Source organism: Flavobacterium amnicola (assembly GCF_004122165.1).
GTDB classification, from domain to species: Bacteria; Bacteroidota; Bacteroidia; order Flavobacteriales; family Flavobacteriaceae; genus Flavobacterium; species Flavobacterium amnicola.
Genome location: NZ_SBKO01000002.1, coordinates 173,015 through 288,357, shown reverse-complemented (window position 1 = coordinate 288,357; position 115,343 = coordinate 173,015). Strand labels below are relative to the sequence as shown.

The following is a 115,343-nucleotide window of genomic DNA, read 5'->3' as shown; positions in this document are numbered from 1 at the left end:
TACCATCCTACACATCATGAGAACGTATTCCATTTGATTAAAAATGCTAAATTCACGATGGATTATTGTGAAGCTAATTTCGGAAAGTATCCCTTTAAAACCATTCGATTTGCTGAAATTTCGGGTTTTACACAAGGTTTTAATGCAACAGCGTACCCAGCTACCATTTTTATGAATGAAAATATGTCGTTTCATTGTAATATTCTAGCCGATAAAAAACAAGATGTCATTAATGAATTGGCGGGACATGAATTAGCGCATTTGTGGTGGGGTAATTCTCAAATTGATCCCGATGCGAGAGAAGGGGATGCCATGCTTACCGAAACTTTAGCCATGTACACCGAATTGATGTTACTCAAAAAAATGTATGGAAAGCAAAAAGTAGAAGAAACGGTTGCGATCCATCAGGATATTTTTGAAAGTGAAAAAGGGTTTTCAGGAGATATTCCCTTACTGAAAGTTACGGGTAATTTAACCCATATCGCATATTCAAAAGGAGCGGTAGCGATGTATAAATTGAGTGAATTAATTGGTGAAGACAAAGTAAATAAAGCTTTACGTAGTTTTTTAAATACAAACCGTTATCCCAATATGAAACCAAGTTCTACAGATTTTTTAAAAGAAGTGTATCAAGTCTCTGATACAAAACATCATGAAACGATTAAATCGCTTTTTGAAAAGTAAAAGTGTAGTTAAATCAAAATTAGTATTGCCTCATTTATTAGTATAAGTGAGGCTTTTTTATTTTTATTATTTATTTAAAAAAAATTAAAATTTATTGTTTATCAATAAAAATTTATTATTTTTACTTTGTTAAACTTTAAAACAATTATTATGGAAATTAAAATTGGTACCAAAACAATACTTCTAATTCTGCATGTAATTTTGTGGATTATTTTTGTTGGATTAGCAATAGATGCTACAGGATTACTTACAAAAACAATTGCTACTTTAACACTTCAACCTGAAGATGCAGCTAAATTTTGGAGAGCAATAGATTTAACAGAAGTATATCGTTTCAATGAAACGCAGTACATAACGTTGAGTTGTATAGTTATAATTGCTGCTTACTTAAAGGTAATTTTATTCTATTCTATTATAAGAGTTTTTCTAAACAAGAATTTTAATATTGCGGCACCATTTAATGAAATATTTAGGAAGCTTATTTTAACACTCGCTTATTTATCATTTGGAATTGGATTTTTTTCATCATGGGGGACAAAAGTGGTAAGAGGGCTGTCAAGTTATGGGTTAAAACTACAAGATATTGAAGAATTGCATATTGATGGGGCTGGGGTTTGGTTATTTATGACAGTTATTCTTTTTGTAATTGCACAAATATTCAAAAAGGGTATCGAATTACAAGAAGAAAGCGAATTAACAATTTAGCACATGGGAATTATTGTAAACTTAGATGTCATGATGGCCAAACGCAAAATGTCGTTAAATGAGTTGTCTGAAAAAATTGATTTGACACTTTCCAATGTATCGATACTCAAAACGGGAAAGGCCAAAGCCATTCGTTTTAGTACTTTGGAAGCAATATGTAAAGCATTGGATTGTCAACCCGGAGATATTTTAGAATACCAAACAGATAAATAAAAAAAGTCCCGATAAATCGGGACTTTTTAATTTGGATCAAATTCGGATTTGATTAGTATTTTAATTGAACTTTTAATTCAAATTCATCATCAATAGCTTTGTCTGCTAAAGCACCAAAGTTTTTAGAAGCATATTTGATATCATATTTAGTTCTGTCAATCATTAAAGTTGCATTTGCAACACCTTTGTTTGCTACAATATCAAAAGTAACAGGAGCAGTAATGCCTTTTATTGTTAAATCTGCTTCAACTGCATAAGTGTTAGCAGCACCTTTTTTAGCTCCAATTTTTTTGAATACTAAAGTAGAAGTTGGGAATTTCTCTACACCGAAGAAATCATCTGCTTTTAAGTGTCCGTCTAATTTTCCTTTCCATTCTCCTTGTAAATCTGTAGTGTTAATAGAGTTCATGTCAACTGTAAAGTTACCACCCACTAATTTTTTACCTTTGAAAATTAAAGTTCCTTCTTTTAAGTTGATATCACCATTGTGTTGACCACCTACTTTTTTAGCTAACCAAAGTACTTTACTTTTTGATGCGTCTACTTTTGTTGACGTTTGAGCTGTAGCTGTTACTGTTCCTAAAGCTACTACTAATGCTAATGCAATTGATTTTAATTTGTTCATTTTTAAATTGTTTTTAATTAGTAATTGTTATAAAGTTATAAATAATTCTTCTTTTGATTTTCGCACTTTTTTAACGTGCTGGTTGCTGTCTTCTTCATGGCGGTAACCAATAGTTGCCACTAGTGACGCATTCAGATTTAACTCGTTTAATTGTAAAATTTCATTGTACTTTTCTGGTTCAAAACCTTCCATTGGAGTTACGTCGATTTTTAATTCCGCCGCCGCATTGATTAGATTTCCTAAAGCCAAATAGGTTTGTTTTGCTGTCCAAACGGATTGTTGTTCTGGGGTTAAACCTAAAATTTTAGCTTTCATAAAATCGCCATATCCTTGAAGACTTTCGGTTGGAATTTCTCTCGTTTGACTAATTCTGTTAATATACTTGTCAATAATTGATTCGTCTAAATTACTATAATTAGCAAAAACAATCAATTGAGAAGCTTCGGTTATCTGACTTTGATTCCAAGAAGCCGGTTTTAATTGCTCACGAATGGCTTCGTCTTCGATAATAAAAACTTTGTAAGGTTGCAGACCGTAAGAAGAAGTACTCAATCGAATCGCTTCTTTCAACGTTTCTAAATCTTCTGAAGCAATTTTTTTGCTTGCATCGAATTTTTTGGTGGCATAACGCCAATTCTGATTTTCTATAAATTTACTCATATGTTTAACTTCTGTATTTTTCTAATAATTCATTTAACTGTTGCAATTCTGATGCCGAAAGTTTTTCAGCGAACGAATTTTCATGTGCGATCACTTTTGGATCCAATTCGGCTAGGATGGCTAATCCTTTGTCCGTGATGGTTATTTCCATTTTTCTTCGATTTTCCGGACACACTTTTCGAATTACAAATTCTTTATTTAATAGTTTGTCAACCAATCGTGTGGTATTACTGGTTTTGGCAATCATTCGCTCCTGAATACAAGCCATATTTGCGGGTTTCCCTTTTTGACCTCTTAAAATACGAAGCACATTATACTGTTCACCGGATAAATCATAAGGTTTTAAGATTTCTAAAAAACAATCACCTACCATGTTTCGGGTATAGGAAAGATTTAATAAAACCTTTTTTGCCAATGATAATTCTACCGTACTTTTTATTTCATCTTCAATTTTCATCTTTCTGAAATTTGTATGTACAAATGTATGACTATTTTTTATTTGTATATACAAATGTGTATTAAATTTTTGTTAATATTTCTTTTGAGGAGTTAAGATTGGTTATTTTTAAGGTGAAAATTAAAGTATATGAAAAGAATCGTCTTGATTTTAGGGTTGTTTGCGACTACAGTGTTCGGACAAGCTTCTACTAATACAATCCTGCCTATTAAGAGCTATAGCTTCAATGGAATAGAAGTGCATTCGTACGATTTTAAATCGTTTGAAGGTTTTCTGAATAAAAAAGATGAAACTACTTATGTGATTAATTTTTGGGCAACTTGGTGTTTGCCTTGCGTAAAAGAATTACCCTATTTTGAAAAACTAAATCAAAACTATAAAGACAAAAAGGTGAAAGTCCTTCTTGTAAGTTTGGATATGCCTAAGAAAATCGAATCGAATTTGATTCCTTTTATGCTTAAAAAGAAATTGCAAGCAGAAGTAATTCACTTGGATGATCCGGATGCTAATGCTTGGATAGAAAAGGTTGCCACAAATTGGTCGGGTTCTATTCCCGCCACTGTAATGTATAACGCAACTTCACGTAAATTTTACGAGCGTTCTTTTACTTATGTAGAATTGGAAAACGAATTAAAAACAATTATAAAATAAAAAACTATGAAAACAATCAAATTTTTATTCGGAGCACTATTGTTTGTCACTTTAAGTGCTTTTACTTGGAATAATTTTAACGCGGGATATAAGGTAGGAGATGTTGCTACCGATTTTAGTCTGAAAAACGTCGACAATAAAAAAGTGTCTTTAAATGATTATAAAGATGCCAAAGGCTTTATTGTTGTTTTTACCTGTAATCACTGTCCCTATGCTATTGCTTATGAAGACCGAATTATTGCTTTGGATAAAAAATACAAAGCTTTGGGTTATCCCGTTATTGCCATAAACCCTAACAATCCTGCAGTACAACCCAAAGATAGTTTTGACTTAATGAAAGAAAGAGCCAAAGAAAAAGGGTTTACTTTTCCGTATTTATTTGATGAAGGTCAGAAAATTTATCCTCAATATGGAGCCACTAAAACTCCACATGTGTACTTGCTTCAAAAAACAAAAGAAGGAAATATCGTTAAGTACATTGGTGCCATCGATGACAACTCTAATGATGAAACAGCAGTAAAAACAAAATATGTGGAGAATGCAGTGAATTCACTTTTGGAAGGAAAAGAAATAGAAGTAAAAACGACCAAAGCTATTGGATGTTCCATAAAAGCATAGTATTTTTGATATTTAAAGCAAAAGAAGATGAACTTAATACAAGAAGAGTGGTGGGCCAAACTTCAAGAAGACGACAATGCGGTTGTGCTTGATGTTAGAACAGAAGACGAATGTCTTGATGGAATAATACCTAACGCTATCAATATTGATATTTACAAGGGTCAAGGATTTATTTATCAAGTGGAAGAATTGGACAAATCTAAAAATTACTACGTGTATTGTAAAGCAGGTGGGCGAAGTGCTCAGGCTTGCAGTATCATGAATCAAATGGGATTTGAAACGACTTATAACTTAATGGGTGGCTTTTCTGAATGGGAGGGACCTGTAAGCGAGTTAAAGCAATAATAAAAAAGGGAAGCAATGGCTTCCCTTTTTTATTCCGATATCTTTTTCAATTGATTTTTATTTTTAATGGTGATTTTCTTCCCGGTCAAATCGACCCATCCATTTTTATTAAATTCTGAAAGCAAACGAATACAACTCTCGGTTGCCGTACCAATCATCCCAGCTAATTCTTCCCGAGACAATTGAATTCTGAGGGAGCCATCTGCATTGGTTCCAAAACTGTCATGCAAATAAAGTAACGTTTCAGCCAAACGTTCTTTAACGCTTTTTTGTGCCATGGAAACCATATGATCATCGGCATCTTTCAAATCACCACAAATGGTTTTCATCATGTTCATTGAAAATTGGTTGTTTTGATTGAAAAACTGCATGATTTCGCTTTTAGGTACAAAACAAACTTCCATATCTTCTAAAGCAACGGCACTCAAATTGGCAGGTTCGTCACTAATCATTGAACGCTGCCCTAATAATTCTCCTGACTTTGCCAACTTAACAATCTGATCTTTGCCATTGGCACTTAATTTGGTCATTTTGCAAACACCATCTTTAACACAAAAAACACCGTTAGTAGTTTCCCCTTCTTCAAAAATGGACTCTCCTTTTTTTATAGTATAAGAAGTTTTACAATCAGCCATCCTTAAAAGCTCCTCTTTCGATAAGGCTTTTAAAGCACTGAATTGTCTAACGATACATTGTTCACATTTACCCATAAAAGTTAATTATGACAACAAATATATCGATTTGTATGATAAAAATCATTTTTTAAAACGAGATATCGCAGGAAATTTGCTTTAGGTAAAAGAGCAAATTATGAACACACAAAATTGTTTCCATTGTGGTAACGATGTGGTAAAAACTGATGAAGTCTTTTTTGATGAAAAGTCTTTTTGCTGTTTAGGTTGTAAAACGGTTTATGAGATTTTTAGTCAAAACAATCTGACTTGTTACTACGATTTTGAAAAATCTCCCGGAACGACACCACAGGATATTAAAGGAAAATACGACTACTTAAAAGACGAAAAAATAATTTCCAAATTATTAGATTTTGAAGAGGAGGGAACACATGTTGTTTCGTTGTACATTCCTCATATTCATTGTAGTTCGTGTATTTGGATTTTGGAAAATTTGCAAAAGTTACAACCAGGAATAAGTACTTCTCAAGTTAACTTTCACGAAAAGAAAGTCCGTATTACTTATAATCCATCAAAAACCAATCTGAAATCAATTGTCGAATTGCTTAGCTCTATTGGGTATGAACCTTATATCAGCTTGGAAAATTTTGAGGCTAAGAAAGTAGCTATCGATAGAACTTTAATTTACAAAATTGGCGTAGCTTTTTTCTCCTTTGGAAATATCATGTTGCTTTCCTTTCCTGAATATTTTGAAGTAGGGGAGTTTTGGATTGACCAATACAAAGGCTTTTTTCGGTGGTTGATTTTTGCGTTAGCATTGCCACCATTCTTTTATTCGGCTTGGGGATATTATGTGTCGGCTTGGAAAAGTATCCAATCCAAAATGCTCAATATTGACATTCCAATTGCCTTAGGTATAGTAGTCATGTTTGTGAGAAGTACAGTTGATATTCTATTTGATTACGGACAAGGTTTTTTTGACAGTATGTGTGGATTGATTTTCTTCATGTTGTTAGGGAAATTGTTTCAACAAAAAACTTATAATTTTCTTTCGTTTGAACGCGATTACAAATCCTATTTTCCGATTGCGATTACAAAAATTAATACCGATGGTTCGGAAAGTCCTGTACAAGTGTATGATATTGAAAAAGGTGATCGGTTATTAATTCGAAACCAAGAATTGATTCCAGTTGACGGAATTCTAATCTCACCTGAAGCCTCCATCGATTATAGCTTTGTTACAGGTGAAGCAGTGGCCATTACTAAAAAATCGGGGGAAAAAGTGTTTGCTGGCGGAAAGCAAATCGGAAAAGTTATGGAAATGGAAGTACTGCATTCGGTTTCGCAGAGTTATCTCACCCAATTATGGAGTAATGATGTGTTTCAGAAGAACATCGATTTTAAGTACAAAACGATTACCGACACAATTAGCCGTTATTTTACACCTGCTTTATTATTACTGGCTTTTATCTCTTTCGGAATTTGGATATTCAAAGATACTACCACCGCTTTTAATGTGTTTACCGCAATTTTAATTGTCGCCTGTCCCTGCGCTTTGGCCTTAACTGCACCTTTTACATTAGGGAATGTGTTACGAATCATGGGATACAAGAAATTGTACCTAAAAAATGCAACCGTAATCGAACAATTAGCCAAAGTAGACACCCTCGTTTTTGATAAAACAGGAACGATTACCACAAATAAAAAGACTTCGATAACATATGAAGGAACGGAATTGAATTCTCATGAATTAAAGCTTTTGAAAAATGCATTACGAGGTTCCAATCATCCTTTAAGTCGACGACTGTATGATTTCCTTCCACATCAAGAAAAAGTAGAGATCACAAGCTTTGAAGAAATTATTGGGAAAGGAATTTATGCTAGGGTAAACGGTCATTCAGTTAAACTTGGTTCTTCTCAATTTTTGGAACATATGAGTGAAAATACACATAAAAAAACAAAAGTTCATATTGAAATTGATGGTTTATATAAAGGTAGTTATGTATTTAATAACCAATACAGAGAAGGATTAGAGGTGTTGTTTGACAAGCTATCCAAAAAATACGATTTGGTGGTGTTGTCTGGTGATAATGACGGGGAGCGAAAAATTTTAGAGAAGATGTTACCCGTTGCTACCACTTTAGTATTCCATCAGAAACCAGAGCAGAAATTACAGTATATAGAATATCTTCAAAAACAAGGTAAAAATGTGATGATGATAGGAGATGGATTGAATGACGCAGGAGCTTTAGCGCAAAGCAATATCGGGATTTCCATTTCTGAAAATGTCAATGTTTTTTCACCCGCTTGCGACGGAATTTTAGACGCTATTCAGTTTTCCAAAATCGATTATTTCCTGCGTTTTTCTAAAAATGCCATGAAAACAATTTACATGAGTTTTGGATTATCCTTATTATACAATGTTGTTGGATTGAGCTACGCTGTTACAGGAAATTTATTGCCTATCGTTGCCGCGATTATCATGCCATTAAGCACAGTAACCATTGTGAGTTTTGTAACGCTAATGAGTAATTATTACGCCAGAAAATAAGTCAATTATATAAAATTTTAACAGATGACAAATGTCATATTTTATCCCAAATGCGAACAGTAATTTTGAATTATAAATCATAAGGTATGAGTGTTATTTATTTATTAATCTGCATCAGTATCGTGCTGGCAGTAACTTTTCTCTACATATTCATCAGAGCAGTGAAAAGTGGTCAGTTTGACGATGACTATACTCCTTCGGTTAGAATGTTATTCGAAGATGAGTTAAAAAAGAGTGAACCCAAAATAAAAATAGAAACAGAAAAACAAGACTAATTATGGAGATGCAACAATTTTATTACGATAACAAAATTGTAAACAAGTTCATTTACGCCACAATAGCTTTTGGGGTTGTTGGAATGTCTGTCGGGCTTTTATTGGCTACGATGTATTTATTCCCAAACCTTACCGATGGTATTTCGTGGTTGAGTTACGGACGTTTACGTCCCTTACACACTAATGCCGTAATTTTTGCCTTTGTTGGAAATGCAATGTTTGCAGGATACTATTATTCCATTCAACGATTGCTTAAAACCCGAATGTATAGCGATGTGATGAGTAATATCAACTTCTGGGGATGGCAACTCATTATTTTAGCAGCCGCTATTTCATTGCCTTTAGGTTATACGTCTTCTAAGGAATATGCCGAATTAGAATGGCCTATCGATATTGCTATCGCGGTTATTTGGGTAGTGTTTGGTGTTAATATGATTATGACGATTCTTCGAAGAAGAGAACGCCATTTGTATGTAGCCATTTGGTTTTACATTGCCACATTTGTTACAGTTGCTGTTTTACATATTTTTAACAGCTTGGCATTACCTGTTAACGGGATGAAGTCTTATTCTGTTTATGCTGGGGTACAAGATGCTTTGGTGCAATGGTGGTATGGTCACAATGCGGTGGCTTTTTTCCTTACAACTCCGTTCTTAGGATTAATGTATTACTTTATGCCAAAAGCGGCCAATCGACCGGTATATTCATATCGTTTATCCATTATCCATTTTTGGTCCTTGATTTTCTTATACATCTGGGCAGGTCCACACCATTTGTTGTATACTTCTTTACCTGATTGGGCTCAAAACCTTGGAGTAGTTTTCTCCATAATGTTAATTGCGCCATCTTGGGGTGGGATGATCAACGGATTATTAACACTTCGTGGTGTATGGGATAAAGTGCGTACCGATGTGGTATTGAAATTCTTCGTCGTTGCCATTACAGGTTATGGTATGGCCACTTTTGAAGGTCCGATGTTGTCCTTGAAAAACGTCAATGCAATTGCACACTTTACCGATTGGATTGTGGCTCATGTGCACGTTGGTGCTTTGGCGTGGAACGGGTTTATGACTTTCGGTATCATCTATTGGTTATTACCTCGATTGACCAAATCAGAATTGTATTCTCAAAAATTAGCCAATTTCCATTTCTGGATTGGGACTTTAGGAATTATTTTATATGCTTTACCCATGTATGTGGCTGGATTTGTACAAGCCCAAATGTGGAAACAATTCAATCCAGACGGCTCATTAGTATATGGAAATTTCCTTGAAACTGTAAGCGAAATTATGCCCATGTATGCCATGCGTGCTATTGGAGGAACTTTGTATTTAGTTGGAATGTTAGTGATGGTGTACAATGCCTATCAAACTGTTCGAAAAGGAAATGCGGTGGAAGACGAATTGGCAGAAGCACCTGCTTTGGCTAAAATTGCGCCGTATCGATTAAAAGGAGAAAAATTCCACGGATGGTTAGAAAGAAAACCAATACAGTTAACCATTTTGGCTACGATTGCTATTTTAATTGGAGGTGTGATTCAAATAGTTCCAACTTTAGTAGTAAAATCTAATATACCAACTATTTCGAGTGTAAAGCCTTACACACCTCTTGAGTTAGAAGGACGTGATTTGTATATCCGTGAAGGTTGTGTAGGCTGTCACTCTCAGATGGTTCGTCCGTTCCGTTCGGAAGTAGCCCGTTATGGAGAATATTCAAAATCCGGTGAATATGTATACGACCATCCATTTTTATGGGGTTCTAAACGAACTGGCCCAGATTTAATGCGTGTTGGAGGTAAGTATAATGATAACTGGCATTTCAATCACATGTGGGATCCACAAAGTACTTCTTCGGGTTCGATTATGCCAGGGTATAAATGGTTGTTTGATAACAAACCGATGGACTATTCTCAAATCGAGAAAAAAATGAGTGTCATGCAAACTCTTGGTGTTCCTTATACCGATGAGGAAGTTAAAAACGCCAAAGCTTCAATTGCTGCTCAGTCTTCCAAAATCGAAGAAAATCTAAAAAATGATCCTGACTTTGTAAAAAGCTATGCGCAAAGCGAGAAAAATGCCAAAACAAAAGGGGAAATGTTTGTTCCTATGAAAGATCGTGAAATTGTTGCCTTAATTGCCTATTTACAGCGTTTGGGAACCGATATTAAAGTAAAAGAAACTCAAAAATAGATTGTCATGCTCAAGTTTTTTAAACACAATATGGAGACCATCTCAGGGATTGAGATCTATCCAATACTATCCTTACTAATCTTCTTCTTCTTTTTTGTGGGACTTTATTTTTGGGTGTTTACTTATAATAAAGAAAAAATGGAACAGTTAAGTGATTTGCCTTTTTCTGAAGGGACATCTGATGAATTTTTAAATCTTTAATAGCATAACCAATGAAAAAGTTATTTCCCATATATGTAAGAATTCCTGTTTTATTCGCCTTATTTTTTATGGCTATGGAATTTTTTATCGACAGTGGTAACAAACCTGCTTTTGTAAAATTTCCCATTTTGAATGTGGTTTTGCTTATTTTTTTACTAATTCTTGTAGCGGTAGAATTAGTTTTACAAGCCACCAATAAAATAGTAGATACCTTATTAACCGACGAGCAACGTAAGGCACAAGAAATAGAAGATAATCTTCCGTTTACCGAAACAGAATTCTATAAAAAACTGATGACGAAGCTAACGCGTACCCGTAAAGTGGAAGAGGAAGGCGAACTGCTTTTACACCACAATTATGATGGAATTCAAGAGCTTGACAATGTGCTTCCGCCATGGTGGGTGTATTTATTCTACGGTTGTATTGCCTTTGCGTTTATTTACTTGGTGCGTTTTCACATTTTAGGAGCAGATGATCAAAAGACTGAATTTGATAAAGAAATGGCCGATGCCAAAATGCAAGTCGAGGAATACAAAAAAACAGCTCCCGATTTAATGGATAAAGAAAAAGTAACATTATTAACTGACGCTGCCGATATTAATGCAGGAAAAGCAATCTTTCAAACCAACTGTATTGCTTGTCACAAAGCGGATGGAGGTGGGGCAATTGGTCCAAATTTAACCGATCCGCAATGGATTAATGGTGGCGGAATCAAAAATGTATTCAACACTATTATGGAAGGAGGTCGAGCAGGAAAAGGAATGATTTCATGGAAAGACCAAATTAAACCTTCTGACATTCAAAAGGTAGCGAGTTATGTGTTAAGTCTGCAAGGAACGAATCCAGCTGGTGCTAAAGCGCCTGAGGGAGAAATATGGATTGAAGAGGGCGCTGTAAAATCTGAAGTTAAAACTGATTCAACCAAAACAAAATAGTAAAATTTAATGTTGTCTCCTAGCACTGTGAAGAATTTCAAAATGAGATTCTTTGTGCTACGGATTGAAAAAATAAATAAAAATGGCAACTCCATCAAACGACGATAGTTTTAGAGATTCTATAGGAACGATAGACAAGCAAGGAAAAAGAGCTTGGGTGTATCCCAAAAAGCCAGTAGGGAAATTGTACGAACGTCGAAAATTAGTGAGTTATTTCTTGTTAGTTCTTTTGTTTGCAGCTCCATTTGTGAAACGTAACGGCAATCAGTTTTTATTGTTCAACATTATGGAACGAAAATTTTCGATTTTCGGAAATCCATTTTGGCCCCAAGATTTTCATTTGGTCGTAATCTTCATGATTATTGGAGTAGTGGGTTTGGCATTATTTACAGTGGCTTTCGGACGTATTTTTTGTGGATGGATTTGTCCTCAAACCATTTTCATGGAAATGGTTTTCAGAAGAATAGAATACTGGATTGAGGGGGATCGAGGCGCACAAATCAAACTCGACAAACAAGAATGGAATGCGGAAAAAATCAGAAAAAAAGCGACCAAATGGTTCATTTTTTATGTGGTTTCATTTTTGATTGCCAACGTGTTTTTAGCATATTTTGTTGGAAGTGATCACGTGTTAGATATGGTGCGTCAAGGACCGTTGTACAATACGAATACACTAATTGCATTAATTGTTTTTACTTACGTTTTCTATTTTGTTTTTGCTTGGTTTCGTGAACAGGTATGTATTATTGCTTGTCCGTATGGCAGAATGCAAGGGGTTTTATTAGACAACAAAACTATTAACGTAACTTATGATCATGTTCGTGGTGAAGGAGAAAGTGGTCGTGCAAAATTTAAAAAAGGAGAAGATAGAAGTGCTTTTGGTAAAGGAGATTGTATTGATTGTCACCAATGTGTAAATGTTTGTCCAACTGGAATTGACATCAGAAACGGTGTGCAATTGGAATGTGTGAATTGTACAGCTTGTATTGATGAATGTAACATTATTATGAAAAGTATTGATTTGCCAATCAATTTAATTCGATATGCGAGTGAAGATGAGGTGGTCAAAAAAGAAAAATTTGTCTTTACCACTAGAATGAAAGGATATGTGGCCGTTTTGGTGATTTTGATTGGGATATTTATCGGGATGTTGTGTTTACGAAATGATGTCGAAGCGAATATTTTACGTTTACCAGGACAGTTGTACGAACATAAAGGTGAAAATATCAGTAATGTATTTACCTATAAAATAATCAACAAAACAATGGATGATTTTGATAATATTCATTTTAAGTTAGTGAATCCAACCGGAAGGATACAATTGGTAGGGCATCAAGACATTCATGTAAAAAAAGATTCTTTGGCACAAGGAACCTTATTCATTGAAATTAACCCTGCTTTTTTACAAGGCGACAAGACCGAAATAAAAGTTGAAATTTATAACAATCATCTATTGTTAGAAACCGCGACTACTAATTTCTTGGGACCTAGAAGCTTTAATTAGTGTCGAGTTTAATAGTTTAAGTTTGAAATTAAATGCTATTGATTTTTGACATTGTTATTGATAACCGCGTAAGGGATTGACGCTTTGTTTGAGCTCTTTCATTTTGTTGCCTATGGGCTGAGGTTCTCGAAGCCAGAGACAACAAAATAAAAGCGAGTGCGGAAAGCCCGCCCCGAGTTACTAAAAAAGTTGAAAGGAATTGAAAGTTGAAAACGAGGGGTACGCCCCAAAAAAATATAGAAATTATGAACATGAACTGGGGAAAAGGAATAGTAGTCGCATTTGCATTGTTTATCACCTTCATCTTGTATTTTGTTTTCAAAGTACAAAGCGACACCAATTACGATTATGAAATGGTCACAGAAGAGTATTACAAAAAAGAAATAGGCTATCAAGAACAATTGGATAAGTCACAAAATGCCTATAATTTAAAAGATAAAGTTACAGTTGCAACCAAATCAGAAGGATTATTAATTAGTTTTCCAACGGATTTCGATTATGCCAAAATAGAAGGAAAAGTGTCCTTGTATCGACCGTCAAGTCAGAAATTAGATTTCGAAATTCCGATTTCGTTGTCTTCTTCCAATTTGCTCATACCTAAAACAAAGTTGACTGGCGGTCGTTGGGACATTTCTGTAGATTGGACGTATAAAGGAAAAGGATATTTGAACAAAGAGAAAGTGAATTTGTAATATAGAAAATAGAGCAAAGAGCAAAGAATAAAGAAATCTTTACTCTTTTATCTTTCTTATTTACTCTAAAAAAGATGTTATACACAGCATTCCTATTCGGGTTAATTAGCAGTTTGCATTGCATTGGGATGTGTGGTCCCATCGCAATGATGCTACCCGTAGATCGCAATAATGAAACGAAGAAAGCAACACAAATTATTACGTACCATATTGGAAGAATTTTTGCCTATTCAATATTAGGTTTGTTTTTTGGTATTTTGGGCAGAGGACTTTTTTTAGCGGGTTTTCAACAAAAATTATCATTTTTTTTAGGAATCTTGATGATTTTAGTCGTTTTAGTGCCAGAAAAGGTATTTGCTACTTTCAATTTTTCCAAACCGATTTTTCAATTGATTTCTAGAGCAAAGACTAGATTGGGAGCTCAATTCAAAAAGAAAACCTACGGTTCTTTATTCACTATTGGTTTGCTCAATGGGTTCTTGCCCTGCGGATTGGTTTATGTAGCTCTTTTTGGTGCCATTGCCATGCAAGAAGTTACACTAAGTATCGCTTATATGATTTTATATGGCGTTGGAACCATCCCTATGATGAGCGCGGTGGTTTATGCTTCTAATTTAATAAAGCAGCCACTTCGAAATACTATGCAAAAAATTATTCCTGTTGTAGCGGTAGGAATTGGGACCTTGTTTATTCTTCGTGGGTTGGGACTCGGAATTCCTTTTATTTCTCCAAGTACAATCAACTTGTTTGTTCAGAATAATCCACATTGTAGATAATAGTAAACTAATTTAAAACGAATAAAAAATGGAAAGACACAACCTACTAAATGAATTCCCAGAATTCACTGAAAAAATTCACGATTTAAAAACAAGCGATAACCACTTTAGAAAATTATTTGACGAATACCACGAAGTAGAACATGAAGTGCATAAATACAATTCGGGCGCCCAATCAACAACGGATGAGCACATGCACGAACTAAAAGCAAAATTATTGTTTTTAAAAGATGAAATCTTCACTAAATTGAAGAATTAAAAAGAAAAACCTCTTTCATTCTGGAAGAGGTTTTTTGTATAATCATTTTAAAAATGGCACAAAATTATTGTTAGCGGTAGATGTTTTTTAGGTTAAGGGTGATTTTATTTTTCAACTATTTTTGAGGTGTCAATTCCTTTAATGAGCAACCACAAGCAAAGTGATAATTCTCCAATAAAAATAGGAATAGCTAGATATATAAATAAAGGATTTTGAAATCCTTTTGAAAGGAACATAGTAAAGCTATTTACCAAGTAGCACAGACCTGTAATGGCATAAAGTACACCAAATAGCTTCGGTATAAAATTTGATTTATAAATGACATATCCTACAATTATACAGTAAAATCCAAAGAAGACCAGACCTATAGCGTAGCCTTGTATTTGAATGTTTAGTGATAATAAAGAAAGGGTTGCCAGTTGATCAGGTTGGAGGGTATTTAAGTAAGTATCGTTGCTTAATAATAATAATGGTGAAATTTGATTCAGAAGATTTACTCCAATTATAGCCGTTTGGATAATTACAAATGTTACTGCTAGTTGAAGTAATAGCTTATTTGTTTGTTTGAACAAATAATAAATAATCAGTATGGTTGGTAATCCGACTACAAAGTTGATTAGGTCAGTTACAAAACCCCAACGAAAAAGCATTTCGTTGTTTTGAATGTTATGTGCAGTAATTAAAGCATTGTTTGAGACCCTAAGCGTTTGTCTAACAAAAACCTCAGAAAATAATCCTGTAGTTATTACAATTAGATAGCAAAAGCCTGCAATTCGAGCTAAATTTTTATTTGAAATCATTTTGTAGGAGGCAGATATTAATTTTTGCCGCATTGCTATATCTGTCAGTTAAATTTACTTTTCGTTACATTCATTTTGCAAGTTTTTTTGCCTTATCCTTTTCTTTAAAATTTCTGCACTTCTAAATAGAAATGAACATAACCTTTCAAATTAACAAAAAATCCCCAAGCGAAATCGAAAAGATTATAAACAAAACCTATACTGTCATCGAGAACAATTGTGTTTGAGGCGCATTGCGTTTTAAGCGTAAGTCAAATGCCATGCAAATGTTGCGCACAAAAGGTTTGCCTTTTTCGGTTACAGTAATCGCATTGTGTTGCAGGATTAACAAACCATCACTTTCCATTTCTTTTAATTGTGTTAGCACTTCTGGTAATTCATCGAAATAGTTGTGTGTATCGTACCAGGAAGTGGTAAACTGACACATGAGGTTCAAGATGTGTTTTCGTATGATTAAGTCTTCCTCAGTTAATAGATGTCCTCGATACACTGGGATTTCGTTTTGTTCCAATCGGGCGTAATAGTCCTCTAGCGTTTTTTCATTTTGCGCAAAACTAAACCAACTGTCACTAATTGAAGAAACTCCTAAACCAATCATTAATTGTGTTTTAGAAGCCGTATACCCCATAAAATTGCGGTGTAAGTTTCCTTCTTGAAAAGCGGTAAAAAGACTGTCTCTTTTCTTAGCAAAATGATCCATACCAATTTCGTGGTAGCCTTTTTTAGCCAACAGTTGTTTGCCGATTTCATATAATTTGCGTTTTTCGTCATCTCTGGGTACATCCTCATCTTTAAAACCACGTTGTCCGTTCCCTTTCATCCAAGGTACATGGGCATAGCTATAAAAAGCTAATCGATCGGGCGACAATGAATTTGTTTTTTCAATGGTATCCACAATATTTTCAACACTTTGAAAAGGCAATCCAAACACTAAGTCATGGGAAATAGAGGTATAGCCAATTTCTTTGGCCCAAAAAGTGACTTTCGCCACATTATGAAACGGCTGAATGCGGTGTATGGCATTTTGTACTTTTTCGGCATAATCCTGTACTCCAAAACTTACTCTACGGAATCCTAAGTTGTATAAAGTTTGTAAGTGTTCGCGAGTAGTATTGTTGGGATGACCTTCAAAACTGAATTCATAATTTTCAGCGACTGCTGCCTTACTTAAAATACCATTAATTAAGCGTTGCAAGTTTACTGCAGAAAAAAATGTTGGGGTACCCCCTCCCAAATGAATTTCCTTGATTATTGGTTTTTCGGGAAATAGCTGGCAGTACAATTGCCATTCCTTTAACACGGCTTCAATGTAGGGATGTTCTACTTCATGACGTTTGGTAATTCGTTTGTGACAACCGCAAAAAGTACACAAACTTTCGCAAAAAGGTAAGTGTATGTACAAGCTAATACCTTCGGTGGCGTTGCTTTGCGCAAAGGATTGGAGCAATGTTTTTTTCCATAGTTCGATACTAAAAACGTCTTCCACCCAATACGGAACAGTAGGGTAGCTGGTATAGCGTGGACCAGGAACATTGTATTTTTGAATTAATGAGAGCGACATACTTTACGAGCTTTACAAGTTCAAAAGTACAATACCAAAAAACCTCACGAAATGATAATTATCATAAAAGGAAAAGGGAAGCATATGCTTCCCTTTTATTATTATTTAAGTAAATTATACGGTTCTTTGTACTACTTCAAATATTGCTCCGTCTTCACATTTTAAAGTCTTTGCAGGATATTTCATTAACAACGCATAATCATGTGTTGCCATAACGATAGTTTTACCATTTTCGTTAATTTTTTTCAAGACTTCCATCACCTCCATACTGGTTTGTGGATCAAGGTTTCCAGTAGGTTCATCCGCTAGGATTAATTCAGGATCATTTAACAAAGCACGAGCAATTGCTACACGTTGCTGCTCTCCACCCGATAATTGGTGTGGCATTTTGTTGGCCCAGTTTTTCATGCCTACTTTGTCCAAAACTTCATCAATTTTAGCCTGCATTTCTGCTTCATCTTCCCAACCTGTTGCTTTTAAAACAAAGTGCATGTTTGCATTTACTGTACGATCGGGTAATAATTTGAAGTCCTGAAATACAATTCCAATTTTACGTCTCAAAAACGGAATGTCATTATCAATTAATCCATTCAAATCATAATCGACAATAGTTCCTTCTCCATGCGTTAATGGTAAATCACCGTAAAGCGTTTTCATAAAACTACTTTTTCCAGAACCCGTTTTACCAATAATGTATAAAAATTCTCCTGGGTTGACTTTTAAATTTACATCCGATAAAATTTTATTTCCTTCTTGATATATGGTAACGTTATGTAACGATAAAATAGTTTGAGACATAGTTTTTGATATTTATTTTGGTAAAAGTAATAAGTTAACGTAGGTATTCAAAATAAATTTTCGGATTGTGAATAATTTAAGATACTAAAGCCGATTTTTACTCGTTTTACAGGTAAGAAAATACTAAATTTGAATCGTTAAAATCATTTTCTATGCGCAAAATACCTTTGTTTCTACTCCTAACAATTTCACTAAGTTCGCAAACGGTTGTAAGTCAACAATCAGAAGTTTATACCAATAATTTAGTCGATTATAACAACGCTTTGACCTTGTTTAAAAACAAACAGTACCAATCGGCTCAAATTATCTTTAACAAAGTCGGTCAAAAAACGAACGAAGAAACTGAATCCGATTGTGCTTATTATGCTGCCACTTGTGCGATTCGAATCAAACAATCGGGTGCGGAAGAGCAAATGGAAAATTTTATTAGAAATTATCCAACCAGTACCAAACTGAATTTAGCGTATATCGATTTGGCTACCTATTATTTTGAGCAAGGACAATACGTGCAATCCCATCAATGGTTTGATAAAGTAGAAGAAAGTACGTTGACTTCCGATGAAAAAGAACGTTTTAATTTTTATAAGGCCTATACTTTTTTCAATTCAGGAGACAAAAAAGCAGCTAAAATTTATTTCAATAAAGTAGTTAATTCTAAAGAATATGGATCGCAAGCCAAATATTACTTAGGATTTTTGGCCTATGAAGGCGATAATTATGAAGAAGCTTCTCAATATTTTGAACAAGTAGAAGGCGAAGAAAAATACAAAGAAAAACTATCGTATTTTCAAGCGGATATGAATTTCAAAGCCGGAAAATTTGACAAAGCTATCGAATTAGGGCAAAAGGCAATGGCAAAATCTTCTCCAGCCGAAAAATCAGAATTGAACCGAATTATTGGTCAAAGTTATTTTGAACTAAAGCAATACGATAAAGCCATTCCGTATTTAAAAGAATACAAAGGAAAGAAAGGAAAGTGGAACAATAACGATTATTATCAATTGGGCTATGCATTCTACAAGCAAAATGATTATGAAAGTGCCATTTCTCAATTCAATAAAATTATTAGTGGAAACGACGCTGTAGCTCAAAATGCCTACTATCATTTAGGTGAAAGTTATCTCAAAACCGATAAAAAACAGCAAGCGTTAAATGCGTTTAAAACAGCTTCGGAAATGACTTTCGACTTAAAAATTCAAGAAGATGCCTTTTTGAATTATGCTCGTGTGAGTTATGATATCGGAAATTCCTACCAAAGTGTTCCCGATGTATTAAATGGTTTCATGACGAAATATCCCAATAATCCGAATAAAACAGAGATTGAAAGTTTGTTAATCAATTCCTATATCACATCCAAAAATTATAAGGAAGCATTGATTGTATTGGAAAGAAATAAATCGGTTAGCAATAGAGCAGCCTATCAAAAAGTGACTTTTTATCGTGGATTGGAATTGTTTACAGATGGAAATTACAAAGAGGCATTGACAAATTTCAAAAAATCAATCGCCGAATCAAAAGACGCTAAATTTACCGCTCGTGCTACTTTCTGGAAAGCCGAAACCGAATATGTTTTGGATGATTTTACCAATGCCTTGTCTAGTTTTAAACAGTTTGTTGCTTCTGCTGAAGCTTCCTCCACACCAGAATTTAAAAGTGTGAACTATAATATTGCGTATGCTCATTTCAAACTAAAAGAATACGATCAAGCAGCGACTTATTTTCAAAAATATACCGAAACCTCTAAAGAAGATAAAACACGTTTGGTAGATGCTTATTTGCGTTTGGCGGATAGTCGTTTTGTGACTTCCAAATATGCTACGGCAATTGAGGCGTATGACAGAGCGATTGCCTTAAAGGGAGTGGATGGTGATTATGCCGCGTTTCAAAAAGCCATTTCGTATGGATTTACAGGTAAAAATGAAAGAAAAATATCTGAATTTACTAGTTTCCTAAAAAACTATCCGGATTCGCAATACCGAGATGACGCGTTATTTGAAATGGGAAATACCTATACGCAAATGAATCAAAAAGATTCGGCAATAAAAACCTACGATCAGTTAATTTCGGAATATAAAAAAGGAAGTTATACGGCTCGTGCCATTTTACGTCAAGGGTTGATTTATTATAATGCGGATAAAGATGACTCAGCTTTAACGAAATTCAAGAAAGTGGCGGCCGAATTTCCAAGAACCGATGAGGCCAACGAAGCAGTGAAAACAGCGCGCTTGATTTATGTTGATCAAGGAAAAGTAGATGAATATGCCACTTGGGTGAGAACTTTAGATTTCGTAGAAGTAACCGATGCCGAATTGGATAACGATACTTGGGAAGCTGCCGAAAAGCAATATGCGCAAGGAAATACGCAACAAGCCATTACGAACTTAACAAGTTATGTAACCTCGTTTCCAAACGGAGTACATGCATTGAAAGCGAATTATTATTTAGCCGATTTGCAGTACAAAGGCGGAAATACTTCTAGTGCCACGAAATATTACGAAAATGTGATTTCGAAAGCCAGAAACGAATACACCGAACAATCGTTATCACGTTTAGCGGAAATTTATGTGAAGAAAAATGATTCTGAAAAAGCAATTCCTGTATTACTTCGTTTAGAATCAGAATCGGATTTTCCACAAAACAAAACCTATGCACAGGCGAATTTAATGAAGGCGTATTATGATAAAAAAGATTATGCTAACGCAGTAATTTATGCCGATAAAGTTTTGGAAAATCCTAAGATGGATAACAAAATAAAAAGTGATGCCCAAATTATAGTGGCGCGTTCTGCCGTGCAAACGAATAACGAACCTAAAGCTAGAGAGGCGTATGCACGATTACTTAAAATTGCCAAAGGGGAACTAATGGCGGAAGCCTTGTATTATGATGCTTATTTCAAAAATAAAGACCTAAAATTTGAAGCGTCTAATACCGTTGTACAAAAATTAGCCAAAGAGTATTCAGGATATAAATATTTTGGAGCCAAGGGATTAATCGTAATGGCTAAAAATTTCTACGGATTGAAAGATAGTTTCCAAGCGACTTACATTTTGGAGAGTGTCATTAAAAACTTCAAGGAATTCGACGATGTCATTGCTGAAGCTCAAACTGAATTGAATGCAATCAAAGCTGAAGAAGCCAAAACAAATTCATCAATTAAAGGATAATTTATAAATCAGTGGTCACTCTGAGCTTGTCGATGAGTCATTTTTAAAATAAAATCTATGAACAAAATCAAAATATATACCTCGCTTATACTAGTTTTAACGATTCAATTTTCCTTCGCCCAAAAGAAGGATGATAATATTGGTACCGAAGTGGTAAACGTTGTAAAACCTTACACACCGACCATTTCTGATGCCTATAAAGTCAAAGAAGTACCTGTCTTAGACGATACGGAAACAGCCAATAAAGAAGAAATAAAATATAAAATTTTCTCTTTTCCAGTAGCTTCTACTTTTGCTCCTGCAAAAGGAAAAGCTGCAGCGGTAGACAAAGCTAAAGAAGAAAAATTATTTCCAAATTACTTAACCGTTGGTTATGGAAATTACAGCACTTTAAATGCCGAGTTATTTGTAACTCACGAACTCGATAATTATCAGTATGCAGGAGGTATGTTTCGCTATTTAAATTCAGATGGAGGTGTAAAAGGAGCTGTTTTAGATAATGGTTTTTATGATGTCTCGCTTGGCGCAATGTATGGCTACAACAAAGAAGATACTAGCTTTAAATTGGATTTGGGCTATCAAAGAGAAGGCTATTACTGGTATGGTTTACCATTGAAAAATCCGAATTTCAATCCTGTTGTTATCGATACAATAAATCCGAAACATGTCTATAATACCTTCAAAATTGGTTCTGAATTGGCAATTACAAAAAGTTTTTTTGAAAAACTAAATGTGAATTATATTGGTTTTTCAGATGATTATGGATCTCGTGAAAATCGTTTTATCGTCAAGCCTAACTTTAATTTTGATTTAGGAAATACTGCTGTAAAAATGAAGTTTAATTTGGATTATGCGAACACTAGCTTCGATACTAATTACGCAATTACTACTCCAATTCCGAATGTGGCAACGAATATTGAAAAATCGAATCTTATTTTTAGTGGAAACCCAAGTTTTACCATTCTGAAAGATGATTTATCTATCGAATTAGGGGCGGAAGTTGCTTATCATGCTCGTCTTAAAAATACCTTCTCAGGGGTAAATGAAGGAAATGATAACGGAATTTATGTTTATCCGAAAATTAAAGCGTCTTATAAATTAGTGGGTGATTTAATGGTTTTTGTGGCGGGTGCTGAAGGTGGTTTACAACAAAATACATATGAAAACTTTGTGACGCAAAACAAGTTTTTATCTCCAACATTAGATATCAATCCAACCGATAATAAATTCAATATTTATGCAGGTTTGAGAGGGAAATTAGCAAATTCTGTAGCCTATAATTTGAAAGCTTCCTATGATACTTCAAACAATAAAGCATTGTTTAAAAGTAACGAATATCTTTCGGCACCTTCACAAAATTACAGCTATGGAAATTCTTACAATGTTGTGTACGATAATTTGAAAACTATTTCGTTTTATGGCGAATTAAAAGCCGATGTGAATAAAAACATAGCGCTTGGGATCAACGGACAAGTAAGTGCTTATGACACTACTTTTCAAGAAGAAGCATGGAATTTGCCTACTGTAAAAGTGACTTTTACTTCCGATTTTAATGTTGGGCAAAAGTTCTACGCAGGAACACAATTATTTTATGTTGGCGAGCGTAAAGATCAGTTTACCAATTTTAACGGCTTTACAAATCCAGATACTATCCAAACTTTGGAAGGGTATTTTGATATCAATGCACACGTTGGGTACAAACACAATGATCGCTTGACGTTTTTCTTAAAAGGAAACAATTTAGCCAATCAAAACTATCAAAAATGGTTAAATTATCCGGTACAAGGCGCACAAGGGATTATAGGGGCCAGCTATAAGTTTGATTTTTAAAAGAGAAAATTAGATTAGCAGACTTCTTAGATTTTTAGATACTTTTGAAAATTCTAGGAAGTCCAAATTTCTTAGTAGTCTAACAATCTATTAAATGACTTTAAAGCAAACAATACATTCCCAATATTCTCAAATCATTCAGGACAAAATCGATGTTTTTCAAGACATGATTGCCGGTTTAACAGAAGATTCGAAAAATGATGCCAAAGGTTCTGCAGGTGACAAGCACGAAACGGCATTGTCAATGATGCATATCGAACAAGAAAAACTTACTAACAAACTAAAGGAAGCTATCGAACAAAAGACTATCCTGGACAAGCTAGACGCTTCAAGTATCCATAAAAATGTAGGCTTAGGCAGTTTGGTGAAAACTAATAAATTAACCGTCTATATTAGCACCGCTTTACCTAAAATTGCTATTGACGGTCAAAATATCTTCGGAATTTCTCCACAATCTCCCTTAGGAATGCAATTAATGGGAAAAAAGGTCGGTCATGATTTCCAATTAAATTCGGTAGAATACACAATCATCGATATCGTTTAAATTACAATTTCTAACCTTTTCTCCTTTTTTAAATTATCAGAAGTTACATAATATTTAGTTTATTCTTCTTAAAGTTTTAAAATGTAACTAAAATTAATTTTTTAGTTTTAATATACAATCTTAAACTGCAATTTTGTTTCAGATATAAATAATAATGTAATTAAAACTGAAATAAAATGTGTGGAATTGTATGCGCCTTTGACTTAAAGCAAAAATCAGAAACCTTACGACCTCAAGTATTGGAAATGGCCAAGATTATCCGTCATCGCGGACCGGATTGGAGTGGGATTTATAGTGATGATAAAGCCATTCTAGCTCATGAACGTTTGGCTATTGTCGATCCCGCTTCTGGAAAGCAACCTTTATTAAGTGAGGATAAAAAATTGATTTTGGCTGCAAATGGTGAAATTTATAACCATAGAGTTTTACGCAAACAATTTGAAGGCAGATATACTTTTCAAACGGAAAGCGATTGTGAAGTGATTTTAGCGTTGTACCAAGAAAAAGGTGTTCATTTTGTGGATGAACTTAACGGAATTTTCGGTTTCGCCATATACGATGCTGAAAATGATGAATATTTCGTAGCGCGTGACCATATGGGAATTATCCCGTTATATATTGGTTGGGACCAACACGGTACGTTTTATGTGGCTTCCGAATTAAAAGCATTGGAAGGATTTTGTACTAAAATTGAATTATTTCCACCAGGACATTATTTGTCTAGTAAAGACGGCCAATTTGTACAATGGTACAAAAGGGAATGGACAGAATTTGAGGCGGTGAAAGAAAACCAAACCAATATTCAAGAATTGAAAGAAGCTTTGGAAGCAGCTGTACATCGTCAACTAATGAGTGATGTTCCTTATGGGGTATTGCTTTCGGGCGGATTGGATTCTTCTATCACTTCTGCAATCGCCAAAAAATATGCACAAAAAAGAATTGAATCTGATGATACGACTGAAGCCTGGTATCCACAACTGCATTCTTTTGCAGTAGGGTTAGAAGGTTCTCCCGATTTGAAAGCGGCTAGAGTAGTGGCTGATCATATTGGAACGATTCACCACGAAATTAAATTTACCATTCAGGAGGGACTTGATGCTGTTCGAGATGTGATTTATAACTTAGAAACGTACGACGTCACTACGGTTAGAGCTTCTACACCAATGTATTTAATGGCGCGCGTGATCAAATCGATGGGAATTAAAATGGTGCTGTCGGGTGAAGGTTCTGATGAATTGTTTGGCGGGTATTTGTATTTTCATAAAGCCCCGAATGCCAAAGAATTTCACGAAGAAACTGTCCGTAAATTGGGTAAACTTCATATGTATGATTGCTTGCGTGCAAACAAAAGTTTAGCGGCATGGGGAATTGAAGGACGTGTACCGTTTTTAGACAAAGAATTCATGGATGTAGCCATGCGTATCAATCCTCAAGACAAAATGATTAACGGAGAACGTATGGAAAAATGGGTACTTCGTAAAGCTTTCGAAGAAATGTTACCGGAAAGTGTGGCGTGGAGACAAAAAGAACAATTTAGCGATGGGGTAGGCTATAGCTGGATTGATACTTTGAAAGAAGTGGTAGCAGAAGCAGTATCCGATGAACAATTGGCGAATGCGAAATATAAATTTCCATTGCAAACGCCAACGTCCAAAGAAGAGTATTATTACCGTTCTATTTTTACCGAACATTTTCCAAGTGACGCTGCAGCTCTTTGTGTGCCACAAGAAGCGAGTGTAGCTTGTAGTACCAAAATCGCTTTAGAATGGGATGAAGCTTTTAAAAACTTGAATGATCCTTCAGGTAGGGCAGTGGCGAATGTGCACGAAGAGGCCTATGTAAAAGAAATAACAATTTAAAGTTAGGTTATATAACTTGAAACTTCCATATAAATTCACACTACGATGAATAGGAAGTTAAAACCTCAATTAGTCCTTACTGATTGGGGTTTTTTTAAATTGTTTGGGTGAAATATTATTTTTTAATTTAAAAAAAATCAATTTTAAAGGCTTTAAATCAATTTTTTCATTTCACTTTTTTTTGGGATTCAAAAACAACAAGCAAATCCATTTTAAGACTATTTTTAATCGATTTAAGGCATTATCTCGTTATTAACAGTTGTTGATAACTTCGAGGTGTTTTGCTGTTTTTTCTGTTAAAATTGATACCTATTTGCTTATATTTGCGTGTTTGACAAAATAATGCAATTTCGAAAAAGATAATATGAGCGAAGAACAAAAAAAGAATAGTTATTCGGCCGATAGTATTCAGGCGCTAGAAGGAATGGAGCATGTTCGTATGCGTCCTTCGATGTATATTGGAGATACTGGAGTTAGAGGTTTACACCACTTGGTTTATGAGGTAGTAGATAACTCTATCGATGAGGCGTTAGCTGGTCATTGTGATACCATTGGTGTAATTATAAATGAAGACAATTCCATTTCTGTAGAAGATAATGGTCGTGGTATTCCGGTAGACATGCACAAAAAAGAAGGTGTTTCTGCTCTTGAAGTAGTAATGACCAAAATTGGTGCCGGTGGAAAATTCGACAAAGATTCGTATAAAGTTTCTGGAGGTCTTCACGGAGTTGGGGTGTCATGTGTTAATGCACTTTCTGACCATTTACGTGCTACAGTTCACAGAGAAGGAAAAATCTACGAACAAGAGTATGAAAAAGGAAAAGCGATGTATCCGGTGAAACAAATCGGAACCACTGATAAACGTGGAACTGTCGTTACTTTTAAACCAGATGGGACAATTTTTACCCAAACCTTAGAGTATTCTTATGATACGTTGGCGGCTCGTATGCGTGAATTATCTTTCCTGAATAAAGGAATTACTATAACGCTGACCGACAAACGTGATATTGATGATAAAGGACAAGTAAGAAGCGAAGTATTTCATTCTAAAGAAGGATTGAAAGAATTCGTTAAGTTTTTAGATGGAAACCGTGTGCCAATCATTGGTCACGTAATTTCAATGGAAAACGAAAAAGGAGAAATTCCTGTTGAAGTAGCTTTGATTTATAACGAAAGTTACTCGGAAAACATTTTCTCTTACGTAAATAATATTAATACACATGAAGGAGGAACTCATTTACAAGGTTTCCGTATGGGATTAACCCGTACGTTGAAAAAGTATGCCGATGCTTCTGGATTGTTAGATAAATTAAAATTTGAAATTTCAGGTGATGACTTCCGTGAAGGGTTAACTGCAATTATTTCGGTAAAAGTGGCAGAACCGCAATTCGAAGGTCAGACCAAAACGAAATTAGGAAATAGAGAAGTAGTTTCTCCCGTTTCGCAAGCTGTTGCGGAGATGTTAGAAAACTATTTGGAAGAAAATCCGAATGATGCGAAAATCATTGTTCAAAAAGTAATCTTAGCAGCCCAAGCCCGTCATGCAGCGAAAAAAGCTCGTGAAATGGTGCAACGTAAAACCGTTATGGGTGGTGGAGGTCTACCAGGTAAATTATCAGATTGTTCTGAACAAGATCCAGAAAGATGTGAAATTTTCCTTGTCGAGGGAGACTCGGCAGGTGGAACGGCTAAACAAGGTCGTGACCGTGCCTTTCAAGCTATTTTGCCATTGCGTGGTAAGATTTTGAACGTTGAAAAAGCAATGCACCATAAAGTATTCGAAAACGAAGAGATTCGAAATATATTCACCGCACTTGGTGTAACTATTGGTACAGCAGAAGACAGTAAAGCCTTAAACTTAGAAAAGTTACGTTACCACAAAGTAGTGATCATGTGTGATGCTGATATTGACGGTAGTCACATTTCTACCTTGATTTTAACGTTCTTCTTCCGTTTTATGAAAGAATTAATCGAAGAAGGTCACGTGTATATCGCGACTCCACCTTTATATTTGGTGAAAAAAGGAAATAAAAAAGAATACTGCTGGACAGAAGCACAACGTGATGCAGCCAATGAAAAAATGGGCGGTGGAGCAGGAATTCAACGTTATAAAGGTCTTGGAGAGATGAACGCTGAACAATTGTGGGAAACGACTTTAAATCCAGATTTCAGAACGCTTAGACAAGTGAATATCGATAGTTTAACTGAAGCGGATCGAGTGTTTTCAATGTTGATGGGTGACGAAGTACCGCCACGTAGAGAATTCATCGAGAAAAATGCGGTGTACGCAAATATTGACGCATAATAAAATAACCGAATAAATATATAAAAATGAAAGTTACAATAGTTGGAGCTGGAAACGTAGGGGCAACTTGCGCCGATGTGATGGCTTATAGAGGAATTGCAAGTGAAATCGTATTGTTAGACATTCGTGAAGGTTTTGCAGAAGGTAAAGCATTAGATATTACACAATGTGCAACCAACACAGGTTTTAATACAAAAGTTACTGGTGTTACTAACGATTATAGTAAAACTGCTGGAAGTAATGTAGTAGTAATTACTTCTGGAATTCCTAGAAAACCAGGAATGACGCGTGAGGAATTAATCGGAATTAACGCTGGAATTGTAAAATCAGTTGCGGAAAACTTATTGCAACATTCTCCAAATGCTATTTTCGTAATTGTATCAAATCCAATGGATACGATGACTTATTTGGCATACAAATCATTAGGACTACCTAAAAACAGAATCATCGGTATGGGTGGTGCTTTAGATAGCTCACGTTTTAGAACGTATTTATCGTTGGCTTTAGACAAACCAGCAAACGACATTTCTGCTATGGTTATTGGTGGTCACGGAGACACTACTATGATTCCGTTAACACGTTTGGCTTCTTATAATGGTATTCCAGTTTCTCAATTTTTATCACAAGAGCAATTGGATAAAGTAGCAGCTGATACTATGGTGGGTGGAGCTACTTTAACAGGATTGTTAGGAACTTCAGCTTGGTATGCGCCAGGAGCTTCTGTAGCGTATTTGGTAGATTCTATCTTGAACGATCAAAAGAAAATGATTGCTTGTTCTGTTTTTGTAGAAGGCGAGTACGGACAAAACGACATTTGTATCGGAGTACCATGTATTATCGGTAAAAATGGAGTAGAAGAAATTTTAGATATTAAACTAAACGATGCTGAAAAAGCTTTATTTGCGAAGTCTGCCGATGCAGTTCGTGGGATGAATGATGCTTTGGCTTCGGTTTTGTCATAAGTATTTCAAAATAAAACAAAAAAGACTGCTTTTTTTGCAGTCTTTTTTTTCATATTAATCAATAAATAAATTGGTTAATCATTTTCAGAATTATATATTTGCACGTTTTGTAAAAATGGGGTGGTGTTTTCCGCTTTATTTTTTATCAAACTAACCAAAACTAAATTAAAAGAATTAATTAATTTTTACACAGAATGCAAAATAGAGGACTAATTAAGTTTTTTGCAATTTTATTTGCTCTTGTAAGTATTTATCAACTTACATTCACTTTTGTTGCTAGCAAAGTTAAAAGTGATGCAAAAGCTTTTGCAAACGGAAATCAAGAAAAAGAAATCAAATATCTTGATTCTATTGGTAAAGAAAAAGTGTTTAGCTTAGGATTTACTGATTTCACTTATAATGAAGTGGCTGACAAGCAAATTAACAAAGGTCTTGACCTTGAAGGAGGTATTAACGTAACGCTTCAAATTTCGGTTAAAGACGTATTGAAAACGTTAGCAAACAATACTCAAAATCCAGTATTCAACAAAGCGTTAGCCGATGCTAAAAAGAATCAACAAGGAAATCAATCTTTTTTAGATGCCTTTTATGATGCTTTCGAAGCTGCTTCTGCAGGTACAGGAACAAAATTATCATCTCCAGATGTTTTTGGAAACAGAAATTTAGCAGATCAAATCAACGATACAAAATCAGAATCACAAGTAAAAGCAGTTATCGCTAAAAAAGTGGATGAATCTGTAGAAAGTGCTTTTGGAGTATTACGTGAGCGTATCGACAAATTTGGTGTAACACAACCAAACATCGTAAAATTAGGAAACACTGGACGTATCTTGGTAGAATTACCAGGTGCTAAAGATGTAGATAGAGCTAAAAAATTATTGTCTTCTACAGCTCAATTAGAGTTTTGGGAAACGTATAAAGTAGAAGAAGTAGGAAACTACTTGATGGCAGTTAATGATGCTTTGAAAAAAACTGAAAAAACTGTTGTTGCAAAAGATACTACAGCTAACAAAGGTTCTAAAATAAATGAATTATTAGGAGCTAAATCGAAAGATTCTGCTGCTGCAACTAAAGGAAACAATCCTTTATTTGATAAATTAATGCCTTTCCAACAAGGTGGAACAGTAATCGGAATGATTGCTGTTAAAGATACTGCTGCCGTAAATGCTTATTTTAAAAGAGCTGATATCAAAGCAATGTTGCCAAGTAATTTAGCTGATGTTAAATTTACGTACGGTAAAGCAAAATCGGATGAAGCAGAAGCTGTTGAAGTATATGCATTAAAAGGAAACAGAACCAACACACCTCCAATGAGTGGAAGTGTATTAGTGGAAGCTGCTGATACTTTTGACCAAATGGGTAAACCTGCTGTTTCGATGCAAATGAACGGTAAAGGAGCAAAAATTTGGGAAGAATTAACAGGAAGAGTATATTCTCAAAAAAATAGTATTGCTATTGTTTTAGATAATATAGTGTATTCGGCACCTGGAGTAACTTCAGGACCAATTGCTGGTGGACGTTCAGAAATTTCAGGTTCTTTTACTTTAGAAGAAACGAAGGATTTAGCTAATGTATTACGTGCGGGTAAATTACCAGCAGCAGCAGAGATTGTTCAATCGGAAGTTGTAGGACCATCTTTAGGTCAAAAAGCAATTGATAACGGTACTACTTCTGCATTAGTAGGATTATTATTAGTAGCGTTATGGATGTTAGTATATTACGGAAAAGCAGGTTGGTATGCTAATATTGCTTTAGTGATCAACTTATTATTCTTATTCGGAATTTTAGCAAGTTTAGGTGCTGTATTAACATTACCAGGTATTGCAGGTATCGTATTAACATTAGGTACTGCGGTAGATGCGAATATTATTATTTACGAAAGAGCAAAAGAAGAATTGCGTCACGGTTTAAGTTTAGTGGATGCTGTTAAAAAATCGTTTTCTTGGACAGGTGCTATGCGTTCTATCATTGATGCTAACGTAACACACGTATTAACAGGTGCTATCTTATATGTTTTTGGTACTGGACCAATTAAAGGTTTTGCAACAACTTTATTAATCGGTATCGTAACATCTTTATTTACTTCGATTTTCATTACAAGAATTTTATTAGATAGAGCAGTTGCTAAAGGAACTAAATTAGAATTCGCTAACTCGTGGTCAAAAAAATGGTTTACAGGATATAACTTCGACTTCTTAAAAGTTAAAAAATTCTCTTACGGTTTCTCATTAGCAGTAACAGTAATCAGTTTGGTTTCTATTTTCTTTGTAAATGGATTAGACCAAGGGGTTGATTTTGTTGGAGGTAGAACATTCCAAGTGAAATTCGAAAAACCAGTTGTGGCTTCTGAAATCGCTGAAGAATTATCTAAAGTATATGGAGTTACAACGGAAGCTAAAGTATTTGGTGGTTCTGATCAATTAAGAATTACAACTAAATATAAAATCGAAGAAGAAGGTGTAGCAGTTGATGAAGAAGTAAACAAAATGTTATTTGAAGGATTATCGAAACATTTCCCAGGAATGACTTATGAGAAATTCATCACTTTAACAGAAGGAAAAACATTAGGTATGTTGTCTGGATCTAAAGTAAGTGCGGCTATCTCTAACGATATTAAAACAAACTCATTCTGGGCAGTAATCGGAGCGATGTTAGTTGTTGCTTTATACTTAGTAGTTTCTTTCCGTAAGTTAGGATACTCATTAGGAGCTTTAGCAGCGGTAGCACACGACGTAATCTTCGTATTAGGAGTATATTCATTATGTTACAAATTCATGCCTTTCCACATGGAAATGGATCAGCATTTTATTGCGGCTATCTTAACCGTAATCGGATACTCTATGAATGATACCGTAATTGTATTTGATAGAATTCGTGAGTTCTTAGCGGGTAATTTAAAAGGTGATTTCAAACATATTGTAAACGAATCTATTAATACTACCTTATCAAGAACAATCAATACATCATTAACAATGATTTTAGTATTGGCAATTATGTTCGTTTTTGGTGGAGAATCAATTAGAGGATTCATTTTCGCCATGTTAATTGGAATTGTAATTGGAACTTATTCTTCTTTATTCATCGCAACACCAGTATTGGTTGATACGTTGTCTAAAAAAGATAAAGAAGAAATTGAAAAAAGACACGCTGAATTAAACAAATAATTCAGAAGTTTTAAATATTTTTAAAGTCCCAAGCAATTGGGACTTTTTTTTGTTATTGATGATTGAGGACGTGGTCTGAGATTCTCGAAGTCCGAAGCCACAATATTAAAATCTATTAATTATGGAAACAATTACTTGGAACGATTTCGAAAAAGTGGAAATGCGAGTTGGAACTATTATTGAAGTCAACGATTTTCCGGAAGCTAGAAAACCAGCATACCAACTTGTAATCGATTTTGGACCAGAGATCGGAATCAAAAAATCATCGGCACAAATTACAAAATGTTATTCGAAAGAAGATTTAGTGCAAAAACAAATTGTTGCCGTGGTGAACTTTCCTAAAAAGCAAATTGGTACGTTTATGAGCGAATGTTTGGTTTTAGGATCGGTTGGGTTAGAAAATGAAATAATACTGCTAACAAGTGATAAAACAGTAGAAAACGGACTGCGAATTGCATAAAAAAAGCCTAAAATCGTTAGAATTTAGGCTTGTTACTTTATTTTTTTGACAATTAATTAAATATCGTCAAAATCAATATCGGTAAAATTCGTGCGAGGTTCATCCGTTAGTCCCTCATTTTGATATTCTTTTTTGAAATCTTTTTGATGACGTTCCGAAATTACTTCTTCTCCTTTTTGATTTAAAACAAATTCGGTCATTTCATCAAGAATATCTCTAAAGGCAGCAAAATCTTCTTTGTATAAATAGATTTTGTGTTTTTTAAAGTGAAACGAACCATCTTCTTCAGTGAATTTTTTACTTTCTGTAATGGTTACATAGTAATCATCAGCTTTAGTTGAGCGTACGTCAAAAAAGTACGTTCTTCTTCCTGCACGTAGTACCTTAGAAAAAATTTCTTCTTTTTCTAACATATCATTTTCGTTCATTCTCATTCTATCAAATTTATTTTTGTGTTGTGATGCCCAAATTTGATAAAAAAAATAGTGACAACCAAACTATTTATAACAATTCTTTTTCGGAAATCTGTTTTAAATAAAGTGCGGCATAATATCCTTCTTGACTTATTAATTGATTGTGAGTGCCTTGTTGTACAATCTTGCCGTTATCTAATATGAAAATTTTATCGGCATTTTTGGCCGATGATACACGATGACTTACAATAATTGTTGTTTTTCCTTGGCAAATGGTTTCGAGATTATTTAAAATTTCTTCTTCCGTTTCTGTGTCAACTGCCGATAAACAATCATCAAGTAATAAAATTTGATGGTCATTTACAAGGGCTCTAGCGATGGATACGCGCTGTTTTTGTCCACCCGATAGCGAAATACCCCTTTCGCCCAATAGCGTTTCGTATTGCTCTTTAAAATGAATAATGTTATCATGAACATCGGCATTTTTTGCTGCCACAACAATTTCTTCATCGCTGGCATTTTCTTTGCCAAATTTTATATTGTTTTTAATAGTATCCGAAAATAGAAAGGCATCTTGGGGCACCACACCAATGCTGGAGCGGAGGTTTTCTAAGTTGATATCTATAATATTATGACCGTCTACTAATATATAGCCTTCAGTAGGGTCGTATAAACGACTTAATAACGATAAAAGTGTTGATTTTCCAGAGCCCGTTCGGCCAATAATAGCAACGGTTTCTCCTTTTTTTATCTCAAAGGAAACGTTATCTAGTGCTTTAATATTAGTATCTTCATACGTTAGGGAAACATTATGGAAGGTGATATTGCCTTCAATAGTAATTGGTTTTGCGTTATTATTTTGAATCTCAGGTTCAATTTTTAAAAACTCATTGATACGTTTTTGTGACGCTTCTGCCTCTTGAACTAATGAAGAAACCCAACCAATAGAAGTTACCGGCCACACCAGCATATTAATATAGATGATGAACTCTGCTATAACCGCAATTTTGGTAATACTTCCGTTGATGTACATATAACTTCCCAATGCGATCACTAATAAATTGCTAATTCCAATCAATAATAACATCAAAGGACCAAAAAATGCTTGAGTTTTGGCCAATTCTAAGCTCTTTTCATTGCTTTTTAAAGATAACACATCAAATGCGGATTGGATTTTATTTTCAATACTGTAGGATTTCACCACTCGTATTCCTGAAAAAACTTCTTGGGAGTAACTTGATAAATCAGATAAATTTTTTTGAAAAGCCAAACTCTTTTTGTTGATGGATGTGCTCAGTTTGAAGATGAAATAGGCTAAAATGGGAAGTGGGAGTAGCGTTAGTAAAGTTAGTTGTGGGGATACTTCCGCCATATAAATAATTACAATCGCAAATCTAATAATCGTATTTATAGTATACATTACGGCAGGTCCGACATACATTCGTACACGCCCAACATCTTCACTGATTCTGTTCATTAAATCACCGGTGTGATTGTTTTTATAGAAATGCTGTGTTAACAGTTCGTATTGCTTAAATACCACGTTTTTCATGTCAAATTCGACATGTCTTGACATTACAATCAATGTTTGTCGCATTAAAAAGGTTAAAATACCTGAAGCTAAAACAGCAAGAGAGATATAAAAGATGTTTTCAATTAGTAACTCTTTGATGGCTTGTGGGTTGGTTTGGTTCTGTTTGAGGTAGTCTTCTACTGCTGCAATCGACTTACTAATTAATTTAGGAGAAACCAATGAAAAAAATTGTGCTACAATTGTTGCTAAAATACCACCGAAAAAATGAAATTTATATTTCAGAAAGTAATGGTTAATTTGCTTAAGTTCTTTCATTTATGTGTTTAAATTTGATTTTTGTTGTGAAATTTGCAATGAAAAATACAATTTTGTTGAATTATTTACGAATAATAAAATTATTAAAAATGTAATGAAGTTAGAATATTTTACTTTAAAATTGCAAACATTTGATTTAAAACTGTACTTTTGCATCGGTTTTTTATAAATCTAAAACAAAAATAACATTCAATATGATCACTGAATCTTTAAAAGCTAGTGAACTTCATAAAGTAGACCCAGTTTTTGGTCAACTTTCTTTTGATAATCACGAACAAATTGTTTTTTGTAACGACAAAGATACTGGTTTAAAAGCAATTATTGGTATACACAATACTGTTCTAGGACCTGCACTTGGCGGAACTAGAATGTGGAAATACACAAACGAATGGGAAGCGTTAAATGACGTTCTGCGCTTGTCTCGAGGAATGACTTACAAATCAGCTATTTCAGGATTGAATTTAGGTGGGGGGAAAGCAGTTATTATTGGAGATTCTAAAGTAGATAAAACTCCAGAAATGATTATTAAATTCGGTCAGTTTGTGAATTCTTTAAGTGGTAGATATATTACTGCTGAAGATGTTGGTACAACGACTCCAGATATGGACTTAATCCGTCAGCATACTACTCACGTAACCGGTATATCGGAAGCAATCGGTGGTTCAGGAAATCCTTCTCCAGTAACAGCTTACGGTGTTTATATGGGAATGAAAGCGGCTGCAAAATATAAATTTGGTACTGACAACCTTGATGGGAAACGCGTATTAGTTCAAGGTATTGGACACGTAGGAGAAACATTAGTTGACTATTTAACTGCCGAAGGAGCAAAAGTGGTTATTTCTGATATTAATGAAGCACGTTTACAAGAAATTGGTAATAAATACGGAGCCAAAATATTTTCAGGGGATGATTTATATGCTGCTGATGTAGATATTTATGCGCCTTGTGCTCTTGGAGCAACGATTAATGATGACACAATTGGAAAATTAAAAGCACAAGTGATTGCAGGTGCTGCTAATAATCAGTTGGCAAACGAAATCAAACATGGACAAATGCTTAAAGATAAAGGTATTTTATATGCACCAGATTTCTTAATTAACGCCGGTGGAATTATAAATGTATATGGAGAAATTGCTCATTACGGTAAAGACGAAGCAATGCGTAGAACTGAAAATATCTACAATACCACGTTAGAAATTTTCGATTATGCAGATGCTAATAAAATTACAACACACGAAGCAGCCTTTAAAATTGCTCAAAATCGTATCGATTTAAGAAAAAAAGAAATAGCAAAATAAGTTTGTTTCAATAATAATTAAAGCCTTCTTATTTATATAATGAGAAGGCTTTTTCTATATTAAACTTTTTTATATTTGCAGACAACTAAATATACCCGTTTTATGAAATACATTACTTTATTGTTGTTTTTAGCGACCTCTATGTCAGCGCAATATGTTTCTGAAGCTCCTTGGATGAAAGCATTAGCGAATAAAAACGAAACTGCTTCCATTGAAGAAATGAAACAAGCTTATGATAATTATTGGTCAACACATGATAAAAATGCAAAAGGGAGTGGTGCAAAATTATTCATGAGATGGTTAAATAATAATGAAAATCAATTAAACGATGATGGTGCTATTTTAACAAGCCAACAATTATTGGATATTTTTAATAAAGAAAAACTAAATCGTGCTGCGAATAGATCATCACTAGCAGCAACAAGTAACTGGCAGCCTGTTTTTGGAACTTTACCTTATAATTCAAATGGTCAAGGTAGAATTCAAGCTGTTGCTGTGGATCCAACGAATCCAAATATCATATATGTTGGTACTCCTGCAGGAAGTTTATGGAAATCAACCAATGGAGGAACTTCTTTTGTTTCGTTATTTGATGAATTTCCTCAAATTGGAGTTTCCGGAATTGCAATAGATCCAAATAATACCAATATTATTTACATTGCTACTGGCGACCGAAACCATTCGGATACTAATTTTGCTGGAGTATATAAATCGACAAATGGTGGTGCAAGTTGGACAATAACAGGAACAATCTCTGGACCGTCTAGAGCTTCGGATATTTATGTTAATCCATCGAATTCTAATATGGTTTGGGTGGCTACTAGTTCTGGGGTATATAAGTCAATAAATGCTGGTACAAGTTGGACAAGAACATTAACGGGCAATATTAAAGATATTAAAATCAAACCAACAGACCCAACAGTGGTATATGCGGTTTCGACTACTACATTTTACAGATCTACAGACTCTGGAAGTACATTTACTGCTGTAACAACTGGATTACCTGCGACTTCAGGACGATTAGTAATTGATGTTACCCCTGCGAATGCAAATTATGTTTATGTATTGAGCTCAACTACTTCTGATGGGTTTCAAGGAGTGTATCGTTCGGTAGATTCAGGAGTAACTTTTGCAGCTAGAAATACCACTACTGATGTGAACGAATCAACTCAATCTTGGTATGATTATGCTTTAGGTGTATCTGATACTAATGCAGAAGAAATTTATACGGGTTGTTTGAACGTTTGGAAATCGACAGATGGAGGTACTACACTAACTCGTGTGAATGTTTGGAATTCAGTTACTCCATCCTATACACATGCTGATATTCATATCTTACGTTTTTTTGGTAATAAATTATATTGTGGAAGTGATGGTGGAATTTACGTATCAACAAATGGGGGTACTAATTTTACTGATTTGACCAAAACAATTCAAAACCAAATTGTTTACAAATTAGCAGTTGCGAAACAAACATCAACAAAAATAATGACAGGGCATCAAGATAATGGGTGTCATGCGTACATTAATAATAATCAATGGAAAAGAATTCAGGGTGGTGATGGAATGGATGTTGCGATCGATCCAAACAATCAAAATACGCTATATGGATTTATTCAATACGGAGGTTCATTGTATAAAAATACTACAGGTGGCATAAGTAATTCATCATTTATATGTAGTGCTCCTGCAGGAGAAACAGGAACCAATGATTCAGGAGGTAACTGGGTAACACCAATGGCAATCAATAGTTTAGGGGAATTATATGCTGGATATACACAATTGTATAAGTTAGTAAGTAATGCTTGGGTGCAACAAAATGTTACTAGTTTTGGTACAGGAGATGTAGAATTAGTAGAAATTGACCCGAGTAATGACAATATCATGTATGTTATTAACGGTTCTCAGATCTATAAAAGTACTGATAAAGGAATTAATTTTACTTTGATATATACTGCTTCGTCTGCTGTGACATCTTTATGTGTACATTCTACTTTAAGTAATGTGGTATACATAACTACGAGTGGTACTTCTGGACAGGCATTAAAATCAACGGATGGTGGTGCTACTTTTACAAATATTGCGTCAGGATTGCCTTCAATTGGCAAGTTTTGTATTAAACATCAAGCTTTAAATTCAAGTAATCCCTTATATGTTGGTACTAATTTAGGAGTGTATTATATTGACGATACGATGTCAACATGGCAAGCATTTGAAACAAATTTACCGAATGTTAAAGTAACCGATTTAGATATTAATTATGTAGATAATAATATTACAGCGGCTACTTTTGGACGTGGGATATGGCAGTCTCCTTTACCAGCATTATTAGGAACTACCGAGTTTATGCTTGAAAATATTTCCATCTTTCCAAATCCATTTAACGATGTTTTCAATATTAGATTGGGTAATGTAATTCCGGAGAAAATTGAAATTACAGATATCATGGGTAAAGTAATATTTGTAAAAAATGATTTCACAGCTACTTCTGAAACGACTATTGATTTAAGAAATTGTTCTAATGGAATTTATTTGGTAAAAATCATCGCAGATGGGAAGTATAGCACTAAAAAAATCATTAAAAATTAATGACTAATTAAATTAGTGTTTTTATCTCTTTATAGATTTAAATAAAATTGTATTTTTGTGAAGCGAAAGAAATTCTTTCGCTTCCTTAATTTTAAAAGTTCTTACACAGGTGTTAAATAGAAGACATATTCGACTAAAGGTGATGCAAACACTATATGCCATGCATCAAAATCATTCTGATAATATTGAAAAAGAAGAAAAATTCTTGTTTCAAAGTATCGAAAATGTTCAAGATTTGTATCTTATCATGGTTTCTACTTTGGTAGAAATTAGAAAAAAAGAATTGGAATTCCTTGAAATTTCAAGAAACAAACATTTAGCAACTAAAACTGAGAAAAATCCAAATTTAAAGTTCGTCAGTAACAAAGTACTCCAATTGTTAGATGATAATAATTCGTTATCCATTGCTTTAGAAAATCGTAAAATCAACAACTGGAAAGTGAATGATGAGTACATCACTATTCTTTTAAACGAGATTAAAGAAAGTAACATATATGATGAATATATGAGTAAAAGTGCTTCTAATTTCGATGACGATAAAGAATTAGTAATTGCAATTTTCACTGATATCATAGCACCTAATGTTAAGTTATACGAGTACTTGGAAGACCATAAATTGACTTGGATTGATGATATTCCTTTGGTGAACACTCTTATCCACAAACAATTAAAATCTATTCAAGATACTGATAACGGAAATTTCTTTGTGCCGAAATTGTATAATGATACCGAAGATAAAGAGTATGTTTCACAGCTTTTCAGAAAAACAATTCTAAACGAAGACGCTTTAGGAAAAGAATATGCCGATAAGACCCCAAATTGGGAGTCGGATCGTATTGCCGAAATCGATTCTATTATTTTAAAAATGGCTATTTGTGAATTGTTAAAATTTCCATCTATTCCCGTCAAAGTAACAATTAACGAATATTTAGAATTAGCTAAAGAATATTCTACTCCAAAAAGTTCTATATTTATCAACGGAATTTTAGATAATTTAGTAAAAGATTTTACCGCCAATGGCAAACTTAAAAAAGCCGGTCGCGGATTAATGTAATTATTGATTTATGATTAAAAATAGTATCAAAATGATTGCTCTTGTAGCAATTTTAGCATCGACTTCATGTAAAAACAAAGAAGAGTTTGCATCAATTGTAATTGACGAAAACAATAAAGTGATCCCTCAAAATTTATCAAGCGATACTTTTGGTATGCAAGAGTCGCTTGAACAACAAAATAAAAATAAAATCAAAAACTATCCTATATTGGAAATTGTTGGTGGTGAAATTTTTGATTTTGGAACCATAAAGGAAGGTGAAATAGTAAATCACGTTTTTAAAGTAAAAAATACGGGAAAAACCGATTTAGTAATCATGAATGCGCAAGCCAGCTGTGGATGTACTATTCCTGATTGGACTAAACGACCTATTTTACCAGGAGAAGTTGGTGAGATAAAATTTTCATTTAATTCTACGAATAAACCAGGAGAGCAAAAAAAATCGATTACACTTTCAACCAATACAGAAGAAGGACATGAAGTCCTTAAGTTTAAAGCCTTTGTAACACCAAAAACTAAATAAAAATGACTCAAATTGCACAGTTTTTACCATATATATTAATGTTTGTGGTAATCTATTTTTTTATGATTCGACCACAACAATCAAAAATTAAAAAAGAAAGAGAATTTGAAGCTTCACTAAAAGTAGGAGACAAAATTGTTACTAAAAGTGGTATGCATGGTAAAATAGCAGAATTAGCGGATACTACGGTTATTGTTGAAACCATGTCTGGTAAAATAAAAATGGAACGTTCTGCAATTTCTGTTGAATTATCTGCAGCAGTAAATAAAAAGTAATTTGTTCTAATCAAATAAAAAAGAGAGCCTTTCAATTGAAAGGCTCTCTTTTTTTATCGGTATTTGTCATTCAAACCAATTCCTTCGGCAATTAGTGGTTTTATTTTTTCCAAACGTGTGAGTTTTGTTTTCTCTTGTTTGGCAGTATCAATGTATTCTACAAATTCTTTTTTCTTGGTTAAATTGAATTTTTCAAAAGCATTGGTAAGTTTTTCTTCTATTAAATACGCTTGAAAAAATTCCGACATAACCAATGGTGATTTTTCGGGTTTATGTACTTTTCCTTCTTTTTCAATTTCGATAGCTTCCAGAAGATAAGCTAACACTTTTTTCTCGTCAATTTCTTCGAAAGCATTAAATCGCCACTGACGTTGTGCTTTGGTGACTCCTTCGTTGCCGCTTACTAATACTTGATAAGGGTCTTTTAAGAAAACACCATTAAAAAACCATAGGCCAACATACGATTTAAAACCACCCAGCCCCACAATATTTTTATCGTTATAGGTATACACAATGCCACCCCATTTGGTGGTTTCTACTAAAGGGGTTTTGGAAATGATCGATTGTAAAAATTCTATTTCTTTATCCCACAATTCATTACTGTGCCAGGTTTTTAATTCCTTATCCATGTTTTCCGAAGTTAATTCAGACCAATTTTATTTCTGCTTCGCAACAATTTGAGCGATTTCTACAATAACATTGATGGCACTTTGAATGCTTTCCACCGGAACGTATTCGTATTTCCCATGAAAGTTATGTCCTCCTGCAAAAATATTAGGACAAGGTAATCCCATGTACGACAAACGAGAACCATCAGTACCACCACGAATTGGTTTTACAATTGGAGTGATACCCAAATTTTTCATGGCTTTTTCGGCAATGTCTACAATGTGCATTACAGGTTCCACTTTTTCACGCATGTTATAGTATTGGTCTTTAATTTCGATTTCAACGATATCACCGCCAAATTGTTTGGCATATTTTGCATTTAAATCGTCAATCATTTTTTGAACATGAACTTTTCTGGCTTCAAATTTGGTTCGGTCGTGATCACGAATGATCATTTGTACATTAGTGTCTTCAATACTTCCATCTAAATGCACGACATGGTAAAACCCTTCATAATCTTGTGTTTCTTCTGGTGTTTCTCCTGCTGGTAAAGCAGTAATGAATTTAGCAGCCAAAGTCATCGCATTAATCATTTTTCCTTTAGCATAACCAGGATGCACACTTTTTCCTTTGAATTTTAATTTGACACCGGCCGCATTGAAATTCTCGTATTCTAATTCGCCAATTTGACTTCCATCCATTGTATAGGCCCAATCGCAACCAAATTTTTCCACATCAAAAAAGTCGGCGCCACGACCAATTTCTTCATCAGGTGTAAATCCAACTTTGATAGTTCCGTGTTTGATGTGCGGATTTTGGATTAAATATTCCATTGCTGTAACGATTTCAGTAATACCCGCTTTATCGTCAGCACCTAATAACGTTGTTCCATCAGTAGTGATTAAAGTTTGTCCTTTGTATAAAAGTAAATCTTCAAAATAAGAAGGAGACAAGACAATATTTTTTTCAGCGTTTAAGATAATATCGCCACCATCATAATTTTTAACGATTTGTGGTTTCACATTCGCTCCGGTAAAATCGGGTGTAGTATCAAAGTGAGAAACGAATCCAATTGTTGGTACTTTTTCATCTATATTACTTGGTAAGGTAGCTTGAATGTACGCTTTATCATCGATGGAAACATCTTGTAAACCAATGGCTTTTAATTCTTCTACAAGTTTATTGGCTAAATCCCATTGTTTGGCAGAACTGGGTGTGGTGTTTGAATTTGGATCTGCCTCGGTGTCGACAGTTACATAGCTTATAAAGCGGTCAATGATATGTTGCATTTTTTTTATTTTTAAAGAACAAATATAGTTTAAAATTGGTTTTTATTTAGCCAATTTTGACACTTGTCATGTTTAAAGAACCAGCCAATAAATGATTATTGAACAAGGAAAGAGATTCGGAGGGTTGTTGTAATCCTAAAGTATAAATCAAGGGCAAAAAATGATCAGGGGTTGGTATGGCCTGTTGAATCGCTTTGCTTTGTTTTTCATAAGAAAGTAAAGGTTTGTAATTGGTTTCTAGTAAATAGTTATTGATGGTTTCATGCGCTTCAATCGCCCAATCATAGCCATAATCGACTTTGTTGATATTGGCAAAATCGACCATTCCTAAATTGTGTACAATATTTCCACTTCCGACAATCAAAATGCCTCTATTTCTTAAGGATTGAAGTTTTTTAGCCAATTCAAAATGATATTCAGCAGGTTTGGTATAATCAATACTCAATTGAATTACAGGAATATCGGCATTTGGATATAAATGTTTTAAAACGCTCCAGGCGCCATGGTCCAAGCCCCATTGATGGTCTAAATCTACATTTACAGGTTCTAAAAGTGCTTTGGTTGTTTCCGCTAATTCAGGACTGCCAACAGCATTGTATTGTACTTGATAAAGTGCCTCGGGAAATCCGCCAAAGTCATGAATAGTGGACGGAAACTTCATAGCGGTTACTTTGGTGCCTTTAGTGTACCAATGTGCCGAAACACATAAAATAGCATTCGGTTTTGTAATGGTTTTGGCGATATTTCGAAATCCGGCTACAAATTGATTTTCTTCAATCGCATTCATCGGACTCCCATGTCCAAGAAATAAAACAGGCATTTTTTCCGTTAAAGGAAATTGTGAAATTAAAGTATCTAATTGATTTAGATTCATGATTTTATTTTTGAGACATAAATATAATCAGAAATTTAAACAAAAATACTTACTTCAATCACTTGCTCTTTTTCTAATTTGCATTTTGATCTAACATCTGCTTTTAAGGGTAGTAAATAGGTATTTTGTTTCGTGTCAAACCAAATTGCAGTTTTCCACTCGTGTTGCTCTATTTTTGCAAACGCTTTTAAACGTCCCCAACCTTCTTCTTGCCATTTAAGATGCTCTCTAATTTCTTTTGAAATATCTTGAGGTAAGGAAACAAAATACCAACCATTTGGCCCCTCATACTGCCATATTTTTGCAGAAAAATCATATTGAATGAAGTTGGACATTTTAGTGTTTTACTTAACTTCTAGTTTAGATTTTAATTCTTTTAAATAGACAAAAATTTCTCTATCAGTGGTATCTAACGCAGTGTGTCCATAATCATCTTCAATAAAAATATCAGCACCATTTTCGACCAAAAGTTTTACCAAATTAAATTGTTTTCTGTTGGAAGCCATCATCAAAGTAGTCCAACCATTTCGACATAATGCATTAACATTTGCTCCTTTTTCAATTAGAATTTGAGCAGTTTTTGTGAGTCCATAAAATGCTGTTTTGAAAAGTGCCGTATTGTTTTCGTCATCTACTTTGTTTATATCAGCTCCATTATGAATTAGTAAAAGTGCAATTTCTTCTTGATTACTCTGAATAGCTTTCATTAATAAAGTTTGTTCCCACTTTCCTACATAATCGATGTCTCCACCTTCCTTTAAATATTTTTGTACTATTTCAATTTTCCCTGTTTCGACGGCCTTTTCAATTTTTTTTGCGTAATTATTTGGAATAATTCCGGCTTTTAATTCATTTTTTTTGGATTCAATTTGTTTAATTTCAAATGGATATACATTTTGGGTATGATGATCAATTTCTAAAGTTATGTAGTTATTACCATATTTTATTTCCCAATCCTTTTCACCATATCCATCAATTAATTGATCGGAAGTTGATTCTATTAATTTTTCAAGTTCAATTTCTGAAATACTTTCCTCTAAAGAATAAGTTATAACACAGTAAACGCTGTTGTTATCGATATCTACTTTGAATTCTATTTTAGAGTTTATAATTATTGCATTTTCAAGATCCTCTTCAATCCATTGGTGAATCTCACTTTTCGATTCATTTAACTTTTTAACAGCATTTTGTAGTTCGTTATCAAAAACAATACTTGAATTCTTATGATCAATTAAAACGGTATTATATTTCAGTGTAATTTTCATGAACTATATTAGATTAAACACTACTATTTGATTATAATTTCAAATTTGTCTAATAATCCTTTCACATTTTCATTGGAAAAAATCGCTTTTTTAAGTTTGTTTTTTACAGGATTGATAGAGAAGTTTTGACTAGAGTAAAAATCGGCTTTGGTTAAATTAGTATCTGAAAATACCGCCAATCGAAGGTTGCAATTGTCAAATAAGGCTTCGGTTAAATCGCTTTCCATAAAATCGACCGAAACCATACTGCAATTGGTAAACTGCATTCCTTTCAATTTTAACTTATAAAACATGGCATAATCCAACAAACAATTAGTGAAATGAAATTCATAAATTACTTGGTCGGTCATGGCAAAATTAACTCCTGTAAAATCGGAATCGATAAACATGACTTGTCGCAATCCTACATGACCAATTTTAGCTTCTTTAAAATTGCAATGGTTAAAAGTACAATCGACAAATATGGCACCCGTAAAGTTACAATCGGTAAAATCACAATAGTTAAAAGTACAATTTTCGTATTCGTTATTACAAAGTTGGTATTTTGAAATGGTTGTGTGTTCAAATGTCTTATCGAAAATGAATTCGCTCATAGTGTTATTTTGTTTCGTTTAACCAATTTCTGAAATCGTAGAAATTTTGAGGCGCCACACCGTGTCCAACCGGATATTCCTTGTAGACATTTGAAATTCCAAGGCGATCTAAAACAGGTTTTGCTTTTCGTGCCCATTCTACGGGAACTACTTGATCTACATTGCCATGAGAAGCAAAGATTTGCAGTTTTGTAAAATCGTTGGCTTGGTAATTATCTACAGCAATTTCTTCATTGAAATAGCCACTCATTGCCACCACTCGTTGAATTTTTTGCGGATATGAAAGTGCAATAGCATAACTTAAAATTGAACCTTGGCTAAAACCAACCAGCGTAATTTTATTAGCATCGATAGCATAATTAGCCACCAATTCATCCACAAATTGAATGATTAAATCACGCGAAGAACGGGCTTGGTCCAAATCGGAAAATTTCTTTTCATCGGCATCAAAATTAATCGCATACCAAGCATAACTGCCATACATCATATCGTAGGGTGCTCGTGTAGAAATCACATAATATTCTTCGGGTAACTCGGAAGCAAATGAAAACAAATCTTCTTCATTACTTCCATAACCATGAAGTAATAGGATAAGCGGATTTTTATCTAATTTTATTTTAGGCTCACGAACTAGGTGATATAGTGAAAGATTCATAAATTATAGGCTTTTAAATATTTTTTGGTACCATTCTCCAACTAAAGGAACTAGTTTTTGTTCACCCTGTAAGGCACCAATGAATCCGAAAACCCATAAGATGAATATAAAAGTCCAGTAGGCTGATGAAATCATCCAGCTATCAAAATAACCTATAAAATAGCCTAATGCAAAATAGGTCAAATTAATTCCTAAAGCTTGACGAATATGAAACGAAGAAAATTCATTTCTCTTTTCATTATTCATAAAAATGGCAATGACAGTACCAATGATAGTCACATAACTGATGATAGCGGCTTGTTTTCCTTCTTCTATAGAGTTGTTCATGGTTTACTATTTAAGATAATACTAATTGATTGTTGTTATAGATTCCGTAGACTTTTCCTTTTGTCGCTTGACCTAAGAATACCGAATTTTTAGATTTTGAAAGTATGTCTTTTTCTTCAAAAGTAGCCGTTCCTTCGTTTGTAAATAAAGTGATGTTAGCTTTTTGACCTTCTTTTATTGTTATAGATTCTATTCCGAAAACACTTCGTCCTGCCGTTAGTTTTTCTACGATAACTTCGGTTGGAAGAACGGTTTGCAAAGTACTGAAAGCACTTTCTAGTCCGATGGTGCCATTTTTAGCCAAATCAAATTCCAATTTCTTATGTTCAATATCGATCGGATTATGATCGGAAGTAATACAGTCAATTGTGCCGTCTAAAACACCATTGATTAGCGCTTTTCTATCGTTTTCCGTTCGAAGTGGTGGTGTAACTCGGTAATTAGCGTCAAAACTCGCTAAAACGGCATCCGTAACCAGTAAATTGTGCACTGCAACACTACAAGTTACTTCTAAGCCTTTTGCTTTTGCTTCTCGAATCAAATCCACCGATTTTGCAGAAGAAAGGGTAGGGATATGTAGTTTTCCGCCGGTATATGCTAAGATGAAAAGGTTTCGTGCAATGATTAATTCTTCTGCTAATGAAGGAATTCCTTTCAATCCTAATTGTGTCGAAACAATCCCTTCGTTTACAATTCCTTTTCCCTTAATGGTATTGTCTTGTGAAAAAGCAATTACTTTTCCGTTAAAATCTTGCGTGTATTGTAAGGCTATTTTAAGCAGATTGGCATTGTCTAGATTTTTGTTGTAATCTCCAAAAGCAATAGCTCCGGCGTTTTTCATATCGAAAAGTTCGGCCAAATCAATTCCATCACTTTTTTGAGTTAAAGCCCCAATCGGAAATAAATCGGTAGCTTTATTTTGGGCTCTTTGCTTGACAAAATGAATTTGCGATTGGTTGTCTAAAATAGGGTTGGAGTTGGGTTGTAGCGCTATTCCTGTAAATCCTGATTTTGCTGCAACTTCTAAGCCGTTACTGATGGTTTCTCTCTCTTCAAATCCAGGTTCTCCAAGGGAAACACTGGTGTCAAACCAACCTGATGAAAGATGTAAATTATCCAACTTAATCTCTTGTGAGTCGCCTGAGGCTTGAAGATTAGTTCCTATCGTTTCAATGGTGCCATCGGTAATTTTGATATCGACAATCTGATTGTGAAAAGGATTGTTGTTTTCAATAATTCGGGCATTTCGGATAATTATACTCATTTTATAAATTTTTGAATAAGAATTTCAAGGAATAAAAAGATCAGCGTAAAAATAAGAAACCATTTCCAGATTTGATTATCAGTACGCTCTATTTCAATAGTGTCAAAAAACGATTCTAAACTGTCTATTTGATTTATTTGGTCGATACTTTCGCTACTAGGACTCGTTAGGGCACTTTCTTTTCGGTCATAATTAAAACTAAGTGTTCCCACCGATTTTTTATACTGAACAATTTCATAATTTCCTGCTTTCTTCGGATTATCTCCGCATGAAATTTTGACTTTATCGTCCATGATTTGTTGCATTGGAATAAATTCCTCCGAATTGTTTTTGATCGAAACTACTTCGTCCTTTGATAAAACAGCTGGAACAAGTACCGATTGACTGTTGCCAATAGTTTCAAATTTCACCCCGTTTTTATCATTAATACTACCCATTTTATAAAAAGTTGGGACAATAAGTGGTGAATTTTGAAAGTTGGAATTTTCTTTATTTATTGGTGCTGAAAAGATAAAAACAGCACCTGAATTTTTAAAAATGCTATTTAAGAATCCTGTTTGGTCTTCATAAGTAATGGCTTGTGATGCCGATGATTTCACACCGAAACTTTGTTTGACGGATGGATATTGAAAATTGCTTATTTTCTTTTCGAAAACATTAGCAAAAAGTGGATTGGCAAAATTGATTTTGGTAATTTTCTTGTCTTGATTTTGAAGGTTTACAAATTGAAGGTTGCCAAAATTAGCCAGAAAACTGTTGATGTTCTGTAAGTCGTTTTTAACAGAAGGAATAAAAACTAGATTGCCGCCTTTTTCGATGAATTTCTTCAAATTAGTATGCATCGCCAAAGGAATATTGTCCAATTCATTCAAGATTATTGCATCCTGATTCGGAATTTTACTATAATCGAGTGCATTAATCGTTACGTTTTGATAATTGAAATCGGGTTGGGTATATATTTTGGATAAAAACGTACTTTTCTCATTTTCGCCAATACTCAAAACATTTACTTTTGATGGTTTTGAAATGGAAAAATAAAACGTATTGTCAAAAGCTAAGCTATTGTCATTTAAAGTTATATAACCATTGAATTCCGCTTTTGGAATGGTGAAACTTAAGGTTTGTTTGCGTTTGTTGAGTTTTAAAATGGCTTTGGCAATCAAGCTTTCGTTATTGAACATCGAAACCGGAATCGATTTTTCTTCTTCAAAATTTGAAGAAACGTTTACGCCAATTTCATAAAAATTCTCTAAAGATTGTGCTACAAAAACACTATCAATAGCAATGTTTTCGAGCTTTTCGGCTTCAGGAATTACGAAATACGTTTTGGTGTTTTCTGATACATTTGCTAACGATTGCGTTTTTAAACCTATAGCATCCGTAATTATCACAATATCTTTTTGGTTATTACTGTTGTGCGATTTGACTTTGGTTAGGGCATTTTCTAACGAAAAAGGAATGGCACTGTACGATAAGTTTTGCAGCTCTTTTTGTATGTTTTTTATCGAAGTATTCCAAAATTCCTCACTATTGGTGACAATAGATAACTGTACATTTTCGGGTGTTTTTTCGAGTAAATCTTGAACGGCACGTTTTAGTAGTTCACCCTTTTGTCCTTTGGCTTGCATACTAAAGGAATTGTCAAGTATAACATACAATTCGTTGTTTTTACTCTTGCTATCTTTGGCAGCGAAAAACGGTTGAGCAAAGGCTATAATTAAAGCAGTTAATAGTAATAGCCGAGTAGCAAGCAATAAGTATTTTTTGATTTTAGAACTTTTTCGGGTTTGAATCGAAAGTTCTTTAAGTAATTTTACGTTGGTAAAATATTCAATTTTAAATTTTCGAAGTTGAAACAAATGCACTAAAATTGGTATAACCAGTAAGAAAAGGAAATACAGAATTTCAGGATGTTTGAATTGCATTTGTGAAAAGGTTTGTCAAAAATACTATTTTAAGTTTAATGTTTAAAAGATTAGGAGTTTAATTTCGTCTCTTGTTCTTAAAAAACTCCTTATTGGCAATATAAATGGATTTGGTTACTTCACAAAATACAGTATCGCCCGTTTTATTAGTAATGTAAGTAACTTTTGGATGTTCAATTTCGTTGTTTTCTTTTACATTTTCAATAATCCTTTCAATTTCTGCTGCGGTAAATTCGAAAGAAGCATACATGGCTTCACGAGCAGGACGTTTGAACTGAATATGCGCACTTTTATCCCAAACGATATAGTCTTCTTTCAAAATATACATCAATTGAATCATGGGAATCGGATCGACAGAAGCAAATAAACTGCCTCCGAAAATAGAACCGACATAGTTTCTGTTTTTCCAATTTAACGGAATTCTAATTTTGACGGTATGCAAATCATCAGAAACCGAAAGAATTCGTGCCGTACTTCTTCTGTACATAGGAGAAAGATTGAAACCTACTTTAAACATCGTAGATTCTTTCATGAATTTTCGGGCAATTTTGGATAATTGTTGGTACATATTCTAAAAGTTGTTTTTCAAAGATAAAAAAAATCCTCAAGCGTACTTGAGGATTTTAGAGTATTAGGATTTTTGTTCCTTATTGAAATATACTAAGTAATAATACATTTGTTTTTCTTCGTCCCAGCCTTTTTCTACATACTTTTCGGCACTTTCAGGGTTAATAAAATCCAATTTGATTTGAATATTGGTATCCAATTCAATTACGTTTTTCATTTTACGTCGTGCATCGGTCACGGCAGCATTAGCAATAGGGAAGGTGGTTAAATCTTCAATACTGTATTTTTCGCCTTTGTCTACTTTGTAGTTTTTAAATTCTGAAATTAAATCAGGATTATCTATTACTTCATTCAAAAATAACGATTCTTCAAAGTTGTCATTCTTCGCAAAGTGATTTACCGCTCGATTCATAAACATTACTTCTTCTTTTTTGTCTTCTGCTGGTAATACCACGTCTTTGGCAAAATCTTGACAAAATTTCAAGTACTTTTTCGTCATGAAATTCTCATCTTGAAAAGCATCTACACTTAAGAAATGCTCTAACCAATAGCGGGCATCGTAACGATTGCTGTCTACTGTAAGAATTTTATATCCTTCTTCTTTTTTGTAATTGAAAATCAAACACCCTTTGTCCAAACGTTGTAAGTTGATTCCTTGTTGTAAAATCATTTCCAATTGGGTTTCTTTTTCTTCAAATTGGAGGAAATCGGATTTAATTTCACTTTTGAAAATTCCAATAGCATCACACGGTTTGTTATCTATAGACACATTGGTCAAATAAGCTACATATACTTCTCCGTTTTTGATGTGTGGATGGTTGGATTGCTCAAATAAATGCTGCGTAATTTTTTTAGAAATATCGTGTACATTGCTCGGATTGTTGAAAATCTCGGTAGTCAAGTTGTACATTTCATTGTATTCTAAATCGACGTCGTGCGCAAATTGGAAATAATTCTCTTCTTTATCTCTAAAAGGTTTGAAGAAAAATTCTTTCAACAAAGGCATGATCTCATCGTTTAAACCATACGGTTGTTCTGATAAGAAAATAGCTTCGTTGCGACTTTTGTTTCCTACTCGGTGAATAGAAAGATTGTCGATGTGGGTATTAAATAGGTTGATCATTTTTTAGTTGTTAGGCATAAGCCATTAGGCAATAGAAATCATTAAATTTTATAATCCAGTATTACAATAACTTCTTAATTCCAGTTTTCTTCGAATCCGTAATCTTCAAACGAGTCATCTCCTTCAAACATGTCTAAGTCGTCTTCGTCATAATCGTCTTCAAATTCGCTGTCAAAATCTCCTTTTTCAGCTTCAAATTCTTTATCTGGTGCACTGGCAGGCATAATTCCGTGAGAGAATAATAAATCAGGATAATTAACGCCAGTTTCTCTTTCTTCAACAGCAGCCAATTCCACAAAGAATGTCCACATGTTTAGGAAATCATACACATAAATCATTTTGGTATTTTCATCATCAAACATAGAAGACAATAGGTAATCGCCCATCGTTAAACCTTCGCCTGGATTATCGCCTGTATCAAACAACGGAATTTCTTCGTCTTGATTCCATTTGTCATCACAGGTATAAAAAGCGGCCATCTCTAATCCGTCAAATCCAAAAGCATTGACAATGGCATTATGTAAGTCTTCTAAAGAATCTTTTTCTTCAATAGCAATATCTCTAAAAACATCTTCTTCTGCGTCAAGAATGACTCTGAATTTATAAATCATAATCGTAATATTATTGAAAGATCAAAGGTAAAATTTAATTTCGATTTAGTATTTAGGAATTCTTTTTTGTTGATAAGATTTTAATTAGCTCTCATAGAATTCAATAGGAAGTCCGTCGGGATCTTCGATAAAGAAAAAACGCTTTTGGGTGTATTCATCGGTTCTGATTTCTTCTGCAATGATGCTAAGTGTACAGAAATATTCTCTGGTTTTTTCAAGGTTAGTTACTTCAAAAGCCAGATGACGTAAACCGGATGCTTCCGGTCTGGAAACTCTTTTGGGAGGATCTGGAAATGAAAATAATTCGATGGTATAGATTCCGTTGAGTGTTAGGTCTAGTTTGAAAGACTGGCGTTCCGCTCTGTATCTTTCTTGAATAATTTCCAAGCCTAAAATGGAAGTATAAAAGTGTTTCGACTTCTGATAATCGGAACAAATTAAAGCAATATGATGAATTTTACGGAGTTGTAGCATGTTCAGTTGCTTTTGAAATATGTAAAGCACAAACTAAAATCCAAAACAAAATACTGCCTTCAATAATTCGTTGAATTAATCCTTTATAGTCAGAATCGAGGTTTTGATTTAATACGACCACAAATACGAAGCTTAGAACAGCAACTATTAAACTGATATTAGAAAGAAGTGCACTATTACTCCATTTTCGAGAGGCAATTCCGAAGCCTAAAATAGAAATTGGGACTATTAAATAAGTTAGCATTCCGCTTAAATTATGAATTATTTGAGAAACACTTGGATTGACAAAATTGGGATTGCAACCGGCATCACAATTGAAAATACCGCAAATAATGGTGCCTAACCCGTAACCCAATCCGATACCAATCAAACTAAGTGTTTTAAGAGTTGATTTAGGAAAATATGCATTTGAAAAATAACCAAACAGGATAAAGCAAATGCCACTTGGAATATAACCATAAAAGCGAAGCGGGTCAGCATAAGGCGCATCTACAGCATACGATTCACTAATAAATTGTGATAGATGACTGTAATTTGGATATACAATTCCAGCTATTATTGTTGTTATGACAAATAAGATTACACCCAGTAATCCGAAATAAAAGGCATTTTTTTTCATAAAAAGGTTTTTAAAATTTTGTTTTGGCCAATTTTTCATGCTCTTCATTTACTTGCATTAGAGCTGCACTTGAATACCATGGCGTTAATTCAACATCAAATATTTTGGCTTGAACGGCCGGATCGGTTTCGACTAATTTTTGAGCTTCTTCTACAGTTTTACAATTGAAAATGAAAATACCTCTATAATTTTTGTCATTTTTCATGAATGGACCTGCTACTACTAACTTCTTTTCTGATGCTAATTTGTTGATGTTAGCCATATGACCTTCAAAATATTTTTGACGTTCTTCTTTGGTAGCTGTGGTGTTACTACCTGTTTTAAGGATGCAAAACACATAAGTTTTCATACCATAATCATCAGCTCCTAGTGCTGCGGCTAGTTTTTCATCATAAACTGATTTTTCTTGTGCTACCACTTGAAATGAGGTAAGTACTAAAAGAGTATACAGTAAGTTTTTCATTTTTTTGATTTAGTGATATTCAAATTTACAAATAAAGTTCGATTACAATTCATCTCCTAAAAATTACAATTCGGTCAACTTAAATTTTTTCCTTGATTAAGTTCCCCCAATTTTGAACTATCAAATTTCAACAAACCATGAAGACTATATTAAAAATTATCGTTTTATTTTCTGCCTTGCACTCGTTTGGCCAAACTAAAATTTCAGGAAAAGTAATCGACACCAAAGGAAAACCACTTTTTGGTGTTAATGTTTTTATTGAAGGAACTTACGACGGAGTTACCTCAAATGAAAGTGGTGATTTTACTTTTGAAACCACCGAGAAAGGTGCTAAAATACTAACTGCATCTGCATTAAATTATCAAGAAATAAAGATGCCGATTACTATTGAAGAGAATCTGCCAATTGTAATAAAAATGAGAGCGGAAATAAATGTATTAGATGCTGTCGTGATTTCGGCGGGTTCTTTTAAAGCAGGCGATAATAGTAAGTCGGCTTCTTTAAAAGCACTTGATATTGTGACTACGGCAGGTTCTGTGGGCGATATTGTTGGAGCGCTTAAAACCTTACCTGGAGCTCAAGTGGCTGGTGAAAGTGGCCGATTATTAGTACGAGGAGGGGAGAGTGATGAAACACAAACCTATATCGATGGGATTCGAGTGGCACAACCTTATGGTGCTACTGCTAATAATTTGCCTACTCGTGGCCGATTTTCTCCTTTTTTATTCAATGGAATGACCTTTTCTACTGGTGGATATTCGGCGGAATTTGGAGATGCGCTATCGAGTGTTTTACTAATGAATTCTATCAGCGAACCCGATCAAGATAAAACGGATTATAGTTTTATGTCGGTGGGTTTAGGAGTTGGAAGAACCAAAAAATGGGAGAAAAGTTCGTTGAGTTTCAATACAACCTATATCAATTTACAACCCTATCAATGGTTGGTTCCTCAAAAAGTGGATTGGAATAAAGCTTATCAAGGTATTTCTGGAGAAACAGTGTACAGAAGAAAATTTACAAATGGCTTGCTTAAAATTTATGGTGCTTTCGATTATTCTATTTTCGATTTGAATCAGGAAGACATCAATGTTGTAGATAAAGTTAGAATTAGTAATAAAAACAATAATTTCTACTTCAATTCTTCCTATAAAGGGAAGTTTGGCTCGGGTTGGACCTTGCAAACAGGATTGAGCTTAGGACTTAACTATGTTACGATGGGAATTGATAAAGATGCATTAAAAAATGACGAAGTTGCATCACACTTGAAGCTGAAATTGGATAAAAAGATTTCTAATAAGATTAAGATGTCCTTTGGTAGCGATTACTTCAGAACCAATTTTGATGAAAATTACACCCCTTATTTAGACAAAAGTGTGGCTTCCGAATATCAAAGTAACATCGTAACATTTTTTGCAGAAAGTGATTTTTTGTTTTCTCAAAAATTTGCAACCAAAGTGGGTGTTCGTACGATGTATAATGATTTGTTGCAAAAATCTGTGATTGAACCAAGAGTTTCATTGGCTTTCAAATCATCTCAGAACGGACAATTTTCATTGGCGTATGGCGATTTTCATCAAGCACCAAAACAAGAGTATTTGAAATATTTTAAAGCATTCGATTTTGAAAAGGCACAGCATTACATTTTGAATTATACCTACAGCATACACAAAAGAACTTTGCGCACTGAATTGTATTATAAGGATTACGATAATCTGGTAAAATTTGATAGTGCATTTCCTGTATTTAATAGTAATTACAACAATAATGGATTTGGATATGCCAAGGGATTAGATGTTTTTTGGAGAGATAATAAAACAATTAAAAATGTTGATTATTGGTTGTCTTATTCTTACATAGATAGTAAACGAGATTATAGAAATTATTCAGCCGAAGCAACACCAAGTTTTATTGCCAAACATACAATTTCATTAGTTGGTAAGTATTGGATAAACGATTTAAAATCACAAGTTAGTCTGACAAATACATTCGCTTCCGGCCGACCGTATAATAATCCAAATGAAATACAATTTATGAATGGAAAAACGAAAAACTATAATGATTTAAGTGTTGCCTGGTCGTATTTAGTATCACAACAAAAAATCTTATTCTTTTCGGTGTCGAATGTTTTAGGAAGAAATAATGTGTTTGGTTATCAATATGCTAATTCACCTGATTTAGCAGGGCAATACCAACGTCAAGCGATTGCTCAACCCGCTAAACGATTCTTTTTTGTAGGCTTCTTTTGGACCATTAGTTCCGATAAAAAAGCCAATCAGTTGGATAATTTATAGTTTTATAACTTTTCATCGGTTTTTTATGTAGTTACATCGAGTAATTGTTTTTTTGAAAAATTGAAAATTAATATTACTTATTTTTAGGTTGATAACTAAAAATCCAATCTATGAAAAAAACTACTCTATTATTTGTATTCGCGATATTAGCGGTACAGTTCGCATTTGGTCAAGTAAATAATGTTGTATCAGCTCCTATTGGTACAACTACAACTCAAGTACGTGCGCCAAATGGTTTATCTACTTATGCTTTTTTGAGAGCTTCTTCAATAGTATTGGCATCCGAATTGACTTCTATTCCTGCTGCTACTTCATTAAATTCATTTGGTTTAATAACTACTGCAGGCTCAGATGTTCCGGTAACAGGAACATTAACTGTTTACATGCAAAACTCTGCTGATGTAACCTTTACAAAAGGTACAAGTTGGGCTACTATTATTACAGGAATGACTCAAGTATATTCAGGTTCATATACTATTCCAGCAAGTGCTACAAATATCGATTTAACTTTAACAACACCTTTTACCTATACAGGTGGTTCAGTTTATGTTGCCTATGATTTTTCAAGTGCAGGGCCATATTCAACTACACCAGCTACCTATTCTGCTAATAATTCCTTAGCAGGAGGTTGTGTTTCTGCTAATAGTGCTACTGTAGCTCCAACAACTTTAGGATCAACTGCTTTTCGACCTGCTATGCGTTTTGGTTTTCCGAACCCTTATTCAAATGATGTTTCTGTAGAAACTATAAATACTTTAGGAAATGTGGCAACAACTTTAGGTCTTCCAGTGCCAGTATCAGCTCTAATAAGAAATAAAAGTAATACAACCTTGACCAATATTAATGTTAGTGCAAACATGACGGGAGCCAATTCTTATGCAGACTCACAAAACATTGCTTCTTTGGCAGCTGGTGCTTCAACGACTGTAAATTTTGCAAATTGGACTCCAACTGCATTGGGAGCGAATGTTTTGAGTGTGACTGTACCTGCAGATCAGCTTGGTTCGAATAACGCTTTTAATTTTAATATTGCAGCTACTTGTTTTACATCTGGAGCTGCGCAAAACCCAGTGACTTATTCAGGTTCAGTAGGTTTTAATACAGGTTCTGGTATAATTGCTACACCTATTCAAAATTCTGTTGCTTCCTCAATTTCGGGAGCAAATGTAGCTATTTCATTACCTGTCCAATCTGTAGGTAATAATGTGTTTGGTGTACTCCTAAACAATGCTGGTGCAATTTTAGCTCAGAGTCCTAATTTAACGATTGCAAATGGTGATTTAGGGACTATTAAAACATTTACTTTTCCTACCCCGGTTTCGGTTGCAGCAAATCAATTGGTGTATGTAGGATTAGGACAAAGTGCTAATGCTACAACGGGTTATTTTCCTGTCGGGGCATATCCTAACCCTAATTTAACTACTCCCTACTATACAACTGCTATTACTGGCGGAGCTTTAGCCTTAGTAGCTACAAATTTAGGGCAATTGGGTATTGAAGCTAATTTTTCAGGCTCTTGCTCTTTGAGCATTGATGAAGTTGCTTTTAGAGATAAATTGATTATCTATCCAAACCCTGCTAATAATATTCTAAATATTAAGTTTGGTTCTTTTAGGGATAGTGTAAATCTTGAAGTATACAATACTCTAGGTCAAATTGTACTTCCCGCTCAAAAAGTATTTAATGATACTTATGAACTAAATGTTTCGTCATTAAATAAAGGGGTATATTTTTTAAAAGTGAGTAATAACAAGGAAATGAGCAATTTAAAATTTACTATCGAGAGATAATTTTTTTAAGAATAATTTTAAAACCTGAGGTATTACTTCAGGTTTTTTTTTGCCTTTAATAAGCTGATTAATCGCCATTTTTATATAAAACAACAATTCATCCATCAAAATTGACAGTTCGGTAAGTATAAATTTTTTAACGAGTACAACCGAAGTAATTTTGGTTCAGAAATAAAAACAAAAAGTTTCAATCATTAACTAAATTAATAACAAATTAAAATCAAAAATTATGGTACGATTATTTACAACAGCAGTTTTATTATTTTGTTCAGCAGTATTTGGACAAGCGAAATTTGAAGAAGGTATGGGGAAAGCCTTAGGTATGTGGCAATCGGGTCAAGCAACAGAAGCATCGGCATTATTTGAAAGAATTGCTTCAGTTGAAAAAGCCAACTGGTTGCCAAACTATTATGTTGCTATGATTAACACAGTGGAAGCTTTCAAACCTGAAAATCGTGAAAAAGCAACTTCTTTAATCGAAAAAGGACAAAACGCATTAAACAACGCAAAATTAGTAAGTCCAACCAATGCCGAAATCAATGTGATGCAAGCTTTAATTTATACCGCTATATTGGTCCAAGATCCAATGAGTAACGGAATGAAATATTCACCTTTAGCAATGGCTGAATATGGAAAAGCATTAGCCATTGATTCTAAAAATCCTAGAGCTGTATTTGGAAAAGCAGAATTTGAATTAGGGGGTGCGAAGTGGTCAGGTGCAGATACAAAGCCATTATGTGCTGAAATTAATCGTTCATTAGAACTTTTTACTAACTTTAAACCAGAAACGCAATTTCATCCGAATTGGGGATTAGACAGAGCGCAACAAGCAGCTGCAAATTGTAAATAATTGTTCTCTAAAGTTATAACAAACAAAAAACAAAATCATGGAAAATCAAGATCAAAACAATAACAAAAAATGGAACAGTGTAGGTAACGGTATCTTTATCGGCTGTATGTTCGTTGGATTAGGAATTGGGATGTACTTTGATAAAACTTCAATAGGTGTACTAGTGGGTATGGGTATTGGGTTTATAGCATCATCGATTGCAAAATCAAAGTTATAATAGCTAAACTTCAAAAAATAGTATCAAAGCAATGAAAATAACAATCAAAGAAATTTTAAAAGTATTCCTAATTGGGTTTATCATTTTTATAGTTATTCAGTTAATTAATTTGGCTTTTGGAAATCAGATAGCACTAAATAGCAGACTGATACAGGGATTGTTATACACATTGCTTTATACTTTTACATTGGGCTATGCCAACAAAGCAGTTTTTGTTTACCTGGATAAAGTTTTTGAAGCGAATCGGTTTTCAGTAAAAAGAATCATTATTGGATTTTTAACCTCATTTGTGGTTTCCTTGATGGTAATTTTCTGTCTAAGAATTATTGAAGATGTGATTATTGAGCACAAAAGTTTTTCAGAATTCCTAACTAACGAGCAACCTGCCAATTATGTAGTAGCAATAATTATAACATTCATCGTTTCAATTTCGCTATATGCCTTTCATTTCTATCGAGCTTATCAAGATAGTAAGCTAAAAGAACAGAAAGTAATCGCAGGTACAGCTTCGGCGAAATTTGAAAGCTTGAAAAATCAAATTGATCCACATTTTCTATTTAATAGTTTAAATGTATTAAGTTCTTTAATCGAAGAAAATCCAGATAATGCACAGAAGTTTACTACTTCATTGTCTAAAATTTATCGCTATGTCTTAGAACAAAAAGATAAAGAGCTAGTTTCAGTAGAAGAAGAATTGAGTTTTGCCAAGACGTATATGAATCTATTAAAAATGCGATTTGAGAATAGTATTACCTACGATTTGCCAGATGATTTTGATAATATTGAAGCCCGTGTGGTACCACTTTCATTGCAACTTTTATTAGAAAATACAATCAAACACAATGTGGTAAGCGAGCAAAAACCGTTGCATATTAAAATTTTTATCGAAAATAATTATTTGATCATTCAAAACAACTTGCAAAAGAAGGAAGTGCTTCAAGATCGTCAAGGTGTTGGCTTGCAAAATATTGTGAATCGTTATGCTTTAATTTCTGAACGTAAAGTATTAATTGAACAAAATCAGGAGTTTTTCATTGTAAAAATTCCAATATTAACAAAACAAATTGCCTTTATGGAAACGCAAAATATATATAACGAAAATATGGCTTTTGTAAAAGCGAAAGAGCGAGTAGAAAAGCTGAAAGGTTTTTACGGAAATTTAATCTCCTATTGTACAGTTATTCCAATTTTAGTCATTATCAATTTAAACACATCATCAGGATTTCAATGGTTTTGGTTTCCGATGTTAGGCTGGGGATTTGGGGTATTAATGCACGCTTTAGAAACTTTTGGCTATGGAAAGAATTGGGAGGAACGTAAAATACAGGAACTCCTTGAAAAAGATAAGAATAACAATAAATGGAAGTAGTGATGCAGTACAATAACACAACCGAACAAATTGCACTGGATATAGCAAAAGAGAGAGTAAAACGAATGAAAAAGTTTTACAACCACTTATTTATTTTTATGATTGGTTTGATACTTTATGTTTCGAAAAGGTATTTTGGAGCGCCTTTGAACTTTTTCCCGATAAAACATCTCAACGAAACAGTCATGTGGTGTTAGACATTTATTATTGGAATACAAGGTGTAAAACTGTTTATTATTGAAAATGTTTTTGTCAATAAATGGGAAAAAAATCAAATTCTGAAAATAATGAATAACGATAATGCTGAAAAGCAAAAGGAAAGTAATTATGGAAAATTTAAATAACAAAATCGAATACGAAAAATACCAATTAGCAAAAAAGCAAGTAGAGGAAATAAAAGGTTTTTATTCTCATTTAGTGGTTTATATTTTGGTGATGGGATTACTTGTTTTTATCAATTTGAAATACACACCAGAACATTTATGGTTTATTTATTCAATGGCGGGTTGGGGATTAGGTGTTTTAGGTCACGCTTCCAAAGTATTTAATTGGTTTCCGTTTATGGGGAAAGATTGGGAAGCGCGAAAAATTAAACAATTTATGGAAGAAGAAAAGAACAATACTAAATCTTAGTAAAATGAATCCACATGAAGAAATAAAATATCAGGAAGCGGCTAGAAAAGTCAAAAAAATGAGAGCTTTTTATTCGCATTTATTTGTTTACATCCTATTTAATACTTTTATAATTGCAATTAAAACCCAACGTATTGACGAAGGAGAAACCATATGGCATGCTTTTAAAGTTCCATTTTGTTGGGGAATTGGATTAGTATTACACGCTTTGAGAGCATTTGATAAGATTCCTTTTTTAGGCAACGATTGGGAACAAAGAAAAATCAATGAAATTTTAGAAAAAGAAAATCCAAATAACACTAGAAAGTAATGAACACACAAGACGAAATAAAATACCAAGAAGCTCAAAAAAGAGTCAAAAAAATTAAAGGTTTTTATACTCACGCAGCAATCTATCTATTGGTGAATATCATGATTGTGATAATTAACATTCAAAATTTAGAACCAGGAGAAAGTTATTTTAAACTAGAAAACTTTTTTACGGCTTTCTTTTGGGGACTTGGATTGTTAACTCATGCTTTGTCGGTATTTTTACCCAATATAATTTTGGGCAGTAATTGGGAAGAAAAAAAGATCAAAGAATTAATGGAAAAAGACAAGCAAAATAAATGGGAATAACTTCGAGAACCTCAGTTACCTTCGTCAATAATCAGTTACTTTGTCTGAGATAATTTGTTGCTTGAGGCACTCGAAGGCAACATAAAGTTAACATCAAAAATAATAATTAGTAAACATCTAAATTTTTTTAATGAACATCATAATCATAGAAGACGAAAAGCCTGCGGCACGATTATTACAACGAAAAGTAGAAAAATTAGGATTGCATGTTAGCAACATGTTGCATTCGGTGGAAGAATCTATCCAATGGTTTCAAAACAATGCCCATCCCGATTTGATTTTCTTAGATATTCAATTGTCTGATGGTTTGTCGTTTGAAATTTTTGAAGCCATTGATATTAAAAGTGCTGTGATTTTTACCACTGCCTATGATGAATATGCGTTACGTGCTTTTAAGCTGAATAGTATTGATTATTTATTAAAACCGATTGATGAAGATGATTTGGAAATTGCGGTGAAAAAATTCAAAGCTAGAACACAAACCACCTCCAACTTATCACTCGATTTTGAAATGATCAAAAAGATGTTGGTCAATCCAATCGATAAAAACTATAAAAAACGTTTTACTGTCAAAGTCGGACAACAGTTAAAACTAATCAACATAGAAGAAGCCGAGTGTTTTTACAGTCAAGACAAAGGGACCTATTTGCATACCTATGATAATCGTGATTATTTACTCGACGGTACCTTAGAACAATTGGAAATTGACTTGGACCCGAAAGAATTTTTCCGAGTGAGCCGAAAATTTATCATTCCACTGAAAGGAATTAAGGAAATTCAAGTACATACGAATTCCCGTTTAAAAATCGTTTTACCGACCTATAAAGAGGATGAAGTAATTGTAGCTCGAGAGCGTGTGAATGACTTTAAAGAATGGATTGGATAAAAATTTATTTATTCAATCGATGTAAAGTAAAGGTCATTGCCGTTAGCAAAAAGAATGCGACCACTTGATGTGCCAAACCCAACCAAAGTGGGACATGTAACAACAAGGTCAAAACACCTAACGTAAATTGAACAAAAACAATCAGAACTAAAGCATTCAATCCTTTTTGCTGTGTAGACGTTAAACTAAATTTTTTACTTTGAAAAAAGAGATATAAAATTAAACCAACCACTACATAAGCCATGGTTCGATGTACAAATTGTACACCACTTTTACCTTCAGTAAAACGTAACAGCCAAGACTCCTTTTCGAGTGCAATGCTTTCGTGAAAAAACTGTCCGTCACTCATTAAAGGCCAATGGTTATGAATCATTCCTGCATTTAAACCAGCCACAAAACCACCATAAATGATTTGAAGAATTAATACTATCAAGGCAATTCGCGCAATTTTACGTAAAGGAACTATTACAGTATTTGTTTCAGGATATATCAAGTCTAAGGCTACCCAAAGTGTATACGCAAAAGTGATAAAAGCAAAGGTTAAGTGCAATGCCAATCTAAAATGACTTACATCTGGATTGTCTACTAATCCACTTTTAACCATAAACCAACCAAAGAAACCTTGTAAAGCACCCATTCCGAGTAAAACACAACATTTTTGAATGGTTTGTTGGTCTAGTTTCTTTTTAATTAAAAAATAGAAAAATGGAATAATGAAAACCAAACCAATAATTCTTCCAATAAATCGGTGGAACCATTCCCAGAAATAAATGTATTTATAATCATTCAAGTTGAAGCCGCCTTCTTGGTACTGGTTGATTTTTTGATATTCTGGAAATTGTTTGTAAGCCTCAAAAGCTTTTTCCCATTTTTCTTCCGTTAGAGGAGGAAAGGTATCGGTAACCAAATGCCAATCGGTCATCGATAAACCTGAATTGGTTAAGCGTGTAATGCCGCCCACAACCACCATTATAAAAACCAATACACAACCTGTAAGTAACCAAATAATAACCGATTTATCTTTTTTCATGGTTCAATTAAATTATTTTACTTTTTTCAATCCTAATTTTTCAGCACGTTTCAATACAAAATTAAAAGCGGCTTGGTATTCATTTGGAATTTCGCCTTCTAAAATGGCTTCTTTTACCGCTTCTTTTAAAACTCCAATTTCTCGAGAAGGTTTTAATCCAAAAATCTCCATGATTTCCTCTCCCGAAATAGGAGGTTGAAATTCGCGTACACGGTCACGTTCTTCGACTTCAACGATTTTCTCGCGTACGATTTTGAAATTATTATGGTACTTCTGAAATTTCTTTGGATTTTTGGTCGTGATATCGGCTTCGCAAAGTATCATCAAGTTTTCAACATCTTCACCGGCATCAAAAATTAAGCGACGCACCGCACTATCAGTGACAATATCTTCCGATAATACAATCGGACGCGAACTCATCATGACCATTTTTTGAACAAACTTCAATTTTTGATTGAGTGGCATATGCAAACGTTCAAAGATTTTCTTAGCCATTTTACCACCTAAGAATTCATGTCCGTGAAAGGTCCAACCTTGCTTTTTGTGAAATTTTTTGGTGGGTGCTTTTCCAATATCATGTAGTAAGGCGCTCCAACGCAACCAAACATCATCGGTATTGGGACAAATATTATCGACTACTTCAAGAGTATGGTAAAAATTGTTTTTATGAGTATGTCCTTCAATTTCTTCTACGTTATTTAACGCCGTTAATTCGGGTAAAATGAGCTCCAATAAACCTGATTGAAATAATAACAAAAAGCCAATTGATGGTTTTGAAGAGAGAAGAATTTTATTCAATTCGTCAACAATACGCTCACCAGAAATAATTTTGATTCGTTCTTTGTTTCGGGCAATTGCTTCAAAAGATTCGGCTTCTATTTCGAAATTTAGTTGCGATGCAAATCGAATTGCACGCATCATTCTTAGTGGATCATCACTATAGGTAATATCTGGATTTAAGGGCGCACGAATGATTTTATTTTCCAAGTCGGAAACCCCATCAAAAGGATCGACTAAATCTCCAAAATTGTTTGTATTTAATGAAAAAGCCATCGCATTGATGGTGAAATCTCTGCGGTCTTGGTCGTCTTTTAACGATCCGTTTTCGACTACAGGATTTCGACTTTCAAAATGGTAACTCTCTTTACGAGCGCCTACAAATTCGATGTCCATGTCATCATAGCGTAACATCGCAGTGCCATAATTTTTAAAAACTTGTACTTTCGGATGGTGAGGAATCAGTTCCGAAACTTTCAAAGCCAAATCGATCCCACTTCCAACAGCAACAATGTCGATGTCTTTTTTGTGATCACGTTCCAATAAAATATCACGCACAAACCCACCAATAACGTATGTTTCTACATTAAGTTGGTTAGCAGATTGAGCGATTATCTCGAAAATTTTATGTTTTAAATGTTGCTTGTAGTTCATTTTAATTGAGCCACGAATACACGAATATTTTATAATACAATTCGCTTGTATTCTAAATTATCTTTTGTGAAATTGGCTAAAATAGCTAAGTTATTATTTGATATTTTTAAATAATTAATACATTGTGCAATATGTGCATCAATAATAGATTCACAAGACTTTATTTCGAGAATGATTTTGTCAAAAACTACAAAATCTGCATAGAATTTGTGCTTTAAAATTGTTTCTTTATAGTTTACAGCAAATTCTTTTTCTCTCTAGAAAGTTATAGAATGGTTTTTTAACTCATATTCAATAGCATCTTTGTATACAATTTCTGAAAATCCACTCCCTAATTGATTGTGAACTTCAAAAAGAATCCCCATTAATTTATAGCTCTCTTCTTGATGAATTATTCTTGGCATTTATTCGTGTATTCGTGGCTTTAATTTTTTATTTACGTATTACCTTCACTTGACAATCGTTTGTTAATTTGATAATGGTGGAAGGTTTGTCGCAAATTTTGTCGTGATGCAAATTTACTACATAGTCGACACCTTTTATAATTTCGGGTGAAATTTCTTTAAAAGATTTTGGTGTTGGCTGTCCAGAAATATTTGCAGAAGTCGACACCAATGGTTTTTTCATTCGTTCCATTAGTTTAAAACAGAACGGATCCTTTACAATTCGCATACCGAGTGTTTTGTCTTCGGCAATAATATTAGCTGCCACATTTCGAGGATTATCCAATATTAAAGTGGTTGGTTTTTCAGATAAATCGAGTATTTGCCAAGCCACTTCAGGAACTTCTTTGAATACATTGTAGAGCATTCGGTCACCATTCATTAAAACAATCATGCTTTTAGATTCTTCGCGTTGTTTTAACGCATATATCTTTTTTATAGCTTCCGGATTACTCGCATCGCAACCAATTCCCCAAACGGTATCCGTAGGGTAGAGGATGATTCCACCATTCTTGATAACTTCAAAAGCGTTGTGTACTTCAGTATTGATATCCATTCTTTTTTTTGACAAAAATACTTCAAATTGAGGTCAAAAAAACGAAAAAATGCTATTTTTCTTGGCTTTAAAACTATTATCTTTGGACACTTTAAATTTGATGCGTTTTGAAAAATGAATTACCATTAGTAAGTATTGTTTGTCATACTTTCAATCATGAAAAATATTTAGAAGAGACAATTAAAGGATTTTTAAATCAAAAAGTTGACTTCCCGATAGAAATTATTATTCATGATGATGCTTCAACCGATTCAACAAGAGCTATTATTAATAAATATGCACTTGAATACCCCAATTTGATAAAATGTATTTTTCAAGAGACCAATGTGTATTCCAAAAAAATTAATATTTGGGCGAATTATACCTTTCCAAGCGCTGAAGGAAAATATATTGCAATCTGTGAAGGGGACGATTATTGGAGTGATGAAAATAAATTACAAGAGCAGGTAAATTTTTTAGAGCAAAACGATAATTTTTGTATTTGTTGGACAAATTATGTCACCAAAACAGGAAATACATATGGTGAAAGTAATTTGATGGTTTTTGATGATTATTTCAAAGTTGATTTGAATAATATTTTTGATCCGTATTGCACCTTGACTTTAACAAGTGTTTTTAGAAAGGATAGACTAGATTTAGAAAAGTTGAATTCGTTGAAGCATTTTAAGGACAATTCGTTATATCTATTATTGCTTAAAAATGGAGATGGAATGTTTATAAACAAAAAGACATCCGTTTATAGACAACACGAAGGTGGCGTTTTTTCATTAAAGTCCTATTTTTTTCAGCAGTATAGCTCCTATATCAATATCAAAGAACTCTACGATTTAGATACCGATTTTCAAAACGAAAATATTAAAAATACCTTACGAAATTTAATAAGAAATGCTGCTTTAGATGCTGTAGATATCTATTTTAAAAATAAATCAGAATTCACTAAAGAAATGAAAGGGGTTATTTGGAAATATTTCTCCTCCCTATCATTTAAATTAAAAGTTAGGTTTATAAAATTGATCCTTAAAAAAATGTTTAAAAAAAAGTAACTTTTTAAAAGGGTAAAGGTTCCCTTACTTTTTTTAACACAGCTGGAACACCTGCAACCATACAATTATCAGGCACATCTTTTGTAACAACTGCACCAGATGCAACCACGACATTTTTACCAATTTTTATTTTTGGCAGAATAGTTGCGTTCATTCCAATTATGGTATGACTTCCAATTTGACAATGACCACCAATATTTACGCTTGGAGTCAATTCAGCAAAATCGCCAATAATAACATCATGTCCAACCATAACCTGTTTATTGATTAAACAGCCAATCCCAATTTTTACATTGGAAGTGATAATTGCATCGGTTAAAACATTTGCGCCTTTGCCAATTTCAATTCCATAATAACCGATTTTAGCAAAAGGACTTATTACAGAAGTTAATTCACCACCATATTCAATAAATTTTTGGGCCAATTTATATCGTAGCAACGGGTTGCCAATTCCGATTGTAAATTCTTTCGAAACGGTACTAAAATAATGAATGGCTTCTTCTGGAGTTTTTAATATTGTAAAAAGCCCATATAATTTATCTTCAATATCAGCATTAACATCATCATAAAAAACTAAATTATCAAGGCTATTATTTTGATGAAAAATCTCCAACATTTCTTTAGCGAATCCTTTCGCACCAATGACTAACATAGGTTAATTATATTACTGATTAATTTCAATTCATTTTCGGTTAATCCTGTATACAATGGTAAACATAAAATTCTTGAAGCGATAGATTCAGAAATTGGCATCGTTTCTCCGTTTACATATTCAATCGTATTTAAAGAAGGGTAGAAGTACCTTCTGGGAAATATATCCGATTGATTCAGTTGCTGTTGTACTTTTAATAATTGATCTTCGGAATTAAAAATAACTGGGAAATAGCTATAATTCCATTTTGTATTTTCTCTGATTTTCATAGTAGAAAGCGCTTCAAAATTTAAATTATTTAGGTAATATTCTACTACTTTTTTTCGCTCATTAAAAATATAATCCAAATTATCAAAGACGGCTAAACCCATTGCTGATTGAAGCTCTGATATTTTGGCATTAATTCCCAAGCCATGAAAATCTAAAGGGCCATTATGCCCAAAATTATGACTATAAAATAGTTTTTGATATAGCGCTTCGCTGTTGCAAAACATAGCACCACCTTCACCCGTGTGAAATATTTTGGTCGCATGAAAACTGCAAGTGCTAACATCTCCGTAATTAAATATGGAAGCCTCTTTATAAGTAACACCGAAACAGTGCGCGGCATCATAAATAACGGCTAAATTGTGTTTTCTTGCTATTTCCTCAATTTTTTCAATATGACATGGATTTCCAAAAACATGTGTCGCTAAAATGGCAGTAGTTTTAGGGGTAATAGCAGCTTCAATTTTAGATTCATCAATCGATAAGTACTCCGGATGAATATCAACAAAAACGGGTTTGCAATTTTCCCAAATGATTGCTGAAGTAGTAGCAACGTATGAAAAAGGTGTGGTAATTATTTCTCCTTGATTTCCTAAAAGTTTTAAGGCAATTTGTAAAGGGATTGTACCATTATTGGTAATGATAATATTGTTGATAGCATACGTATCTTTTATTCTTTTTTCTAACTCGAGTGTGAGTTCACCTCTATTGGTAAGCCAAACTTTATTCCATGCTCGATCTAAATAATCAAGGTAGGCTTGTTTTTCAGGTAAAAATGATTTTGTTACGGGTATCATACTAGAGGGAATTTATATGGTAGAATTGAAAAAATGGAGTTTAAACAATTTTTTCTTTTCTCTAAATGTTAATTTATGATTGAATTTTTTTGAAGTTTGATATAATTCTTTTGCTAAAAATCGATTTTTTGTTTGTTTGACAATCAAGTACCATTTACTAAAAATCACTTCATTAAAATGCTTGGCAGGATAGATGTTATTTATTTTATTCTGTTCAAGGATGCGATTAAAGAATGTTGAGATTTGGCTATCAGAAAGTGCATCAAATGAATTTTGAATAAACGAAAAAGGAACGGCTAATTCGTCTTTACTCAATCCAAATCGTTGGTATAAATACGCTAGAATATCTAATTCGCCAACTAAAATGCCATCTTTTTTAGTTTTTGATATACCTAGGTTGTGCTCTCTGTACTGAGTAATGTACTCAGGAATATTTGCCATTTTATGATGGATGGAAATACGAGAAAAAAGTCCAAAATCTTCTGCCAGTCCACCATTAACGGTGGTATAACCTCCTGCTTGCAAAGCAATTTCTTTTCGATACATTACCGAAGAATGAATGAACTGATTGTTAAAAAGCATAGCAATTGAAACCAAATTTTTATTGGTCTCTGGCATGATTTTATGTCCAAAAACAGTTCCATTTTCATCGATCATGATTCCCCAAGTCCCACAAACGGCAATATCTGGGTTGGCTTCCAGAAAATTATATTGGGTTTCCAATCGGTTCGACGTGCATAGGTCATCACTGTCTAGTACTGCAACATATTCTCCAAATGCTTCTTGTAAACCTCTATTTCGGGTAAAAAGAACACCACTGTTTTTTTCATTGTGAATTAAACGAATTCTACTATCTTGGAAGGATTCGACAATAGAAACACTTCCATCGGTAGAACCGTCGTTAATAACGAGTAATTCAAAATCTTGAAAGGTTTGGTTTAAAACACATTCTATAGATTCCTTAATATATTTCTCACCATTGTAAACCGTCATTACAACGGTTATCTTAGGATTAGTCATTGTTTTTATTTTTAAACTTAGCAGCTAATTTTTTATACCAAATGTTGTTGTATTTCTTTTTGAAATGCTTCAAATGATAAGTTGTATTGATTAAAGATGTTAAATCTAATCCATTTTCACAATAAAAATCGTAATGTTTATTATAAATGTACAGTCTCGATAAATCGGAATTATTATTAACATTCATATTATCTGAAAGGGAAGACTTATTAAAGCGTTTTCGGTAATAGTACATCGTTTCGGGAATTTTATAAACACCACCATAGGTTTTGATGATACGAATCCATAATTCCCAATCTTCTGTAAAGGTTAATTGTTCGTCAAAATTACCAACGGCGTGAAAAACGTCTTTTTTGATTACGGCAAAAATAGGAATGGAATTGTATTTTAGAAAATCTTGTAAATTATATTCCGATAATTCCCATTTTCCAATTTCAGCGCCAAAAAACTCAGCATCGGCATAGACAATGTTAATGGCTGGATTTTCGTTAAGCACTTTTACGGCTTTCTGGACATAGTTTTCATGAATTAAATCGTCAGCATCTAAAAACAATAAAAAGGTTCCTCTTGCTAGTTGTGCCCCTTTATTTCTAGCTACTGAAGGACCAGCGTTATCTTGAAAATGATAACTGATGGTTAACGGACTAGAATTTTGATATTCTGAAACTATTGATTTTAAATCATCCGAAGAGCCGTCGTCTACAATAATAACTTCAATATTTTGATAAGATTGCTTTTCTATCGATTGTAAAGTTTCAATAATGGTCTCGGCATTATTGAAGGATGGAATTATTATGGAAACTAATTGATTCATAATTAAAATAAGATCGCTATTTTTTTATTGATTTTATCCAAAATATACCAAACCACAAATGTACCAAGTACTACAATTAAAAACTTCAGATAATAAGAGAAATACGACACCGATTGGTATTTTTTAAAGACTTCCAATATAATATAAAAGTGAATAAGGTAAAACCCTAAAGATAAGGTTGAAGGAGTGCTATATTTAAATTGTTGCTTTAAATTAGTTACCCAAGAAAAAATTAACATGGATAATGGTAACGGCAAAATAAAAATATTGAATATAGAGGAATTAATACCCATGTAATAAAAAGATTCAGCGATCAATAATACTAATAAAGGTAGTAAAAGAAACTTATACTTTTTGGCATCTTTCATCCATAAATTATGAGAAACACCAATTAGTAAGTACGGAAAAGCATAAAATAAAAAATTTCTAGAAGTCCCAATACCATAAAAAATATTAAAATAGATTGGATTTGTAACCAATTTTAATTCGAAAATCACTTGCAACAAGTAGCCGATACTAATTAAAAAAACGCCTAAAATTAATTTATTAATATCCGAAAGTTTTCGAGTGAAATAAATTAAAAATAGAGCCAGACAGGTGGCGATTAAATACCATAGATGCCCAATGCCATAAAATAAATCGGAAATAAATCGTAAAGTAGAAATGGCATTTAGCTTGAAAAAATCATATTCAATCTTAAAATAGAGTAATTGCCAAACAATGAATAAGATGAACAATTTTTTGGCGGTTTTTTTGATAAAATTCAAATCATGAATTTTGGCACTTATAAAATAACCAGTAATCAATAAAAATAGAGGTAAGGTAAGTCTGGCCAAGCCTTGAATCATATAAAAAACATAGCTTTTACTTCCTTCAACTTCAGTGGTTGGAAAAATATGTGCTGCCACAACAAAAAGGCTCAAAACAATCTTTAATAGATCTATATTGTTATTTCTAGAATTACTTTTTGACATCAGTTATTGGATTTTTCTTTTTTTGGTAACTCTGTCTAGTAATAATAAAGCTGAATATCGTAAGGGATAGTCTTTTTTGAATCGTTCGGATGTCGATTTAAAATCATTTAAAATGTCATTTTTAGCCTTTACTATTAAATCTTTTTGATGGGTAATATGCTCTAGGAGAGCCGTATTTCTATCATAATTTTTTTTCAACTTCTTCAAACGACGTTTGTAAGCAATGAACGATTTAAATTCGGTTAATGTATAACTTGAAATTAATTGCTTTTTAATTTTTTCTGTTTTAGAATAGGAAATGCCTCCCACCTGTTGGTTGGAATGCACACGATAATTAAAATATTTTTCATTCAAAAAAGCAAAAGAATTTAATCCTGTAGCAACGGTAGCAATCCATTCGTCATGATGATAATCTTTTAAAGTGGGAAACGGTAAGATTTCGGACACAATCGTTTTTCTAAATGCCATTGCGGCACCGGTCACAAAATTTCCAACTTGGGTAATAAGCTTGAAATAATCAAAGGAAACTTGCTCTTCTTTTAAAAACCCTGGTACATCCCAAATGGTATACAAATCTAAAATGTTCGAATTGTCATCCATGCAAAAACCATTGGAAGCAATTGTTGTAATGTTCGGATTTTCTTTAAAAAAACGAATATAATTTTCCACTTTATTCGGCATCCAACTATCATCTTGATCGGATAAAAAAATGATATCACCGGTACATAATGAAATCGCTTTTTCAAAGTTTTTCACACTCCTTAAATTCACCTCATTAATAAATAATGAAATTACAGAAGGGAATTTAACCTGATATTCTTGAATTATAGCAATAGTATTGTCGGAAGAGCGATCATCACAAATGATAATTTCGTCAATCTTTAAGGTCTGATTAAAAATTGAATCTAATTGTTCTCTTATGTATTTTTCACCGTTATATGTGCAAAAAGCAACAGATGTTTTCATAAAAACAAGAATTGTAAGGCTAATTTATTGATGGCAAAAGTACGGAATTCACTTGAAATAACATTCTTTCGTTTGTAAAGGCTTGCATTAATTGATAAGAATTTCAATTGTAGCTTAAAATGTGTATTTTTGCAAAAAAAAATTCAAAGATGCTCTTTACTAGTGTGATTTTTTTAAGTCTGTTTTTGCCTTTAGTTTTGTTGGGAAACCACTTCATTTCTAAAAAATATAAAAACTTATTCTTATTATTCTGTAATGTTATTTTCTATTCTTGGGGTGAATACCTTTTAATAGGAATTATGTTTTTATCCATTTATACCAACTGGCAATGTTCTTTATTAATAGAACAAGGAAAGAAAAAAGCAGGTATGTATATTGCCCTAATCATAAGTATTTCGTTGCTGGTGTTTTATAAATATGCTAACTTCGTTTTACAGAACATTGGAAGTATTTTTGATTTGTTTGATATACAATTTGACACGCAAATAAAAGGGGTAGCGCTTCCGCTTGGAATTAGTTTTTATACTTTTCAAACGCTTTCCTATACCATAGATGTGTATCGTGGGCAAATTAAAGCCAACAAGAGTTTTGTCAATTTTGCTGCCTATGTGAGTTTGTTTCCACATTTGGTTGCAGGTCCAATTGTTCGTTATGTAGATATTGATAAAGAATTAGAAGAAAGACATGTAAACCGCTCTAAATTTACACAAGGTTTAGAACGCTTGATTTTAGGTTTGGCGAAGAAAATGATAATTGCCAATACTTGTGCTTCTGTCGCCGATCAAATTTTCTCTTATTCTCCTGAATTTATTAGTTCTGGAGTCGCTTGGATTGGAATTATAGCCTATTCGCTTCAAATTTATTTCGACTTTTCGGCTTATTCGGATATGGCAATTGGTTTGGCTAAAATGTTAGGATTCAACTTCTTGGAAAATTTCAATTATCCTTACATAGCGGCTTCTATGAAAGATTTCTGGAGAAGATGGCACATTTCATTATCGACATGGTTTAGAGATTATTTATACATTCCGTTGGGTGGTAATAAAGTGTCAAGTAGTGCGATGTATCGTAATTTGTTTATTGTATTTTTTGCAACTGGATTATGGCACGGTGCGAGTTGGAATTTTATAATCTGGGGATTAATGCATGGTGTTTTCTTGATTTTGGAACGACTATTCTTAGAAAAAACATTGCAAAAACTTTGGAAACCCATAGGGCATATTTACACACTTTTAGTAGTAATGATTGGTTGGGTGTTTTTTAGAGCCGATACCTTACCACATGCAATTGCTTATTTGAAAAAGATGTTCTTTATCATGCCGGATACTCAGGACATTGTGTTTTATGTGCAAAATGTTTTGACCGCACAAAATGTAATCATCTTTGTTTTAGGGTTTTTATTCTCTTTACCGTTGTTTCCTTTCTTTCAGAAAAAATATAAAGAAGTATATCAAGACAGTAAAGTATTACAAGGAATGTATTATGCCACTTTAATTGGGTTATTATACATTGTAATGGTTTATTTATCGGTAGATACGTACAATCCTTTTATTTACTTTAGATTTTAAGAGTTATGAATATTAAGAACATATTTTTATATATAGCTTGTTTTGTAATGGTGGTTCCATCGTTGTTTTTCTTTTTTAAAACAAATGAAATTGAAGGATTTAAAAGCGAAAATCAAGCACCATTAGAGTTTAACAAAAAGCGTCCATTTGAGATGTTTGATACTTATTTCAAAAATAATTTTGCATTTCGAAATATTCTAGCTCAACAATATTTGAGTTTTAATGCCAATTATTCTAAAACAAGTTCATTACCAGACAAAGTAGTAGTTGGTAAAGAAGGGTGGTACTTTTTAGGGGATTCTTGGAATAACAATTATTCGGAATCAATAGGAGTAGAGACACAAAATGTGCCAAGACTTAATGCAACGATTGATCGAGTGTTGGACATGAAGAAGTTTTGTGACAGCTTAGGTATTAAGTTTTATTATTTCATACCTCCTAATTCGCATACGATTAATAAGAAATTCTTACCTGTTGTTCCAAACAAACGTCAGCGTAACATCGATTATATCTTCAATGCTTTGAAAGGAAAAATCGTTTGTATTGATGCTCGAAAAGAATTGATGGCACAAAATCAAAATTTTGATTTGTACTACAAAACGGATTCACATTGGAATTCCAATGGTGCCTTCATTGGTACGCAAAAAATGCTGTCGACGTTGAAGAAGGACTTCCCGAATATTAATTTACTGGATAAAAACAATTATACTATTTCGGTGAAAACTATCAATCAGATGGATTTGACCAAAATGCTGAATGAATATGCTGATGAAAAAGTATTTAAGTATAAAGCCAAAGTAAAACCTAATTTCGTTGAAACTCTAGATACCATCAATAAAGTTCCCTTGCGAAGAGTTAAAAATGATAAATATTCTTATAAAGGAATCTTTTTTAGAGATTCTTATTTTGAACATGTATTGCAATTTACCGACAATACTTTTAATGAAATCTTATATATTTCTTCACCTATTTTTGACAAGCAACGCATCGCTGCAGAAAAACCTGATTTTGTGGTTTTTGAAATTATTGAGAGAAATAGCACTTTTTCGGGAGTAAAAATTGAATAATAATAGAAGTAATTAATGTTGCAAGCAATTAAAAATTTTTTAAAAGTAGATTTTCACGACGATCGAATCTACGGATTTGATATCATTAGAACCACAGCCATTATAAGTGTTTTATTTGGTCATGGTGCCATGATTTTACCAGGGAAGCCAAATAGCTTTTATACACATGCCTATGAGTTTTTAGATGGCGTTTTTGTCTTTTTCATTTTAAGTGGATTCTTAATCGGACAGTTGTTAATTTTTCTTCTAGAAAATAGAGAAGTAAACAAAGCGACTTTAATCAATTTTTGGAAAAAAAGATTACTTAGAACAGTTCCTGCTTATTATTTTATCTTGATAGTTCTGATTATCTTATCATTGCTAACCATTAAAGGATTTGGGAATATCAAAACCTTATTCTACTTTTTATTTATACAAAACTTCTGTACCGGACATCCATTTTTTTTTGCTGAAGCTTGGACCTTAAGTATTGAAGTTTGGTTTTATATTTTAGTGCCTTTAACCATTTTTATTTTTAGAGGATACTATAAACTCAGCATTAAAAAATCAATATTATACGCCGTATTTATCTTTGTTTTAATTGGTTTTCTAGCCCGTTGGTATCGTTATTTAACCTTACCTCATATTGATGGAGCTGTGGTTGATTTAATGTTTAGAAAGCAAGTAATTACACGTATTGACAGTGTTACTTTTGGAATTCTTGGTGCGTATGTTTTCCGATTCCATCAAGATATTTGGCAAAAATGGCGCTATGTGGCTTTGGTAGTCGGTATTTTGGTGTTTTTATATACTAAATATCCATTGTTTGAACATGGTTATTTCTTTAGAGGTGTCCTTTTCTTTTCGCTACAATCTTTATCCTTCTTATTGATTTTACCATATTTCAGTACGATTAAAACAGGAAGTGGTCTCATTTATACCATTATTACAACACTGAGTTACGTGTCCTTTTCTATTTACTTAATCAACTTAAATATTGTTCAAACGTTTGTACTTGACAATATTGACTTTCAAAGTGTATTCGGAAATTCACATCTAATTGTAAAATACGTGTTGTACATGATAATTAGTATTGTTGGAGGAATTTACATGTACAAAAAGGTGGAATTACCTTTTATGAATATGCGTAAAAATATTAAGTAATTACACTTTAAATACTTTTTCTACCCAAGTTGTTAGGTGGTACTTGTGCTGTAAATCGGAAGAATATTCATTAGATGTGAATTCAAAATCGTTTGAATGTAAAGTCTCATCTTTCAATAAATTGATTTTTTTACTCTCAAAAATGTCATAATTGGCAATAATTGCGTTGTTGGTGACCACGTTTTTATTCAGTCCAATGGCTTCGAAAATACGAAAACTCAATCCCGTTTGATTTTTTCTAACAATATCAATAAGTGTTTTACTCTCGTTGTATTTCTGTAAGGTTTCCTTTTGTGTAAAACGATTTCGTCTGAAAGTAATGGTTTTATATTGATGGGTAAATCGATTTTTAAAAGCATACCAAGTAGCTTTTTTTCCAATAGCATAAAATGCAAAAGTTCTGTTTTGGCTTTTTAAGAATTGCCCAATTTGATCAACTTGTTCCAAACGTTCGTCAATCGAACCGATGTAAATACATTCGTTAACAATTGTCGGGTTGTCATACTCCTTGGGATTGAAATAGATATAATTAGAAGTTTCCTGAAAGCCGAAGGTTTTACAGTCGTCTTTATCAAACGAATAGATTTCATCAAAAATGCCATCCAATAAATGATCTATAGGACAACGCTGCATGCTGTCGTATAAATAGGCAATGTATTTGTGAGTGAATTTCTTTATTTCTAAATGGTATTCTTTATCGATTAATTCGGGGTTAATGACTAAAATCTGATCTTGTATCCCATTTCCTTGCAAGGACTTTAGAATGAATTCTTGGCGTTTTTTCAGCTTCGGATTGATGCCTAAAAAAACCTTAGAAAAAGTATTTCCTATTCGCTCGCCAATATTTTTGTATTTGAATTCACCAATCTTAATATGAAAACTATCAATTCCTTTTGCTTGTAAAGCCGTAACAATATGTTTGTCATAATTCCAATGATCAAAACTAATAATGCAAATTTTTTGTACCATCAATACTTATAGTTTTAGCCTTGATAAAAAAGTAGTCCAAAGAGAATCATTTATTTTGGCATTTGGGTCATAATTTTCAAATCTTTCGCTAATAATTTCCATGGCTTTGTTTGCGAATTTTTTCTCTGTAAAATAATTTTGAAATAATGTATAACAGTCTTTTTGCACTTCAATTACATCTTGTGCGCTTTTGTTTTGCCACCAAGCGGTAATTGCAGAACTCAATTCATTTTCATTTTTTGCAGTAATACAATATCGATTCCAATTGATTTCTTCTTCAAACGGTAATAACATATCACTATCTAGTAAAACAGGAATCCTTCCTAAGGATAATACTTGATAAAATCGCATTGAAAAGTTGCCTCGACCCCTATTGGATAAGTTAAAATGACTTGTTTTAATATTCTTCTTAAAATCTTCTTTGAGTTGTTTGTCCTGAGGTTTTCCACCCCAAAAATCAGTCCGTAATATAAAATTGGAAATAAGCTTTTCATTTTTTTGTATCGTTTCAATACAGGATAATCGTTTTCCTAAATTTTTTTTGATGGAACCACAAAAACCTATAATAGGTTTTTCCGTTTTTTCTAGTGCCTCAAGGGGTTCACTGAAACATTCCCAAATATAAGGAAGCACGTATTCTCGCCAATCGCGTTTGGATTTTTTTAAGGAGGTTCTGAACAAAACAATATTAGGATACAATTGAAACTTCGATTCATTGTCGGAAATCATAAAAATAACCACCAATTTTTTTTCATTCTTGTAAGAGTCAATTTTCTTTTGAATTTCTTTTTTATTAAAAATACCGACAGGAAAACTAGAACTGATGATAACATCACATTCTTCTTTGGTAGTTGACGAGAAATCCATGTTGTTATTTACAAATTCTGTAAATAGGTTGGCTTCCTCAAGATAAAATTTAAGTTTCCTCATATTTTTAGATAGGCTCAAAATCAAAATTACAATAAATATGTTATTGCGACTAACTATCTGAAAAAATCTCTTAATTTTGTTTGCTTAATAAGAACAATGGATAAAGACTTACACTATATTATTGAAAATTTTAATCAGGATGGAACGCTACTGGTAGAAGGAAAGCGAAACATAATTAAAAATTTTCCCTATAAAAACACTGTTGTCACGGTAAAATCGTTTAAAATTCCACTTTTACTTAACGGAATTATTTATCGTTTTTTTAGAGAATCTAAAGCCAAACGTTCTTATGACTATGCCAAAAAACTAGAATCTTGCAATATCGGTACCCCTAAACCAATCGCATTTTATGAAAATAAAACTTGGCTTCGATTAAAAGACAGTTACTATATCTGTGAGTTTTTGGAAGTCGATTATGTTTTTAATCAGCTTTTTAATGTAGACATCCCTGATTTAGAAAATATCCTACAACAATTTGCTCGTTTTTGTTTTAAATTGCATGATAATGGAATTGAATTTTTAGACCATTCACCCGGAAATACATTAATTAAAAAAGTAGGGGAGAACCAATATGATTTTTACTTGATCGATTTAAATAGAATGAAATTTCATAATGCAATGGATTTTGACACTCGAATGAAAAACATGAGTCGTTTAACACCCAACGAATACATGATTAAAGTGATCAGTTACGAGTATGCAAAATTGTATCATAAAAGTGAAGAGGAAGTTTTTAATTTAATGTGGAAATATACGTCACAGTTTTACCATAGAGCAGATAAAAAAAGGGCTTTTAAAGAAAAGTATAAATTATAATATGCAACACAAAGTATCGATTTCTATAATTACTTATAACGAAGAAAAAGTAATTGAAAAGTGTTTGGAAAAATTGTACTGGGCAGATGAAATTGTAGTGATAGATTCTGGTAGTACTGATAATACAGTTGCTATTTGTGAAAAATACAAAGCCAAAGTCATTTATCATAAATTCGAAAATTTTGGATTGCAAAAACAATTTGCACTCAATCAAACGAAAAATGACTGGGTACTTTCTTTAGATGCTGATGAAGTGTTGTCGGAAGAATTAATTGGAGAAATTAAAACGTTAGATTTTTCCAAAGCAAATGGCTTTCTAATTCCTCGTACGCATGTTTTTTTAAACAAAATATTTCATTATGGTGCCGAAAGCAAAAGACCAATTCTTCGATTGTTTAATAAACAATACGGAAAGTTTACTGAAGCGAAAGTACACGAAGTAATTGAAGTTACCGGAGCTATTGGTAGTTTGAAAAATGAAATGCTACATTATACGGTTTTTGATATTTCCACAGCCATCAACAAGCAAATCAAGTATGCGCTGCTAAGTGGTGAATTGTTGTTCGAAAAAAACAAAAAACCATCTACACTGAAAACCGTGTTTAAATTCAAATTCGATTTTATTCGCTATTATATCTTACAAAGAAATTTTTTAAACGGATACCATGGATTTGTATGGAGTATGTTTTCGGCTTTTTGCGGATTTTTAAAATACGCCAAACTAAAAGACTTGCATCAAAATAAATCGTGATAGGCTTGCATTAGTTGTTTGGCAATCACTTCGTCATTGAACTTTTGTACAAATTCAAATCCTTTTTCAGCCATTTCTTTTCTTTGGATTTCATTCTGCCAAAGGGAGTCAATTGTATTTTTTATTTCACTTACATCCATCGGATTTACATAACAAGAATCTGGACCTCCCGCTTCCGGAAATACACCCGAATTTGTAGTAATTACAGGAGTTTTGGAGAATAAGGCTTCAATGATTGGGATGCCAAATCCTTCAAATACAGATGGATAGATAAAAATGGTCGCCAATTGATACACGATTGCCAATTCTTTGCTGGTCAGTCCTTTTAAAAAGTGTACTCGGTGCTCCAAGTTATTCGCTGCACAATACTCGCGGATTTGTTTGCTGTAGTCGGTTTCTTTTCCAATCAGAACCAAATGTATATCTAAGTCTTTTATGGCTTTAACGATGGAAAACGCATTTTTTCGTTCTTCCAAAGTACCAACATTTAAAAGAAATTGCTTTGGAAGTTGAAACTTTTGAATGGCTTTTTCTTTCTCAGTTTCCGAATATTTTTGTTTAAATACTGCTTGACATCCTTGATAGATGACTTGTATTTTTTCGCTTGGTATTTTAAGGTATGTGATAATGTCTTCTTTGGTTTGTTCGCTGATAGCTATTACCAAATCGGCTTGATTTGCCGCTTTTTTGAATTTTAAATAATGAATTTTTCGATCAAAAAAAGAATACAAATTGGGATAGCGCATAAAAATCAAATCGTGTATGGTCACGACACTTTTTATGTTTTTAGCTTTCAATCCAGTAGGTAATTCTCCCGAAAGTCCATGAAAAATTTCTACTTTATCGTTTACTAGGTCGGATAAAATTCCTTTTTGTCTCCATAAATTATAAAACTTTTTATAGAACGGAGTTGCAGGTAGTTTTTCCACTACATTTTCAGAAGCATTTTGGAAAAGGACTTCCTTATTTTTTTTTGGATTGTAAAGCAAATACTGGTTGTCAGGATAAAAATGGGCCAGGATTCGTACTAAATCCCGGCTATAATTTCCCAAACCTGTTTTATTATGAAAAACGCGTTTTGCTTCGTATCCTATTTTCATTCTTAAACCGCTACATTATATTCTCTTAATGCATCATTAAGAGAGGTTTTTAAATCGGTTGAAGGCTTGCGTTTTCCAATGATAAGTGCACAAGGTACTTGGTATTCTCCTGCTTCAAATTTTTTGGCATAGCTACCTGGAATTACTACAGAACGAGCAGGGACAACTCCTTTATATTCAATAGGATTAGGACCTGTTACATCAATTATTTTTGTAGATGCTGTTAAGCATACATTTGCACCTAAAACCGCTTCTCTTTCAACGCGAACCCCTTCCACTACAATACAACGAGAACCTATGAAAGCACCATCTTCAATGATTACGGGTGCCGCTTGTAAAGGTTCTAAAACACCTCCAATTCCAACACCACCACTTAAATGAACGTCTTTTCCAATTTGAGCACAACTTCCAACAGTCGCCCAAGTATCTACCATTGTTCCTTCATCGACATAGGCCCCAATGTTGACATAACTCGGCATTAAAATAACCCCTTTTGAAATATAGGCACCATGACGTGCCACTGCGTGAGGCACTACACGGATTCCTTTTTCGGCATAGCCACGTTTCAATGGAATTTTATCGTGATATTCAAAAATTCCTACTTCAAAAGTTTCCATTTTTTGAATTGGGAAGTACATCACTACTGCTTTTTTAACCCATTCGTTTACTTGCCAACCGTTAGCTGTAGGTTCTGCTACGCGAAGTGTTCCAGCGTCAAGTAAATTCACTACTTCTCTGATTGTATTTTGTGTTGCTTCTTCTTGTAACAAGGCTCTGTTTTCCCAAGCTTGTTCAATAATAGTTTGTAAGTGTTGCATTTCTTATTTTTTTAACGGGTTTCCTTTTAATTCAATATATTTTTTAGCCATCATTTCGGCACCAGAAGTGTTTAAATGATTGAAGTTTCTGTACACTATGGTATTGTCGAGTTGAATATCACATTTTCCATCTTTGCACATCGCATCGTTTAAATCGATTACTATTAGTTCTGGAAATTTTTGTTTCATGACATATACGATGTAGTCATTTGGTCGTTCATACATCGGAATTCTAAAATCGGTATCCTTAAAAAACACCATATTGCCCGATTTTACCAATTTGGCTTTGTGTAAATTCAATTCGGTTGATGCTCTTAAACAATCAAAAATAACGACTTTTTTACCAAGTTTTATAAGTTCTCCGACAGTTTTTACAATCGATAAATAATTTGGACTGTTCGATGTACCTTGTTCGTCCCAATTGGCAGCGATATAAATCGTGTCAAACTGTTTGGCGTATTGTAATCGGTTTATAGCATATTCGGGTGGGAAAACAGGATTTCCATTTTCATCCAATTTATTTAAAACGGGATAACCTCCAGCGGTAGAATCGTGTAAATACAAGCCAGCATCTTTGGCTAAAATATCCAAGAAGGCTGCGGTGTGGTTTCCAAAAGAATCTCCAATTAACATTCCGTCCAGTTTTTCTTTTTTCACGCCTAAAAAGCATTCGTCACAATTTCCAATTTTGAATTGATCAAAACAGTTTTGTCTTACTTTATTCGGATAGTTCGCTTTAGGATTGAATTCGGCTAAATTTGGGAAACGATTCGGGAATCCATCTTTTGCGTCTAAAATTCCATAGATTGCTGCAATCAAGACTAATGATGGAACAAAAACATAAAGCATCGTGCGTTTGAAATCAAATTTGTATTTGATTCGGAAGGGTTGCTCGACATATTTCCAAGATAAATAAGAAAGTACAAATGTTAGCAAAATTGCTCCAATTCGAATAGTTCCTTCTAAATTTACACCTAAATATTTGATAAAAGTAAAGATTGGCCAATGCCATAAGTACAAGGAATAGGAGAGAAGCCCCACCCAAACTAATAGTTTATTCTGAAGTATCGTATTTAGTATTCCTTGATTTTCAGTTGTTTTTCCGGTATAGATTAAAAGGCAAGTACCCAAACAAGGCCAAAAGGCATTTAATCCCGGAAAAGCACTCCCTTTAGTCAACATGACTGCTGGTAACACAATCAACACCATTCCAATAATCGAAATAAAACCATTGTATTGTTTTGCAAAAGTTGGTAGTTTATCCCAATACATCGCCAAACATGCCCCCATTCCCAATTCGAAAAAACGAGCCGGTAATAGGAAATATGCCATGTTCATATTTGTTTTGGTCAGATAAATTGATAAGACCAACATTGCAATCACAAACAACACAATGAAAAGCAATCGGTTTTTCGTCGTTAAGAATTTATGTAAAACCAATAACAATACCGGCCACACAAAGTAAAATTGTTCTTCTACGGAAAGTGACCAAGTGTGTAAAAACGGAATTAAATCAGAGTTTTCAGCAAAGTAATCCTTCAAAATTACCCACAAATGGAAGTTATTGGTTGATAAAATAGTATGCAATAAAGTTCTCCCGTAGGATTCTAAATTATCGGCAAAAAGAATCAAATAAGCTGGAATAGTGACTATTAGCATTATAAAAACCAACACCGGAATGATACGTCGAATTCTGCGCAAATAAAACTGCTGAAAAGAAAATCGGTTTTCACTCATTTCCTTATCAATCGTCAACGTAATTAAATAGCCAGAAAGCACAAAAAACACGTCAACTCCTATATATCCACCAGAAAAAAGAGAAAAATTTGCATGAAATAATATCACTAATAAAACGGCAATGGCTCTCATTCCGTCGATGTCTGGTCGGTAAGAAATAGGTAACTTCATTCACAAATTTTACGCAAATATAATTCTTTTAACCAATAGCTAAATTCACTAAATACTGTATTTTTGTAAAAAAATGAGATGCCAAGAATCCTTGCTATAGATTACGGACAAAAACGAACTGGAATTGCAGTAACCGATGAATTGCAAATTATTGCTTCGGGTTTAACCACAGTTCCTTCAGATACTGCTTTAGCCTTTTTAAAAGATTACTTTGAAAAAGAAAAAGTGATGAAAGTTTTAATTGGTGAGCCCAAGCAAATGAATGGACAACCTTCAGAAAGCACTCCCATTATTGAAGCATTTGTCGAAAAATTTAAAACAGCATTTCCCGATATGCCTTTGGTTCGTGTAGATGAGCGTTTTACGTCTAAAATGGCCTTTCAAACGATGATTGATAGCGGATTGACCAAAAAACAGCGTCAAAATAAAGGTTTAATTGACGAAATTTCTGCGACCATCATGCTTCGGGATTATTTGTCTCGAAAAATGTTTTAATCCTCACTATTAAAAGGAAATAGTTAAGTTCTTAAAATTTTTTCCATGGCTTTGCCCTTAGCCAATTCATCGATGAGCTTGTCTAAATAACGAATTTGTCGCATGAGTTCGTTTTCGATTTCCTCAATACGGTGGCCGCAAATGACACCCGTAATTTTGGATGCATTCGGATGAATTTGAGGCGCTTGACCAAAAAACGTTTGAAAATCGACTTTGGCAGTTATAATTTGTTCTAATTGATCTTGATTATAACCCGTTAACCAACCAATAATGGTATCGACTTCAGCTTTGGTACGCCCTTTTTTTTCCGCTTTGGTAATGTAATGCGGATAAACACTGGCAAAGGACATTTTAAAGACGCGTTCGATTTGCATGATTGAAAAGATGAATTATGATGATTGGAAAAATGCATTTCTAAATAGTAAACAAATATAAGAATCAAAGTGCAATTCGCAATGTAATTATATTGTGGGCTTTTCTTTTGGCCAACCTGAAAAATGGTTAAACGTCTATTAAATTTGGTTAAAAATGAATATTATCGTAAATTCATATAAATTAAATAGTATCGTGTGAAAACTACTTCAAAAGCAATTTTTAATATCAATTGGATTATAGGTTCAAAACTATTATTATCTTGTTTTGTAGTAGCCTTATTTTTTTTGAATACTCCTGTTTTTGCTTCTCAGCAACCCAATGCTATTGACCCTGAAATATTAAAACAATTTGAAAAGGCCCAAAAGTTATTTGAAGATAATGATTATGAACACTATGTTGCAGGGAATCAAATCATAACTAAATTAGAGGAGGAGTTAATCGCAAGGAAAAACTATGATCAATTAATGTATTTGTATTTAGAAATTTCCTATTTCTATGTTACCAAATTCGATTATGTTTCCAGTAAAAAAGTTTTAGATAAAGTCGATAAAATTTTAAGTAAACACAACAACTATTGTATCCGAGGGGAATACTATGAACATTTAGCCGTTTTTTATAATTCTCAAGGAAATGAACAATTAGACGAAAAGTACACACTACTTTCCCAAATATTTCTCACCCAATATGCACCCAAAGAGAAACAGGTAGATATGTATTATAATCTAACACTTCTCTATTTAAAAAAAGAAGATTGGAATAAAACATTAGAAAATTCACTTCAATTTTTAAAAACATGTAAAGAAACCGGAGATAATTCTGATCAACCGGAAATCAATTTATTTATTGCTGAAAGCTATTGTCATCTGGATGATCTTGCGAAATCATTACAATATTTAGGGTTAGTTGAAAAGTCGGATGATTTTCAACATCATGACGAAGATTTTTTATTAAAATCACGCTATCATTTTGTTTTAGGACAGGTGTATGAAAAGCAAAAAAAATACAAAGAAGCGACCGCTAATTTTAAAATTGCCACTGATTTTTTTAAGCGAAGACTGGTTTACAGAGTCGTTAAAATGAATCATTTTTTGAATCAAAAAAGAGAATTAGAGGTAAAAAACATAGAATTTCAATCCATTATTAAGCAAAATGAGCTTAAAAGTGAAAATGTTAAATACAAAAACTATTTGCTATTTGTTTGCTTGATAACGATTATCATTTTAATCGTCCTATTGTATTTTCAATATCGAAATGCGAAATTCAAAAGCTTTACAAATGATCTTTTGAGTGAAAAAAATGACTTGCTTCATAAGGCTAATTCAGAATTGGGAATGGCATTAAATGTTAAGAAGAAATTATTAGATACTATTTCTCATGAATTGCGAACGCCGATTTATACTTTAAACGGTTTGCTCCATTTGATGGAAGAAGATCAAAGTAATTATGAAACCAACATTGAACAATTGCAGGCTTCGGTTCAAAATTTATATAGTTTATCGGGAAATATTATTGAAATCAATGTAATTGACAGTCTTGAAAACGAATATATACCTAAAAGAGATGTGGTTTCATTAAATGTACTGCTGACTAAAATTTTAACGGTAGTTGAAAAAAACCGTAAGAATAATAATAAGGTTTCAATGCTTGTTGATTCTAAAATCCCCGAAAAATTATTATTCGACGAAGCCAAATTGCATCAGGTTTTATTTAGTTTGATTGACAATGCGTTTAAGTTTACCAAAGATGGAAATGTGGTTGTTGAAACTAAAAATATTGAGGAAAGTAATGATAAAATAACCGTTGAATTTATAATTAAAGACACGGGAATTGGAATTGATAAGGAAATTAAAGAGAAAATTTTTGATTTGTTTTATCAAGGTTCCGATAAGATTAATTATGAATATGGTGGTTCTGGTTTGGGTTTAACCTTAGTTAAAAAAACCTTGTCTCTTTTCAACAAAAACCTGAAAATTGATTCCAAACCCAATAAAGGTACGACCGTTTCATTTTCTTTGGATTTTGAAAAATACGAGGAAATTAATACTGTACCAATCGAAGCCAAAATAATCAAAGATCCTTCTGCTATTAGAATTCTATTGGTGGAAGACAATAAAACGAATCAGTTAATCACTAAGAAGATTATTATAAAAAAAGGATATACTTGTGATGTTGTCAACAATGGTTTGGAAACCTGTAGAAGTGTAGAAGAAGCAGATTATGATTTAATTTTGATGGATATTATGATGCCCATTATGGATGGTTTTGAAGCTTCGGATTACATTTCAAAATTAAAGCCTAAAATTCCGATAATTGCTTTAACAGCCATTTCTGAAGAAGTCAATAAAGAATTGTTCTCCGCTTCTAAAATCAAGAAAGTTTTGAGTAAGCCGGTTAATATTGATGAACTTTATGAAACGATACTTTTGAATGTAAATGAAACTTAAAAAAAAACAGTCCTTACATTATTTTGAAAGAACTGTTTTAATATGAATTTTTGTTATTATCTGTTTTCTATCCATTTGCGGGCATTCACAAAAGCCTCTAGCCATGGAGTCACTTCATCTTTCTGACTTCTTGTTGGATAGTTTGCCCAGTTCCAAGGGAAAGTAGAACGCTCAATATGAGGCATTGTAACCAAATGTCTTCCTGAAGCATCACACATCATTGCGGTGTTATAATCGGAACCATTTGGATTCGCAGGATACCCTTCGTAACCATATTTGGCAACAATGTTATAGTTTTCTTCCGATAATGGTAAGTTGAATTTACCTTCTCCATGTGAAATCCAAACCCCTAAAGTTGCCCCTTCCAAACTGGATAACATCACCGAATTATTTTTCTGAATTTTTACTGATGTAAAGCCACTTTCGTGTTTGTGTGAATCGTTATGCTTCATTTTTCCATGCACTTCATGCTCTGGAGTAATCAATTCTAATTCCATCATTAACTGACAACCATTACAAATTCCAACTGAAAGTGTGTCTTCTCTTTTAAAGAAGTTTTTCAAAGCAGTATTGGCTTTTTCATTGTATAAAAAGGCACCAGCCCAACCTTTGGCAGAACCTAAAACATCTGAATTTGAGAAGCCACCAACAGCTCCAATGAACTGAATGTCTTCTAACGTTTCACGACCCGTAATCAAATCGGTCATGTGCACGTCTTTGACATCAAAACCTGCTAAATACATCGCATTGGCCATTTCACGCTCAGAATTACTTCCTTTTTCACGAATAATGGCTGCTTTTGGTCTTGAACCAACAGGAGCAATGTCACCCTGAGCTTGTCGTAGGGTTCCATCAAAATGAGCTGGGAAAGTAAATTGCAAAGGTTGATTTGCAAAATTTTCAAAACGCTCTTTTGCTTTTCCGTTTTTAGATTGTTTTTGATCTAATAAATAAGAAGTTTTAAACCATGCATTTCTATATTTTGAAACACTTAAATTGAAAGTATCATCAAAGTTTGTAATCGAAACGGAATCTGAATTAGTTACTGTTCCAATATTAAAAATCTCAATTCCATTCGCTTTAAATGTAGCTTCCACTTCAGCATCCGCTTGGAAAACAACAGCAATATTTTCAGAAAACAATAATTTAGTAGAATCATTTTCATGGATAGCAGTTAAGTCGAAATTCGCACCTAAATTCACATCCGCAAAACACATTTCTAATAAAGTGGTGATCAAACCACCACTTCCAATATCGTGACCCGCTTTGATTTTTCTTTCTTTAATTAAATTTTGTAACGTATTAAAAGCTTTCTTGAAGAAATCGACATTTTTAATAGTTGGTGTTTCATTTCCAACTTTATTTTGTGTTTGATTGAATGATGAACCTCCTAATTTGAAAGTATCTTGAGATAAATTTAAATAGTAAATATTTCCGCCATTACGTTGTAAAACTGGTTCTACCACTTTCGTAATATTGGAACAATTTCCTGCTGCTGAAATAATAACCGTTCCTGGTGCAATTACTTCATCATTCGGATATTTTTGTTTCATTGAAAGCGAATCTTTTCCTGTTGGAATGTTGATTCCTAATTCGATAGCAAAATCTGAACAACTTTGAACAGCTTGGTATAAACGAGCATCTTCACCTTCATTTTTACAGGCCCACATCCAGTTTGCGGATAATGAAACAGAATCTAAACCGTCTTTTAACGGCGCCCAAATTAAGTTAGAAAGCGATTCTGCAATGGCATTTCTTGTACCTGCAACGGGATCAATCAAAGATGAAATAGGAGCGTGACCAATTGAAGTCGCAATTCCTTCTTTTCCTTTGAAGTCTAAAGCCATTACACCTACATTGTTTAAAGGCAATTGTAAGGGTCCAGCACATTGTTGTTTGGCAACTTTTCCTCCAACACAACGGTCAACTTTATTGGTTAACCAGTCTTTACAAGCTACAGCTTCTAATTGTAAAACTTGTTCTAAATAGGTTGGGATTTCTTTTGAATTATATTCGGAATTGCTGTAATTTCTATCAATTGTAGTGTCAGTCATGATGGTCTTTGGTGAACTTCCGAAGAAATCTTCCAAAGCATAATCCATCGGTTTTGCACCTGTAGTTTTGGATTCGAAAGTAAAACGATGATCTGAAGTTACCTCACCCACTTGATACATAGGCGAACGCTCTCTGTCGGCAATTTTCTGAAGAATGTCAATATTTTCTTCTCCAATCACTAATCCCATTCGTTCTTGAGATTCGTTTCCGATGATTTCTTTGGCCGAAAGGGTAGGATCACCGACTGGCAGTTTGTCCAAATCGATTAAACCACCTGTATCTTCCACTAATTCTGATAAACAATTTAAATGCCCACCAGCACCATGATCGTGAATAGAAACAATTGGGTTATTATCACTTTCTACCAAACCACGAATAGCATTAGCAGCACGTTTTTGCATTTCTGGATTAGAACGTTGAATGGCATTTAATTCAATTCCAGAACCAAAAGCACCTGTATCTGCAGATGAAACTGCAGCACCGCCCATTCCGATTCTATAATTTTCACCGCCAAGAATTACAATTTTATCGCCTGCTGAAGGTTTCTTTTTAATGGCTTGATCTAATTTTCCGTAACCAATTCCACCAGCTTGCATGATTACTTTGTCGTAACCAATTTTACGGTTATTCTCTTCGTGTTCGAACGTAAGGATAGAACCAGTAATTAAGGGTTGTCCGAATTTATTTCCGAAATCCGAAGCTCCATTGGAAGCTTTAATCAATATATCCATTGGTGTTTGGTACAGCCAAGGTCTTTCGTTCATTTTTTCTTCCCAAACTCTTTCTTTTTCTAGACGAGAATAAGAAGTCATGTACACTGCAGTCCCTGCTAAAGGCAAAGAACCTTGTCCACCTGCTAAACGGTCCCGAATTTCTCCTCCAGAACCTGTTGCTGCTCCGTTGAAGGGTTCGACAGTAGTAGGGAAGTTGTGGGTTTCTGCTTTTAAGGAAAGTACCGAATCAAACTCTTTTTCTTCGTAGAAATCGGGTTTGTCTGCTGTTTTCGGAGCAAATTGGGTGACACGTGGTCCCTTTACAAAAGCCACATTGTCTTTATAGGCCGAAACAATATCATTTGGATTGGTTTCCGATGTTTTTTTAATCAGTTTGAATAAAGAAGTTGCTTTTTCTTCTCCGTCAATTACAAAAGTTCCGTTGAATATTTTGTGACGACAGTGTTCTGAATTGGCTTGTGAGAACGCAAATATTTCTGAATCCGTTAATTTTCTTCCAAGTTTGGTTGATAAATTATTCAAATAGTCTACTTCTTCTAAACTTAAAGCCAAGCCTTCTTGTTTGTTATAGCCATCAATATCATCGATTTCTAAAATGGCTTCCGGTTGAATGTTTATGGTATAAATATCCTGATTAAGCTCTGTGTATTTTTGGGATAGCATTGGATCAAAATCAGAAAAATCAGGTGTAACTTTTTCGAATTCTTCAATTCTAATAATACCAGTGATACCCATGTTTTGAGTAATTTCAACGGCATTAGTGCTCCAGGGAGTCACCATTGCGGCACGGGGACCAACAAAAAAATCCGCTAGTACGGATTTTTCTATTTTATGTGCGTCGCCAAAAAGCCAGTTTAATTTTGAGATATCTTCTGTCGATAATTCGTTTTGCGTTTGTAAAGCAAAAACGGTATTGGTTGAGTTACCAAAAAAATGAATCATTGTTATTGTGTTGTTGTTTTGTGATGCAAATTTAGCATTTCAAATTTGAAATAGAAAAAAATAAAGCGCCAATTGGCGCTTTATTTTTTAGTTGATAATAACTTTCTTGACAACTGTATCGGAATCTCTGGTAATTTTAACCAGGTAAACGCCCGTTTGTAGTTGTGAAACCTTATTGTTTGTGGTGGTTACACCAGATTTTTCAAAAACTTTTTTACCTAAAATAGTATAGATTTCGATAGCATACTCTTTTTCCATATTATTAAAGTAGATGTTGAAATCTCCATTTGTTGGATTTGGATAGATATTAAAATCAGTTGAAGAAATAGTAGTAGCTGTTAATTGAGTTGGACTTGCCATACGGCTTCCTAATCCACTACAAGTATCTATAGCTAAAACATCCCAATCGTTAGTTTTATTGAAAGTTGTTGCTGGAACAATGGCAGTAGTTTTTCTTCTCAATGTTTCATCTGCTGAGAAATTAGCCGTTCCACCATTAAATATTCCAATAACATCAATTAAAACTCCATTTTTGAATAAACCTACCGCATCATTTCCATTAAATGTCATCTCTCCTGCTGCAGTTGAAATGTTAGCTGTTGCAGTCGAATAACATGCAGAAGCAATAGCACTATTTACAATAACGAATTTAGCGTTGTTCACTAATGTTCCGCTTAATGCTAAACCTGTACTCCAAGTTCCTGCACCGTTTGTTTGTTTTTTTACAGAATAAATTGAAAGGTTGATAGATGCCCCAGTTGCATTAGCAATTTCTAGAGCTTTATTGTTAGAAGATCCTTCTAAATATTCAGAGAAATATAATTCAGTAATTGAAGGACTTGCAGAGGTTGTTGTAACATTTATAGCAGTACTTGAGGCTGATATATTTCCAGCTGCATCTTTAGCTCTAACTGAAAAAGAATATAATGTTGCAGCTGTTAATCCTGTTATTGCAGCTGAAGTTGAGGCTACTGTTGTTTTTAAAGTGGCACCTTGATATACATCATAACCAGTTACTCCAGTATTATCAGAGGAAGCTGTCCATGATAATGTACAACCAGTTTGTGTAACATTTGAAGCGACTAACGCCGATGGAGTTGTAGGAGGAGTTGTATCTGCAGGTGCTGTTGTTGTCACATTAACACTTGTACTTGAAGCAGAAAGATTTCCAGCGGCATCTTTTGCTTTAACTGAAAAAGAATAAGCAGTTCCTGCGGTTAATCCCGTTATAGAGGCAGAAGTTGAAGTAACTGTTGTTTTTAAAGTTGTACCTTGGTAAACATTATAACCAGTAACAGCAACATTATCTGTTGATGATGACCAAGAAAGTGTACATCCAGTTTGTGTAATATTTGAAGCTACTAATCCAGCAGGAACAGAAGGAGCTGTTGTATCAGGTGCTGCGCCTCCCCAAATCATATTCACATAACTTGGATTATCGATATAAGGATTTCTGTTTCCTTGACGAGCATAAATTGCGTTATTACGGGCAATTTCACGAGAACTTACTGGATCGGCAGCATGCCATGCTAAAAGCATATCTCTAAATGCGGTAGTAAAAACCTGATTACTGGTTCCATTGAACATATTAAAAGAATATCCAGCCACAGTGTTTTCATAACGCGTTGCAAAATAAAAATACATACGAGCAATATCTCCTTTGAATGCTGCATTCGGTTCAAAAACAGTTCCAGTATAACCAGAAACAGCACTAGTACCTAATTTACTTCCATTTTGCGATGTCCAAGAGGCAGTTGCTACATTTCCATGAGGGTAATCGGCGCGCATTCCGTTAACTTTTCCGTCGGTAGGAGGAATGAAGTGTGCATCTGAAACCATTGGAGCAGAAGAATTAAAAACAGATTGTGGAATCATGTGTTCGCGATTGTAGCAATCACCTTCAACGGCGTAGGTTCCACATTGTCCGGTACTATAAGCGTAATTGTATGGATCGGCACCCGATTGATTTTCCGAATACAAATCGAAAATAGTATTGTCGTTTTCATTTTGGTTGTCTCTATCCGATGTTTGATAGGTAGTCCACAGACCAGCATAGCCTCTATCGGTATGACCTTTGATAATGTTATATAATTGTGTTTTTAGGGTATAACCGGTCCCGGTTGCCGTGTTATAGTATCCAGCAGGAGCTTGTGCAAAGCAACCAAAGGATAGTAGGAATACAAGTAATTGTAGTTTTTGTTTCATTTGTTGTGGTTTTTTGTTTTTGGGATTTGTTTACGATTCTACATTTTAAAATTTCATCTGCGAAGTTATCCTTTTGGTTAAAAAAAAGGTTTTAAATTAAACATTAACTAATTGTTAACTCATTGATAACGAATTGATTTTGCGAAATATAGAAATAAAAAAACGACACAGCGGTCGTTTTAATGAAAATTAATAACAATTTTATTAACAATTCTTTATTTACGAGGGTTTTTTCATCTATTCTGTAGAAAATTTTATCTGATTTTACTCATTTTTTAGTTTTTGTTTCTATGAAAAATAACTCTTTTAGAAGTGTATGATTTCAATATAGAATACAAATAGTTATAAAAAAAAGCGGCTAATTAGCCGCTTTTTTGTTAGTTGATTACTATTTTTTTGAAAGTTGATTTTGATTCGTTTGTGATTTTTAATAGATAAACCCCACTTTGAAGACCATTAGTAGTAACGATATGATTGTCTACATTTTGCTTTTCAAAAACTTTTTGACCAAGGGTAGAATAAATTTCTACATCAATGTTTCCGATAGTTGGGTCATAGTCAATTCTAAAAGTACCGTTGGATGGGTTAGGGTAGATAGAGAAACTATTCATATTAAAAGTAGATGTATTTAAAGCAGCATCACCTAAACCACCACAAGTATTTGAAGCTAAAACATCCCATTCTGTTGCTTTGTTAAAAGTTGTCGTTGGAGAAGTAACAGTAGATCTGCGTCTTAATGTTTCATCAATTGAAAAATTAGCAGCTCCACCATCAAAAGTTCCAATGATATCTATTAATGTTCCACTTTTAAATAAACCAATTGGGTCATTTCCATTAAAAGTCATTTCAGCAGCTGCAGTTGATAAATTTGCAGTACTAGCTGGGATACATGGAGAAGCAGTCAAAGAGTTTACAATAAAAAAGACACTTCCTGTATCTAGATTACCACTTAAAGCCAAGCCTGAACTCCAAGCTCCTGCTCCATTGGTTTGTCTTTTGATAGAATATAGGGATAAATCTACTGGCGAACCTGTTAAGTTTATAATTTCTAAAGCTTTATTATTACTTGTTCCTTCAACATATTCAGAGAAAAATAATTCAGTAGCAGTTCCAGCTACAACAGTAGACGTTGTAGGATTAACAGTGTTAGAAGGTGATGCAGAAATATTACCTTGACAATCTTTAGCAACTACATAAATAGAATAAGTTGTTGAAGGTGTTAATCCTGTTAAAGTAATAAAAGTGTTTCCTCCACTTGAAGCATACTTAACACCATTAACATAAACATCATAATTGGTTACTCCAGTGTTGTCAGTAGCTGCATTCCAGCTTAATGAAACTGTTGTAGAGGTTGTGGTTCCTAAAGTTAAACCAGTTACAACCGATGGATTGACTGAATCTGCTGGACACGAACCGGCACCCCAAACAGCAGCTACCCATTCAGGATGATCAATATAAGGATTTCGATTGTACTGTCTGGCACAAATAGCATTATTTCTTGCGATCTCAAAGGCACTTACAGGGTCACTGTTATGCCAGTTAATCAACATGGCTAAAAAAGCGGAATCAATTGCGGGGTAGGAATTACCACTAAACATGGCATAAGAATAGCCTGCCACCGTATTTTCATATCGGGTTACAAAATAAAAATACATACGAGCTATATCCCCTTTAAAAGCATCTAAAGGTTCATAAACTGGTCCTGAATAACCGGCAATAGCACTGCTTCCCATTTTAGCGCCATTCATCATTGTTCTAGTTACCGAAGCAACTAGTCCATGAGGATAATCAGAACGATAGCCATTTACTTTACCATCTGTAGGAGGAATAAAATGGGCATCAGATACCATAGGTGCGGATGAACTAAAAACTGATTGAGGAATCATATGCTCACGATTATAGCAATCTCCTTCTACAGAATAAGTACCACATTGACTCGTACTATAAGTAAAATTATAAGGATCTGTACCATTTGGATTTTCTGAATACAAATCATAAATGGTATTATCATTTTCGTAACCTGTTCCGGTAAAAATATCTCTGTCTGAAGTTTGATATGTAACCCATAAACCAGCATAACCTCTGTCAGTATGCCCCTTTATAATATTGTGTAATTGGGTTTTTAGAGCTGCACCTGTACCTGTTGCCGAACTATAATAGGTAGTAAGATTAGAAGGGCATTGTGCAAGACCAATAACAGAACTTAGCAAAAGTAATAGTAGGTAATTTTTCTTCATTTTTCTTGAAATTAATGATTTATAATTAAAAATGGGGGTGTAAAGTTACACTAAATTTTAAAAATAGCGCATGGATTTCCTTAAAACTTTGAGTTATTGTTGGAATATTTCATCAAAGAGATGATGGATTAATAATTAAGGATTACAGTAAGCAATTTTAAATTGATAAATAATTTTCTTTCAAAAAAAAAATTTAACCTAAAAAAAAGCGACAAGATTGTCGCTTATATATTAGTTGATGATCACTTTTTTAACCATGGATTGATTATCTGAATTTAATTTTAAGAAGTAAAATCCTTCAGGTAAATTTTCAAGCGAATAATTGTTTTGAATTGCTTTCGGATGCTTTATCTGTTGGATAATTTGCCCATTTACACTAATTAATTGAATTTCATCAAGCGTAGCGGTAGTTTCAATATTGATACGGTGATCATTAGTCGGATTCGGATAAATAGTTACATCACTCAATAAGTCAAAAGTATCTGTAGATAAAAATATAGCTGGCCAACGATTTTCCGCTGCGGGTCCACCCCATATAACAGTCGCTAAATAAGGGTTGTCAATGAATGGATTTCTGTTTCCTTGTGCATAGGTATTAGTAGTATTTCCATGATAAGTGTTTCTATTGTCTTCATATTGATCTACCGGATCTTCGGCATTCCATTGTAAAAATAGGTTTACCATATTCGAATCTGTTGGAGCAGTAGTTCCGGTTCCAACAGCAGTAGGTAAGCATTGTGAATCATATCGCAAATACATATACATCATCATTCGTGCAACATCACCTTTCCAACGATCTCCAGGGTACCAACCACCTGTAACATTTCCAGAATTTCCAGAACCAGCAGCAAATTGTTGATTTCCTCGGGTGTTATTTCTTTGCACATCGGCAGCACGTAAATGGTGTGCATCTTCACCAGCATCACTCGTACCTCCATCATTCAATACAGGTGTACCTAATGATTTTGCAAAAACGTGTTCTCTATTCCAATCGCCAGTATTTCCTCCATTTGCATTTTTGTCGCGAAACAAATCATTGGTTACATCTGCGTCAGAACCATTTTCCCAACCGTAAATTAGCAAAACATTGGCAGAATTTGAAGGATCTAAATCGGTTGCTTTAGAAGCATTCCAAACTCCAGGAGTATAACTAATAAAATTAGTATGTGTACTTGTTAATTTTGTATCTAATGCATTTTTAAGCGCCATACCTGTTTGGTTCCAATTGAATCCATTATAATAGGGAGCAGCAGGAGCGCCACTTTGAGCTATTGCCAGAGTGACAGTAAAAATTGCAATAATTAAGTAGATTTTTCTCATTTTAAAGCATTTAAAAATATTAAATAAGTTTATTTTGGGGGCAACAAACTTACGCTAAAAAAATAATGTAGTATTATAATTTTTAATAAAACTACCATTTTAAATGCATTTGTGAAGAGAAATACTAGAGTTTATACTTTTCGTTCCAATAAAGCCATGTAAAAACCGTCAAATCCAGACTCAGAAGCCAGTACTTTTACATCTTTAATAAATGTGAAGTTTTTTCCGCTTTCTGTGGTTAAAAATTTCTTGACTTGTTCTTGATTTTCAGAAGGTAGGATAGAGCAAGTTGCATATACTAGTTTTCCACCCGGTTTTACTATTTTAGAATAATTTTCTAAAACTTCCGCTTGTACTTTTTTGATATTGTCAATGAATTCTGGTTGCAATTTCCATTTGGAATCCGGATTACGTTTTAGAACTCCCAAACCACTACAAGGCGCGTCAATTAAAACTCTATCTGCTTTTTCATGTAGTTTTTTGATAACTTTTGTAGAATCGATGATTCTATATTCGATATTAAAAGCGCCATTTCGTTTCGCTCTCAGTTTTAATTGTTTTAGTTTGCTTTCGTACAAATCCATGGCAATTAACTGCCCTTTGTTTTCCATTAAAGACGCCATGTGTAAGGTTTTACCACCAGCACCGGCACAAGTATCAACGACACGCATACCTGGTTTTACATCAAGGAAATGTGCTACTAATTGGGAAGAAGCATCTTGTACTTCAAACATACCTTCTTTAAAAGCATCTGTTAAAAATACATTGGCTCTTTCTTTTAGTACTAAAGCTTCAGGTTGGTCTTTTAAAGTTTCGGTTTCTATATTCAAATCCATTAAAAGATTACGAAGTTTTTCGCGAGTCGTTTTAAGTGTATTGGTTCTTAAAATCACTTTAGCTTGTTGGTTTTGAGCGGCTAATTCGGTAGCCCATAATTTTTCACCCAATTCTTTTACACCCAATTCATCCATCCAATCCGGAATCGATTCTTTGATGGCTCTTGTTTTGGATAATTCATCAAAACGTCCTTTAATTTTACGTTCTGGTGTGCCTTCCAATTGTCTCCAATCCGGAATTTGATAACCTCTTAGCACAGCCCAAGCCGCAAACATTCTCCAAAGGTTGTCACGATCAAAAGGTTCTCTAACTTCTGCAATTTCAGCATACAAACGTTTCCAACGTACGATTTCATAGATGGTTTCAGCAACGAATTTTCGGTCGGCACTTCCCCAACGTTTGTCTTTTTTTAGCGCGCGCGCTACTACTTTATCAGCATATTCACCCTCGTTAAAAATAGCATTTAAAGAATCTATCGTTGTGTAAACTAAATTTCTATGTAATCTCATATTTCAAAAATTGAGGTGCAAAGGTACGATATAAAGATAAATCTTCGATAAAGAGTTTATTTTTTAATAATCATTTCCGATTGACCTCCTTCATCATCATGTAAATTTAAATAATAGTTTCCTTTTTCATATGGAAATGGAAAGCTATAGTTTTTAATTTCAGAAGCCTGAATGGTTTCATTTTTTAATGTCTTAATATGTTTACCATTAGCATTAAATAATTTGATAATAATGTGATTTTTATCTTTAAAATTAATGGAAAAATTCAAATTATTGTTTGTGACAATAGGATTAAGGTTGATATTTAATCTTTCTTTTTTAGCATTTACACTTCCACCAAATACACCATTTAGATTTACTCCTGCAGAGTATTTATAGATAGTAGTTCCTGAACAAAAGGCTAAATCGTCATTTAAAATCTGAATTCTGTTTAAATTGCCTCCAAATTTTGTATCATGCCAAGTATAACCACCGTCAAAAGTTTCAAGAAAGCCTGAATTATGGCCACCCATCCAACCGTGGGTTTTTGAAATAAATCCTACTGCCTGAACATCAGTATCAGGAACCTCTAAAGACACCCAGTTAGCTCCACCATCAAACGATTTTATTAACTTACCTTTGTTAGGTGAATAAGAGGCCACAGAACCAAAGAAAACATTTGGCTCAGATTGTAATTTTTGGAGTTTCCATACCCATTCACCAGGCAAATTGGTATTGTAAATTTCCGTCCAAGAATTTCCTCCATCTGTGGTTTTTAATACTACGCCACCGTTAGCATCACCACCAGAAGCATAGCCAATATTTTCTGTTACAAACAAAACTTCTACCAGAGCTTCCGCATATGCACTCATATCTATAAATTGCCATGTTTGACCACTATCTGTTGATTTAATTATGTAAGCTGGTCCAAAATAGGTTCCACATCCATATATTGTACTTTTTCCAACAGTATCTAAACCACATATCGCTATTGTAGGCTGAGGAATATTTGTTACAATTTCCCAGTTTTGTCCACCATCAACTGTTTTGTAAAATTTATTTGTTAGAGTGCCTAAAAAGCCAATGTTTTCATTTAAAAATTCAATATTCCTTAGATAGGCTCCGGGTAAATGTAATTGCTCAATCCAATTTAAACCACCATCAGTAGTTTTATACACTTTCTTTCCTCTTCCATCAGCAGCCCATCCAAGGTCTTTATTTAGAAAAAAAACATCATCATAGCGTCCTTCCGAAATAGGAGCAGGTAAGGCTCTCCATTCTGCTTGAGTAGCCGATTGTTGTGTAGAATCACAAGAAAACAATAATGAAATGAGAAATGTAAAGAATGTTAGTTTAAAAAATTTGTAGATCATGAATATTGGGGTTTGATTTGTTCAGAATTTGAAATTATACGATTTAAATTCTTACAAAAATGGAATTAAATATTGAAGTTTCAAAATATAAATTAGAACAAATAACAAACAATACTTGAGTTAATAAAGTTTTAAAATAAATCCTTAAATTCGCAATCTCAATTAAACTAGAAAATTTTTTAAAAATGAAATACGATATTATTGTTTTAGGAAGTGGTCCTGGTGGTTATGTAACTGCAATCAGAGCTTCACAATTAGGCTTTAAAGTAGCCGTTATCGAGAAAGAAAATCTTGGTGGTGTTTGCTTGAATTGGGGATGTATTCCTACCAAGGCGCTATTAAAATCTGCACAAGTTTTTGAATATTTAAAACATGCTTCTGATTACGGTTTGACTGTAAAAGAATTTGATAAAGATTTTGGAGCGGTTGTAGCGCGTTCTAGAGGTGTGGCTGATGGAATGAGTAAAGGCGTTCAGTTCCTAATGAAAAAAAATAAAATCGACATTATTGAAGGTTTTGGAAAATTAAAACCAGGTAAAAAAGTTGATGTTACAGCTGCTGATGGTAAAGTAACCGAATATTCGGCAGATCACATTATTATTGCAACTGGTGCGCGTTCACGTGAATTACCAAATTTACCACAAGACGGGAAGAAAATCATAGGATATCGTCAAGCAATGACTTTAGCAGAGCAACCTAAATCGATGATTGTTGTAGGTTCTGGTGCGATAGGAGTAGAGTTTGCTAGTTTTTATAATGCTATGGGAACTAAAGTAACTATCGTAGAATTCATGCCGAATGTTGTTCCGGTAGAGGATGAAGATATTTCAAAACAATTTGAGCGTTCTTTAAAGAAAGCGGGCATTGAAGTAATGACAAATTCTTCTGTTGAAAAAGTGGACACTTCTGGAAAAGGAGTTAAAGCAACTGTTAAAACAGCTAAAGGAGAAGAAATTTTAGAGGCAGACATTTTACTTTCTGCCGTTGGAATTAAAACAAATATAGAAGGAATCGGATTAGAAGAAGTGGGTATTGCTACTGATAGAGATAAAATTTTAGTGAATGCCTACAACCAAACAAATGTACCAGGTTATTATGCAATCGGAGATATTACTCCAGGGCAAGCGTTAGCACACGTAGCTTCTGCAGAAGGAATTAACTGTGTGGAGAAAATTGCTGGACAACACGTTGAGCCAATTGACTACGGAAATGTTCCAGGTTGTACCTATGCGACTCCAGAAATTGCTTCGGTAGGTTTGACAGAAAAACAAGCAAAAGAAAAAGGATACGAAATCAAAGTGGGTAAATTTCCATTTACAGCTTCTGGTAAAGCTAAAGCAGCTGGGACTCCAGACGGTTTTGTAAAAGTAATTTTTGATGCGAAATACGGCGAATGGTTAGGTTGCCATATGATTGGTGCTGGTGTTACCGATATGATTGCTGAAGCTGTTGTAGCCCGTAAATTAGAGACTACGGGTCATGAAATCTTAAAAGCGATTCACCCACACCCAACGATGAGTGAAGCAGTGATGGAAGCAGTAGCCGATGCGTATGGTGAAGTGATTCACTTATAGTATTGCGAGAAACGAAGCAATCTCATTTAATTTATATAAAATCCGTTTTGTGAAAGCAAAGCGGATTTTTTTTGCATATTTAAAATTGATAACCATTTGATAGTCAGTATGTCGTGAATTTTAACTAAATTAGTACTTCAAAAATTAAACACCCTCTTTTTCAAAGAGGTTTATTCCTACCAAATACCTCTGATTGTTTTTAAAACAAAAAACTCCCAAAAAAATAACAATACTAAAAATCAAGATTATGCCAAAGTATGTCATCGAAAGAGAAATTCCAGAGGTTGGAAAGTCAACAACAGAGCAATTAAAAGCAATCTCACAAGCTTCTTGTGGTGTTTTGAGTAAAATGGGGACCGAAATTCAATGGGTGAATAGTTATGTAACAAAAGATAAAATCTATTGTGTTTATATAGCACCCAATGAGGAAATGGTTTATGAACATGCCAAACAGGGCGGATTTCCGGCTAATTCCGTTAGTGAAGTCTCTGAAATTATTGATCCAACAACTGCTGAATAAAGGCAAAATGGATATTATTTTAGCAATTTCAGATTAATTTTTGAAATCCTCAAGGATTCTGATGTTACAAGCGCGGTGTCATTATTATGGCTAAAAAATAACCTAATTCTTCAATTCAAAGTATCGATTAGGATAATCCGTAATGATTCCGTCAACCCCATAACTAATAATTCGTTTCATGTCGTCTTTTTTGTTGATGGTCCACGGAATTACTTTTATATTTTTTTGATGTAATTTTTCCACTTTCTTTTGGTTCAATAAAATGAATTCAGGACTGTATATATCTGGTGTAAAGCCTAAAAGTTTTAAATTTTTAGCAACAGACATTTTATTTTCCACCAACAAAACTGTTTTATAGTTAGGAAAAGTAGTATGTAAATACTGCAATGTTCTACTGTCAAATGATTGTATATACACCCGATCAGATATAGCTTTTTGGTTTAAAACAGCAACTAACAAATCCACAAATTCTTTGGGTTTAGGATGAAAGCGATCATCACCTTTGGGATCTGATTTGGTTTCAATATTGTATTGGATTTTTCTTCCCGGATAATTTTTTTGAATATAACTTTCTGCAAAATCTATTACTTCACTTAATAAAGGCTTGTAGGTTATTATTTTTTCTTGTTCTGAAAAGCGTGGATGAATTTTACTACCACAATCATATTGCTTGATTTGGGCATAATCCATTTGGTATAAGTTGAAGTTTTTCTCGTCTTTTTCAGCAATTTCGTTTCCATTTAAATCCAATGCAATTTCATGAGATAAAAAAGGTTCGTGTGATAGCAAGACTTGATGATCTTTCGATATGACCACATCCATTTCAAGTGTAGTTACGCCTAAATCAATTGCTTTCTTAAATGCTTCTATAGTGTTTTCAGGTAACAATCCTCTACAGCCACGATGTCCTTGAATATCGAATTCTTGTCCAAAAGAAATCAAAGGGAAAAAGCATAAAAAATAAAATAGGCGCATTATATTTTCTTTAAAGTGTTGATTAAATAGTCAATTTCTTCTTTTGTATTATAGTGTGAAAGCGAAATTCGAATATTGGGTTTGTTTAGATGTTCTTTGGCAACAAAAGCCTCTAGCACATGTGAAGGCTTTACACTTCCTGACTGACAGGCACTTCCGCGAGAAACGGCTATTCCATTAATATCCAATTGAAATAAAAGCATGCTGGTTTTGGCTTCATCAAATGGCAAAATAACATTCAAAATATTATAAAAAACTTCGTTTTGATTGCCAATAAAAATGCATTCCGGAAACGTAATTTCTAATTGTTGCATCAAATAGACTTTTAAATTGGAAACATATGCTTTTTCTTCAGCAAGATGTTGTATAGATATGTCTAATGCAGTTGCCATTCCAACAATATTATGAACGCTTTCGGTACCCGCACGTAATCCTTTTTCTTGCTCACCACCTAATAAAATGGGCTTTAAAACAATATTTTTACGAATAAAAGCAAATCCAATTCCTTTGGGTCCGTGAAATTTATGGGCACTAGCCACTAAAAAATTAACAGGCAATTCCTGTACGTTAATTTCTGTTTTTCCAATAGATTGAACAGTATCGGTATGAAAATAGGCATTGTTGTTTTTACACAACTGGGCTACTTTTGCTAAGTTTAAAACGGTTCCAATTTCGTTGTTGACATGCATTAAACTCACCAACGTTTTTTTATCTTGTGCAAGCAAGACTTCTAAATCGTTATAATCAATGGTTCCATCTTCTAAAATGGCTACATAGTCAACATCAATTGCATATTGTTTTTGAAGTACTTCAACAGTATGTAATACGGCATGATGTTCAATTTTACTAGTAATAATGCGGGTAACATTTAAATCACGTAAACAGGATTGAATGATGAAGTTATTTGCTTCGGTACCACAAGATGTAAATATGATTTCTTGTGCCGAGCAATTTATATTTTTCGCAATATTTTTTCGAGAGAGCTCTACTAAATTTTTACTACTTCTGCCAAAGGAATGTGAAGAAGATGGATTACCAAAATTTTCGGTCAAAACCTTGGTCATTTCTGTAATAACTTCTTGGCGAATAGGTGTAGTAGCAGCGTTATCTAAATATGTGTTTTTCATGGTTGTCAAAGATACTAAAATTTGAAATCTCAAAAAACAAAAGCAATTGTCAAATTTTTTTCTGCTCATTAAATTTGTAATTTCGTTGCATAATCGAATTATTTTGAAAAAAGTCCTTTTACTTTCGGATACACATAGTCATATTGATGATGCCATTTTAAAGCATGTGCTTTGGGCGGACGAAGTTTGGCATGCTGGCGATATTGGCGAGTTGACTGTAACTGATGAAATTAAAAAGCTAAAACCACTACGAGCCGTTTTCGGAAATATAGATGGAGTAGAAGCAAGGCAGGAATTTTCTTTACACAATCGTTTTTTTTGTGAAGATGTGGAGGTGTGGATAACACATATTGGTGGTTATCCCGGAAAATACAACCAAGAAATAAGGGAAGAAATAAAAAAGAATCCACCGAAATTATTTATATGTGGGCACTCTCACATTTTGAAAGTACAATTTGATAAAACATTAGATTTACTTCACATGAACCCCGGAGCCTGTGGGAAAAGCGGATTTCATCAAATTCGAACGATGCTTCGATTTGTTATTGATGGCGATAAAATTCAAAATTTAGAAATAATAGAATTGGGGAAGAAATGATTATTCTTTTACCGTAATGGTGATAATGGTTCCTTCATCAGGTTTTGAAAAGAGTTTAAGATTTCCATTCATGTTTTTAACACGAGCTCTTATCTGCGTTAAACCAAATCCAAATGGTTTTTCCTTCATATTAAAGCCTTTTCCGTTATCAGAAACAATAATTTGAAGCATCCCATTTATTTCTTTTAAATTGAGGTTAACTTCCGTTGCTTTACTGTGCTTGGTAGCATTATTAAAAAGTTCGGAAACAAAATAAAATATCTTGGTTTCAAAGTCATGATTGAACTTTTTACTTTTAGGTAATTCAGAATGATAATTAAATTTGACTAAGGAATTAGAATTGTTTTCACACAAATCCTTTAAGGCAAACTGCAATCCGAATTTCACTAATAGTGGTGGAACCAATTCGTGAGATAAATCACGAACTTTATCATGGGCTTGTTTTAGTAAAGCTCTTGTTTTTTTTAAATCACTGCGTTGCTCGGGAGTTAAGGAGCTTTCAAAAGCAGAAAGGTGTAAGCCAACTGAAGACAATGTAGCACTTACGTTATCGTGTAACACTTCTGAAATTTTTGTACGTTCCTGATCTTGACCATCTAGTGTCGCACTAATGATTTTGTATTGTAAATCTGAATCAAGATCTTTCAGTTTGTTTTTTTGTTTTAATTTTAAGTTTTGGAAAAAGATATAAAACAATCCTATTCCTAATAAAAATAAAGCTCCTAATAAAAGTAATAAACGTTGATTTCTTCTTTGTTTATCAGCTAATTCTTGGTTTTTATGTTTGTATTCGTCTTCAATTTTACTAATTTGATATTTGGTTTCAATTTCTTGGGAAGCTTGTTCTAGTCTGCCATTAATAACTACATCTTGAATTTCAAGGTATTTATTGTTATATTTCATTGCGGTTTTGTAGTCCCCTAACATTTCATAAGCATATGAAATGTTTAAATAGGAAGTAGAGGCCATACTAGATGACTCATTATTTGCTTCATTAGCAATGATTTCCTTAAAAATTTCTATAGCTTTAGCATAGTTTTTATCAAATTGAAGGTGAAAAACACCTAAATTCATTTGTATTATGCTAATTTGCTTTTTGTCTTTTGTTAGTTTAGCATATTTTACAGCTTCCAGAATATTTTTTTTGGCATTTACATAGTCCTTTTTAGAAGAATAATACGTGTAATAATTATTGTAATTACTTGATATTTCTTTATAATCTTTTGATTTGCTTTTATAAGCTGCAACTTTATTCAAATAATAAAGTGCGCTGTCTGATCCAATAGAAGTGTGGAGTTTGTATAATACCTGGTTTACATTTTTAATATATTCAGGATCATTAAGTTTATGGGCTATTTTTTTTGCTTTATAAGCGACTTTTTTAGAATTTGAAAAATTATATGCATCAATTTGAACGTTTCCAATTTTGCAATGAATGAGAATTTGATGTTTAGGTAAATTATGAAATTCTGCTACTTTTAAAGCTTCGTAAAGAATTGTTAGAGCGTTTTCAGAGTCATTTAAATCTCTAAATAATTGGGCTCTTTTTAAAGCAATGTCACAATACTGAGAGTATTTTTTTGCATTTAATAATTTTATCAAAGTTGTCCTTGAATAGCTTAATGCTTTTATAGGATTTTTTTGTTGTATGTATATATCAATAGAATCTGTTTTGGTTTCCTGTGCTCGAAAACCAAAACAGATAAAAAATGTGAATATAAAAGTGATTTTTTTCAACTTTTCTAAGAATCAGTTAGAATTGCTTTAGGCTTGTTAATCATAGGTGAATTATGCGGATATTGCTCAAAAGTTAAATCTATTTCGCCGTTAATTAAACTCACAGATTCTGAATGTTGATCAAAATTAGTTGAAGGAGACTTTTCTCCACCATTAAGATGAATTTCAATCGTGTATTTCCCAGAAGCTTGATTTAGTACATAATTACAATTGTCTGGAATTTCAAAGCAAATTTTAAAATCATCTGATGAAATTTTTTCATAGGTGTACATGCCTAGCATAGTGTAAGTTGCCATAGTTTTTGTTTGTTTAAGGTTATATTTGTTTAGGAATAATTTACTAAGTTATGTTTTGTTGCGAAAAGAACAAGCCCAACAGTACTTTTTACGTTGATTTTTTTCATCAAGTTTTTGCGATGTGTTTCCACGGTATTAGGACTGATTTTTAAAATTTGTCCAATGTCTTTACCACTTCGCTCTTCGCAGATGTAGTTTAAAATTTCCAATTCTCTATCGGTGATACTTGAGATGATTTGCTCATCATTAAGCGCTTTCTCATGATTATTGTCGGTAAAAGTATCAAAAATTTTGTCTTTGATAGCCGCAGAAAAATATTGCTGTCCAAGTACAACAGAGTTAATGGCATCCATAATGTTTTCCCCAGCACATTGTTTGGTTAAATAGCCACTGGCGCCTAATTTTATAACTTCTTTAATTAATTTTGGATCGTCATAACTTGATAAAATAATGACTTTACAGGTAAACCCTTTTTCATTGAACTCTCTTAAAACCTGGATTCCATCTTTTTCAGGCATATTGATGTCCATGATTAGAATATGAGCATCATTTTGGGCAACTCGTTCTACAAGGTTTTCACCATTTAATGAAAAACCAACAACTTCATAGTCTGGTTGTGTTTTAAGAACGGCTAACATTCCATCAATTAGTACTTGATGGTCGTCTGCTAAGTGAATTTTAATTTTCGTGTTCATATGGGATAAATTGGTTTTTCAAATGTATTAGTAATAATTTAATTGTGAAATACCATGATTTAATGATTTTTATCTAACTAAATTTAGTTAGAAAAATTGAAATAGGAGCATAAACAATAAAAAAAATCCTGCACAAGGCAGGATTTTTCGTCGCACTAATAAACTAAGATGATAGGTTTATCTCAATCGATCCACAGATTTTACGAGATCTTCGTCCTTCTTTATGGCTTTGTTAGCAAATACTAACAACAAGATAGTTAAAGCAGGTAAGAACATCCCAATACCCTTCTCCGAAACTACAGGAGCTTCTCCAGATATGCTTAGTGTACGAAACACAAATAATCCTAGTAAAATTAAGTTCAATATCATATTCAATCTGTTCATCACAAATTGTTGTTGTCTTTTTTTGAAAGAAAGTAAACTTAATAATGATAATGAGGTACTTAAACCAAAAAGAACAGCATAAAGCATATTACTCATAAAGTATACCTTATTATCATTTTCAATCCACAAGTGAAATACAAATGGTAACATCCCCATTACAACGAATGCTAAACCTAAATATACACTTTGAATTCTTTGAATCATTATACTAAAATTGAGTAGCAAAAATATATTTTCTTTTTATAAAAAACTATTGTTTACTAAAATAAAATTCGTAATATTGCCCTAACAATCCGTAAGCACTTCATACTTCGGAACATAAGATTCAAAAAAATCACATACATTTTACTCCTATCTAATTTAATCTAACATCTATTTATGTTTGATATTTCTGTTTTAAAAGAAATGAAGCTTAATGAGCTACAAGAAATTGCCAAGGTGGCTAAAATTAAAAGTTTTAAAACTTTAAAGAAAGACGAGTTAGTCTATCAAATTTTAGATTACCAAGCCGCAAATCCGGAAAAAATTACTCCTGAAGCAAACAATATTGCTGATACTCCAAAAGCCAAACGAGCGAGAATAGCACCAGAAGAAAAATCAAAGCCTGCCCCATCAAAAATTGAAAACGTACAACAAGCCATCGCTTTTGTGGAAGGGGAAAAGAAACCAATAAAACCAAACCAACCTAAAAATAATCCCTCGAAGCCTACTCCAAAAGGAGAAAAGTTTCAAAAAAATAAGGATAGAAACACCGAAAAAGTTATTGCTGTTTCAACTGCTGAGAAGCCAACTTCTAATGCTTCAACCGATATCGAAACCCCAATTGCTACTGTCGAAGTAACAACTGTTTCGGAAAATACCGAAACAACTCCTCCACAAAACAACAACCACAAAAACAATCATAATAATAATAATAATAAACATAAGAAAACGAATAATTTCCGTGAACCCGACTATGAGTTTGAAGGAATTATAGAAACAGAAGGTGTTTTAGAAATGATGCCAGATGGTTATGGATTCTTGCGTTCATCGGATTACAATTATTTAGCTTCTCCTGATGATATTTATTTATCTACTTCGCAAATCCGTTTATTCGGATTAAAAACAGGAGATACAGTAAAAGGAGTAGTGCGTCCTCCAAAAGAAGGGGAGAAGTATTTTCCTTTGGTTAAAGTATTAAAAATTAACGGTCACGACCCACAAGTAGTGCGTGATAGAGTTTCTTTCGAACACTTGACTCCGGTTTTCCCTACAGAAAAATTCAAATTGGCCGAAAGAGGTAGTTCTATTTCAACTCGTATAATCGATTTGTTTTCACCTATTGGTAAAGGACAACGTGGTATGATTGTTGCACAGCCTAAAACGGGTAAAACGATGTTGTTGAAAGACATTGCTAATGCTATCGCTGCCAATCACCCTGAAGTATATTTGTTAGTTTTATTAATTGACGAACGTCCAGAAGAGGTAACCGATATGCAACGTAGCGTGCGTGGGGAAGTAGTGGCTTCCACTTTCGATAGAGAACCACAAGAGCACGTAAAAATTGCTAATATCGTACTAGAAAAAGCAAAACGTTTAGTAGAATGCGGACATGATGTAGTGATACTATTAGATTCCATTACACGTTTAGCAAGAGCTTATAACACGGTACAACCTGCATCTGGTAAAGTATTGAGTGGTGGTGTGGATGCAAATGCACTTCAAAAACCAAAACGTTTCTTCGGAGCGGCTCGTAATGTTGAAGGTGGTGGTTCATTAAGTATTATCGCAACTGCATTAACAGAAACAGGTTCTAAAATGGACGAAGTAATTTTCGAAGAATTTAAAGGTACAGGTAATATGGAATTACAATTGGATCGTAAAATTGCAAACCGTCGTATTTTCCCTTCTGTCGATTTAACGTCTTCAAGTACGCGTCGTGACGATTTATTGTTAGACGAAAAAACAATCCAACGTATGTGGATTATGCGAAAATACTTAGCCGATATGAATCCAGTAGAAGCCATGGAATTTATAAATGATCGATTCAAAAAAACCAGAAATAACGAAGAGTTTTTGATTTCGATGAATGACTAAAATAAAAATCCCATCTAATTTAGATGGGATTTTTTTTATTTGGGCGTGACCTCTTTCGTTCCTCTCTCGGTCGAGCTATCCGTTCCAATCTTTTAATTTCGTCATTTCGAGTGCCTCAATGATCGAAATTAAAAGGATTTTTACTGCTATCTCTCACGCGAATTACCTTGTAAAAACCAATGTATTTCCTTTCGAAAGATTGGCATCAAATGCATATCCTTCATAATTAAAGCTTTTAAGTTGCTCTACATTTTCTACATCATGATCAATAATATAACGCACCATCATTCCACGTGCTTTTTTAGCAAAAAAAGAAATCATTTTTAATTTTCCGTCTTTGTAATCTTTAAATTCAGGCGTAATAATAGGTACTTTTAATTTCTTTGTATCAATCACCGAAAAATATTCATTACTCGCTAAATTAATAAATAACTCATTCTTTTTCAATTCTTTGTTTAATGCAGATGTTAGTGTCTCTTTCCAAAAAGCATATAAATTTTTATGCTCACCAATAGGGAGTGTAGTTCTCATTTCTAATCGATAGGCTTGTATTAAATCTAATGGTTTTAAAATCCCATATTGCCCAGAAAGAATACGAAGTTTGTTTTGTAAAACATCTAATTTTTCTTCAGGAATAGAGTAGGCGTCCAAACCTAAATAAACATCACCATTAAAAGCATAAACCGCTGGACGTGCATTTTCGATAGTGAATGGCGTTTTAAATTTTTTATTGCGTTGCCAATTCAATTCCCCCAAAGCGTCAGAAATATCCATCAATTCTGATAAATCTTTTGGTTTCAGTTTTTTTAGCACCTTTACTATTTCTTTAGTTTGCTTTAAATAGGAAGGTTTTGTAAACTTTTCCGTTGGAAGTTTTTTTTCAAAATCCAATGATTTGGCTGGAGAAATAACAATTTTCATGAATGGTTCTTAAATGTTTTGTTTTCAACTCACAAATATAAAGATTTCAATAATTCTTGAATAAAGAAACGATATATATAAAAAATCCCTGAATAGGGATTTTTTATAGTGGGACAAAAAAGCTTGAGTTAATTTGGCAATACAACAGAATCGATTACGTGGATTACTCCGTTGGATTGGTATACGTTTGCAATAGTTACCATAGATTTGTTACCCTTCTCGTCAGTAATGATTAGGTTTTTATCATCCATAGAACATACTAGTTTTCCACCTTGTACAGTTGTTAATGTGGCTTTTCCATTACCTTCTTTAATAGCATTAGCTATGGCTTTGCTATCCATACTTCCTGAAACAACATGATAGGTTAAAACAGCTTGTAGAGTTGCTTTGTTTTCCGGTTTTAATAAGGTTTCAACAGTACCTTTTGGTAATTTTTCAAAAGCACTATTCGTGGGTGCGAAAACTGTGAATGGTCCTTTTCCTGACAATACGGAAACTAGATCTCCTGCTTTTACAGCAGCTACCAATGTAGTATGATCTTTAGAATTAACTGCGTTTTCAATGATGTTCTTTGTCGGATACATTGGAGCTCCCCCAACAGTTACTGTTTTTTGTGCATTAGATGTAAATCCAAATGTTAATGCAATACCTAAAATGGCTACCGATAAAATTTTTTGTGTTTTCATAATTGATTTTTTGGTTATTAAATCATTTACGGTATCGCTTTTCTTTTGGTTTTCGATATTGAAGGTTTTAACATTTATTTAAGAATTTAGAATGTTTTCAAAACAAACCAAACGTTTTATGGTTTGGCTGTTTTGGTTTTGCTATCTATAATGGCTTCGGCTTTATTTCTTTGGTTGAAATGGCCGATACTTTATTGTCTTTGTCTATTGTAACACTTAATTCACGTTTGAAATATTTCTTTTCATAATCAATTTTATATCTGAAAATGTATTCATCAGTCGACTTAAAATAAGTAATATCTAGGAGTTTTATGAAATTGAACTTTCCGTTTCGTTGATTAATTTTCTGACAAGTAGCAGATATTTTTTCAAGAGTAGCATTTTGAATCACTCTATCTGTAGCTTCCTCACTCGAAAATGGTTTGAATCGAGAAGAATTACAGGATTCAAGTAGTCGTGTGCCTAAATCGAATGCTCTTTCTTTTTTTACAGCTTCTACTTTACTGGAATCTATCAAAACGAACGTAGGCTCTACTTTTTTACTTTTACAAGAAACAATTAGTAAAAAAAAGGCTAATAGTGCTAATTTAAATTTCATTTTAAATCGTTTATGAATACAACGCATTAGAAATGAGTATAGTATAAATTAGTGAAATTTATTGGTGGTATGAGAATGCATGATTTGCAAAAAAGTTTCTTTTGTCATAGGTTTAACAATGAAATCAATCACCAAATTAATTGCTTTTGATTTTTGAATATCGGCTGGGTCAATTGACGATGTAACGATATAAATTGGAATTTTTTTGGATAATTTCGGTTGTAATTTTTCATATTCCTTCAAGAATCCCCACCCATCCATTATTGGCATAAAAAGATCTAATAGAATAATATCTGGAAGTTTGCCATCATTTACAGATACAGCTTTTAAAAAATTAATGGCATCTAGACCATTTGAAAAAGCATCAATATCTTTCACAAGATGAGTTTTGGTAATTATCGTTTGCGTTAAATACCTAAAAATCATATCGTCGTCTATGAGACAAATAGTATTAATTTTTTCCATCAGAAGTCATTTTATATAACTTAATGGTAAACTTGCTTCCTTTGTTTGGTGTACTTTCAGCACTTATACTACCACCCATAGCTTCAATTTGTGTTTTGGTAATAAACAAACCAAAACCTTTTGCTTGTGCATGATTGTGGAATGTTTTATGAAGTTTAAATAAATCCTCACCATTTTTTTTCAAATCGATTCCCAATCCATTATCAATTATATCAACAGAAATCCAACCTTTTTTAATATAGCTTTTTATATGAATTTTGGGAGTTCGTTCGGGAGAATGATATTTTAGGGCATTACCAATTAGATTGATTAAAATATTTTCTAAATACTTTTTGGAGTATTCAATTTTATTAATTTCAGAAAAATCGAAGACTATCTCTGTGTTGGTACTTCTGATTTCTTCAGAAAGTATTTTTAAGGCTTTTTTAGTGTGTTTTTCCAGACTGATTTTACTTCTTTTGATGGTTTGGTCCATTCTAACTTGGGTAGAAGCTACAAGTTCTTCGAAAGTTTTGTGCAGTAAATCAATTACACTTTTTTGAATATTTATGAAGTTAGATTTTTCGGCATTATCATTACTTTCTTGAATCATTTCGTTTAACTGAATAAGATTAGTTAAAGGTGATCTAAGATTATGGGAGATAATTTGACAAAATTCCTCTAATTGCTGTTTTTGTTTGGTGATTTGTGCAATCATTAAGGTTCTTTCAGTAAGCTTTTTTTTAAGTTTGGCTTCCGCTTTTTTTAGTTTGGTGATTTCTGATGACAATACAATGATGCCTTCAGAAACTGGTTGTATACTGAGTTCAAACCATTTTCTTGTGCCATCTGGGAAATCATAATGACTTATAATTTCTAATGGTATTCGAGTATCCATGCAAGTTTGAAACGAATTGAATAAATCAGTATGTTCAATTCCTGGATAATTTTCTAACATACAATAACCTATCATGGCTTCTCTTGTGGAGAGACCATGTCGGGCAAGTGAATCATTCACATAGACATAATTCCAATCCTGATCTAAGACCTGAACGCCTTCAATCAAATTATCGAACACTGAATACTTACTGGTATAACTGTTTTCTTTTATGGTATTGATTATATTATGGAGAACTTTGCCCATTGTTCTATTGTTACTAGATTTTTAGATAACGGTAGTTTTATCGCATATCGTATTATTTGTTTTACTAAATTAACTGTAGGATTTTTGATATAGATTAGATTCTAATAATTGAATTTTAACAGTAGTACTACAGTTCCATAAATATACTCTTATAAAATAAGCTATTCTTACGGTATTTCCGCATAAAATGTTAAAACAGGTGTAAGGAATAAAAAAACCGACGAACAAAATTACTTTCGCTCGTCGGGTTATATAATGAATTTCAAATTTCTAGTATAAACTTGGAAATTGAGTTGGATTCGCTTCATGCATCATCGCATATACTTTTTCGAAAATATCTTCAACTGAAGGTTTCGAAAAATAATCACCATCTGTTCCATAAGCTGGACGATGTGCTTTGGCAGCAAGGGTTTCTGGCTGACTATCCAAATGTTGGTAGCCTTTTTGCTCGTCGATGATTTGTTGTAAAATAAATGCCGAAGCTCCACCTGGAACATCTTCGTCTATTACCAATAAACGGTTGGTTTTGGCTACTGATTTTACAATATCATGATTGATATCAAATGGTAATAAAGATTGAATGTCGATGATTTCAGCATCAATGCCAACTTCCAATAATTCTTTAGCTGCTTGTTCTACTAGACGTAATGTTGAACCGTAAGACACTAAAGTAATATCAACTCCTTCTTTAATGGTTTCTACCACACCAATTGGAGTCTTGAATTCCCCTAAATTGGTTGGCATTTTTTCTTTTAATCGGTAACCATTCAAACATTCAATAACTAAAGCAGGTTCGTCAGTTTGTAGTAATGTGTTGTAAAAACCTGCTGCTTTAGTCATATTTCTTGGTACCAAAACATGAATACCACGAATGGCATTGATGATCATTCCCATAGGTGAACCGGAATGCCAGATTCCTTCCAAACGATGGCCACGAGTTCTGATAATAAGTGGTGCTTTTTGGCGACCCGCTGTTCTGTATTGTAATGTTGCCAAATCGTCACTCATGATTTGAATGGCATATAATAAATAATCTAAATATTGTATTTCAGCAATTGGACGTAACCCACGCATTGCCATTCCGATACCTTGTCCTAAAATGGTAGCTTCACGGATACCAGCATCAGCTACACGAAATTCGCCGTATTTTTCTTGCATTCCTTCTAAACCTTGGTTTACATCACCAATATTTCCAGCATCTTCCCCAAAAATTAAAGTTTCGGGATATTTAGCAAAAATGGCATCAAAATTATCGCGTAAAACCAAACGAGCATCGACTTCTTCAGCCGTTTCATCGTAAGTTGCTTTTACTTCATTCACAGAAAATACATTATTGTCCGATTGTGAAAATAAATGGGAACTAAATTTTGGCTGAATTTTTTCGGTATAATTGGTAATCCAAGAAGCCAACTGAGATTTTCCAGATTCTTTAATCACCATGCGTAAAACCTTACGAGCTAATGTGATTAAATCTTTACGGATTGGTTCTTTTATCGCTGCTAAATCGTTCGCATACTTCTCAATAAAAATTTTATTTTCTGAAGTGGAGGCAACCGAATTTAAAACAGCAACTAATTCATCTTTTTCTGTTTTTATAGGAGACGTAAAGTTGATCCAAGCCGCTTTTTTTCCTTCGTTTACTTCTTTTTTTACTTGAGTATCAATTTGATCTAATTCTTCTAGAGTTGCTAAATTATTCTCTAACAACCATTTATGCATTTGATTTAAACAGTCAAATTCTGTTTCCCACGCTAATCGTTCTGCATTTTTGTAGCGTTCGTGAGAACCTGAAGTGGAGTGCCCTTGTGGTTGAGTTAATTCATCAACGTGGATTAAAACCGGCACGTGTTCTTCACGAGCAATGGCAGAAGCTTTCTGATAGGTTTCTACTAATGCAGGATAATCCCAACCTTTAACTGTCATTATTTCATAACCGTTATTGTCTTCATCTCTTTGAAATCCTTTGAGAATTTCCGAAATACTTTCTTTAGTAGTTTGATAACGAGCGTGAACCGAAATTCCGTATTCATCATCCCATACACTCATTACCATTGGAACTTGTAAAACGCCAGCAGCATTAATGGTTTCAAAGAATAATCCTTCCGAAGTGGAAGCATTACCAATTGTTCCCCAAGCTACTTCGTTTCCTTTTTCAGAAAAGTTAGTTTGGTTGATTCCTTCAACATTTCTAAATATTTTTGAGGCTTGCGCTAAACCTAATAAACGCGGCATTTGACCAGCAGTAGGAGAGATGTCGGCACTTGAGTTCTTTTGTTGGGTTAAATTTTTCCACTTTCCATTGGCGTCTAGAGAATGTGTTGCGAAGTGACCACCCATTTGACGACCAGCACTCATTGGATCAAAATCTAAATCGGTATGACCATATAATCCGGCAAAAAACTGTTCGATTGTCATCGCGCCAATAGCCATCATAAAGGTTTGATCACGATAATAGCCTGAACGGAAATCACCATTTTGAAACGCTTTGGCTAATGCTAATTGCGGCACTTCTTTTCCATCTCCAAAAATCCCGAATTTAGCTTTACCGGTAAGCACTTCTTTTCGGCCTAAAAGGCTACATTCACGGCTTATACGTGCAATTCTATAATCGTTTAAAACTTCCGTTTTAAAATCTTCAAATGTTAGTGCTTGTTTTTCTTCTACTTGTGCCATTTTCTAATTTCTAAGTACACAAATTTAAACAAAAACACGATATATTCTAATTTTGATGTAAAAATATTAATTGTAGTATTCGTAATTTAAAATTAAAATACAAAGATTTGATTATGTAATTAATAATAATTTTCAGTTTTTTCAGATTAAAATTCAATAAAATAGTTTAAATGTTGAATTTTAAAACCATTTTCTAGTGAATAGTTTGATAAGTGTATTCGGGTTGATTGTGACAATAAATCGTATTTTTTCGTGGTAATTATCCTGCGATAATTCAAAACCTTTGGAAGAATAGACCGGAAAAAACAATTCGAAGTAGCCTGGAACTAGGTTGAAATGCATTCCGCTATCGTACACAAATTGAGCGCTTTGTGTGTTGTTTTTGTATAATCCTACATCACCATAAAGCTGTATCCACTTCCAAACAGAAGAAGTGGCATTTAAAGTGGTCATCCATTCATTAGCATAGGGATTGTTTAGAGTCGATTTAAAACCTCCTTCGGCAATTACCAATTGTTGACTAAAAAGTCCTGTACTTTCTGAACGGCCATATAAATTATAATCAAATAGCAAATCTTGAGGCTTGTCTAATCCG

The 115,343-nt window shown here is 33.5% G+C and carries 108 protein-coding genes and 1 pseudogene (2 of these 109 running past the window's edge); 49 read left to right on the top strand and 60 right to left on the bottom strand.

From position 1 onward, the window contains the following. The 3 genes from EQG63_RS06830 to EQG63_RS06820 all read left to right on the top strand — a co-directional run. Positions 1–684 carry the 3' portion of a M1 family aminopeptidase gene (locus EQG63_RS06830; RefSeq protein WP_129435613.1) on the top strand. The gene continues 2,469 nt to the left of window position 1, outside the view, so the window shows 684 of its 3,153 coding nt (coding positions 2,470–3,153); its start codon lies beyond the left edge, outside the window; the stop codon is at positions 682–684. Between the two features lie 150 nt (positions 685–834). Then, positions 835–1,389 carry a DUF2975 domain-containing protein gene (locus EQG63_RS06825; RefSeq protein WP_129435612.1) on the top strand — a complete coding sequence of 185 codons (555 nt, stop codon included), beginning with the start codon at positions 835–837 and terminating at the stop codon, positions 1,387–1,389. Positions 1,390–1,392: 3 nt separating this feature from the next. Beyond that, complete coding sequence (locus tag EQG63_RS06820; protein ID WP_129435611.1) at positions 1,393–1,602, top strand: helix-turn-helix domain-containing protein; 210 nt, start codon at positions 1,393–1,395, stop codon at positions 1,600–1,602. Positions 1,603–1,654: 52 nt separating this feature from the next. Here the strand turns inward: EQG63_RS06820 and EQG63_RS06815 are convergent, their stop codons facing one another. From EQG63_RS06815 to EQG63_RS06805, 3 genes are read right to left on the bottom strand one after another with little or no spacing between them, the layout of a single operon-like run. Then, positions 1,655–2,227: a YceI family protein gene (locus EQG63_RS06815; RefSeq protein ID WP_129435610.1), complete on the bottom strand. Its 573-nt coding sequence runs from the start codon at positions 2,225–2,227 to the stop codon at positions 1,655–1,657. Positions 2,228–2,254: 27 nt separating this feature from the next. Next, on the bottom strand, positions 2,255–2,887 hold the full coding sequence (locus EQG63_RS06810; RefSeq protein WP_129435609.1) for an NAD(P)H-dependent oxidoreductase: 633 nt from the start codon (positions 2,885–2,887) through the stop codon (positions 2,255–2,257). A gap of 4 nt (positions 2,888–2,891) precedes the next feature. Then, entirely contained in the window at positions 2,892–3,344 is a 453-nt protein-coding gene (locus tag EQG63_RS06805) for a MarR family winged helix-turn-helix transcriptional regulator (RefSeq protein WP_129435608.1), read from the bottom strand. 129 nt (positions 3,345–3,473) lie between these two features. On the opposite strand from EQG63_RS06805, the gene EQG63_RS06800 reads away from it, so the two are divergent. The 3 genes from EQG63_RS06800 to EQG63_RS06790 are packed head-to-tail and all read left to right on the top strand — an operon-like array spanning position 3,474 to position 4,958. Continuing rightward, positions 3,474–3,995, top strand: coding sequence for a TlpA disulfide reductase family protein (locus tag EQG63_RS06800; RefSeq protein WP_129435607.1), 522 nt, complete (start codon positions 3,474–3,476; stop codon positions 3,993–3,995). 6 nt (positions 3,996–4,001) lie between these two features. After that, positions 4,002–4,613, top strand: coding sequence for a thioredoxin family protein (locus EQG63_RS06795; protein ID WP_129435606.1), 612 nt, complete (start codon positions 4,002–4,004; stop codon positions 4,611–4,613). 27 nt (positions 4,614–4,640) lie between these two features. Then, the gene (locus EQG63_RS06790; protein ID WP_129435605.1) at positions 4,641–4,958 is read left to right on the top strand and encodes a rhodanese-like domain-containing protein; all 318 of its coding nucleotides are present in this window, start codon (positions 4,641–4,643) and stop codon (positions 4,956–4,958) included. A gap of 29 nt (positions 4,959–4,987) precedes the next feature. On the opposite strand, the gene EQG63_RS06785 is transcribed toward EQG63_RS06790, so the two are convergent. Then, on the bottom strand, positions 4,988–5,668 hold the full coding sequence (locus EQG63_RS06785; protein WP_129435604.1) for a Crp/Fnr family transcriptional regulator: 681 nt from the start codon (positions 5,666–5,668) through the stop codon (positions 4,988–4,990). Between the two features lie 100 nt (positions 5,669–5,768). On the opposite strand from EQG63_RS06785, the gene EQG63_RS06780 reads away from it, so the two are divergent. The 9 genes from EQG63_RS06780 (at position 5,769) to EQG63_RS06740 (ending at position 14,972) form a co-directional block, all read left to right on the top strand. Continuing rightward, positions 5,769–8,141 (top strand): heavy metal translocating P-type ATPase, encoded by a 2,373-nt coding sequence (locus EQG63_RS06780; protein ID WP_129435603.1) that lies wholly within the window; start codon positions 5,769–5,771, stop codon positions 8,139–8,141. Positions 8,142–8,227: 86 nt separating this feature from the next. Next, positions 8,228–8,416, top strand: a complete 189-nt coding sequence (gene ccoS / locus EQG63_RS06775) for a cbb3-type cytochrome oxidase assembly protein CcoS (RefSeq protein WP_129435602.1) — start codon at positions 8,228–8,230, stop codon at positions 8,414–8,416. A 2-nt stretch (positions 8,417–8,418) separates the two neighbouring features. Then, on the top strand, positions 8,419–10,605 hold the full coding sequence (gene ccoN, locus EQG63_RS06770; protein ID WP_129435601.1) for a cytochrome-c oxidase, cbb3-type subunit I: 2,187 nt from the start codon (positions 8,419–8,421) through the stop codon (positions 10,603–10,605). 6 nt (positions 10,606–10,611) lie between these two features. Next, positions 10,612–10,806 (top strand): CcoQ/FixQ family Cbb3-type cytochrome c oxidase assembly chaperone, encoded by a 195-nt coding sequence (locus EQG63_RS06765; RefSeq protein WP_129435600.1) that lies wholly within the window; start codon positions 10,612–10,614, stop codon positions 10,804–10,806. An 11-nt stretch (positions 10,807–10,817) separates the two neighbouring features. Then, positions 10,818–11,741 carry a cbb3-type cytochrome c oxidase N-terminal domain-containing protein gene (locus EQG63_RS06760; protein ID WP_129435599.1) on the top strand — a complete coding sequence of 308 codons (924 nt, stop codon included), beginning with the start codon at positions 10,818–10,820 and terminating at the stop codon, positions 11,739–11,741. A gap of 82 nt (positions 11,742–11,823) precedes the next feature. Further along, positions 11,824–13,245, top strand: coding sequence for a cytochrome c oxidase accessory protein CcoG (ccoG, locus tag EQG63_RS06755; protein WP_129435598.1), 1,422 nt, complete (start codon positions 11,824–11,826; stop codon positions 13,243–13,245). A gap of 245 nt (positions 13,246–13,490) precedes the next feature. Further along, the gene (locus EQG63_RS06750) at positions 13,491–13,937 is read left to right on the top strand and encodes a FixH family protein (RefSeq protein ID WP_129435597.1); all 447 of its coding nucleotides are present in this window, start codon (positions 13,491–13,493) and stop codon (positions 13,935–13,937) included. 74 nt (positions 13,938–14,011) lie between these two features. Next, positions 14,012–14,713, top strand: coding sequence for a sulfite exporter TauE/SafE family protein (locus EQG63_RS06745; protein ID WP_129435596.1), 702 nt, complete (start codon positions 14,012–14,014; stop codon positions 14,711–14,713). 28 nt (positions 14,714–14,741) lie between these two features. Next, a complete protein-coding gene (locus EQG63_RS06740; RefSeq protein WP_129435595.1) occupies positions 14,742–14,972 on the top strand; it encodes a YdcH family protein in 231 nt (76 codons plus the stop codon). 104 nt (positions 14,973–15,076) lie between these two features. Here the strand turns inward: EQG63_RS06740 and EQG63_RS06735 are convergent, their stop codons facing one another. From EQG63_RS06735 to EQG63_RS06725, 3 genes are all read right to left on the bottom strand, one after another. Further along, positions 15,077–15,772, bottom strand: a complete 696-nt coding sequence (locus tag EQG63_RS06735; protein WP_164974474.1) for a DUF4386 domain-containing protein — start codon at positions 15,770–15,772, stop codon at positions 15,077–15,079. Positions 15,773–15,968: 196 nt separating this feature from the next. After that, complete coding sequence (gene hemN / locus EQG63_RS06730) at positions 15,969–17,333, bottom strand: oxygen-independent coproporphyrinogen III oxidase (protein WP_129435593.1); 1,365 nt, start codon at positions 17,331–17,333, stop codon at positions 15,969–15,971. Between the two features lie 114 nt (positions 17,334–17,447). Then, positions 17,448–18,131, bottom strand: a complete 684-nt coding sequence (locus tag EQG63_RS06725; RefSeq protein ID WP_129435592.1) for a cell division ATP-binding protein FtsE — start codon at positions 18,129–18,131, stop codon at positions 17,448–17,450. 152 nt (positions 18,132–18,283) lie between these two features. Between EQG63_RS06725 and EQG63_RS06720 the strand changes: the two genes are divergently transcribed. The 8 genes from EQG63_RS06720 to EQG63_RS06685 all read left to right on the top strand — a co-directional run bounded on the left by EQG63_RS06720 (position 18,284) and on the right by EQG63_RS06685 (position 32,419). Then, on the top strand, positions 18,284–21,295 hold the full coding sequence (locus EQG63_RS06720) for a tetratricopeptide repeat protein (RefSeq protein ID WP_129435591.1): 3,012 nt from the start codon (positions 18,284–18,286) through the stop codon (positions 21,293–21,295). Between the two features lie 57 nt (positions 21,296–21,352). Further along, the gene (locus tag EQG63_RS06715; RefSeq protein ID WP_129435590.1) at positions 21,353–23,125 is read left to right on the top strand and encodes a TonB-dependent receptor; all 1,773 of its coding nucleotides are present in this window, start codon (positions 21,353–21,355) and stop codon (positions 23,123–23,125) included. A 94-nt stretch (positions 23,126–23,219) separates the two neighbouring features. Beyond that, positions 23,220–23,669, top strand: coding sequence for a GreA/GreB family elongation factor (locus EQG63_RS06710; RefSeq protein WP_129435589.1), 450 nt, complete (start codon positions 23,220–23,222; stop codon positions 23,667–23,669). 176 nt (positions 23,670–23,845) lie between these two features. After that, complete coding sequence (gene asnB, locus EQG63_RS06705; RefSeq protein ID WP_129435588.1) at positions 23,846–25,528, top strand: asparagine synthase B; 1,683 nt, start codon at positions 23,846–23,848, stop codon at positions 25,526–25,528. Between the two features lie 364 nt (positions 25,529–25,892). Then, a complete protein-coding gene (gene gyrB, locus EQG63_RS06700) occupies positions 25,893–27,833 on the top strand; it encodes a DNA topoisomerase (ATP-hydrolyzing) subunit B (RefSeq protein WP_129435587.1) in 1,941 nt (646 codons plus the stop codon). Between the two features lie 26 nt (positions 27,834–27,859). Beyond that, on the top strand, positions 27,860–28,795 hold the full coding sequence (mdh, locus tag EQG63_RS06695) for a malate dehydrogenase (protein ID WP_129435586.1): 936 nt from the start codon (positions 27,860–27,862) through the stop codon (positions 28,793–28,795). A gap of 194 nt (positions 28,796–28,989) precedes the next feature. Then, positions 28,990–31,959 (top strand): protein translocase subunit SecDF, encoded by a 2,970-nt coding sequence (gene secDF, locus EQG63_RS06690; protein WP_129435585.1) that lies wholly within the window; start codon positions 28,990–28,992, stop codon positions 31,957–31,959. Positions 31,960–32,080: 121 nt separating this feature from the next. Continuing rightward, complete coding sequence (locus tag EQG63_RS06685) at positions 32,081–32,419, top strand: tRNA-binding protein (protein ID WP_129435584.1); 339 nt, start codon at positions 32,081–32,083, stop codon at positions 32,417–32,419. Positions 32,420–32,475: 56 nt separating this feature from the next. Here the strand turns inward: EQG63_RS06685 and EQG63_RS06680 are convergent, their stop codons facing one another. Both EQG63_RS06680 and EQG63_RS06675 read right to left on the bottom strand, forming a co-directional pair. Further along, on the bottom strand, positions 32,476–32,847 hold the full coding sequence (locus tag EQG63_RS06680) for a PUR family DNA/RNA-binding protein (protein WP_164974487.1): 372 nt from the start codon (positions 32,845–32,847) through the stop codon (positions 32,476–32,478). A gap of 73 nt (positions 32,848–32,920) precedes the next feature. Next, complete coding sequence (locus tag EQG63_RS06675; protein WP_129435582.1) at positions 32,921–34,681, bottom strand: ABC transporter ATP-binding protein; 1,761 nt, start codon at positions 34,679–34,681, stop codon at positions 32,921–32,923. A 194-nt stretch (positions 34,682–34,875) separates the two neighbouring features. Here EQG63_RS06675 and EQG63_RS06670 point away from each other — a divergent pair, with 194 nt between their 5' ends. From EQG63_RS06670 to yajC, 5 genes are all read left to right on the top strand, one after another. Further along, positions 34,876–35,979, top strand: a complete 1,104-nt coding sequence (locus tag EQG63_RS06670) for a Glu/Leu/Phe/Val family dehydrogenase (protein WP_129435581.1) — start codon at positions 34,876–34,878, stop codon at positions 35,977–35,979. A gap of 102 nt (positions 35,980–36,081) precedes the next feature. Beyond that, the gene (locus tag EQG63_RS06665) at positions 36,082–38,568 is read left to right on the top strand and encodes a T9SS type A sorting domain-containing protein (protein ID WP_129435580.1); all 2,487 of its coding nucleotides are present in this window, start codon (positions 36,082–36,084) and stop codon (positions 38,566–38,568) included. Positions 38,569–38,710: 142 nt separating this feature from the next. Beyond that, positions 38,711–39,622, top strand: coding sequence for a transcription antitermination factor NusB (gene nusB, locus EQG63_RS06660; RefSeq protein ID WP_129435579.1), 912 nt, complete (start codon positions 38,711–38,713; stop codon positions 39,620–39,622). A gap of 10 nt (positions 39,623–39,632) precedes the next feature. Continuing rightward, a complete protein-coding gene (locus EQG63_RS06655) occupies positions 39,633–40,145 on the top strand; it encodes a DUF1573 domain-containing protein (RefSeq protein WP_129435578.1) in 513 nt (170 codons plus the stop codon). Positions 40,146–40,147: 2 nt separating this feature from the next. Then, a complete protein-coding gene (gene yajC, locus EQG63_RS06650; protein ID WP_129435577.1) occupies positions 40,148–40,420 on the top strand; it encodes a preprotein translocase subunit YajC in 273 nt (90 codons plus the stop codon). A 53-nt stretch (positions 40,421–40,473) separates the two neighbouring features. Here the strand turns inward: yajC and EQG63_RS06645 are convergent, their stop codons facing one another. The 16 genes from EQG63_RS06645 to EQG63_RS06570 form a co-directional block, all read right to left on the bottom strand. Next, entirely contained in the window at positions 40,474–41,049 is a 576-nt protein-coding gene (locus tag EQG63_RS06645; RefSeq protein WP_129435576.1) for a YdeI/OmpD-associated family protein, read from the bottom strand. Between the two features lie 27 nt (positions 41,050–41,076). Beyond that, a complete protein-coding gene (gene pepT, locus EQG63_RS06640; protein ID WP_129435575.1) occupies positions 41,077–42,318 on the bottom strand; it encodes a peptidase T in 1,242 nt (413 codons plus the stop codon). Between the two features lie 46 nt (positions 42,319–42,364). After that, a complete protein-coding gene (gene ygiD / locus EQG63_RS06635; RefSeq protein ID WP_129435574.1) occupies positions 42,365–43,192 on the bottom strand; it encodes a 4,5-DOPA-extradiol-dioxygenase in 828 nt (275 codons plus the stop codon). A gap of 35 nt (positions 43,193–43,227) precedes the next feature. Next, positions 43,228–43,527 carry a DUF1905 domain-containing protein gene (locus EQG63_RS06630; RefSeq protein WP_129435573.1) on the bottom strand — a complete coding sequence of 100 codons (300 nt, stop codon included), beginning with the start codon at positions 43,525–43,527 and terminating at the stop codon, positions 43,228–43,230. Between the two features lie 9 nt (positions 43,528–43,536). Further along, entirely contained in the window at positions 43,537–44,457 is a 921-nt protein-coding gene (locus EQG63_RS06625; protein WP_129435572.1) for an ankyrin repeat domain-containing protein, read from the bottom strand. A 23-nt stretch (positions 44,458–44,480) separates the two neighbouring features. Next, positions 44,481–45,050, bottom strand: a complete 570-nt coding sequence (locus EQG63_RS06620) for a pentapeptide repeat-containing protein (protein ID WP_129435571.1) — start codon at positions 45,048–45,050, stop codon at positions 44,481–44,483. A 4-nt stretch (positions 45,051–45,054) separates the two neighbouring features. Then, positions 45,055–45,705 carry an alpha/beta hydrolase gene (locus tag EQG63_RS06615; RefSeq protein WP_129435570.1) on the bottom strand — a complete coding sequence of 217 codons (651 nt, stop codon included), beginning with the start codon at positions 45,703–45,705 and terminating at the stop codon, positions 45,055–45,057. A 3-nt stretch (positions 45,706–45,708) separates the two neighbouring features. Next, entirely contained in the window at positions 45,709–46,032 is a 324-nt protein-coding gene (locus EQG63_RS06610) for a DUF4870 domain-containing protein (protein WP_129435569.1), read from the bottom strand. 10 nt (positions 46,033–46,042) lie between these two features. Further along, entirely contained in the window at positions 46,043–47,296 is a 1,254-nt protein-coding gene (locus EQG63_RS06605; protein WP_129435568.1) for a dihydroorotase, read from the bottom strand. After that, on the bottom strand, positions 47,293–49,221 hold the full coding sequence (locus EQG63_RS06600; RefSeq protein ID WP_129435567.1) for a vWA domain-containing protein: 1,929 nt from the start codon (positions 49,219–49,221) through the stop codon (positions 47,293–47,295). Before EQG63_RS06600 ends, EQG63_RS06605 begins: the two co-directional genes overlap by 4 nt. Before the next feature lie 58 nt (positions 49,222–49,279). After that, positions 49,280–49,789: a DUF4442 domain-containing protein gene (locus EQG63_RS06595; protein ID WP_129435566.1), complete on the bottom strand. Its 510-nt coding sequence runs from the start codon at positions 49,787–49,789 to the stop codon at positions 49,280–49,282. A 63-nt stretch (positions 49,790–49,852) separates the two neighbouring features. After that, a complete protein-coding gene (locus EQG63_RS06590; RefSeq protein ID WP_129435565.1) occupies positions 49,853–50,911 on the bottom strand; it encodes a nucleoid-associated protein in 1,059 nt (352 codons plus the stop codon). 74 nt (positions 50,912–50,985) lie between these two features. Further along, positions 50,986–51,522 carry an IS1096 element passenger TnpR family protein gene (locus tag EQG63_RS06585; protein WP_129435564.1) on the bottom strand — a complete coding sequence of 179 codons (537 nt, stop codon included), beginning with the start codon at positions 51,520–51,522 and terminating at the stop codon, positions 50,986–50,988. Between the two features lie 84 nt (positions 51,523–51,606). Continuing rightward, positions 51,607–51,996, bottom strand: coding sequence for an SMU1112c/YaeR family gloxylase I-like metalloprotein (gene gloA2, locus EQG63_RS06580; RefSeq protein ID WP_129435563.1), 390 nt, complete (start codon positions 51,994–51,996; stop codon positions 51,607–51,609). Then, a complete protein-coding gene (locus EQG63_RS06575; protein ID WP_164974473.1) occupies positions 51,980–52,615 on the bottom strand; it encodes a DUF998 domain-containing protein in 636 nt (211 codons plus the stop codon). Before EQG63_RS06575 ends, gloA2 begins: the two co-directional genes overlap by 17 nt. 10 nt (positions 52,616–52,625) lie before the next feature. After that, positions 52,626–53,078: a YciI family protein gene (locus tag EQG63_RS06570; protein ID WP_129435561.1), complete on the bottom strand. Its 453-nt coding sequence runs from the start codon at positions 53,076–53,078 to the stop codon at positions 52,626–52,628. A gap of 137 nt (positions 53,079–53,215) precedes the next feature. On the opposite strand from EQG63_RS06570, the gene EQG63_RS06565 reads away from it, so the two are divergent. The 9 genes from EQG63_RS06565 (at position 53,216) to EQG63_RS06520 (ending at position 61,732) form a co-directional block, all read left to right on the top strand. Further along, positions 53,216–55,369 carry a TonB-dependent receptor gene (locus EQG63_RS06565; RefSeq protein ID WP_129435560.1) on the top strand — a complete coding sequence of 718 codons (2,154 nt, stop codon included), beginning with the start codon at positions 53,216–53,218 and terminating at the stop codon, positions 55,367–55,369. A gap of 110 nt (positions 55,370–55,479) precedes the next feature. Continuing rightward, positions 55,480–57,159, top strand: a complete 1,680-nt coding sequence (locus EQG63_RS06560) for a T9SS type A sorting domain-containing protein (RefSeq protein ID WP_129435559.1) — start codon at positions 55,480–55,482, stop codon at positions 57,157–57,159. A gap of 229 nt (positions 57,160–57,388) precedes the next feature. Next, on the top strand, positions 57,389–58,009 hold the full coding sequence (locus EQG63_RS06555; RefSeq protein WP_129435558.1) for a hypothetical protein: 621 nt from the start codon (positions 57,389–57,391) through the stop codon (positions 58,007–58,009). Positions 58,010–58,046: 37 nt separating this feature from the next. Then, positions 58,047–58,226, top strand: coding sequence for a hypothetical protein (locus EQG63_RS06550; RefSeq protein WP_129435557.1), 180 nt, complete (start codon positions 58,047–58,049; stop codon positions 58,224–58,226). 31 nt (positions 58,227–58,257) lie between these two features. Beyond that, positions 58,258–59,595: a 2TM domain-containing protein gene (locus EQG63_RS06545; RefSeq protein WP_129435556.1), complete on the top strand. Its 1,338-nt coding sequence runs from the start codon at positions 58,258–58,260 to the stop codon at positions 59,593–59,595. Positions 59,596–59,922: 327 nt separating this feature from the next. Continuing rightward, complete coding sequence (locus EQG63_RS06535; RefSeq protein WP_129435554.1) at positions 59,923–60,228, top strand: 2TM domain-containing protein; 306 nt, start codon at positions 59,923–59,925, stop codon at positions 60,226–60,228. Positions 60,229–60,232: 4 nt separating this feature from the next. After that, positions 60,233–60,538, top strand: coding sequence for a 2TM domain-containing protein (locus EQG63_RS06530; RefSeq protein ID WP_129435553.1), 306 nt, complete (start codon positions 60,233–60,235; stop codon positions 60,536–60,538). After that, entirely contained in the window at positions 60,538–60,846 is a 309-nt protein-coding gene (locus EQG63_RS06525) for a 2TM domain-containing protein (RefSeq protein WP_129435552.1), read from the top strand. The genes EQG63_RS06530 and EQG63_RS06525 overlap by 1 nt, the downstream gene beginning before the upstream one ends. A 130-nt stretch (positions 60,847–60,976) precedes the next feature. Then, on the top strand, positions 60,977–61,732 hold the full coding sequence (locus EQG63_RS06520; RefSeq protein WP_129435551.1) for a LytR/AlgR family response regulator transcription factor: 756 nt from the start codon (positions 60,977–60,979) through the stop codon (positions 61,730–61,732). A 4-nt stretch (positions 61,733–61,736) separates the two neighbouring features. Here EQG63_RS06520 and EQG63_RS06515 read toward each other — a convergent pair whose 3' ends face one another. From EQG63_RS06515 to EQG63_RS06500, 4 genes and pseudogenes are all read right to left on the bottom strand, one after another. Further along, on the bottom strand, positions 61,737–62,762 hold the full coding sequence (locus tag EQG63_RS06515; protein WP_129435550.1) for a COX15/CtaA family protein: 1,026 nt from the start codon (positions 62,760–62,762) through the stop codon (positions 61,737–61,739). 12 nt (positions 62,763–62,774) lie between these two features. After that, the gene (locus tag EQG63_RS06510; protein WP_129435549.1) at positions 62,775–64,193 is read right to left on the bottom strand and encodes a CCA tRNA nucleotidyltransferase; all 1,419 of its coding nucleotides are present in this window, start codon (positions 64,191–64,193) and stop codon (positions 62,775–62,777) included. A gap of 29 nt (positions 64,194–64,222) precedes the next feature. After that, positions 64,223–64,597: pseudogene (locus EQG63_RS06505) on the bottom strand (GxxExxY protein). 28 nt (positions 64,598–64,625) lie between these two features. After that, the gene (locus tag EQG63_RS06500) at positions 64,626–65,192 is read right to left on the bottom strand and encodes an L-threonylcarbamoyladenylate synthase (RefSeq protein WP_129435548.1); all 567 of its coding nucleotides are present in this window, start codon (positions 65,190–65,192) and stop codon (positions 64,626–64,628) included. Positions 65,193–65,299: 107 nt separating this feature from the next. On the opposite strand from EQG63_RS06500, the gene EQG63_RS06495 reads away from it, so the two are divergent. Then, positions 65,300–66,235, top strand: coding sequence for a glycosyltransferase (locus tag EQG63_RS06495; protein WP_129435547.1), 936 nt, complete (start codon positions 65,300–65,302; stop codon positions 66,233–66,235). Positions 66,236–66,239: 4 nt separating this feature from the next. On the opposite strand, the gene EQG63_RS06490 is transcribed toward EQG63_RS06495, so the two are convergent. The 6 genes from EQG63_RS06490 to EQG63_RS06465 are packed head-to-tail and all read right to left on the bottom strand — an operon-like array spanning position 66,240 to position 71,725. After that, positions 66,240–66,887, bottom strand: coding sequence for an acetyltransferase (locus tag EQG63_RS06490; RefSeq protein ID WP_129435546.1), 648 nt, complete (start codon positions 66,885–66,887; stop codon positions 66,240–66,242). Beyond that, entirely contained in the window at positions 66,881–67,951 is a 1,071-nt protein-coding gene (locus tag EQG63_RS06485) for a DegT/DnrJ/EryC1/StrS family aminotransferase (RefSeq protein WP_129435545.1), read from the bottom strand. The genes EQG63_RS06490 and EQG63_RS06485 overlap by 7 nt, the downstream gene beginning before the upstream one ends. A 12-nt stretch (positions 67,952–67,963) precedes the next feature. Further along, the gene (locus EQG63_RS06480) at positions 67,964–68,971 is read right to left on the bottom strand and encodes a glycosyltransferase family 2 protein (protein ID WP_129435544.1); all 1,008 of its coding nucleotides are present in this window, start codon (positions 68,969–68,971) and stop codon (positions 67,964–67,966) included. Then, positions 68,964–69,785 (bottom strand): glycosyltransferase family 2 protein, encoded by an 822-nt coding sequence (locus EQG63_RS06475; protein ID WP_129435543.1) that lies wholly within the window; start codon positions 69,783–69,785, stop codon positions 68,964–68,966. Before EQG63_RS06475 ends, EQG63_RS06480 begins: the two co-directional genes overlap by 8 nt. A 2-nt stretch (positions 69,786–69,787) precedes the next feature. Continuing rightward, on the bottom strand, positions 69,788–70,759 hold the full coding sequence (locus tag EQG63_RS06470) for an acyltransferase family protein (RefSeq protein ID WP_129435542.1): 972 nt from the start codon (positions 70,757–70,759) through the stop codon (positions 69,788–69,790). Between the two features lie 3 nt (positions 70,760–70,762). Next, positions 70,763–71,725 (bottom strand): glycosyltransferase family 2 protein, encoded by a 963-nt coding sequence (locus tag EQG63_RS06465; protein ID WP_129435541.1) that lies wholly within the window; start codon positions 71,723–71,725, stop codon positions 70,763–70,765. 149 nt (positions 71,726–71,874) lie between these two features. Between EQG63_RS06465 and EQG63_RS06460 the strand changes: the two genes are divergently transcribed. The 3 genes from EQG63_RS06460 to EQG63_RS06450 are packed head-to-tail and all read left to right on the top strand — an operon-like array spanning position 71,875 to position 75,503. Further along, positions 71,875–73,293 (top strand): MBOAT family O-acyltransferase, encoded by a 1,419-nt coding sequence (locus EQG63_RS06460; protein WP_129435540.1) that lies wholly within the window; start codon positions 71,875–71,877, stop codon positions 73,291–73,293. Between the two features lie 5 nt (positions 73,294–73,298). Continuing rightward, entirely contained in the window at positions 73,299–74,360 is a 1,062-nt protein-coding gene (locus tag EQG63_RS06455; protein WP_129435539.1) for an alginate O-acetyltransferase AlgX-related protein, read from the top strand. Positions 74,361–74,375: 15 nt separating this feature from the next. Then, the gene (locus tag EQG63_RS06450) at positions 74,376–75,503 is read left to right on the top strand and encodes an acyltransferase family protein (RefSeq protein ID WP_129435538.1); all 1,128 of its coding nucleotides are present in this window, start codon (positions 74,376–74,378) and stop codon (positions 75,501–75,503) included. On the opposite strand, the gene EQG63_RS12360 is transcribed toward EQG63_RS06450, so the two are convergent. Together EQG63_RS12360 and EQG63_RS06440 are read right to left on the bottom strand one after the other, a co-directional pair. After that, a complete protein-coding gene (locus EQG63_RS12360; protein WP_235827816.1) occupies positions 75,504–76,472 on the bottom strand; it encodes a hypothetical protein in 969 nt (322 codons plus the stop codon). 6 nt (positions 76,473–76,478) lie between these two features. After that, positions 76,479–77,402, bottom strand: a complete 924-nt coding sequence (locus EQG63_RS06440) for an exostosin domain-containing protein (protein ID WP_129435537.1) — start codon at positions 77,400–77,402, stop codon at positions 76,479–76,481. Positions 77,403–77,498: 96 nt separating this feature from the next. Here EQG63_RS06440 and EQG63_RS06435 point away from each other — a divergent pair, with 96 nt between their 5' ends. After that, positions 77,499–78,218 carry a lipopolysaccharide kinase InaA family protein gene (locus EQG63_RS06435; RefSeq protein WP_129435536.1) on the top strand — a complete coding sequence of 240 codons (720 nt, stop codon included), beginning with the start codon at positions 77,499–77,501 and terminating at the stop codon, positions 78,216–78,218. 1 nt (position 78,219) lies between these two features. Further along, on the top strand, positions 78,220–78,969 hold the full coding sequence (locus EQG63_RS06430; RefSeq protein WP_129435535.1) for a glycosyltransferase family 2 protein: 750 nt from the start codon (positions 78,220–78,222) through the stop codon (positions 78,967–78,969). Here the strand turns inward: EQG63_RS06430 and EQG63_RS06425 are convergent. From EQG63_RS06425 to EQG63_RS06415, 3 genes are read right to left on the bottom strand one after another with little or no spacing between them, the layout of a single operon-like run. Beyond that, positions 78,954–80,069 carry a glycosyltransferase family 4 protein gene (locus tag EQG63_RS06425; protein ID WP_129435534.1) on the bottom strand — a complete coding sequence of 372 codons (1,116 nt, stop codon included), beginning with the start codon at positions 80,067–80,069 and terminating at the stop codon, positions 78,954–78,956. The genes EQG63_RS06430 and EQG63_RS06425 overlap by 16 nt on opposite strands. A 2-nt stretch (positions 80,070–80,071) precedes the next feature. Next, positions 80,072–80,887, bottom strand: coding sequence for a 2,3,4,5-tetrahydropyridine-2,6-dicarboxylate N-succinyltransferase (locus tag EQG63_RS06420; protein WP_129435533.1), 816 nt, complete (start codon positions 80,885–80,887; stop codon positions 80,072–80,074). Between the two features lie 3 nt (positions 80,888–80,890). Beyond that, a complete protein-coding gene (locus EQG63_RS06415; RefSeq protein ID WP_129435532.1) occupies positions 80,891–82,795 on the bottom strand; it encodes an acyltransferase family protein in 1,905 nt (634 codons plus the stop codon). Positions 82,796–82,873: 78 nt separating this feature from the next. On the opposite strand from EQG63_RS06415, the gene ruvX reads away from it, so the two are divergent. After that, complete coding sequence (gene ruvX / locus EQG63_RS06410) at positions 82,874–83,290, top strand: Holliday junction resolvase RuvX (RefSeq protein ID WP_129435531.1); 417 nt, start codon at positions 82,874–82,876, stop codon at positions 83,288–83,290. A 23-nt stretch (positions 83,291–83,313) separates the two neighbouring features. Here ruvX and EQG63_RS06405 read toward each other — a convergent pair whose 3' ends face one another. Then, entirely contained in the window at positions 83,314–83,664 is a 351-nt protein-coding gene (locus EQG63_RS06405; protein ID WP_129435530.1) for a DUF2200 domain-containing protein, read from the bottom strand. Between the two features lie 195 nt (positions 83,665–83,859). Between EQG63_RS06405 and EQG63_RS06400 the strand changes: the two genes are divergently transcribed. Beyond that, on the top strand, positions 83,860–86,109 hold the full coding sequence (locus EQG63_RS06400; RefSeq protein WP_129435529.1) for an ATP-binding protein: 2,250 nt from the start codon (positions 83,860–83,862) through the stop codon (positions 86,107–86,109). Positions 86,110–86,165: 56 nt separating this feature from the next. Here EQG63_RS06400 and purL read toward each other — a convergent pair whose 3' ends face one another. From purL to EQG63_RS06370, 6 genes are all read right to left on the bottom strand, one after another. Next, on the bottom strand, positions 86,166–89,840 hold the full coding sequence (gene purL / locus EQG63_RS06395; protein ID WP_129435528.1) for a phosphoribosylformylglycinamidine synthase: 3,675 nt from the start codon (positions 89,838–89,840) through the stop codon (positions 86,166–86,168). Positions 89,841–89,927: 87 nt separating this feature from the next. Further along, the gene (locus tag EQG63_RS06390) at positions 89,928–92,045 is read right to left on the bottom strand and encodes an endonuclease (protein WP_129435527.1); all 2,118 of its coding nucleotides are present in this window, start codon (positions 92,043–92,045) and stop codon (positions 89,928–89,930) included. Between the two features lie 377 nt (positions 92,046–92,422). Then, positions 92,423–94,282 carry an endonuclease gene (locus EQG63_RS06385; protein WP_129435526.1) on the bottom strand — a complete coding sequence of 620 codons (1,860 nt, stop codon included), beginning with the start codon at positions 94,280–94,282 and terminating at the stop codon, positions 92,423–92,425. A gap of 231 nt (positions 94,283–94,513) precedes the next feature. After that, positions 94,514–95,602: an endonuclease gene (locus EQG63_RS06380; RefSeq protein ID WP_164974471.1), complete on the bottom strand. Its 1,089-nt coding sequence runs from the start codon at positions 95,600–95,602 to the stop codon at positions 94,514–94,516. A gap of 131 nt (positions 95,603–95,733) precedes the next feature. After that, positions 95,734–96,948 (bottom strand): RsmB/NOP family class I SAM-dependent RNA methyltransferase, encoded by a 1,215-nt coding sequence (locus EQG63_RS06375; protein WP_129435525.1) that lies wholly within the window; start codon positions 96,946–96,948, stop codon positions 95,734–95,736. Positions 96,949–97,004: 56 nt separating this feature from the next. Then, positions 97,005–98,300 carry a YCF48-related protein gene (locus EQG63_RS06370; protein ID WP_235827815.1) on the bottom strand — a complete coding sequence of 432 codons (1,296 nt, stop codon included), beginning with the start codon at positions 98,298–98,300 and terminating at the stop codon, positions 97,005–97,007. Positions 98,301–98,485: 185 nt separating this feature from the next. On the opposite strand from EQG63_RS06370, the gene lpdA reads away from it, so the two are divergent. Beyond that, positions 98,486–99,874, top strand: coding sequence for a dihydrolipoyl dehydrogenase (lpdA, locus tag EQG63_RS06365; protein ID WP_129435524.1), 1,389 nt, complete (start codon positions 98,486–98,488; stop codon positions 99,872–99,874). Between the two features lie 247 nt (positions 99,875–100,121). Further along, positions 100,122–100,394, top strand: a complete 273-nt coding sequence (locus EQG63_RS06360) for a DUF4242 domain-containing protein (RefSeq protein WP_129435523.1) — start codon at positions 100,122–100,124, stop codon at positions 100,392–100,394. A 102-nt stretch (positions 100,395–100,496) separates the two neighbouring features. Here EQG63_RS06360 and EQG63_RS06355 read toward each other — a convergent pair whose 3' ends face one another. Next, complete coding sequence (locus EQG63_RS06355; RefSeq protein ID WP_129435522.1) at positions 100,497–101,369, bottom strand: glycerophosphodiester phosphodiesterase; 873 nt, start codon at positions 101,367–101,369, stop codon at positions 100,497–100,499. Then, positions 101,369–102,496, bottom strand: a complete 1,128-nt coding sequence (locus EQG63_RS06350; RefSeq protein WP_129435521.1) for a cysteine desulfurase family protein — start codon at positions 102,494–102,496, stop codon at positions 101,369–101,371. Before EQG63_RS06350 ends, EQG63_RS06355 begins: the two co-directional genes overlap by 1 nt. 103 nt (positions 102,497–102,599) lie before the next feature. Here EQG63_RS06350 and EQG63_RS06345 point away from each other — a divergent pair, with 103 nt between their 5' ends. Then, the gene (locus EQG63_RS06345) at positions 102,600–103,094 is read left to right on the top strand and encodes a metallophosphoesterase family protein (protein WP_129435520.1); all 495 of its coding nucleotides are present in this window, start codon (positions 102,600–102,602) and stop codon (positions 103,092–103,094) included. Here the strand turns inward: EQG63_RS06345 and EQG63_RS06340 are convergent, their stop codons facing one another. The 4 genes from EQG63_RS06340 to EQG63_RS06325 form a co-directional block, all read right to left on the bottom strand. Continuing rightward, positions 103,095–104,696 (bottom strand): ATP-binding protein, encoded by a 1,602-nt coding sequence (locus tag EQG63_RS06340; RefSeq protein WP_129435519.1) that lies wholly within the window; start codon positions 104,694–104,696, stop codon positions 103,095–103,097. A 140-nt stretch (positions 104,697–104,836) separates the two neighbouring features. Beyond that, on the bottom strand, positions 104,837–105,127 hold the full coding sequence (locus EQG63_RS06335; RefSeq protein WP_129435518.1) for a hypothetical protein: 291 nt from the start codon (positions 105,125–105,127) through the stop codon (positions 104,837–104,839). Between the two features lie 29 nt (positions 105,128–105,156). Beyond that, positions 105,157–105,822: a response regulator transcription factor gene (locus tag EQG63_RS06330; protein ID WP_129435517.1), complete on the bottom strand. Its 666-nt coding sequence runs from the start codon at positions 105,820–105,822 to the stop codon at positions 105,157–105,159. A gap of 177 nt (positions 105,823–105,999) precedes the next feature. Next, positions 106,000–106,410 carry a DUF4293 family protein gene (locus tag EQG63_RS06325; protein WP_129435516.1) on the bottom strand — a complete coding sequence of 137 codons (411 nt, stop codon included), beginning with the start codon at positions 106,408–106,410 and terminating at the stop codon, positions 106,000–106,002. Between the two features lie 174 nt (positions 106,411–106,584). On the opposite strand from EQG63_RS06325, the gene rho reads away from it, so the two are divergent. Next, complete coding sequence (rho, locus tag EQG63_RS06320) at positions 106,585–108,282, top strand: transcription termination factor Rho (RefSeq protein WP_129435515.1); 1,698 nt, start codon at positions 106,585–106,587, stop codon at positions 108,280–108,282. Positions 108,283–108,444: 162 nt separating this feature from the next. Here the strand turns inward: rho and yaaA are convergent, their stop codons facing one another. The 7 genes from yaaA to EQG63_RS06285 all read right to left on the bottom strand — a co-directional run. Beyond that, on the bottom strand, positions 108,445–109,203 hold the full coding sequence (gene yaaA, locus EQG63_RS06315; protein WP_129435514.1) for a peroxide stress protein YaaA: 759 nt from the start codon (positions 109,201–109,203) through the stop codon (positions 108,445–108,447). Positions 109,204–109,331: 128 nt separating this feature from the next. Beyond that, entirely contained in the window at positions 109,332–109,889 is a 558-nt protein-coding gene (locus tag EQG63_RS06310) for a fasciclin domain-containing protein (RefSeq protein ID WP_129435513.1), read from the bottom strand. 145 nt (positions 109,890–110,034) lie between these two features. Continuing rightward, positions 110,035–110,487, bottom strand: a complete 453-nt coding sequence (locus EQG63_RS06305) for a hypothetical protein (RefSeq protein ID WP_129435512.1) — start codon at positions 110,485–110,487, stop codon at positions 110,035–110,037. 48 nt (positions 110,488–110,535) lie between these two features. Further along, positions 110,536–110,952: a response regulator gene (locus EQG63_RS06300; protein ID WP_129435511.1), complete on the bottom strand. Its 417-nt coding sequence runs from the start codon at positions 110,950–110,952 to the stop codon at positions 110,536–110,538. After that, positions 110,939–112,075: a PAS domain-containing sensor histidine kinase gene (locus EQG63_RS06295; protein WP_129435510.1), complete on the bottom strand. Its 1,137-nt coding sequence runs from the start codon at positions 112,073–112,075 to the stop codon at positions 110,939–110,941. Before EQG63_RS06295 ends, EQG63_RS06300 begins: the two co-directional genes overlap by 14 nt. A 270-nt stretch (positions 112,076–112,345) precedes the next feature. Further along, positions 112,346–114,748: an alpha-ketoacid dehydrogenase subunit alpha/beta gene (locus tag EQG63_RS06290; protein WP_129435509.1), complete on the bottom strand. Its 2,403-nt coding sequence runs from the start codon at positions 114,746–114,748 to the stop codon at positions 112,346–112,348. 180 nt (positions 114,749–114,928) lie between these two features. Beyond that, a protein-coding gene (locus EQG63_RS06285; protein ID WP_235827814.1) for a gluzincin family metallopeptidase crosses the window boundary here: on the bottom strand, positions 114,929–115,343 show its 3' end. Its footprint extends 2,381 nt past the window's final position; the window shows 415 of its 2,796 coding nt (coding positions 2,382–2,796); its start codon lies off the right edge, out of view; it ends in the stop codon at positions 114,929–114,931.

Bases quoted from the DNA above. Each gene is read 5' to 3' on its own strand.
- EQG63_RS06630 (WP_129435573.1), bottom strand. From the start codon at position 43,527: ATGTCCAACTTCATTCAATATGATTTTTCTGCAAAAATATGGCAGTAT.
- EQG63_RS06415 (WP_129435532.1), bottom strand. From the start codon at position 82,795: ATGAAGTTACCTATTTCTTACCGACCAGACATCGACGGAATGAGAGCC.
- EQG63_RS06500 (WP_129435548.1), bottom strand. From the start codon at position 65,192: ATGGATATCAATACTGAAGTACACAACGCTTTTGAAGTTATCAAGAAT.
- yaaA (WP_129435514.1), bottom strand. From the start codon at position 109,203: ATGAAAATTGTTATTTCTCCAGCCAAATCATTGGATTTTGAAAAAAAA.
- EQG63_RS06585 (WP_129435564.1), bottom strand. From the start codon at position 51,522: ATGATTTATAAATTCAGAGTCATTCTTGACGCAGAAGAAGATGTTTTT.
- EQG63_RS06470 (WP_129435542.1), bottom strand. From the start codon at position 70,759: ATGTCAAAAAGTAATTCTAGAAATAACAATATAGATCTATTAAAGATT.
- secDF (WP_129435585.1), top strand. From the start codon at position 28,990: ATGCAAAATAGAGGACTAATTAAGTTTTTTGCAATTTTATTTGCTCTT.
- EQG63_RS06825 (WP_129435612.1), top strand. From the start codon at position 835: ATGGAAATTAAAATTGGTACCAAAACAATACTTCTAATTCTGCATGTA.
- EQG63_RS06625 (WP_129435572.1), bottom strand. From the start codon at position 44,457: ATGAAAATTACACTGAAATATAATACCGTTTTAATTGATCATAAGAAT.
- EQG63_RS06350 (WP_129435521.1), bottom strand. From the start codon at position 102,496: ATGAAAAACACATATTTAGATAACGCTGCTACTACACCTATTCGCCAA.
- EQG63_RS06750 (WP_129435597.1), top strand. From the start codon at position 13,491: ATGAACATGAACTGGGGAAAAGGAATAGTAGTCGCATTTGCATTGTTT.
- EQG63_RS06785 (WP_129435604.1), bottom strand. From the start codon at position 5,668: ATGGGTAAATGTGAACAATGTATCGTTAGACAATTCAGTGCTTTAAAA.
- EQG63_RS06555 (WP_129435558.1), top strand. From the start codon at position 57,389: ATGGTACGATTATTTACAACAGCAGTTTTATTATTTTGTTCAGCAGTA.
- EQG63_RS06760 (WP_129435599.1), top strand. From the start codon at position 10,818: ATGAAAAAGTTATTTCCCATATATGTAAGAATTCCTGTTTTATTCGCC.
- EQG63_RS06420 (WP_129435533.1), bottom strand. From the start codon at position 80,887: ATGCAACACTTACAAACTATTATTGAACAAGCTTGGGAAAACAGAGCC.
- EQG63_RS06605 (WP_129435568.1), bottom strand. From the start codon at position 47,296: ATGAGTATAATTATCCGAAATGCCCGAATTATTGAAAACAACAATCCT.
- EQG63_RS06780 (WP_129435603.1), top strand. From the start codon at position 5,769: ATGAACACACAAAATTGTTTCCATTGTGGTAACGATGTGGTAAAAACT.
- EQG63_RS06325 (WP_129435516.1), bottom strand. From the start codon at position 106,410: ATGATTCAAAGAATTCAAAGTGTATATTTAGGTTTAGCATTCGTTGTA.
- EQG63_RS06515 (WP_129435550.1), bottom strand. From the start codon at position 62,762: ATGAAAAAAGATAAATCGGTTATTATTTGGTTACTTACAGGTTGTGTA.
- EQG63_RS06725 (WP_129435592.1), bottom strand. From the start codon at position 18,131: ATGTCTCAAACTATTTTATCGTTACATAACGTTACCATATATCAAGAA.
- EQG63_RS06295 (WP_129435510.1), bottom strand. From the start codon at position 112,075: ATGGGCAAAGTTCTCCATAATATAATCAATACCATAAAAGAAAACAGT.
- EQG63_RS06485 (WP_129435545.1), bottom strand. From the start codon at position 67,951: ATGATACCCGTAACAAAATCATTTTTACCTGAAAAACAAGCCTACCTT.
- EQG63_RS06535 (WP_129435554.1), top strand. From the start codon at position 59,923: ATGGAAAATTTAAATAACAAAATCGAATACGAAAAATACCAATTAGCA.
- EQG63_RS06805 (WP_129435608.1), bottom strand. From the start codon at position 3,344: ATGAAAATTGAAGATGAAATAAAAAGTACGGTAGAATTATCATTGGCA.
- EQG63_RS06675 (WP_129435582.1), bottom strand. From the start codon at position 34,681: ATGAAAGAACTTAAGCAAATTAACCATTACTTTCTGAAATATAAATTT.
- EQG63_RS06370 (WP_235827815.1), bottom strand. From the start codon at position 98,300: ATGATCTACAAATTTTTTAAACTAACATTCTTTACATTTCTCATTTCA.
- EQG63_RS06815 (WP_129435610.1), bottom strand. From the start codon at position 2,227: ATGAACAAATTAAAATCAATTGCATTAGCATTAGTAGTAGCTTTAGGA.
- EQG63_RS06665 (WP_129435580.1), top strand. From the start codon at position 36,082: ATGAAATACATTACTTTATTGTTGTTTTTAGCGACCTCTATGTCAGCG.
- ccoN (WP_129435601.1), top strand. From the start codon at position 8,419: ATGGAGATGCAACAATTTTATTACGATAACAAAATTGTAAACAAGTTC.
- EQG63_RS06305 (WP_129435512.1), bottom strand. From the start codon at position 110,487: ATGAAATTTAAATTAGCACTATTAGCCTTTTTTTTACTAATTGTTTCT.
- asnB (WP_129435588.1), top strand. From the start codon at position 23,846: ATGTGTGGAATTGTATGCGCCTTTGACTTAAAGCAAAAATCAGAAACC.
- EQG63_RS06455 (WP_129435539.1), top strand. From the start codon at position 73,299: ATGAATATTAAGAACATATTTTTATATATAGCTTGTTTTGTAATGGTG.
- EQG63_RS06480 (WP_129435544.1), bottom strand. From the start codon at position 68,971: ATGACTAATCCTAAGATAACCGTTGTAATGACGGTTTACAATGGTGAG.
- EQG63_RS06355 (WP_129435522.1), bottom strand. From the start codon at position 101,369: ATGCGCCTATTTTATTTTTTATGCTTTTTCCCTTTGATTTCTTTTGGA.
- yajC (WP_129435577.1), top strand. From the start codon at position 40,148: ATGACTCAAATTGCACAGTTTTTACCATATATATTAATGTTTGTGGTA.
- EQG63_RS06435 (WP_129435536.1), top strand. From the start codon at position 77,499: ATGGATAAAGACTTACACTATATTATTGAAAATTTTAATCAGGATGGA.
- EQG63_RS06545 (WP_129435556.1), top strand. From the start codon at position 58,258: ATGAAAATAACAATCAAAGAAATTTTAAAAGTATTCCTAATTGGGTTT.
- EQG63_RS06440 (WP_129435537.1), bottom strand. From the start codon at position 77,402: ATGAGGAAACTTAAATTTTATCTTGAGGAAGCCAACCTATTTACAGAA.
- EQG63_RS06670 (WP_129435581.1), top strand. From the start codon at position 34,876: ATGATCACTGAATCTTTAAAAGCTAGTGAACTTCATAAAGTAGACCCA.
- purL (WP_129435528.1), bottom strand. From the start codon at position 89,840: ATGATTCATTTTTTTGGTAACTCAACCAATACCGTTTTTGCTTTACAA.
- EQG63_RS06600 (WP_129435567.1), bottom strand. From the start codon at position 49,221: ATGCAATTCAAACATCCTGAAATTCTGTATTTCCTTTTCTTACTGGTT.
- ruvX (WP_129435531.1), top strand. From the start codon at position 82,874: ATGCCAAGAATCCTTGCTATAGATTACGGACAAAAACGAACTGGAATT.
- EQG63_RS06800 (WP_129435607.1), top strand. From the start codon at position 3,474: ATGAAAAGAATCGTCTTGATTTTAGGGTTGTTTGCGACTACAGTGTTC.
- EQG63_RS06575 (WP_164974473.1), bottom strand. From the start codon at position 52,615: ATGAAAAAAAATGCCTTTTATTTCGGATTACTGGGTGTAATCTTATTT.
- EQG63_RS06810 (WP_129435609.1), bottom strand. From the start codon at position 2,887: ATGAGTAAATTTATAGAAAATCAGAATTGGCGTTATGCCACCAAAAAA.
- EQG63_RS06530 (WP_129435553.1), top strand. From the start codon at position 60,233: ATGAATCCACATGAAGAAATAAAATATCAGGAAGCGGCTAGAAAAGTC.
- nusB (WP_129435579.1), top strand. From the start codon at position 38,711: ATGCAAACACTATATGCCATGCATCAAAATCATTCTGATAATATTGAA.
- EQG63_RS06645 (WP_129435576.1), bottom strand. From the start codon at position 41,049: ATGGATAAGGAATTAAAAACCTGGCACAGTAATGAATTGTGGGATAAA.
- EQG63_RS06745 (WP_129435596.1), top strand. From the start codon at position 14,012: ATGTTATACACAGCATTCCTATTCGGGTTAATTAGCAGTTTGCATTGC.
- hemN (WP_129435593.1), bottom strand. From the start codon at position 17,333: ATGTCGCTCTCATTAATTCAAAAATACAATGTTCCTGGTCCACGCTAT.
- EQG63_RS06820 (WP_129435611.1), top strand. From the start codon at position 1,393: ATGGGAATTATTGTAAACTTAGATGTCATGATGGCCAAACGCAAAATG.
- EQG63_RS06490 (WP_129435546.1), bottom strand. From the start codon at position 66,887: ATGTTAGTCATTGGTGCGAAAGGATTCGCTAAAGAAATGTTGGAGATT.
- EQG63_RS06565 (WP_129435560.1), top strand. From the start codon at position 53,216: ATGAAGACTATATTAAAAATTATCGTTTTATTTTCTGCCTTGCACTCG.
- EQG63_RS06465 (WP_129435541.1), bottom strand. From the start codon at position 71,725: ATGAAAACATCTGTTGCTTTTTGCACATATAACGGTGAAAAATACATA.
- EQG63_RS06425 (WP_129435534.1), bottom strand. From the start codon at position 80,069: ATGAAAATAGGATACGAAGCAAAACGCGTTTTTCATAATAAAACAGGT.
- EQG63_RS06685 (WP_129435584.1), top strand. From the start codon at position 32,081: ATGGAAACAATTACTTGGAACGATTTCGAAAAAGTGGAAATGCGAGTT.
- EQG63_RS06790 (WP_129435605.1), top strand. From the start codon at position 4,641: ATGAACTTAATACAAGAAGAGTGGTGGGCCAAACTTCAAGAAGACGAC.
- EQG63_RS06385 (WP_129435526.1), bottom strand. From the start codon at position 94,282: ATGAAGAAAAATTACCTACTATTACTTTTGCTAAGTTCTGTTATTGGT.
- EQG63_RS06595 (WP_129435566.1), bottom strand. From the start codon at position 49,789: ATGTACCAACAATTATCCAAAATTGCCCGAAAATTCATGAAAGAATCT.
- mdh (WP_129435586.1), top strand. From the start codon at position 27,860: ATGAAAGTTACAATAGTTGGAGCTGGAAACGTAGGGGCAACTTGCGCC.
- EQG63_RS06330 (WP_129435517.1), bottom strand. From the start codon at position 105,822: ATGAACACGAAAATTAAAATTCACTTAGCAGACGACCATCAAGTACTA.
- EQG63_RS06710 (WP_129435589.1), top strand. From the start codon at position 23,220: ATGACTTTAAAGCAAACAATACATTCCCAATATTCTCAAATCATTCAG.
- EQG63_RS06310 (WP_129435513.1), bottom strand. From the start codon at position 109,889: ATGAAAACACAAAAAATTTTATCGGTAGCCATTTTAGGTATTGCATTA.
- EQG63_RS06290 (WP_129435509.1), bottom strand. From the start codon at position 114,748: ATGGCACAAGTAGAAGAAAAACAAGCACTAACATTTGAAGATTTTAAA.
- EQG63_RS06380 (WP_164974471.1), bottom strand. From the start codon at position 95,602: ATGAGAAAAATCTACTTAATTATTGCAATTTTTACTGTCACTCTGGCA.
- gloA2 (WP_129435563.1), bottom strand. From the start codon at position 51,996: ATGCTACAACTCCGTAAAATTCATCATATTGCTTTAATTTGTTCCGAT.
- EQG63_RS06560 (WP_129435559.1), top strand. From the start codon at position 55,480: ATGAAAAAAACTACTCTATTATTTGTATTCGCGATATTAGCGGTACAG.
- EQG63_RS06620 (WP_129435571.1), bottom strand. From the start codon at position 45,050: ATGAGCGAATTCATTTTCGATAAGACATTTGAACACACAACCATTTCA.
- pepT (WP_129435575.1), bottom strand. From the start codon at position 42,318: ATGCAACATATCATTGACCGCTTTATAAGCTATGTAACTGTCGACACC.
- EQG63_RS06460 (WP_129435540.1), top strand. From the start codon at position 71,875: ATGCTCTTTACTAGTGTGATTTTTTTAAGTCTGTTTTTGCCTTTAGTT.
- EQG63_RS06525 (WP_129435552.1), top strand. From the start codon at position 60,538: ATGAACACACAAGACGAAATAAAATACCAAGAAGCTCAAAAAAGAGTC.
- EQG63_RS06520 (WP_129435551.1), top strand. From the start codon at position 60,977: ATGAACATCATAATCATAGAAGACGAAAAGCCTGCGGCACGATTATTA.
- EQG63_RS06570 (WP_129435561.1), bottom strand. From the start codon at position 53,078: ATGAAAAACTTACTGTATACTCTTTTAGTACTTACCTCATTTCAAGTG.
- EQG63_RS06475 (WP_129435543.1), bottom strand. From the start codon at position 69,785: ATGAATCAATTAGTTTCCATAATAATTCCATCCTTCAATAATGCCGAG.
- ccoS (WP_129435602.1), top strand. From the start codon at position 8,228: ATGAGTGTTATTTATTTATTAATCTGCATCAGTATCGTGCTGGCAGTA.
- EQG63_RS06550 (WP_129435557.1), top strand. From the start codon at position 58,047: ATGGAAAATCAAGATCAAAACAATAACAAAAAATGGAACAGTGTAGGT.
- EQG63_RS06360 (WP_129435523.1), top strand. From the start codon at position 100,122: ATGCCAAAGTATGTCATCGAAAGAGAAATTCCAGAGGTTGGAAAGTCA.
- EQG63_RS06335 (WP_129435518.1), bottom strand. From the start codon at position 105,127: ATGGCAACTTACACTATGCTAGGCATGTACACCTATGAAAAAATTTCA.
- EQG63_RS06510 (WP_129435549.1), bottom strand. From the start codon at position 64,193: ATGAACTACAAGCAACATTTAAAACATAAAATTTTCGAGATAATCGCT.
- EQG63_RS06610 (WP_129435569.1), bottom strand. From the start codon at position 46,032: ATGAACAACTCTATAGAAGAAGGAAAACAAGCCGCTATCATCAGTTAT.
- EQG63_RS06375 (WP_129435525.1), bottom strand. From the start codon at position 96,948: ATGAGATTACATAGAAATTTAGTTTACACAACGATAGATTCTTTAAAT.
- EQG63_RS06590 (WP_129435565.1), bottom strand. From the start codon at position 50,911: ATGATCAACCTATTTAATACCCACATCGACAATCTTTCTATTCACCGA.
- gyrB (WP_129435587.1), top strand. From the start codon at position 25,893: ATGAGCGAAGAACAAAAAAAGAATAGTTATTCGGCCGATAGTATTCAG.
- EQG63_RS06390 (WP_129435527.1), bottom strand. From the start codon at position 92,045: ATGAAACAAAAACTACAATTACTTGTATTCCTACTATCCTTTGGTTGC.
- EQG63_RS06795 (WP_129435606.1), top strand. From the start codon at position 4,002: ATGAAAACAATCAAATTTTTATTCGGAGCACTATTGTTTGTCACTTTA.
- EQG63_RS06430 (WP_129435535.1), top strand. From the start codon at position 78,220: ATGCAACACAAAGTATCGATTTCTATAATTACTTATAACGAAGAAAAA.
- EQG63_RS06740 (WP_129435595.1), top strand. From the start codon at position 14,742: ATGGAAAGACACAACCTACTAAATGAATTCCCAGAATTCACTGAAAAA.
- EQG63_RS06715 (WP_129435590.1), top strand. From the start codon at position 21,353: ATGAACAAAATCAAAATATATACCTCGCTTATACTAGTTTTAACGATT.
- EQG63_RS06450 (WP_129435538.1), top strand. From the start codon at position 74,376: ATGTTGCAAGCAATTAAAAATTTTTTAAAAGTAGATTTTCACGACGAT.
- EQG63_RS06300 (WP_129435511.1), bottom strand. From the start codon at position 110,952: ATGGAAAAAATTAATACTATTTGTCTCATAGACGACGATATGATTTTT.
- ccoG (WP_129435598.1), top strand. From the start codon at position 11,824: ATGGCAACTCCATCAAACGACGATAGTTTTAGAGATTCTATAGGAACG.
- EQG63_RS06655 (WP_129435578.1), top strand. From the start codon at position 39,633: ATGATTAAAAATAGTATCAAAATGATTGCTCTTGTAGCAATTTTAGCA.
- EQG63_RS06720 (WP_129435591.1), top strand. From the start codon at position 18,284: ATGCGCAAAATACCTTTGTTTCTACTCCTAACAATTTCACTAAGTTCG.
- ygiD (WP_129435574.1), bottom strand. From the start codon at position 43,192: ATGAATCTAAATCAATTAGATACTTTAATTTCACAATTTCCTTTAACG.
- EQG63_RS06680 (WP_164974487.1), bottom strand. From the start codon at position 32,847: ATGAACGAAAATGATATGTTAGAAAAAGAAGAAATTTTTTCTAAGGTA.
- lpdA (WP_129435524.1), top strand. From the start codon at position 98,486: ATGAAATACGATATTATTGTTTTAGGAAGTGGTCCTGGTGGTTATGTA.
- EQG63_RS06735 (WP_164974474.1), bottom strand. From the start codon at position 15,772: ATGATTTCAAATAAAAATTTAGCTCGAATTGCAGGCTTTTGCTATCTA.
- EQG63_RS06615 (WP_129435570.1), bottom strand. From the start codon at position 45,705: ATGAATCTTTCACTATATCACCTAGTTCGTGAGCCTAAAATAAAATTA.
- EQG63_RS06765 (WP_129435600.1), top strand. From the start codon at position 10,612: ATGCTCAAGTTTTTTAAACACAATATGGAGACCATCTCAGGGATTGAG.
- EQG63_RS06405 (WP_129435530.1), bottom strand. From the start codon at position 83,664: ATGCAAATCGAACGCGTCTTTAAAATGTCCTTTGCCAGTGTTTATCCG.
- EQG63_RS12360 (WP_235827816.1), bottom strand. From the start codon at position 76,472: ATGGTACAAAAAATTTGCATTATTAGTTTTGATCATTGGAATTATGAC.
- rho (WP_129435515.1), top strand. From the start codon at position 106,585: ATGTTTGATATTTCTGTTTTAAAAGAAATGAAGCTTAATGAGCTACAA.